General features: G+C 39.7%; 89 protein-coding genes and 1 tRNA gene. 29 read left to right on the top strand and 61 right to left on the bottom strand.

What is annotated here, in order from left to right; translation table 11 throughout:
- Window positions 1–10 precede the first annotated feature (10 nt).
- The 4 genes from QQK02_RS10925 to QQK02_RS10940 all read right to left on the bottom strand — a co-directional run bounded on the left by QQK02_RS10925 (window position 11) and on the right by QQK02_RS10940 (window position 2,932).
- Window positions 11–760, bottom strand: a complete 750-nt coding sequence (locus tag QQK02_RS10925) for an SDR family oxidoreductase (protein WP_284208059.1) — start codon at window positions 758–760, stop codon at window positions 11–13.
- A gap of 36 nt (window positions 761–796) precedes the next feature.
- Window positions 797–1,312 (bottom strand): hypothetical protein, encoded by a 516-nt coding sequence (locus tag QQK02_RS10930; RefSeq protein ID WP_284208060.1) that lies wholly within the window; start codon window positions 1,310–1,312, stop codon window positions 797–799.
- On the bottom strand, window positions 1,305–1,640 hold the full coding sequence (locus QQK02_RS10935; protein WP_284208061.1) for a PadR family transcriptional regulator: 336 nt from the start codon (window positions 1,638–1,640) through the stop codon (window positions 1,305–1,307). The genes QQK02_RS10930 and QQK02_RS10935 overlap by 8 nt, the downstream gene beginning before the upstream one ends.
- Before the next feature lie 62 nt (window positions 1,641–1,702).
- Entirely contained in the window at window positions 1,703–2,932 is a 1,230-nt protein-coding gene (locus QQK02_RS10940) for an NADH:flavin oxidoreductase/NADH oxidase family protein (protein WP_284208062.1), read from the bottom strand.
- A 66-nt stretch (window positions 2,933–2,998) separates the two neighbouring features.
- Between QQK02_RS10940 and QQK02_RS10945 the strand changes: the two genes are divergently transcribed.
- Window positions 2,999–3,403, top strand: a complete 405-nt coding sequence (locus QQK02_RS10945) for a MerR family transcriptional regulator (protein ID WP_284208063.1) — start codon at window positions 2,999–3,001, stop codon at window positions 3,401–3,403.
- Here the strand turns inward: QQK02_RS10945 and QQK02_RS10950 are convergent.
- From QQK02_RS10950 to QQK02_RS10960, 3 genes are read right to left on the bottom strand one after another with little or no spacing between them, the layout of a single operon-like run.
- Window positions 3,393–4,082, bottom strand: a complete 690-nt coding sequence (locus tag QQK02_RS10950; RefSeq protein ID WP_284208064.1) for a potassium channel family protein — start codon at window positions 4,080–4,082, stop codon at window positions 3,393–3,395. The genes QQK02_RS10945 and QQK02_RS10950 overlap by 11 nt on opposite strands.
- A 39-nt stretch (window positions 4,083–4,121) precedes the next feature.
- Window positions 4,122–5,120 carry a 2-dehydropantoate 2-reductase gene (locus QQK02_RS10955; protein ID WP_284208065.1) on the bottom strand — a complete coding sequence of 333 codons (999 nt, stop codon included), beginning with the start codon at window positions 5,118–5,120 and terminating at the stop codon, window positions 4,122–4,124.
- A gap of 8 nt (window positions 5,121–5,128) precedes the next feature.
- Entirely contained in the window at window positions 5,129–5,689 is a 561-nt protein-coding gene (locus QQK02_RS10960; RefSeq protein WP_284208066.1) for a GNAT family N-acetyltransferase, read from the bottom strand.
- Between the two features lie 270 nt (window positions 5,690–5,959).
- On the opposite strand from QQK02_RS10960, the gene QQK02_RS10965 reads away from it, so the two are divergent.
- Together QQK02_RS10965 and QQK02_RS10970 are read left to right on the top strand one after the other, a co-directional pair.
- Window positions 5,960–9,028, top strand: a complete 3,069-nt coding sequence (locus tag QQK02_RS10965) for an immune inhibitor A domain-containing protein (protein ID WP_284208067.1) — start codon at window positions 5,960–5,962, stop codon at window positions 9,026–9,028.
- A 245-nt stretch (window positions 9,029–9,273) separates the two neighbouring features.
- A complete protein-coding gene (locus QQK02_RS10970) occupies window positions 9,274–9,537 on the top strand; it encodes a CBU_0592 family membrane protein (RefSeq protein ID WP_284208068.1) in 264 nt (87 codons plus the stop codon).
- On the opposite strand, the gene QQK02_RS10975 is transcribed toward QQK02_RS10970, so the two are convergent.
- Window positions 9,534–10,430, bottom strand: a complete 897-nt coding sequence (locus tag QQK02_RS10975) for a LysR family transcriptional regulator (RefSeq protein WP_284208069.1) — start codon at window positions 10,428–10,430, stop codon at window positions 9,534–9,536. The two genes, QQK02_RS10970 and QQK02_RS10975, sit on opposite strands and share 4 nt — an antisense overlap.
- 121 nt (window positions 10,431–10,551) lie before the next feature.
- Between QQK02_RS10975 and QQK02_RS10980 the strand changes: the two genes are divergently transcribed.
- The 3 genes from QQK02_RS10980 to QQK02_RS10990 all read left to right on the top strand — a co-directional run bounded on the left by QQK02_RS10980 (window position 10,552) and on the right by QQK02_RS10990 (window position 13,839).
- Window positions 10,552–11,526 (top strand): aldo/keto reductase, encoded by a 975-nt coding sequence (locus QQK02_RS10980; protein WP_284208070.1) that lies wholly within the window; start codon window positions 10,552–10,554, stop codon window positions 11,524–11,526.
- Window positions 11,527–12,138: 612 nt separating this feature from the next.
- Complete coding sequence (locus QQK02_RS10985; RefSeq protein ID WP_284208071.1) at window positions 12,139–12,882, top strand: MBL fold metallo-hydrolase; 744 nt, start codon at window positions 12,139–12,141, stop codon at window positions 12,880–12,882.
- A 96-nt stretch (window positions 12,883–12,978) separates the two neighbouring features.
- Entirely contained in the window at window positions 12,979–13,839 is an 861-nt protein-coding gene (locus tag QQK02_RS10990; protein ID WP_284208072.1) for a formylglycine-generating enzyme family protein, read from the top strand.
- A 36-nt stretch (window positions 13,840–13,875) separates the two neighbouring features.
- Here the strand turns inward: QQK02_RS10990 and QQK02_RS10995 are convergent, their stop codons facing one another.
- The 7 genes from QQK02_RS10995 to QQK02_RS11025 all read right to left on the bottom strand — a co-directional run bounded on the left by QQK02_RS10995 (window position 13,876) and on the right by QQK02_RS11025 (window position 21,680).
- Window positions 13,876–15,003, bottom strand: coding sequence for a porin (locus QQK02_RS10995; RefSeq protein WP_284208073.1), 1,128 nt, complete (start codon window positions 15,001–15,003; stop codon window positions 13,876–13,878).
- 141 nt (window positions 15,004–15,144) lie between these two features.
- Window positions 15,145–16,083 (bottom strand): DUF808 domain-containing protein, encoded by a 939-nt coding sequence (locus QQK02_RS11000; protein ID WP_284208074.1) that lies wholly within the window; start codon window positions 16,081–16,083, stop codon window positions 15,145–15,147.
- 127 nt (window positions 16,084–16,210) lie between these two features.
- Window positions 16,211–17,161 (bottom strand): response regulator, encoded by a 951-nt coding sequence (locus tag QQK02_RS11005; protein ID WP_284208075.1) that lies wholly within the window; start codon window positions 17,159–17,161, stop codon window positions 16,211–16,213.
- Window positions 17,162–17,286: 125 nt separating this feature from the next.
- Window positions 17,287–18,621 (bottom strand): DUF3943 domain-containing protein, encoded by a 1,335-nt coding sequence (locus QQK02_RS11010; RefSeq protein WP_284208076.1) that lies wholly within the window; start codon window positions 18,619–18,621, stop codon window positions 17,287–17,289.
- Window positions 18,622–18,717: 96 nt separating this feature from the next.
- Complete coding sequence (locus QQK02_RS11015; RefSeq protein WP_284208077.1) at window positions 18,718–20,289, bottom strand: tetratricopeptide repeat protein; 1,572 nt, start codon at window positions 20,287–20,289, stop codon at window positions 18,718–18,720.
- 111 nt (window positions 20,290–20,400) lie between these two features.
- Entirely contained in the window at window positions 20,401–21,372 is a 972-nt protein-coding gene (locus tag QQK02_RS11020; protein ID WP_284208078.1) for an endonuclease/exonuclease/phosphatase family protein, read from the bottom strand.
- Window positions 21,318–21,680: a DUF5329 domain-containing protein gene (locus QQK02_RS11025; RefSeq protein ID WP_284208079.1), complete on the bottom strand. Its 363-nt coding sequence runs from the start codon at window positions 21,678–21,680 to the stop codon at window positions 21,318–21,320. Before QQK02_RS11025 ends, QQK02_RS11020 begins: the two co-directional genes overlap by 55 nt.
- A 289-nt stretch (window positions 21,681–21,969) precedes the next feature.
- On the opposite strand from QQK02_RS11025, the gene QQK02_RS11030 reads away from it, so the two are divergent.
- Entirely contained in the window at window positions 21,970–22,407 is a 438-nt protein-coding gene (locus QQK02_RS11030) for a universal stress protein (RefSeq protein WP_284208080.1), read from the top strand.
- Between the two features lie 442 nt (window positions 22,408–22,849).
- Here the strand turns inward: QQK02_RS11030 and QQK02_RS11035 are convergent, their stop codons facing one another.
- The 4 genes from QQK02_RS11035 to QQK02_RS11050 form a co-directional block, all read right to left on the bottom strand.
- Window positions 22,850–23,098, bottom strand: a complete 249-nt coding sequence (locus QQK02_RS11035) for a chalcone isomerase family protein (protein ID WP_284208081.1) — start codon at window positions 23,096–23,098, stop codon at window positions 22,850–22,852.
- Window positions 23,091–23,630 carry a dihydrofolate reductase family protein gene (locus tag QQK02_RS11040; RefSeq protein ID WP_284208082.1) on the bottom strand — a complete coding sequence of 180 codons (540 nt, stop codon included), beginning with the start codon at window positions 23,628–23,630 and terminating at the stop codon, window positions 23,091–23,093. Before QQK02_RS11040 ends, QQK02_RS11035 begins: the two co-directional genes overlap by 8 nt.
- A gap of 311 nt (window positions 23,631–23,941) precedes the next feature.
- A complete protein-coding gene (locus tag QQK02_RS11045) occupies window positions 23,942–24,397 on the bottom strand; it encodes an LPP20 family lipoprotein (RefSeq protein WP_284208083.1) in 456 nt (151 codons plus the stop codon).
- Between the two features lie 3 nt (window positions 24,398–24,400).
- Complete coding sequence (locus QQK02_RS11050; RefSeq protein WP_284208084.1) at window positions 24,401–25,045, bottom strand: FlgO family outer membrane protein; 645 nt, start codon at window positions 25,043–25,045, stop codon at window positions 24,401–24,403.
- A 171-nt stretch (window positions 25,046–25,216) separates the two neighbouring features.
- Between QQK02_RS11050 and QQK02_RS11055 the strand changes: the two genes are divergently transcribed.
- From QQK02_RS11055 to QQK02_RS11065, 3 genes are all read left to right on the top strand, one after another.
- The gene (locus tag QQK02_RS11055) at window positions 25,217–26,395 is read left to right on the top strand and encodes a flagellar assembly protein T N-terminal domain-containing protein (RefSeq protein WP_284208085.1); all 1,179 of its coding nucleotides are present in this window, start codon (window positions 25,217–25,219) and stop codon (window positions 26,393–26,395) included.
- Window positions 26,396–26,436: 41 nt separating this feature from the next.
- Window positions 26,437–26,513, top strand: a tRNA-Arg gene (locus QQK02_RS11060).
- Between the two features lie 133 nt (window positions 26,514–26,646).
- The gene (locus tag QQK02_RS11065) at window positions 26,647–26,919 is read left to right on the top strand and encodes a YgjV family protein (RefSeq protein ID WP_284208086.1); all 273 of its coding nucleotides are present in this window, start codon (window positions 26,647–26,649) and stop codon (window positions 26,917–26,919) included.
- A 335-nt stretch (window positions 26,920–27,254) separates the two neighbouring features.
- Here QQK02_RS11065 and QQK02_RS11070 read toward each other — a convergent pair whose 3' ends face one another.
- Window positions 27,255–28,178, bottom strand: coding sequence for a 2-hydroxyacid dehydrogenase (locus tag QQK02_RS11070; protein ID WP_284208087.1), 924 nt, complete (start codon window positions 28,176–28,178; stop codon window positions 27,255–27,257).
- Between the two features lie 226 nt (window positions 28,179–28,404).
- Between QQK02_RS11070 and tkt the strand changes: the two genes are divergently transcribed.
- The 6 genes from tkt to QQK02_RS11100 all read left to right on the top strand — a co-directional run bounded on the left by tkt (window position 28,405) and on the right by QQK02_RS11100 (window position 35,870).
- Window positions 28,405–30,387, top strand: a complete 1,983-nt coding sequence (tkt, locus tag QQK02_RS11075; protein WP_284208088.1) for a transketolase — start codon at window positions 28,405–28,407, stop codon at window positions 30,385–30,387.
- Between the two features lie 67 nt (window positions 30,388–30,454).
- A complete protein-coding gene (gene epd / locus QQK02_RS11080) occupies window positions 30,455–31,465 on the top strand; it encodes an erythrose-4-phosphate dehydrogenase (protein WP_284208090.1) in 1,011 nt (336 codons plus the stop codon).
- A 38-nt stretch (window positions 31,466–31,503) separates the two neighbouring features.
- Window positions 31,504–32,685: a phosphoglycerate kinase gene (locus tag QQK02_RS11085; protein WP_284208091.1), complete on the top strand. Its 1,182-nt coding sequence runs from the start codon at window positions 31,504–31,506 to the stop codon at window positions 32,683–32,685.
- Window positions 32,686–32,965: 280 nt separating this feature from the next.
- A complete protein-coding gene (gene fba, locus QQK02_RS11090; protein ID WP_284208092.1) occupies window positions 32,966–34,030 on the top strand; it encodes a class II fructose-bisphosphate aldolase in 1,065 nt (354 codons plus the stop codon).
- Between the two features lie 243 nt (window positions 34,031–34,273).
- The gene (locus QQK02_RS11095; RefSeq protein ID WP_284208093.1) at window positions 34,274–35,104 is read left to right on the top strand and encodes a mechanosensitive ion channel family protein; all 831 of its coding nucleotides are present in this window, start codon (window positions 34,274–34,276) and stop codon (window positions 35,102–35,104) included.
- A complete protein-coding gene (locus QQK02_RS11100) occupies window positions 35,094–35,870 on the top strand; it encodes a DUF481 domain-containing protein (protein ID WP_284208094.1) in 777 nt (258 codons plus the stop codon). Before QQK02_RS11095 ends, QQK02_RS11100 begins: the two co-directional genes overlap by 11 nt.
- Window positions 35,871–35,930: 60 nt before the next feature.
- Here QQK02_RS11100 and QQK02_RS11105 read toward each other — a convergent pair whose 3' ends face one another.
- Together QQK02_RS11105 and QQK02_RS11110 are read right to left on the bottom strand one after the other, a co-directional pair.
- Window positions 35,931–36,350, bottom strand: coding sequence for a hypothetical protein (locus QQK02_RS11105; RefSeq protein WP_284208095.1), 420 nt, complete (start codon window positions 36,348–36,350; stop codon window positions 35,931–35,933).
- 165 nt (window positions 36,351–36,515) lie between these two features.
- A complete protein-coding gene (locus QQK02_RS11110) occupies window positions 36,516–38,108 on the bottom strand; it encodes an isocitrate lyase (protein WP_284208096.1) in 1,593 nt (530 codons plus the stop codon).
- Window positions 38,109–38,418: 310 nt separating this feature from the next.
- On the opposite strand from QQK02_RS11110, the gene QQK02_RS11115 reads away from it, so the two are divergent.
- The 5 genes from QQK02_RS11115 (at window position 38,419) to QQK02_RS11135 (ending at window position 43,556) form a co-directional block, all read left to right on the top strand.
- Entirely contained in the window at window positions 38,419–39,357 is a 939-nt protein-coding gene (locus QQK02_RS11115; RefSeq protein ID WP_284208097.1) for a LysR family transcriptional regulator, read from the top strand.
- The gene (locus tag QQK02_RS11120) at window positions 39,344–39,721 is read left to right on the top strand and encodes a CidA/LrgA family protein (RefSeq protein WP_284208098.1); all 378 of its coding nucleotides are present in this window, start codon (window positions 39,344–39,346) and stop codon (window positions 39,719–39,721) included. Before QQK02_RS11115 ends, QQK02_RS11120 begins: the two co-directional genes overlap by 14 nt.
- A gap of 4 nt (window positions 39,722–39,725) precedes the next feature.
- Window positions 39,726–40,418 (top strand): LrgB family protein, encoded by a 693-nt coding sequence (locus QQK02_RS11125; RefSeq protein ID WP_284208099.1) that lies wholly within the window; start codon window positions 39,726–39,728, stop codon window positions 40,416–40,418.
- Between the two features lie 380 nt (window positions 40,419–40,798).
- Entirely contained in the window at window positions 40,799–42,961 is a 2,163-nt protein-coding gene (locus QQK02_RS11130; protein WP_284208100.1) for a malate synthase G, read from the top strand.
- A gap of 193 nt (window positions 42,962–43,154) precedes the next feature.
- On the top strand, window positions 43,155–43,556 hold the full coding sequence (locus tag QQK02_RS11135; protein ID WP_284208101.1) for a hypothetical protein: 402 nt from the start codon (window positions 43,155–43,157) through the stop codon (window positions 43,554–43,556).
- A gap of 234 nt (window positions 43,557–43,790) precedes the next feature.
- On the opposite strand, the gene QQK02_RS11140 is transcribed toward QQK02_RS11135, so the two are convergent.
- The 4 genes from QQK02_RS11140 to QQK02_RS11155 all read right to left on the bottom strand — a co-directional run bounded on the left by QQK02_RS11140 (window position 43,791) and on the right by QQK02_RS11155 (window position 46,843).
- Window positions 43,791–44,696, bottom strand: coding sequence for a hypothetical protein (locus QQK02_RS11140; protein WP_284208102.1), 906 nt, complete (start codon window positions 44,694–44,696; stop codon window positions 43,791–43,793).
- Between the two features lie 13 nt (window positions 44,697–44,709).
- Window positions 44,710–45,330: a hypothetical protein gene (locus QQK02_RS11145; protein ID WP_284208103.1), complete on the bottom strand. Its 621-nt coding sequence runs from the start codon at window positions 45,328–45,330 to the stop codon at window positions 44,710–44,712.
- On the bottom strand, window positions 45,320–45,871 hold the full coding sequence (locus QQK02_RS11150) for an RNA polymerase sigma factor (protein WP_284208104.1): 552 nt from the start codon (window positions 45,869–45,871) through the stop codon (window positions 45,320–45,322). The genes QQK02_RS11145 and QQK02_RS11150 overlap by 11 nt, the downstream gene beginning before the upstream one ends.
- A gap of 72 nt (window positions 45,872–45,943) precedes the next feature.
- On the bottom strand, window positions 45,944–46,843 hold the full coding sequence (locus tag QQK02_RS11155; RefSeq protein WP_284208105.1) for a hydrogen peroxide-inducible genes activator: 900 nt from the start codon (window positions 46,841–46,843) through the stop codon (window positions 45,944–45,946).
- Window positions 46,844–47,027: 184 nt separating this feature from the next.
- On the opposite strand from QQK02_RS11155, the gene QQK02_RS11160 reads away from it, so the two are divergent.
- Complete coding sequence (locus QQK02_RS11160; RefSeq protein ID WP_284208106.1) at window positions 47,028–47,309, top strand: peptidylprolyl isomerase; 282 nt, start codon at window positions 47,028–47,030, stop codon at window positions 47,307–47,309.
- Between the two features lie 64 nt (window positions 47,310–47,373).
- Here the strand turns inward: QQK02_RS11160 and QQK02_RS11165 are convergent, their stop codons facing one another.
- The 7 genes from QQK02_RS11165 to QQK02_RS11195 form a co-directional block, all read right to left on the bottom strand.
- Entirely contained in the window at window positions 47,374–48,639 is a 1,266-nt protein-coding gene (locus QQK02_RS11165) for an inorganic phosphate transporter (protein WP_284208107.1), read from the bottom strand.
- Between the two features lie 8 nt (window positions 48,640–48,647).
- Complete coding sequence (locus tag QQK02_RS11170; RefSeq protein ID WP_284208108.1) at window positions 48,648–49,328, bottom strand: TIGR00153 family protein; 681 nt, start codon at window positions 49,326–49,328, stop codon at window positions 48,648–48,650.
- Window positions 49,329–49,540: 212 nt separating this feature from the next.
- A complete protein-coding gene (gene phoU, locus QQK02_RS11175) occupies window positions 49,541–50,233 on the bottom strand; it encodes a phosphate signaling complex protein PhoU (protein WP_284208109.1) in 693 nt (230 codons plus the stop codon).
- Between the two features lie 23 nt (window positions 50,234–50,256).
- A complete protein-coding gene (pstB, locus tag QQK02_RS11180; protein ID WP_284208110.1) occupies window positions 50,257–51,081 on the bottom strand; it encodes a phosphate ABC transporter ATP-binding protein PstB in 825 nt (274 codons plus the stop codon).
- Between the two features lie 54 nt (window positions 51,082–51,135).
- Window positions 51,136–52,776: a phosphate ABC transporter permease PstA gene (gene pstA, locus QQK02_RS11185; protein ID WP_284208154.1), complete on the bottom strand. Its 1,641-nt coding sequence runs from the start codon at window positions 52,774–52,776 to the stop codon at window positions 51,136–51,138.
- A 24-nt stretch (window positions 52,777–52,800) separates the two neighbouring features.
- Window positions 52,801–55,029, bottom strand: coding sequence for an ABC transporter permease subunit (locus QQK02_RS11190; protein WP_284208111.1), 2,229 nt, complete (start codon window positions 55,027–55,029; stop codon window positions 52,801–52,803).
- 233 nt (window positions 55,030–55,262) lie between these two features.
- Window positions 55,263–56,204, bottom strand: a complete 942-nt coding sequence (locus tag QQK02_RS11195) for a hypothetical protein (RefSeq protein WP_284208112.1) — start codon at window positions 56,202–56,204, stop codon at window positions 55,263–55,265.
- A 156-nt stretch (window positions 56,205–56,360) separates the two neighbouring features.
- Here QQK02_RS11195 and yegS point away from each other — a divergent pair, with 156 nt between their 5' ends.
- Window positions 56,361–57,266: a lipid kinase YegS gene (gene yegS / locus QQK02_RS11200; RefSeq protein ID WP_284208114.1), complete on the top strand. Its 906-nt coding sequence runs from the start codon at window positions 56,361–56,363 to the stop codon at window positions 57,264–57,266.
- Between the two features lie 8 nt (window positions 57,267–57,274).
- Here yegS and QQK02_RS11205 read toward each other — a convergent pair whose 3' ends face one another.
- Window positions 57,275–57,853 (bottom strand): DUF6436 domain-containing protein, encoded by a 579-nt coding sequence (locus QQK02_RS11205; RefSeq protein ID WP_284208116.1) that lies wholly within the window; start codon window positions 57,851–57,853, stop codon window positions 57,275–57,277.
- Window positions 57,819–59,285: a methyl-accepting chemotaxis protein gene (locus tag QQK02_RS11210; RefSeq protein WP_284208117.1), complete on the bottom strand. Its 1,467-nt coding sequence runs from the start codon at window positions 59,283–59,285 to the stop codon at window positions 57,819–57,821. Before QQK02_RS11210 ends, QQK02_RS11205 begins: the two co-directional genes overlap by 35 nt.
- A gap of 218 nt (window positions 59,286–59,503) precedes the next feature.
- On the opposite strand from QQK02_RS11210, the gene ahpC reads away from it, so the two are divergent.
- Together ahpC and ahpF are read left to right on the top strand one after the other, a co-directional pair.
- On the top strand, window positions 59,504–60,073 hold the full coding sequence (gene ahpC / locus QQK02_RS11215) for an alkyl hydroperoxide reductase subunit C (RefSeq protein WP_284208118.1): 570 nt from the start codon (window positions 59,504–59,506) through the stop codon (window positions 60,071–60,073).
- 181 nt (window positions 60,074–60,254) lie between these two features.
- On the top strand, window positions 60,255–61,817 hold the full coding sequence (gene ahpF / locus QQK02_RS11220) for an alkyl hydroperoxide reductase subunit F (protein ID WP_284208119.1): 1,563 nt from the start codon (window positions 60,255–60,257) through the stop codon (window positions 61,815–61,817).
- Between the two features lie 15 nt (window positions 61,818–61,832).
- Here the strand turns inward: ahpF and QQK02_RS11225 are convergent, their stop codons facing one another.
- The 7 genes from QQK02_RS11225 to QQK02_RS11255 form a co-directional block, all read right to left on the bottom strand.
- Window positions 61,833–64,007, bottom strand: coding sequence for a transglutaminase family protein (locus QQK02_RS11225; RefSeq protein WP_284208120.1), 2,175 nt, complete (start codon window positions 64,005–64,007; stop codon window positions 61,833–61,835).
- Window positions 63,961–64,917 carry a DUF58 domain-containing protein gene (locus QQK02_RS11230; RefSeq protein ID WP_284208121.1) on the bottom strand — a complete coding sequence of 319 codons (957 nt, stop codon included), beginning with the start codon at window positions 64,915–64,917 and terminating at the stop codon, window positions 63,961–63,963. Before QQK02_RS11230 ends, QQK02_RS11225 begins: the two co-directional genes overlap by 47 nt.
- 2 nt (window positions 64,918–64,919) lie before the next feature.
- Window positions 64,920–65,834: an AAA family ATPase gene (locus QQK02_RS11235; RefSeq protein ID WP_284208122.1), complete on the bottom strand. Its 915-nt coding sequence runs from the start codon at window positions 65,832–65,834 to the stop codon at window positions 64,920–64,922.
- A 132-nt stretch (window positions 65,835–65,966) separates the two neighbouring features.
- Window positions 65,967–66,782, bottom strand: coding sequence for a MipA/OmpV family protein (locus QQK02_RS11240; protein ID WP_284208123.1), 816 nt, complete (start codon window positions 66,780–66,782; stop codon window positions 65,967–65,969).
- A 96-nt stretch (window positions 66,783–66,878) separates the two neighbouring features.
- Window positions 66,879–67,034 (bottom strand): hypothetical protein, encoded by a 156-nt coding sequence (locus tag QQK02_RS11245; RefSeq protein WP_284208124.1) that lies wholly within the window; start codon window positions 67,032–67,034, stop codon window positions 66,879–66,881.
- 209 nt (window positions 67,035–67,243) lie between these two features.
- The gene (locus QQK02_RS11250; protein WP_284208125.1) at window positions 67,244–68,017 is read right to left on the bottom strand and encodes a DUF2145 domain-containing protein; all 774 of its coding nucleotides are present in this window, start codon (window positions 68,015–68,017) and stop codon (window positions 67,244–67,246) included.
- A 40-nt stretch (window positions 68,018–68,057) separates the two neighbouring features.
- Window positions 68,058–68,420 (bottom strand): hypothetical protein, encoded by a 363-nt coding sequence (locus QQK02_RS11255; protein WP_284208126.1) that lies wholly within the window; start codon window positions 68,418–68,420, stop codon window positions 68,058–68,060.
- 122 nt (window positions 68,421–68,542) lie between these two features.
- Here QQK02_RS11255 and QQK02_RS11260 point away from each other — a divergent pair, with 122 nt between their 5' ends.
- Both QQK02_RS11260 and yiaA read left to right on the top strand, forming a co-directional pair.
- Window positions 68,543–69,280 (top strand): helix-turn-helix domain-containing protein, encoded by a 738-nt coding sequence (locus QQK02_RS11260; RefSeq protein ID WP_284208127.1) that lies wholly within the window; start codon window positions 68,543–68,545, stop codon window positions 69,278–69,280.
- Window positions 69,281–69,441: 161 nt separating this feature from the next.
- Window positions 69,442–69,831: an inner membrane protein YiaA gene (gene yiaA, locus QQK02_RS11265; RefSeq protein WP_284208128.1), complete on the top strand. Its 390-nt coding sequence runs from the start codon at window positions 69,442–69,444 to the stop codon at window positions 69,829–69,831.
- Window positions 69,832–69,967: 136 nt separating this feature from the next.
- Here the strand turns inward: yiaA and fdx are convergent, their stop codons facing one another.
- From fdx to trmJ, 9 genes are all read right to left on the bottom strand, one after another.
- Window positions 69,968–70,306, bottom strand: coding sequence for an ISC system 2Fe-2S type ferredoxin (gene fdx / locus QQK02_RS11270; RefSeq protein ID WP_284208129.1), 339 nt, complete (start codon window positions 70,304–70,306; stop codon window positions 69,968–69,970).
- Window positions 70,307–70,309: 3 nt separating this feature from the next.
- A complete protein-coding gene (gene hscA / locus QQK02_RS11275; RefSeq protein ID WP_284208130.1) occupies window positions 70,310–72,184 on the bottom strand; it encodes a Fe-S protein assembly chaperone HscA in 1,875 nt (624 codons plus the stop codon).
- Window positions 72,185–72,213: 29 nt separating this feature from the next.
- Window positions 72,214–72,741, bottom strand: a complete 528-nt coding sequence (gene hscB, locus QQK02_RS11280) for a co-chaperone HscB (protein WP_284208131.1) — start codon at window positions 72,739–72,741, stop codon at window positions 72,214–72,216.
- Window positions 72,742–72,767: 26 nt separating this feature from the next.
- Window positions 72,768–73,091: an iron-sulfur cluster assembly protein IscA gene (iscA, locus tag QQK02_RS11285; RefSeq protein WP_284208132.1), complete on the bottom strand. Its 324-nt coding sequence runs from the start codon at window positions 73,089–73,091 to the stop codon at window positions 72,768–72,770.
- Between the two features lie 6 nt (window positions 73,092–73,097).
- Window positions 73,098–73,490 (bottom strand): Fe-S cluster assembly scaffold IscU, encoded by a 393-nt coding sequence (iscU, locus tag QQK02_RS11290; RefSeq protein WP_284208133.1) that lies wholly within the window; start codon window positions 73,488–73,490, stop codon window positions 73,098–73,100.
- Window positions 73,491–73,518: 28 nt separating this feature from the next.
- Window positions 73,519–74,733, bottom strand: a complete 1,215-nt coding sequence (locus QQK02_RS11295) for an IscS subfamily cysteine desulfurase (RefSeq protein WP_284208134.1) — start codon at window positions 74,731–74,733, stop codon at window positions 73,519–73,521.
- Between the two features lie 40 nt (window positions 74,734–74,773).
- Window positions 74,774–75,277 carry a Fe-S cluster assembly transcriptional regulator IscR gene (gene iscR, locus QQK02_RS11300; RefSeq protein ID WP_284208135.1) on the bottom strand — a complete coding sequence of 168 codons (504 nt, stop codon included), beginning with the start codon at window positions 75,275–75,277 and terminating at the stop codon, window positions 74,774–74,776.
- Window positions 75,278–75,437: 160 nt separating this feature from the next.
- Entirely contained in the window at window positions 75,438–76,244 is an 807-nt protein-coding gene (cysE, locus tag QQK02_RS11305) for a serine O-acetyltransferase (protein ID WP_284208136.1), read from the bottom strand.
- Between the two features lie 17 nt (window positions 76,245–76,261).
- Window positions 76,262–77,008 carry a tRNA (cytosine(32)/uridine(32)-2'-O)-methyltransferase TrmJ gene (gene trmJ, locus QQK02_RS11310; RefSeq protein WP_284208137.1) on the bottom strand — a complete coding sequence of 249 codons (747 nt, stop codon included), beginning with the start codon at window positions 77,006–77,008 and terminating at the stop codon, window positions 76,262–76,264.
- Between the two features lie 560 nt (window positions 77,009–77,568).
- On the opposite strand from trmJ, the gene suhB reads away from it, so the two are divergent.
- Window positions 77,569–78,372, top strand: coding sequence for an inositol-1-monophosphatase (suhB, locus tag QQK02_RS11315; RefSeq protein ID WP_284208139.1), 804 nt, complete (start codon window positions 77,569–77,571; stop codon window positions 78,370–78,372).
- A 90-nt stretch (window positions 78,373–78,462) separates the two neighbouring features.
- On the opposite strand, the gene QQK02_RS11320 is transcribed toward suhB, so the two are convergent.
- Both QQK02_RS11320 and QQK02_RS11325 read right to left on the bottom strand, forming a co-directional pair.
- Window positions 78,463–79,785, bottom strand: coding sequence for a M24 family metallopeptidase (locus QQK02_RS11320; protein WP_284208140.1), 1,323 nt, complete (start codon window positions 79,783–79,785; stop codon window positions 78,463–78,465).
- Between the two features lie 25 nt (window positions 79,786–79,810).
- Window positions 79,811–81,202: a M28 family metallopeptidase gene (locus tag QQK02_RS11325; protein ID WP_284208141.1), complete on the bottom strand. Its 1,392-nt coding sequence runs from the start codon at window positions 81,200–81,202 to the stop codon at window positions 79,811–79,813.
- A 199-nt stretch (window positions 81,203–81,401) separates the two neighbouring features.
- Here QQK02_RS11325 and cobA point away from each other — a divergent pair, with 199 nt between their 5' ends.
- Window positions 81,402–82,205: a uroporphyrinogen-III C-methyltransferase gene (gene cobA / locus QQK02_RS11330; RefSeq protein ID WP_284208142.1), complete on the top strand. Its 804-nt coding sequence runs from the start codon at window positions 81,402–81,404 to the stop codon at window positions 82,203–82,205.
- Between the two features lie 359 nt (window positions 82,206–82,564).
- On the opposite strand, the gene QQK02_RS11335 is transcribed toward cobA, so the two are convergent.
- From QQK02_RS11335 to QQK02_RS11370, 8 genes are all read right to left on the bottom strand, one after another.
- Window positions 82,565–83,992, bottom strand: a complete 1,428-nt coding sequence (locus QQK02_RS11335) for a DEAD/DEAH box helicase (protein ID WP_284208143.1) — start codon at window positions 83,990–83,992, stop codon at window positions 82,565–82,567.
- 112 nt (window positions 83,993–84,104) lie between these two features.
- Window positions 84,105–84,503, bottom strand: a complete 399-nt coding sequence (locus QQK02_RS11340) for a hypothetical protein (protein ID WP_284208145.1) — start codon at window positions 84,501–84,503, stop codon at window positions 84,105–84,107.
- Between the two features lie 371 nt (window positions 84,504–84,874).
- The gene (locus tag QQK02_RS11345) at window positions 84,875–86,185 is read right to left on the bottom strand and encodes a tetratricopeptide repeat protein (RefSeq protein WP_284208146.1); all 1,311 of its coding nucleotides are present in this window, start codon (window positions 86,183–86,185) and stop codon (window positions 84,875–84,877) included.
- 21 nt (window positions 86,186–86,206) lie between these two features.
- Window positions 86,207–86,869, bottom strand: coding sequence for an energy transducer TonB (locus QQK02_RS11350; RefSeq protein ID WP_284208147.1), 663 nt, complete (start codon window positions 86,867–86,869; stop codon window positions 86,207–86,209).
- A gap of 2 nt (window positions 86,870–86,871) precedes the next feature.
- Window positions 86,872–87,285: an ExbD/TolR family protein gene (locus tag QQK02_RS11355; RefSeq protein ID WP_193021787.1), complete on the bottom strand. Its 414-nt coding sequence runs from the start codon at window positions 87,283–87,285 to the stop codon at window positions 86,872–86,874.
- Window positions 87,286–87,319: 34 nt separating this feature from the next.
- A complete protein-coding gene (locus QQK02_RS11360; protein WP_284208149.1) occupies window positions 87,320–87,847 on the bottom strand; it encodes a MotA/TolQ/ExbB proton channel family protein in 528 nt (175 codons plus the stop codon).
- Window positions 87,848–87,850: 3 nt separating this feature from the next.
- Complete coding sequence (locus QQK02_RS11365; RefSeq protein WP_284208151.1) at window positions 87,851–89,218, bottom strand: MotA/TolQ/ExbB proton channel family protein; 1,368 nt, start codon at window positions 89,216–89,218, stop codon at window positions 87,851–87,853.
- A gap of 9 nt (window positions 89,219–89,227) precedes the next feature.
- Window positions 89,228–89,998, bottom strand: coding sequence for a DUF3450 domain-containing protein (locus QQK02_RS11370; protein WP_284208152.1), 771 nt, complete (start codon window positions 89,996–89,998; stop codon window positions 89,228–89,230).
- Window positions 89,999–90,438 lie beyond the last annotated feature (440 nt).

Below are 90,438 nucleotides of genomic sequence, written 5' to 3' on the forward strand. Positions count from 1 at the left end.
ATTAAAAATGTTAACTCATTTTTCTTATCCAGCTATCAGGCGCTATTCGCAATACTCGATGCAAAATAGCCCATGGATAACTAGGTACAAAAGCATTGGCCTTTTCTTTTTCTATTGCGCCAAGTATTGCACGACATCCTGTTTCGGTATCTACCATAAATGGCACTTTTTCTACTTTTTCATTGATTTCACTCTTAATAAAACCTGGATGTATGCAACTCACCTTAATCGGCGTGTTCATCACGTCTATTCGAATCCCCTCTGTTAACGTGCTAAGGCCTGATTTTGTGGCCGCATAAACGGTCAATGCACGTCTGAAACCTCGAACAGCGCTAATTGACGATATCGTCACTAAATGCCCGGCATTTTGTTCTCTGAAAATCTCCATTGCCGCTTCACATTGTGCAATCGCAGCAATAAAATTTGTTTGTGCCGTTTGTAAGTTTGCTTGGAAGTAACCGGTGCCAATAGATGCCCCCTTCCCCATACCTGCATTAACAATAATGCGATCAAGCTGACCAAAGTCATGCTGCGCTTTTTTAAACACAGTAAATACATCTTCGTGTTGGTTAACGTCCAAGCTATATATTTCAACCTGAATATTAGGGTTTATCGCCAGCAGTGATGCTTTAAGTGTTTCTAGACGCTCAATACGTCGAGCACACAGAGCCAAATTTCGGCCCTGTTTTGCATATAACGTCGCCATCGTGTAACCGAGCCCAGAGCTCGCACCTGTAATTAATATATTTTTTCTAACCATCAATTATTCTTCTTCTTTTGGGTTTTAATTTAAATATTACGTTTTTTGAAAACCTAGCACTTTTCTAAAATACTGACATTCCGCCTTCGCGACTTTTTTCATGTCACCAAACAAATAGGTTGAAGCAAACCACAGTGCCACTAACAACATGGTAATCGACTGACTATTATCATGCCCTTTGACAAGTAAAGCGGTACCAATCATGGCACTTGCCCAAATAATCGCATTGCCAATCAACATTTTAGATAAGCCCTTTTGCTGTTTTTCTTCTTGCTTCAATAATAGCTCGTCAAAACTTGCATCTTCTTGTTGTTGACATAACTTAAACAGTTTTTGTTTATTCTTGATAAATTCTTGCTTAAGTTGTTGTTGGTCACCAAGTAACGCTGTTGCAATAAAAAAAGCTTCTTCTTGGCTTTTACCCAATGCAATTTGTGCTTCTATTTCACTAAATAGGTGGTCTTTTAATTCATCAATATTTTGCTCATCAATCGCTCTTGCATTCTTTAGTGTATTAAACCATTGATTTACTTGCTCGTTAAGATCAAACATTATTTTCTCCTACTAAGTTTTGCAACATGTCATTTAATTTCCGCCAATTATTGGTCAGTGAAATTAGTGATTCTTGCCCTATCGACGTAATTTGATAGTACTTGCGTTTACGGCCTGTTTCAGACTGTCCCCAGTAAGATGTAATGAGTTCTTTTTTCTCAAGGCGATGCATTATTGGGTACAACATACCATCAGCCCACTGCATTTCCCCATCAGACAACCCTTTAACCTGCGCAATAATGTCATATCCATAACTATCGGCGTTATTTAAAATAGCTAAAATTAAAGGGGTTGCTGAAGCTGCCACCATATCTTTGGGTAAATCCATATTACAAACCATACCTAGAACATCTAGGTATAAAGATACATAGCGATTCTAGGTATGTCAACTTACCGCTTAACGGATCTCAAATATCGCTTGGTTAATCTTGCTGCGCGCAGTTGATCTCTCACTAGTGTTACCGTGCTACATTGGCTATTTTGAACTCGCTTCCCTTGACCCAAACGAATTAATTGTCGCCTTACAATTGCCATGGTAGCTAAGGCCTTTAGTGTTTTATCTTTAAAGCTCGGCTGTAAAATCGTCGCTTGATGAGATGGGTTTTGTTGCCACGTATTGACTAGATTTGGCTCAAAAGCTAAAGCGGACGCAATGCCAACTAATTCAACTTTTGTATCAAGGACTTGTTTTACGGTTGAGAGTTGTGTAACGCCACCGGTTGTCATAATAGGCAACTGTGTATCTTTAGCGATTTGTTCTGCAAAGCTTAAAAAATATGCCTCTCTTGCTAACGTTCTCCCGTCTTTTGTTACGCCTTGCATAGCAGCAGCTTCATAGCTTCCGCCTGAGAGCTCAACGAAGTCGATCCCGACATCTGATAACATTTCGACAACTTGCTTGGCGTCGTCAACATCGAAACCACCGCGCTGGAAATCTGCCGAATTGAGCTTCACAGAGAGTGAAAATGAAGGGCTAACAGCAGACTTAATTCCCTCGGCGACCTGAAGTAAAAGTTTAGCGCGGTTTTCTAGGTTTCCACCCCAACTATCTTCACGTTGGTTGACTAAAGGTGAAAGGAATTGCGAGATAAGGTAGCCATGTGCAGCATGAATTTGTACCCCATTAAAGCCTGCTTGTTCTGCTAGCAAAGCGGTTTTTACAAACCTAGCAATGACATCTTCAATCTCTTCTTCAGTCATCGCTTTAGGTACGCCAAAAAGAGAAGAATGCTTGCCTAGATTTAACGGTATCGCTGAAGGTGAGAGCACTTTGCCGCGCATTTTTTTATAGACCTGTCTGCCAGGATGATTTATCTGCATAATAATTTTGGCATCATTTTTTTGGCCCGCCTGCGCTTGACGAGCAAAGGCAAGTACGTTCGCTTCATCTTCAAGAGCCAGCCCACCAGGGCCCGTCATAGCCAGTTTATCTACCATAACGTTGCCAGTAATAATCAAGCCAACGCCACCTTGTGCCCACTGATGATATAATCGTTCAATGCATCTATCTGGTTGTTGCTTTTCATTACCAAGACTTTCTTCCATTGCGGCTTTTACTAATCGGTTTTTCAGCTTGAGACCGCTAGCTAAGGTAATCTCATCAAATGCTTTTTCTGTCATTTTTCACTTCTCAATCTAGTAGAATAACGCTAGCATAACCTTAAAGTTAACTTTAAGGTCAAGACTATGAGGATTGGTCAATTAGCAAAACAATCGGGCTTTAGCCAATCAAGTATTCGTTTTTATGAGCAAAAAGGCTTAATTGCGCCTGTTGAACGCACACATGCAGGTTATAGATTATACGGTGAACAGGCACTAAATCGATTAACCCAAATAAAGCTTTGTAAACAATTAGGCTTTAGTTTAGATGACATAACGCAACTCATCGGCGAGCAAGAAGCGTTAGATCATAAAGCTATCTTGCACACATTAGCTCTGCGAAAAAGAGAAGTCGAAACACTGATAGGCGAGCTTCAAATCAATCACAAAAATATCTCAATATTAGAGAAGCGATTAAACCAATTATGGCAGCAAGGTGAGTGCATGGGCGCTGAAGAGCTTGCTCAACTCGTTAACTCGACTACTTTTTAATCTCAACTTTTGTTCGCCATTGAGTTGCCGCTGAGCTCACCAAGCTTGCTACCAGGATCGCTAAATAAAACTGACCAATAATGGCTTCGAAATACGCTAAGAACTTGGTAATTGGCTGAATTGGCGTAATGTCACCAAATCCTACAGTCGATAATATGACAAATGAAAAGTAGATATAGTCGGGCAAGATTAAATACCACTGCTGGGTTTCCGTTGTATTGCTAAAAGCTGGCCCTATTGTCATCTGACAAAGGGTATAGATAATAGCGAAGGTTAATCCAACAAGGTAATACAAACAGATAGAACCAAGTATTTTGTTAAGATCGACAGGGCCCGAGAAAATAACTTGTACAGCGACATTGTAAATCATGTAACTAAAGAAAATGGCGAGCATTATCAGCTGGATGATATCAAAGTTGTAAATATTCACTTGATAGCCAATCATGATAAAAATACAAATAGCGACAGGTAAAAATACCGCAGGTTTTCTAAAGTTTAATTTCTCTTTTACGCCAAGCACTGACACTAATAACACCAAAGAGATACTTGATAACATCAATCGCTGACTCGACGCATCAAAAAACTGATGTGACAACGCAACGCCAAATAGCAAAATCGTCAACGAAAACGTTAAATAAAAGAAGTTATCTCTGTGTGTAATCGCATGAAGCTTTGCCATATCAACCTATCTAAAAATTTGTTACTGAAACCAGTGTATCTAATTATTAAAATTAACCAAGTCAAAATCAACGACTTCACCCTGTTCAAGTTGCTTGATCATTTGCACAATGGCGCTATTAATCGGTGTTTTAATACCGTAATTTTTTGCAAGCTTGACTACCGCGCCGTTAAGGTAGTCGACTTCAGTTGCTTTTCCATCGTGAATATCCTGCCACATTGACGAGCGAGCTTTTGGATCGATTGTTAGCATTTGCTTTGCGATACGCGTAAAAAGCCAGTTTGGCAACGTTAAGAGCTTTGGGATCCAATGGGGCTTAACTTGGGTAAATTGCGTTAACGCAATTTGCTCATGCTTCACAACCGCGAGCCATTCCTTCATTGCCCCAGCGAGCACTTTACGATATTTAATGTGTTCTAGTTCTTCTTTTAATGGAAGATTAGCAATTGCGTTAAGTGCATTATTTAGATTTAACAGTAGCTTGGAATAAATGACACAACGAATGTCCTCAACACATTCAAAAAATTCATGCTGTTGATTAAGGGCTTTTTGCAAGATATCGCTATGTCGAAACGATTGGCAGACGATACCACCTTCCGTTCCTTGATGATAAACACAATTGTCCATTGCAAGCACGTTGAAACTTGTCACGCCTTGATATAGCTTTCTTGCAGGCATAGATGATCTGATATCATCAAAACTACCAATGCCATTTTGCATAAAGACAATATCAGTGTGCTCATCAGATATGTTAAGCAGATCTTGAGCAATACCATTAACTTGCTGGCATTTAAGCATGACAAACACAACATCGAAGATGGCTTCAGCTGCTTTAAGCTCCTCAACGGCTACAACCAACTTATTTGGCATGACACGAAACCGACTGCCCAAATAATCTGAAAGGCCTATTCCATTATTCGCTTCAATGGCTTTTTTGACTTTTTCACGACAGATAAGTGTGACATTAATGCCAGCATTGCTGAGCCTACCACCGAGGTAACACCCTGTTGCACCAGCACCGAAAATAGCAACTCGCATACTTATGATTACCCCACTACTAAGCCAAAAACACGCTCGTCATGCCAAACACCATTGAGCGTTGAGTACTTTTTAAGTATGCCCTCTTGTTCTAGCCCGAGCTTTTCCATGGTCTTCTTTGATGCAATATTGTCTGCGACGCAATAGCCAACAATTTTTACAGGATTGATAATTGCTTTAAGCGCGTCAATAAATGCGGTAAGCGCTTCGGTCATATAACCCTGTTGATGAAAGTCTTTTGCTAAACGAAAACCAATTTCGATTCTCTTAAAATCAACAGACTCATAACGGCAAAATACTTCACCGATATAACGATTGGTTGCTGACTCTTCAATTGCAAATGTTAGCCATGTGCCTTCTTCGCCCTGCCACTTGGCAATCGATGACGATACGAGTGCCATCGCATCATCTTTGCTTGGCACGTCTTTAATATATTTTAATAACTCAGCATCTTGCTCATGCCTTAAGCAATCGTCTCTGTGTCGCTCTTTAAGCTTTTCAATATGAAGTCTAGATGTATTGATATCGAGTTGATTTAGTGCTGTTACGATAGATGATGAAACTTGCATACTACTTCCTTATTGTTTTTATTTTTCTCACCATACCTTGCAGTATCATGAATTACTAGTAAGCCGGTTGGCTCACATGTGATAAATTTCAATCGTTTAAAATGCGAACAACAATTCAAACAAAATAAACATTAACAAAAAGTTAACATTTAGCTTTTTTTTCATAGAAACTGCCGTTATTATGCTTGTTCAAAGCATGATGTTTAGCATTTTATTGCTATGCTTAGATCATAAAATAAATGATATGGAAGTCATCGGAGAGAAGTTAAAATGTTTAGAGGAAAGTTAACCAGCCTTGCCTTAGCAAGCGTTATTATGTCCAGTCCAGCTTGGTCTGGTGGACACCACTCATCACCAGCAGATCCTGCGTTAATTAATGAAGCGCGCATTATCTATTGGTTAGAAAAGCGCGGTGAACTATCGCCACTTGCTGATGAAACAACTAAAAAAGCGGCATTAAAACGCTACTTGTCAGGTAAAAATTTCGAAATTCCAAAGTTATCAGGCGAGTTTGGCGCTAAAGTGATGGACGCTGAACACGGTACAAGACTCGCACTTGCAGGTGACGAACTTTCACCTAAGTTTCAAAAACAGCGTTTATTTAGCCAGCAAAAATCTGCAAGTAGTGTCGTTACGAATACGGTAAAAGTATTAGCAATCATGGTTGATTTCCCTGACTTGCCGTACAACGAAAATCGTTTATCAGCAAGTGATACAGACATGTATTATGACGATTACTCACAAGATCACTACACTGATTTACTCTTTTCGACAACTGGCTATGCGGGCCCAAGTGGTCAAACAATTGAGTCGGCTTACCAGTTTTATCAAGAAGAGTCTGGTGAGACATTAAACTTTACCGGTAATACCGTTGGTTGGATTAGAGCCGATAACGATGCGGCAGACTACGGTGCAAATGATGATACCGGTGATGATCTTGACGTTCCAGCGCTAGTATTAGAAGCCGTCACTAAAGCAGTTGCCGAGCAGCAAATTGATTTATCTGAATACGACCAAACAGATTATTTTGATATTGACGGTGATGGCAACATTAATGAGCCAGATGGCATTATCGATCACGTGATGTTATTTCACTCGAGTGTTGGTGAAGAAGCAGGTGGCGGTGTACTAGGTGACGATGCTATTTGGTCTCATCGCTTCTTCGTGTTTGATGAAAATAATCAACCCGTTGACGTACCAGGTTCAGACATTCGTTTGTTTGGCTATACAATTAACCCAATTGATGCAGCGACCGGTGTCGTTGTTCATGAATTTGGTCATGACTTAGGTGTACCTGATGAGTACGATACTGCCAATGGCCAGTATGGTTCGCCAGTTGGCAATTGGTCCGTTATGGCATCAGGGAGCTGGGTTGGTAACCCTGCAGGTACTTCTCCAGTATCGTTTAGTCCATTTGCCCGTGACTACTTTCAAACACGTTACGGCGGAAACTGGATCAACCAAGAAGTTGTTGAGTTCGAAGATATCACGACGCATGCAGCAACGATAGCTTCAGCAACAACTCATGATAGCAGTGTTAACCAAATTAAAGTGATGTTGCCAGAGCAACAAGTGAGCATAGGCGCACCTTATTCAGGTTCATACCAATTCTGGTCAGGTAATGGCGATGAAAAAACGAACACTTTAAGTTTTGATGTTACCTTGCCAGCAGATGCTGCAGTATTAAGCATGAAAGCGCGCTGGAATATCGAAGTTGATTATGACTATTTACAAGTAAAAGTTGATGACGTAGCAATTGTAGGTAATCACACGAAAGTAACGAATGAATTTCACCCTAGCATTTCTAACTTCATAACCGGCGACTCAGTCGACATTAGTGGTAGTGAAGGCGATTTAGGCTGGGTTGATTTAACCTTTGACTTAGCAGATTTTGCCGGCCAAACCGTTACCATTTCATTTTTATACAAAACTGACCAATTCGAAGGTGGTTACGGTTTTATGGCGGATGATTTGTCAATTGACGCTGGTGATACAAATGTTTCTTCATTAGGCGCAGAAACTGATACAGGTTACACGCTAGATGGTTTCAATCGCATTACTGACTCTATTGACGGTGCAGCTCATCATTATTACGTTCAGTTAAGAGACTATAGCGATACAGATAGTGAATTAGGTTCTCGCGATTACCACCCTGGTGTTTTACTTTGGTACAACGATACAGGTACAGCAAATAACCAAGTAAACAATCACCCTGGTCAAGTCATGGTCGGTGTTGTCGATGCGGATCAACGTCCAATTAAATCAACAAGTGGTCGACTATATGGCACATCAACGCAAATTTCAGATGCAGCCTTCAGAACCACACCACATGACGCTACATCTTTCGATACCGAAACAAGTACCTTTAGCCTATTCGATGATAGCTTGGATTACTCATTCCCAGCTCAACCTGAATCTGGTATTAACCTACCGTTTGTCGGCATGACAATGTCTGTTGACAGTATGAACGCTGACTTTAGTACGGCAGATTTAACCTTTAATAATGGCGGCATGAAACGTGTTATAGCAGATCGTCAAGGTTTGACCGTAGACATGAGTTTAGATGCGACAGATGTTAGTGATGAAAGTAGCATTGCATGGCAATTAGGTGATGGTACGGCTCTTACCGGCCGTTCGATTAGTCATACTTATGCAAGTGCTGGCAATTATGATGTTGAAGTAAGCTATACAGCAGCATCTGGTACTCAAATGGCGAGTAAATCAGTTACTGTCGGCGATGCTATAACAGGTGAAATTGTTGCCAATAGAACTGGCTTAAGCATTACCGTGGATGCTGATGTGACTGGTGGTGTTGGCGATTTAACTTACCGTTGGGATTTTGGTGACGGTGAAGACATTGTTGCAGGCCAGTCGGCTTCACACGAGTATGAGTCAGAAAATAACTACGACGTTACGTTGACGGTAACAGATGAAATCAATCAGCAATTGGTAGCAACATTAAATGTTGACATTGTTGATGAGTTAGCACTTTCTATTAGTCGCACATTCTCTGGGCTAACGGTTAACTTTGTATCGACGGTTTCAGGTGGTAGTGCCGATTACACCTACGCATGGGACTTTGGTGATGGCAACACGTCAGACATTGCTAGCCCAAATCATACTTATGCCTCAGGTGGCACGTATACGGCTAATCTAACGGTAACAGATGGCAACGGTACAGAAGCACAAGAGTCAATTACTGTCACGGTCACTGCGCCGACGGCACCAACGACTCCAACAACACCAACAACGCCGACCTCGTCAAGTTCAGGTGGTGGTACGATGGCTTGGTTGTTAATTATCATGGCGGCAGGTTTACGCAGAAAATTTATCAAGTAAACGGTTTTTAGCGTAGTACATAAAAAAGCCAACATAATGTTGGCTTTTTTTATTAACAACGCGGTATTTAACTATTTACATTTAGTTGCGCCTGATTATAATACACTTCGCTCAAATGTTGGCACTAATCAATAACGACAGTCTTAAACATTTAGCAACGACAAGCTGTTTCACGGACAAGAGAAGATCCTTCCCACGGATAGGGCCAGCAATTTGGATCACACTTCTTAGCTTGGAGTATTCCCATGGACTTATTGTTCGACATCATAGGTATGTCTGGCACTTTTTTAGTCGTCGGTTGTTTTTTCTTATTACAGTTAAAGAAAATTACACCAACCAGTTTAACTTACAATTTAATGAACCTTATTGGCGCGATCTTGCTGTTAATTAGTCTTTGCTACAGTTTTAACTTAGCAAGCTTTGTCATAGAGTTATTTTGGATCGCGGCTTCAATTATTGGTTTGGTTAACTACTGGCGTAGCCAAAAGTCAGACGAAATCGCTTCTTAATTTTTTTCAGACAGCTCAATATTTTTTAATTCATTGAATACATATTCGATGAAGGTTTTTATTTTTTTTGATTGAAAAATCACTTGTGGGTAAACCATGAATATGGCTCGCTCTTGCAAGCTTTGATGTTGCAATACAGGTAGCAACTCTCCCAGTGCTACCTCTTTTTTTACAAAGTACTCAGGTACTTTGATAATACCCTCTCCTGCCAAGGCTAACTGCTTTAGCAAACCGTTGTCATTAATTTGCATCCAACCGCAAATATCCATACTTCCGTCTTTAAATTCCCACTGTTGCTGATCTTGCCCGGCAAGGCATTGATGCGCTTTTAAGTCGGTCACTTGCAATGGTTGCCCATAATTATCGATATACTTTCGCGAAGCATAACAAGATGTTTTATAGGGTAATAACGCTTTAGCGATCATATTTTCAGGTGGCGTTCGCGTTGCTCTAAAAGCTAGATCAAAGTCACTTTGGTTTAAATCATGAGAGGTATAACTACAATCAATAGAAAAACTAACGTCAGGGTATTGTGCCTTAAATGCTTGGCAAATTTTTAGCAAGTAACATTCGGTAAATAAACGTGGTGCTGTGAACTTAATTGTTCCTGCAACTTCATCATGACCTGAAAGCACAGAGCGCTCAATATTAAGCAGCGATGCATGAATGTTATGTGTTCCTTTGGCTATTTCCTTGCCTTGCTCTGTCAATTTAACGCTTCGAGTTGAGCGCACGAGCAACGGTGTATTCATGTCTAACTCTAGCTGTCTTATTTGTGCAGACAAATGACTTTTGGAAATGCCTAATCTAATCGCTGCCTGAGTAAAACTTAATTGTTTTGCTACTTCATGAAATAACATTAAGCGTTCTAGTTTTTTGTGATTATGGCTCATGCTCCCTCCTAACAAAGCCATTGTACTATATAGTGAACAATAAGTTCGTTTTTTAGATATACCATCTAATTGACGATTAAACGATAATAACGTCAGATTTTTTTCAGATGAGTATTTAACCGTGACTGATCAACTACCTCTTCAACACCACCAGCCAAAAGCAAGCCGAATTGTCTATGGCGCAATGGGCTTAGGCGGGGGTTGGAATAACAACCCAGTTAGCCAAAATGACATTCAACAAGCTAACGATGTCATTGATACGTGCTTAGCTCAAGGGATAAACACCTTTGACCATGCCGACATTTATACACTTGGAAAAGCAGAGCAAGCTTTTGGCGAAGTCATAAAACAACGTCCTGATCTTAAAGACCAGCTAATTATTCAATCTAAATGTGGTATTCGATTTGAAGACGAACATGGCCCGAAACGCTATGACTTTTCAAAGCAATGGATAGCACAGAGTGTTGAGAATATTTTAACGCGTCTTAATATTGAACAACTTGATATTTTACTTTTACACCGTCCAGATCCGCTGGCCGATATGGATGAAATCGCAGAAGTGATATCACAATTAAAACATCAAGGTAAAATTAAACACCTTGGTGTTTCAAATATGAATCATGCGCAAATTAACTTATTACAACAGGCAACCGGCCAACAAGTTATCTGCAATCAACTCGAACTGAGTCTGCAGCACCACGCTTGGTTAGAAGAAACCGTTACTAGCGGTTGTTCTGGTCAAGTACCAGTAAATTTTGCTTCAAATACCATAGAATATTGTCGACTCAACAATATTCAAATTCAATCTTGGGGTAGCTTGGCACAAGGCTTGTTTTCAGGCCGTGACATCCAAAATCAGCCAGCTAATATTCACGCCACAGCTGAGCTTGTATCTGCGCTTGCAGCCGAATATCAAGTAGCAAAGGAAGCGATTGTCTTAGCTTGGTTAATGAAGCACCCAGCTAACATTCAGACGGTTATTGGTACCACGAATAGTGAGCGAATCATCGCTTGTGCACAAGCCAACTCAATTTCACTGTCTAGAGAGCACTGGTATGCACTGTATGTGAGTGCTCGTGGTCATGAACTACCTTAGGAGCTGACGATGAATCCATTAATTGACAATTTGTCTGATCAATATCAGCTTAAAGATAACGTCGTTATTGTTACCGGCGAAGTTAAAGGCTAAGGAAAGCCAATTACCCGCTTTGTTACTCGAACAAGGGATGAAAGTTGCGATTTGTTCGCGTTCAGGCGACACCATAAATGATACTGTCGCTGAGTAAGGGCGCAATTTTGATGTCTAACGCTTGACTGCCACACATGATTGAAAACAAAGAAGGTTACGTGCTAAACATTGCCTGATAATCAGCAATTAACGGAATGCTAATGCAGGCGTTTACTATGCGTCAAAGTTAGCCCTGGTCGTTTTAGGTAAAGCACGGCAAGAAGAAGTACGAGAATTTGGTATTCATGTGCATTCTTAAACCCTGCGCTGATTCAACCTCAAAAAACATTAGCCGAGGCTGTTGTTCAATCACGTATTGAAAATGAAGATATCGGCCGTATGGTCGTGTATCTGCTCAGTCAACCTCGCCGATTAAAAATTGATAGTGTCGGTCTTTGGGTCTTTTAACCGCTAAATCACTAGATTTTTTTATATAGACACCTGTAAGATAGAGTTTTATTCGCTCAGGTGTCTTTTTCTATGCAGCTACATCAGTTTGATGGTTATATTCAGCAAATTTACCTCGTTGAGCACAATCAAAAACTCATGTTACTTGATGGCTGTTGTCGTGCTGATGTAAAACCCGTGTTGTCTTACATCACCCAAACCTTAAAATTACCAGTGCAAAACTTAGAAAAAGTTGTTGTTACCCACATGCACCCCGATCATGCTGGTGGCGCAGACAAACTAAGAAAAATTACAGGCTGTAAGCTTATTGGTGCTAACGTCGAGGGACATTGGTATCAAGGAATAGACGGTTATTTTATGCACTTAACCGATATGGCCTTAGCTCGATGGGTTGGCAAGCGAATTGGTAAAGGAAAACGTAAAATACGTTACGCCCGTAAGTTAAGCTTTGATATTTTACTTAACGATCAAGATGCAATACCGGGTTTCGAAGAATGGCGCGTTCTATTTACCCAAGGTCACACTGATCGCGACTTGTCGGTTTATCATCAAGAAAGTAAACAAGTTTATATTGCTGATTTACTGGTCAGCGTAAAAGGACAATTTATTCCACCTTTTCCAGTATTCTATCCAAACAGATACAAACGCTCTATTGCAAAACTTGAGGCGCTTGATGTCGAACATGTTTTATTTGCTCATGGCGGTAAGCAGCAAAAGTCAGCCCTAGACTTCCCACTGATTAATCAATTGGCCCCTAAAGAGCCGCAAACACACTGGCGCTCTGTAAAGAAAAAGCTTTTTAAGTCATTAAGTTAAATACCCGCTAGTAACAACTGCCATATACTTTATTGATTGTTTAATAAACTATACTTTGCTACAAATAAAGAAGTTTATAACGACTATAAGAACCCTATGAAATACTCACTAGTAAAAATGTCTGCTGTTGCACTCACAACATCAACATTGATTGCTTGCGGCTCTACTTCCCCCACTAATGAAGAAAGCCAAATGCTAGAGCAAACAAAACAACACCAAGCCAATGCGCCTAAATACAGCACTGCGCCATTACCTGAACAATTCAATGTTGAACTAAAAGACAGCATGGTTAAGGTACAAGGTGGTAACTTTCTTATGGGTTCAGATCATCCTGGCGCAAGAGATAGAGAAAAGCCCGTCCATGAAGTGAGTTTAGATAGCTTTTACATGAGTAAGTATGAAGTTACTCAAGACTTGTTTGTTGAAGTAATGGGTTGGAACCCAAGTTATTTTCAATGTGACAAGTGCCCATTAAACAACCTGAGCTTTAAACAAGTCGATATCTTCCTTGCTAAACTTAATGCTCGAACAGGAAAAAACTATCGCTTACCAACAGAAGCTGAATGGGAATATGCTGCACGTGGCGGTCAACAATCTAAAGGGTACCTGTATAGCGGCTCAGACAATATTGACGATGTTGCATGGTACGCAGGCAATGCTAAAAGAAAAGCCCAAGAAGTTGGTTTAAAAAAACCTAATGAACTTGGTCTATATGATATGACAGGTAATATGTGGGAATTTGTTGCGGATGACTTTGACGAAAAGTCTTATGCCCATCACGATAAGAAAAACCCAAAAGTTGTTATCAATATTCCAAATGCGAAAATTAAGATGAAGGTAACGCGCGGCTCTGGTTATGAATTTGATGCTGATGAGTCAATGGTCTTTATCAGAGATATGGCTAGCGATAATGTAAGAATGCCTGATTTAGGTCTTCGTCTAGCCCATAGTAAATAAAACGACGGGCTATCGCTTAAATCTTGATAGCCTTTGTTACCAATACATACGAAATGCAGTTGTTACCCCCCAACCATTAAATTCACCACCGTCATCGGCACTATCTGCCATATCAGCATATTGCAGACCCAGTTGAAGCTTTAATTTATGGCTATTGAAGTACCAGTTGACGCCGCCATACAATTCTCGATATTTATCACCACGACCTGATTCAATTTGACTGTTATTTCGTCCAAGGCGAACGCCATTTTCATCTTGACTGCGGATATAGGTATATCTAAGTACCCACTGCAACTTATCTGACTGACGATAAAACGGCATAATTTCATAGCCCCACAAATCACTTTGACCAGAAGCACCATCACCGTATGCAATATCGCTCCAAAGCCCCCATTGACCTCGATGTATTTTCGAAGAAAAGCTACTCACTTGTGAGAAGTCTTCAGTATTGGCCTCTGGTTGTGAATCATTTATCACGGTATCTAACGTAAATATTGCGTTGTCCCAGTATTCATTGGCACCAAACGATCGCCCTAATGAATACAAACCAAAAAAGCTAGGTTGCTCCAGAGAAACGCCCTCTGATTCATCACTAGAATAGAAGCCAGCAAAATAATACCAATTATTATCTAAGGTATTTTCGATACTAACACCGGTGAAATATTCATTCACGAACCATAGGTTTCTCGTTAAATTACTGCGTTCGGTGGTGAGTAATCTTTTACTCGATGTTTTTCCGCCAAGCATGAATGGTACTTTTTGTTTCAGGACTTTAACCTTTGCACCAGAATCTAAGTACCAACTAAAGTTGGCATTTGTGATACGTTTAAAACTATCGTCAAAACTATTATTTAAATCTAAATCGACACCGAGAGACATCGTGATTTCTTTATATTGACCGGCCATACCTAGCCTGGCCCTACGCCAATAAATATCAGACATTTGACCTGCTTGGTTACTGTCTAACCAAAAAGAGTCAACTTGCAAACGCCCTGTCGCTTTTAAATAATCACCTTGATCATTTTCATACAATGTCATCATATCCCAAAACGAATCAGTCTCACTCGCTTCAGAGGCATGAACCGGCATGAAACAAGAACTAGTGATTATCGAGGTAATGAACGCCGAATTAGTAACAATATTTTGAAGAAGAAAATTAGTCATATTGGCTCATTGAACACATTGTCGGCAAAGAGTGAAAAATGAAAAATGAAAACAGTTAATAAAAGGTATCAAGTTTTTATCAGGATGATTGCTACATTTTGTAATAAGCGTTACGCAATTAGAATCGCCAAGGCAAAAGCGTTACTTTGCTTTTAGTTTTTGGATGATTTCAATCACAAAATAGATAATTGCCCCAACAATAAACCCTAAAGTCATATTAATTAATACAGTAGAAAGCTGACTTAGAAAGTGGCCAATAGTTGGCAGCGTTTCTATCGTATCACTTGATAATTCAACCAAGTGATGAAGCGCGGGAATACCATGAGTAAAAATTCCACCGCCAACTAACAGCATAGCAATCGTGCCGACAACCGTTAAGGTTTTCATTAATTTTGGGGCGAACGCCAACATACCTTTTCCGATGAGATTGAGCAACGTACTTTTACTACCGTGCTCACTTTTTTCAACTAGGTGTAAACCCGCATCATCAATTTTAACAATACCAGCCACTAGCCCGTAAACACCAAACGTAATTAACAATGCAATGGTTGAAACTACAAGTGTTTGCATCTGTATGGTTTGTGTTTGAACAGTGCCTAACGCAATGACGACAATTTCAGCCGACAATATAAAATCCGTCCGTATAGCACCTTTAATTTTTTGCTGTTCAAAAGCAACGAGATCAACCTCTTCAGTCTTCACTGCGTCAACTAAAGCTTGGTGGTCATCACTATCTTTTTTATCTGGAGATATCCAATGTGCTATCTTTTCGACACCTTCATAACACAAAAAACAACCACCAAGAATCAGTAACGGTGTTATCAACCATGGGATAAAGGCGCTAATGAGTAACGCCGCAGGAACCAATATAAATTTATTTTTAAAGCTACCCTTTGCAACAGCCCACACCACTGGCAGCTCTCGATCAGCTTTTACTCCACTGACCTGTTGTGCATTCACCGCTAAATCATCACCTAAGACGCCTGCTGTTTTTTTAGCCGCTACTTTAGACATTACAGCAACATCGTCAAGTAACGCTGCAATATCATCGATTAATGCTAATAAACTTGTACCAGCCATGAGCACTCCAAATAAAAAAAGAATCTTGTTAGATTAGCCTCTTGTCACTAGTAAACACAAGTTTTGGCAGAGGCTAAAACCCAAAAAAGCCGATGATAAACATCGGCTTAGTTACATATTTGGTCGATTAAGCTATTTTTAAATAATCCTTAATGATTTCTGCACCGCTATCGGCTTGAATAGGCTTAAAGATAAAACCTGAAACACCGTGCTCTTCACATTCAGAAACGAGTTTTTGATCGGTAACAGATGACAACATCACCACAGGAATATCACTGCCCATCGCTCTAATCATTCTCAATGCTTCGTTACCGTTAACATCGTTCATTACAACATCCATAAACATAAAGTCGGGGTTTTGCGATTTAACTAATTCTACAGCGCTATCGCCATCATCAGCTTCGATTACGTTATCGTAACCTAACTGGTTTAAGTAGCGTTTCATTGCTTTACGAATCATTAAACTGTCGTCAACAAGTAATATTTTTGAGCTTACCGGCAGCTCTGTTGAATGCGGATTAGCAATGCCTGTTACATTCTCTGTCGGCTTTTTGTCACTAATTTCTTGGTAAGAAACATTACGAATTAATAAGTTAAAGTAGTATCGACCAACACCTTCAACCATAATTGGCACCGTGATAACTTCTTTAACGCCCTCTAAATAGGTTTCCATATCATTCACATCGTGAACAAAATATGGGCTTGAGAAGTCATAGTCTAAATTGTAACGTCCATGCAGCTCAGTAGAACGACCAACAATCGTATTGCCCCACTCTGCTAACGCATGACTAAGCTCTTCATTAATTTCTTCATAATCGTAGTTTTCATCGAACATTTTTTGACAAACAGAATTGCCGATTGCAATGGCTGTTTCTGGATAATGATGCATCATAATGACACCATCAAGCCCACCAGTAATATCAGAACAAACAGCATATCCTTTAAAACGAAAGTCATCGACACTGTCAACAAATGCTTCGCCGGCGTCGCCAGTAAGTTCAGTCATCGAATTGAGGCTAGCAATAGACTCTTTAATAAACGGGTACAAGATTACTTTATAGATGGTTTCTACAGACATGAGCTTTCCTTATTATTATTAGAATCACTTTTATCCAAATAACCTACTAGAGCGCTAACAATTTTGCAACATAATGCAAGATAAATAGCAGGGAAACCCTATTTTCTAAGGTAATTAGCGTTAGTTTAGAACCATTCTCCCCGGTTGAAGCGATAGATTAGGTTTAAACCAAAAACATCATCTAATGTGTCGTAGCGAGTGCTCACCAATCTCTTTGGTTCAGCTTCTACACTCAAATTATTATTTAATTTATAATACAAACCGCCCCCGAAACTGGTAACAAATGTTTTTCTGTCTCGGTCTTGATCTTTCATCTCTTCACCAAAACCTAACGTAACAAACGGTCTAATATCACTTTCTGTATTGAAATAACGCTGACCACTAACACTGTAATGTTCATAAGTAAACTCCTCGCCTGTCAACTGACTGTCAGCATGACCACGAGAATAATTAAGACGTGCAGAGTATTTTTTGCTGAAATATAAACCCAGAGATGTATTTAATAACGGGGCATTTTCTAGCTGCCAGCTATCATCTAAATTTGTATGGCCTAAACCAAGACCAATGCCAACAATACTCGTATCAATAGGATCTGAGGTCACCTTGGTATATTGATAACTTTTGTATTGACCATTATTAATGCCACCATCCCCTAACAAAAACTCCATATTATATCTGACAAGTGTTTCAGATTGACCGTCAACACCAATTGGTACTTCATTAACAGAGAGATAACCGGTACCGGCACGAATAACTTGTCTATCAAACAAATTATTAATACCCCGACCTAAGCTATCAACAGGGTCTAAGAAAAACAATGCTGTAGAGCCTAACCACTCTTGGCCCCATACCTTGCCACCCGTTGCTCGAAGCTCTTGCTCTGTTTGAAAGGCCCACTCGCCCCACACCCAACCCAAAACAGGCGTTACGACTAAGTCTTGAATTGAAGGGCGTTCAGCGAAAGCCTCTACCCCGTATTCCCAATAAAACGTAGACATCATAGCGGCGTAGACAAAAGAGTCCCATTGACGATAGCCTGACTTACGGGCTACTTGGTAATAAACACCACCAAAATATGGGTGCCCAAGCAAATTTATCCAGGCTACATCGCGATCCCAAACCGGTGGATTTGTGACATTATCTCCCCATTTTTTTAGTGCATTACCATCTTTTTCCCAATTTGAGATATCTTCAGGCATCAGTGCAATAACACCGATAACACCAAGACCATAGCCAAAAATTGACTTTGTTTGCGACCACAATCGCTCTTTATCTTCGCCATGTTTTGCATCAAATAATGAAACATCGTAGGGGTCATCAAGGAGGTATTGCTGAGGATTTTTCTGTTCCCAAATAGTATTAGTGACCCGTTCCACACTCTGTTCGTCATTCGCCATTGCGTTAAAGGAAAGGGATATTGCTATACAGATAGCTGAGAATGGTTTTATTAGATTTGGCATGTAAAATCCCGATACGCTTCTTTATGGAGTACTTATACCTTTACCATAGAAGAATTGTCGATTAATTCAACACTTAAAATAATGATATTTCTGATTTTAATCTAATTTGTTGCGCAGCCTTTGAACGTTTTCTTGGATATCAGCTAAAGCTGATTTAGTCTCATTATCAATTTCAGGTTTTGTCATCACCTTATTAAGTTGGTAATCAATATCATCAATCGGTGACTTCAGCTGACTCGAAAGCTGTTGAGAGTTTGCCTTTTCAGCTTTAATCGTTTCTGATAGCTCTTTACTCAACTCTTCAACTTTTGCTGAACGCTGTTTTAATTGCTGAGTGAGAATCTGCTTTGCTCGCCTTTCGGCATTACGACTAAACATAAAAAATGAAATAAAACCAAAAAGAATGATGCCGATAGTTAAAAACAACCAATACTGAAATTGTTGTTTAGACTTTGCCTCTTCAAGCGCCTGAGTCTGTTTAAGTTGTTCAACTTCGAGCGCTAACTCTGTAGATTGGTAACGCGCTAATTTTTCATTAAGTGAAGCATTTGATAAGCCATGTTGTTTAGAAATAGCCTTTCCTTGATACGCCCGTGCTTTTTCAAGATCACCTGTATTAGCATATATCATGGCGTATAACCAATAGATGTTAACCATCAAAGTATCATCTTTAGCTTGCTCAGCAATTTGATTAGCTTCTTCTAACTGTTCAATGGCCGGCGTAATTTGAACAGATGAAAAATTTGATTTGGCTAGCGTATATAGTGCGCCAGATAAGGCTTGTTTATGCCCAGCAGCGCGAGCCGCATTTGCAGCGCGTTGAGAATTATGCTTAGCTTGATTAATGTCACCGAGCTCATAGAAAACTTCAGACAGGTTATGGAGTGATGCAGCTAACTTATATTGATTTCCTGCTCCTTGATAGTATTCGACTGCTTGTATGCCATACTCTTTAGCCTCTTCAAACTGTTTTGCGTATTTCAGGGCAACACTATATTCACCATACGTTTCCATCAAGCTACTTGTTGGCGTATTAACTTTATACCAAGCAATAACGCCTTCATAGGCAGAAATGGCTTCATCATATTGCCTTAATGCAATGTATAAAACACCCAAATTTCGCTGGATATCCACTTGATCTTGTTCACTACCATAACGTTGGTATAAATGTTGCGCCTCTTTATATGAAATCAATGCGTCATCATATTCAGCAAGTCTTATTTGAACCAACCCGATGTTATTCAATAAATTAGCTTCTTGAATATGATCATTGATCATACGGTAATACACGAGCGTTGCTCGATAACCGTCTATCGACTGCTCATAATCTCCGAGGTAGTAATGAGTAACAGCTTCAAGTTTATTAGCTATCGCTAGTTGGCTATCTAAGTTATGAAATTCAGCAAAGTTCATCGCTTGTTGAGCAACATCTCTAGCTCTTTTAATCTGCCCACCTTCAATCAAATAATAAACCTGCGCAATATCGACCTTAGACTTACTTAAACTATCATCTAACGATTCACGTAAACCAGAAAAAGCTTGTATCGCTTGTTCACGATTTTCGATATTTTTAATGTCATTCAACTGGCTTTCAAGAGCGCTGTTAGCCGCTGTTGAAGAGAATGAGAGAGTTAAACAAATGATTAATATTGATAAAAAACGATGCACTTTATAATTCTTATTATTTGATTTTTAAAAGCTAGAAGGATCTACAAGACTGTCAAAATAGCATTTTATCGCGTTTTTTGATAGCAATTACGACAACTAGAAAAACACATTTTATTTAATAGCAGTAGGGATAAGGATTTGTGCAGATATTGCTTGATGATCTGATAAAACTTCAGCTGATACACGATAGCTTATGAACGACAATTCAGGGGAAACGAATATCCAATCAAATCGATTGTCACCATAAGTTGCTAGGCTTAGTGATTCTTTAAAATAAGTCTTTAGTTGGCCGCCTTTTATTATTTGACCAATAATTTTGTCACCTCCTCGCCATACAGAATTAAAATCCCCCATGACAATATTCACATTTTGTCGTTTCTCTACTACGGCCATGAGTTGGTCAATCTGGTCCTGACGTTTGCTTTGCCGTGAGAAATCTAAATGAACCGAATACAGATCTACTAAAGGACAATCTCCTTTATTACCTTTAGTGCCACACGGTAGCTTGATTGAAGATAAAACAAAGCCTTTACTCAATGTTGGCGGGGTTGGCTTAAAGCGATAGCTTAGCGCTTCTTCAATAGGATATTTGGATAGAATCGCTGTACCATATTGACCAAAAAACTGCTCGACATGGTTTCCTCTAACAAAATAATCATAACCTGCGTTTTCGGCTAAAAACGCGACATGGTCAAAATCGCCACTCCACCATGAAATACCGTCGGCTTCTTGCAAAGCAACAACATCAGGATTTTGCTCTTTTAAAAAGTCAGCAATACTATAGAGGTTACTTTTGATCCGTTTTTTAGACAAAAACATCTGGTTAAAGCTATTGCCTCGGCCATGCGCCATATTCAAAGAGACTACGTGAAGCCTGTTGGTTTGATTTGAACGAGATGATGGTTGAGCCGAAGACGTTTTGTCTGAATGAACGGTTAGCACTTCTTCTCGTTCAAAAATGGACGCTTGACTATAAACACAAAAGCTAAAACCTAAAACGAGAGCAATTAGCTTCCCTGCAGTTCTCATTACTTCTGATTCGCTTGTTGCTGGCGGTAACTCGCTAACTTTTCGTTCATCCATGGAGAAACCTCAATGAGTTTGCCTGGTTCACACTCTAAATAATAAGCCTTACCTGTCCACGAGCTTTTACTAGCAAGCCTATCAATAAAGTGCTCGGCACTATCTGCATATTTTTTTCCACGTCGCAGTTTTAATCGTAAATGATCTGCTGCACGCTCAGCTGAATGATTGTCACCGTTTCGATGAAAACTACATCCACTTTGTTCAACCGAAGTAATCAAAAACTCAATCTCTTGATCTACCACAGTTGTATCTGCCGATAAGGCCATAAAACTAAATAAACTTAATACGAGCAACAACTGTTTCATACAAAATTCCACCACGCCGACTGCTTACTAACTATAAAATGATTTTAAAAAACTTTCTTATCATTTGCCCATCTAGTGACATTAAACCTCAAACTTCAAACAATTGTTTTACAAGTATGTAACCAAGTATGTGAGCCAACCAATTGTCAATGTTCAACGCTCGTGCAAGTGCTCAAAGCTAACTAATTAACATATTTAGCAAAAATAAGCCCAGTTATTGATCTACTTCATGATTCTACCTTGATGAACATAAGCACTATTGTTAGTGTTGAATAAGGAGGACACAACAATGAAAAAACCTTTATATATAGTTGGTGTTGACGGTAGTGAATGGAGCGAACGTGCAGTCATGCGTGCAGTCAACTTAGCAAAGCAAACTTCAGCACAGGTAGAAATCGTTTCAGTAATTGAGTTTGGCAAAATTCAACCTATCCTAATGGAAGGCAATGAGCCTTACATTGTAGACAAAGGCAATGAGCAAGATGAAACCTTTAAAAAGATTGTTGAGCCATTGCTTAATAAGCACGCAGATTGTGGCGTTGAACTAACCTACCAAATGCTATGGGGTGATCCTGTAGATGTGTTGCATGAATGTGCAAAGGCTGAACACGCAAACATGTTATTTATGGGGCGTCGTGGTCGCTCTAGATTTGTTGATCTATTACTTGGTAGCGTGGCAAATAAAATCGCCCATAAAGCAGGTATTCCTGTCGTCCTCGTGCCTTAAAAAAGCATTTCGTTAAAGGGTGCGACATTTTGTCGCACTTTTTGTTTCTATCGTTGAAAACCTCAATATTTCCTTCAGAATTCGCCACACCAATACGAAATAAAAACAACAAGTTTAGGATTATTTACAGATTTGGGTGTTTGTAGCCAAAAGGTGATCGCATTAAAAACCACCTCAGCAAGAATAATCAGGAAAATCGTAAACCAGGGCAATTGATAATCTAAAACAAGGTTTACAAAAAGCACTAGCGCAGACTGCACCACAATTGAAGCGGCGCGTAACAATAAAATATAATCTGTCGTGTTCTTAGCAGATACAGAAAGGGCATAACTTGTTATCAATTATGTTTTTTCTAAACTTTACCATAGCAAGGTACACGCTAATAGCTTAACTAATTAATCTAAATCAATGAATTAAGCTCTTTGTTTAGAAATTTACTGTCCTAGCATCGCCTTGTTTCGTCAAGCGTAATGACTTTATCTGCTATGGTTTCTGGTGTTTTTAAATACAATGAACCAACGTACAAATCCATAAAAAACTTACTACGAACACCCGCACCATTTAGCGTTAATAGTGTTTGCGTCACATGTTTTGTTTCGGGCACTTCTATTCCAGTTATTTGTTTGCTGAATGCTTGATTAGACAATACAAGCAAGCAGATAAATAAACAGTGGCCTACAAAGTTAATCACGTTTTTTTCTCCGGTATCTGTTTTGAACAAGGGCGTTGAGATAAACAGTTGAGTCTACTAAAGTAAAACGTTGAAATTGTAATAGTGAACCAAATAAACGAGCCCCATCACCTAACAAGGTTGGTATCGTTGTGATGACCATTTCGTCAATCAACTCAGCTTGCAAAAACTGCTGAATAACTTGGCCACCATCAATATAAAGGTTTTTAAATCCCTGCTTGTGCAGCATATTGACGATATGTTTTATATCACCACTGACAATAAACACGTTATCTTGAAGTGATTCAGGCACACTACTCATACTATTGGAAAGTACAAAGACAGGTTTACTATATGGCCAGTCGCCACCAAAGCTTAAAACAACATCTAGTGTATTCTTCCCCATAACAAGTGCATCAATCGACGCCATATGCTTGGCAAAGCCCATATCCTCTTGTTCTGGGTTTTCAAACTCGTCTAACCAATCAATACCACCGTGCTTATCAGCGATATAACCGTCTAAACTCGTGGCAATATATACAATATTTTTCATCTGTTAGCCTCTTATAAAAGAGAATTTAGATAATAGTAGAAAATTGACCTGCAACCCATAATGAAATGTCAAAAACTATAAAAAAATGAAATAAATACTAGGGTCTGTTGATCTTTCAGTTTGTAACTCTGTTGCCTTGAAAAAGATGAGATTCGCGGTGCTTAACGTAATGTTTGGTTGTTCCAAATACACTTTAAGCAACAAAGAATATCGCTTCTTCAAGTCAACCCACAGGGCTTTGGCTGAAATGAAAGATCAAGAGCCCCTAATGAAGTGATTGAGGGCCAGCTTAATTAGCTGGCTCACTTAATTTACCAAGAATAGGTGATGTCTTTAACTTTCTTTTCAACATGCATAGCCTCATACGCATGATAAACATCTTCAAAATCAAGCGCTAGCTCTGTTGTATAGGTATCGCCAACGGGGTAGCTTTTCACCACTTTTGCGCCACGAATGACACCTTGTACTTTAGCCGTTAATACTTGGTCTGATACCAATAAATCAGCCATCGTTGAGCGTCCAGTAATTTGTTGACCATAGACTTGCTCTGCCAATTCAGCATAGGCCGCAATTTTAGACGCATTAATCGCCATTAACATACGCTGGGTTTCATTTTCAGACTTTTGCAAACTAATTGGCGCATAACCTATAGCGGTTAACACCGGAAATTTCTCGGGCTTTACTCGCTCATATTGAACATGCTTATCAAAACTTGAACAAGCCGAAAGAATCGCAAAGCAGAAAATAGCTAATAAAAAATGTTTCATCGATTATTCCTCTTTTAAGCTTTTCTTTTCTTGTGGTTGCTGACTTTCTCTAACAAGTTTGCCATTAATTAACTTAACGTTTTGTTGTTTAGATATTTGCTCACCAACAACCCAATCAGGAATGTAAGCCTGCGATGTAGCGACAACAATATGAGATTTCATACCAATAATTCTCGCATTTACCATCACGCCACCGTCTTGTTTGGCCATGGTACCGGTAACAATGTAGTCAATAATTTGGCGAGACGGCAATTGTTGCCAGTCTCTGCTTTGTACAAAGTCACCGGTTTTCGTTACGCGGATATTTCCCGTCGTTTTGAAATCTACCACTTTTAAACCGTGATGCTGCAATTCATATATTAAACTTTCAGATAGTTGGTTGCCCAACCAATGGGTAGATTCTAAATCATCTAGATTGACAAATGACGCTACTGCTAAAGGCGTTGACGGTGATACATAATCGCTTGATTTAACAAGATTATCAGCCATAACTTTGACAACATCATTGATCGCATGAACCGGCATATTCGCAGCGGTAATTTGCTGATGGTTACTGTCATCTGTTTGGTAATAGTCTTGATTTTCTTGCTCTGAAGATGAACACGCCATCAATAAACATGGTAGTGTAATTGCGAGCCAAGGCTTCATAATTAATCCCCTATGGGCTGATTTTATCTTTTCTATAAAGGTATCTAAGCACAATTTACGCCAAGATTGATATGAGTAACAAGCCACTTAAAAACTCACAGCCCTTTCGGCATAATAAATGCATTGGCTTAACTAGCTAGAATTAACGACAAAAGCCTGACAGATAACTTTATGCAAAAACTTTTACGCCATATCGTAACGACAATTATCACGTCAATCACAATACTAATGCCTGCCCACGCTCAATGGTATCAAGCATCTGGTAGTTCATTTATTGACAGCAGTGGTAAGAATATTGCCAAAACACGTGCGACAGAAAACGCGTTGAAAAAAGCGTTACTTGTGGCCGGTGCTTCTGTGTCGAGTGTTCAGCAAGTTGTTAATGGCTTAATGACTAAAGATGAGCTCAGCGTGCGTGCTAGCGGCATTGTTAACGGGTTTGAAATAGTCGAAGAGCAGCATCAAGATAACGTCGTTACCGTAACGATAAGAGCTGATATTTTCCCACAAGAGAAAAAATGCTTTGCCGCTGATTATCAAAAGCGCCTATTGGTAACAAAAACCCATATTAAGCATCGTGAACAAGCCAATATCGGTGGTATCTACTCGCTTGATAAACAGATTGCTCATCAATTGAATGCACAACTACAAAGCAATACCCGTTATATGCAAACCCAATTGGCACTTAGCAATACAACAGAATTCGCCCGTTACATTGACAGTTTTGAACAAAACAAATTAAAAGATTTGACCAGGGGCATTGCAAATATGACGCAAAGTCAATTTGTCCTTTACACAGAAATAACCGACTTATCGTTTGATCAAGACGCGACGAATTCTTGGAAATTTTGGCAAGAAAAAATCTTGCCACGCAACTTTGGCTTAACAATACATTTATTTGATGGTAATACAGGTGAGTCGTTTTTGAGCGAACAATATCATGCCTCATCGCCATGGACATATAAATACCGTGAGCAAGTAGATGTGGCGAGTAATCACTTTCAAACTAGCCCATATGGTTTAGCAATTAATCGATTACTAGAACAAGCAGTGATGGATTTAGACGAGTCATTAATGTGCCAGCCATCACAGGCTAAAATCATTCACGCCGGTGAAACGGAACTTTTACTCAATATCGGTAAGAAGCATGGCGTAAAACAAGGTGATGAGTTTTCTCTTTTACACCAAGAAAATTTTATCGCAAACAATGGTCAACAGTACTCTGGCTTCAATGTTAGCGCCTATAAGGTAAAAGTCACAAAAGTTACGCAAGATACTGCGACAGTGACGACACTAGATGGTGAGATACTTGGCAATATACAACACAATGATTTAGCAGTAAGATATTAATAATGCTAGCCTTTAACTATTGGGCTAGCTTTTCAAACAAAGTCCCTGTAGCTCAGCTGGATAGAGCATTCGCCTCCTAAGCGAAGGGTCGGACGTTCGAATCGTCTCAGGGACGCCACCTTTTTTACCTCCCCCAAATAAACATTAGAAAAACTAATCCGACAATACTAATTTATTTCAATTGTATGCGCTTCAATTGCATTTATAATGCGCGCTCTTTTTTTAAACAATTTTAGGAGTAATACCCACTAATGAACGAAATGTTCTTCGACATCATCAGCTGGCTTGGCTTGGCTTTATGTATCGGTGCTTTTTTTATTAAAGATATCATTAAACTGCGTCTGGTAACGTTTATCGGTTGTATGTGTTTGGGTATCTATTACACGCATATTGATGTTGTTCAGGGTATGATTTCTAATGTAATTATTTTAGGCATCAACGGTGCTTATCTATTTAAATTTAAATTTGCCAAGTTATTTAAACGAAACAAAACAAATTTTGAAGACGACCTAGAATATAGCTAATCGATCTTCAGGCATAAAAAAACCCGCTAACTGCGGGTTTTTTACGTTTAAATCCTTTGCTAGGCAGATTAATTACTCTGCTCTACAACAATGTCCTTATCTCCATCTGTGGCGCTATTACTGAAAAAAGCTGATACGGCTAAAACAGCTACAGCTAGCATCACGGTGGTCAATTTCAATCCCCTAGGAGATGACCTATTCATATTTTGCCTTCGGAGTGTACTCGTTATTATTATTACCGACTCTCAATAATCGAGACTACGTGATTAACGAATTAATTTCAATAACTTAATACGTTTTAACAGTTATTTTAAGACGTTTCACCGCATATACAGTTAATAACCTCGTACTTTATCGACAAGATTCGTAATTTCTTCACTTTTTGTCATCGCTAAATAGTTTAATACTACCTGTTCAATGATTTGTTTTTGATCAGTAATCGCTGCAATGTGAGGCGTAATATCAATATTCTCTATCTGCCAAAAGCGATGAGACTTAGGCAAAGGTTCTTGCTGAAAAACATCTAAGGTTGCTCCGGCTATGTCATATTCTCGACAAGCTGTGGCTAGCGCATTCTCATCAACAGTATTTCCTCTGCCGACATTAATTAACCAACTCTCTTTTCTACATGCAGCTAAAAATGGCTGGTTAATTAAATGTCTTGTTTCAGGTGTATCGGGTAGCAAGTTAATGACATAGTCAGCATTGCCAAGTTGCTCAAATAGCGCTTCTTTGCCAAAGTAGCACGGATAAGCTTTATCGAGTTTTTCTGAACGACTCCAACCGGTGACAGCTAATCCATTTTCAATGAGTTTATTTGCGACAACGTCACCTATTTTGCCAACACCTAACACTAACACATGATTACCTTGCAGGCGTCGCTGAAATTTCCAATTTTCATCTAGCTGCTGACGAGCAAAAACACCCAGTCGACATTTCCTCATTAAAATCACAGCTAAAACATATTCTGCCATTTGGGCTGCAAGTGATTGATCAACAATCCGAGAAAGTAAGATGTGGCTAGGAATTTCATTATCATAAGTAAAATGGTCTACGCCAGCACCTAGAGATTGCGCCACTTTAAGATTCGGTAGCTGTTGCCATATATCTCGAGGGTGCTTCCACATAACGGCAAAAGTAACTTTTTCTGGACATTGAATATTAGGCCAGAGCTCAATTTCTTCATTTGGCAGTCGTTCTTGTAAGAGCTTTTGTAATTTTTCAGCATTACGATCAGTAATGACAAGTGCAATCGACATAGCGTTTAAAACCTAATACTTTTTCTTAAAATGTTAATAAAGTCAGTAGTATCACAAACTTTTATTTTTTATAAAATTTTTTATCAAACGAACCCATCTATCAAAAACTCGCTATACATCTAAAAACATACAAGAAATAAGATAATATTATTTGCAGTCAGTTCGCTGGTGAGCGAGAATACGCCAACTTTCCTTCACAACAAAATTACTGAGTTCAGGAGCAATTATGCCTTCTCGTCAACAATTGGCCAATGCTATTCGTGCGTTAAGTATGGATGCCGTTCAAAAAGCAAAATCAGGACACCCTGGTGCACCTATGGGTATGGCAGATATTGCCGAAGTTTTATGGCGTGATCACCTAAAACACAACCCAACTGATCCTAACTGGGCTGACCGTGACCGATTTATTCTGTCTAACGGCCATGGCTCAATGTTGATTTATTCGCTTCTGCATTTGTCTGGTTATGATTTACCAATGTCAGAAATTGAAAACTTCCGTCAATTGCATTCAAAAACACCAGGTCACCCTGAGTACGGTTATACGCCAGGTGTTGAAACAACTACTGGCCCGTTAGGCGCAGGTATCTCAAATGCCGTAGGTATGGCAATTGCGGAAAAAACATTAGCTGCTCAATTTAACCGTGACGGCCATAACATTGTTGACCATTTCACTTACTGTTTCTTAGGTGACGGTTGTTTAATGGAAGGTATCTCTCATGAAGCATGTTCATTAGCAGGTACATTAGGTTTAGGTAAATTAGTCGCTTTTTGGGATGACAACGGTATTTCTATCGATGGTCATGTTGAAGGTTGGTTTACCGATGACACACCAGCACGTTTTGAAGCCTATGGCTGGCATGTGATTAGTGGCGTAGACGGTCATAATCCTGAAGCGATTAATGCAGCGATTGAAGAAGCTAAATCAGTCACAGACAAGCCAACAATGATTTGTTGTAAAACCATTATTGGTTTTGGTTCACCGAACAAATCAGGTACCCATGATTGTCATGGCGCACCATTAGGTGATGATGAGATTGCAGCAGCACGAGAATTCTTAAACTGGCCACATGCACCATTTGTCATCCCTGAAGATATTGCAGCTGACTGGAGCCAACAAGATAAAGGTCAATCAAGCCAATCTGCTTGGAATGACAAATTTGCAGCCTATAAAGTAGCTCACCCTGAACTCGCTGGCGAATATGAACGCCGTGTCATTAATGGTGATTTACCAAGCGAATTTGAAGCAAAAGCTAACGCGTACATTCAAGAAACACAAGCTAAAGCTGAAAACATTGCTTCGCGTAAGGCGTCACAAAATACAATTGAAGCTTTTGGTCAAATGTTACCTGAATTATTAGGTGGTAGCGCTGACTTAGCAGGCTCTAACTTAACCTTATGGTCCGGTTCAAAAGGTATTGAAACAGATCCTGCTGGTAACTACATCTTCTATGGTGTGCGTGAATTTGGTATGAGCGGTATCATGAATGGTATTTCTTTACATGGTGGTTTTATTAACTACGGTGCAACGTTCATGATGTTCATGGAATACGCGAGAAACGCGGTACGTATGTCGGCATTAATGGGTATTCAAAACATTTTCGTTTACACCCATGATTCAATTGGACAAGGTGAAGATGGCCCAACCCATCAACCTATTGAGCAATTAACCAACTTACGTACAACACCAAACATGGTGACATGGCGCCCTGCCGATGGTACTGAATCTGCTGTTGCATGGAAAAACGCTGTTGAGCGCCAAAATGCGCCAACATCACTTATTTTCTCTCGCCAAGGCTTACCTGCGTTAGCGCGCACAGATGCTCAAGTAACTGACATTGCTAAAGGTGGCTATATCTTAAAAGATAGCGTAGGTGCACCTGAGGTTATTTTAATTGCGACAGGTTCTGAAGTGTCATTAGCATTAAAAGCGGCAGAGCAACTTGGTGATAAAGTACGTGTGGTTTCAATGCCATCAACAAATATCTTTGATGCTCAAGATGCTGATTATAAAGAGTCAGTATTGCCTTCAAGCGTGACAAAACGTGTTGCGATTGAAGCTGCTCACACAGATTTTTGGTACAAGTATGTCGGCTTTGCAGGCAAAGTAGTTGGCATGACGACCTTTGGTGAATCTGCACCAGGTGGCGCATTAATGGACCACTTTGGCTTTACTGTAGAAAACGTTGTTAATACAGCAAATAGCTTATAAATAACCGTTATTGTTACCCTAAAAGCGCCGAACAAATAGTTCGGCGTTTATTTCATGTAAGAGAGTTATGTCGGTAAATATAGCCATAAATGGGTTAGGTAGAATTGGGCGTAGCGTGCTACGAGCAATCTTTGAAACCAACCGCCAACATCAAATCAATATCGTTGCCATCAATGAACTGGCTGACATAGAAGGTATTGCACATCTATTAAAGTACGACAGTACCCATGGCCGCTTCCCTTTTGAAGTGAGACACAATCAACGCCAGTTGTTTATCAATGATCATGAAATCAATATTAGTCACCACAAAAGCTTAAACGCGCTTGAATGGGCTGAGCACAATGTTGATATCGTACTAGAATGTTCAGGCGTATATAACACCCGAGAAGATGGTGAAGGCCACCTAAAACAAGGTGCCAAAAAAGTACTGTTTTCACAACCTGTGGCTAAAGACATAGATAACACCGTCATTTATGGCATTAATCAAGATAGCTTATTGCCTGAACATACCCTTGTTTCAAATGGCTCCTGCACAACCAATTGTATTGTGCCGGTGATCAAAGCAATTGATGATGCTTTTGGTGTTGAAAGTGGCACGATTACAACGATTCATTCGTCAATGCATGATCAACAAGTCATTGACGCCTACCATAGCGATTTACGCAGAACTCGAGCAGCGAGCCAATCCATTATTCCTGTTGATACCAAACTTGCATTAGGTATTGAGCGAATTTTACCTAAGTTTGCTGGCCGATTTGAAGCCATTGCTGTGCGTGTTCCTACCATTAATGTAACAGCGATGGATTTGAGCGTTACGGTAAATACCGATGTTGCTATAGAAGATATTAATCAAGCAATCGTTAAAGCAACAGGCAATGGTCTTTCAGGTATTTTGGGATACACAGAAGAGCCTTTAGTTTCTATCGACTTTAATCATGACCCTCATTCCTGTATTGTCGATGGCAATCAAACACGTGTTAGTCACAAGCGTTTAGTTAAAATGCTAGTGTGGTGTGACAACGAATGGGGCTTTGCCAATAGAATGTTAGATACAGCTTTAGCCATGGCTAAAGTATAAATTTTTATTATTACACTTTTGTTCAAACGGAGTTAATCATGTCAGTAATCAAAATGAGTGATTTAGCACTTGCCAATCAACGCGTTTTAATCCGTGAAGATTTAAATGTGCCAGTAAAAGGCGGTAAAATCACTTCAGATGCTCGCTTAAAAGCAGCATTACCTACCCTTAAATTAGCCTTAGAATCTGGTGCAAAAGTGATGGTAATGTCACATTTAGGTCGCCCTACTGAGGGTGAATTTAATGCTGAGTTTTCTTTACAACCAGTTGTTGACTACCTTGCCGCAGCACTTAACTACCCTGTTCGTCTAGTCACTGAATACCTTGACGGTGTTGAGGTTGGCGCTGGTGAATTAGTTGTTTTTGAAAACATTCGCTTTAACGTAGGTGAAAAGAAAAACGATGAAGGTTTAGCTAAGCAGTTAGCGAGCTTATGTGACGTATTTGTTATGGATGCCTTTGGCACCGCACATAGAGCACAGGCAAGTACACACGGCGTTGCTAAATTTGCACCAACAGCTTGCGCAGGTCCATTACTTGCAGCTGAATTAGACGCTTTAGGTAAAGCATTAGATAACCCTGCTCGCCCTCTCGTAGCGATTGTAGGTGGTTCAAAAGTATCAACAAAGCTTACCGTACTTGATTCTTTGGCTGGCATCGTAGATCAATTAGTTGTTGGTGGTGGTATTGCTAATACCTTTATTGCCGCTCAAGGCCATGGCGTAGGTAAATCGCTTTACGAACAAGATTTAGTTGCAGAAGCTCAACGCTTAACGAAACAAGCACAAAACAACGGCGGTGATATCCCTGTTCCAACAGATGTTGTTGTTGGCACAGAGTTTTCAGAATCAGCGGTTGCAACATTAAAAAATGTTGCTGACGTAAGTGACGAAGACATGATTTTTGACATTGGTCCAGACTCTGCAAAAGCACTTGCTAGCATATTAGAAAATGCCGGCACTATTGTTTGGAATGGCCCTGTTGGCGTATTCGAATTTGATCAGTTTGGTAAAGGTACAGAAGCGATTGCTCAAGCGATTGCGAATTCAAAAGCATTTTCTATCGCAGGTGGCGGTGATACATTAGCAGCTGTTGATAAATACAACATTGCAGATAAAGTATCTTATATCTCCACTGGCGGTGGTGCCTTCCTAGAGTTTTTAGAAGGTAAAAAGCTACCAGCTGTAGCTATACTTGAAGAAAGAGCCAAACAAGTATAAAAATAAAGTAAGCCGTTTTATACGGTGTAAACTTTTATCATAAAAAGCGCTAATTGAATGATTTCATCATTTTTATTAGCGTTTTTTCGTTATATACCGAACAAGATTTTACATCTAATAAAACTTCCGTCTTTTATCCTAAATTACCTTTATTTAGTTGGTCACTCTGTTACAATTCGCGCCGAAAAATGAAAACTTTCAAAGGCAATTACATTTAATTACACGTTGCTTAATTATCAACGCTAATTCACCACTAAAAGTGTACGAGTAGGAGTTTAAAATGGCTTTAGTTTCAATGCGTCAGATGCTAGATCACGCAGCTGAAAACGGATACGGCATTCCAGCATTTAACGTAAACAACTTAGAGCAAGTTCGTGCGATCATGATCGCCGCTGACAAAACCAACAGCCCAGTAATATTGCAAGGCTCGGCGGGTGCAAGAAAATACGCAGGCGCGCCTTTTCTGCGTCACCTTATTTTAGCAGCAATTGAAGAATTCCCCCACATTCCAGTTGTTATGCACCAAGATCACGGTACATCGCCAAGTGTGTGTCAACGCTCTATTCAATTAGGCTTTTCATCGGTGATGATGGACGGCTCTTTAATGGATGATGGCAAGACTCCATCAAGCTACGAGTACAATGTTGATGTAACACGCAGAACAGTTGAAATGGCTCACGCTTGTGGTGTTTCAGTTGAAGGCGAATTAGGCTGTTTAGGCTCACTCGAAACAGGTGAAGCAGGAGAAGAAGACGGCATTGGCGCTGCGGGTAAGTTAACCTTAGATCAAATGTTAACCGATCCAGAAGAAGCCGCTGACTTTGTTCAAAAAACTCAAGTTGACGCATTAGCTATTGCTTGTGGTACTTCACATGGCGCATATAAGTTCACTCGTCCACCAACAGGTGACATTTTAGCAATTGACCGTATTAAAGCGATTCATGCACGTATTCCTAATACACACCTAGTGATGCACGGTTCTTCTTCGGTTCCGCAAGATTGGTTAGCTGTTATCAATGAATACGGTGGCAACATCCCTGAAACCTACGGTGTACCAGTTGAGCAAATTCAAGAAGGTATTAAGAATGGTGTTCGTAAGGTAAATATTGATACAGACTTACGTTTAGCATCTACTGGTGCTACACGTCGATTCCTAGCGCATAACCCTAGCGAATTCGACCCGCGTAAATTTTTAGCAGAAACGACCAAAGCGATGACGGATATTTGTGTTGACCGTTATGAAGCGTTTGGCGCTGCTGGCAATGCGAGCAAAATCAAACCTATTTCTTTAGATAATATGTTTACCCGCTATGAAAGTGGTGAGCTAAACGCATTAATCAAATAACATTTTATCAGCGGGCACCGCTCGATAGAAAACGGGTTAATTATTTGTTAACATGTGGCAAGATTAAAAAAAGAGGCTGAAGCCTCTTTTTTTATATATAAATTTTGTTAAAAATGTTAACAGCTTATAACCATTAGCAGTTAAAGGTATAGCCTTAATAATAAATATATATATAATAGCCCTAGCGCACGTTGTAAGCGCAATGGAATTACAAAACTCTAAAATAAAAACCGGAGAGTGCACATGGATACAGTAGTAAATTGGTTATCTGAAAACCAAGACTTATTAATTAATTTTGGCATCAAACTAGCGGTTGCCATTATTATCGTTTTTGTTGGTAAACTTCTGTCTCGCTTAGTTAGTCGCGGTGTTGCAAAAGTATTAAGCCACAAACAAGTTGATAAAACGGTTATATCTTTTGTTGAAAGCTTAGTTTACGGCTTAGCCTTCACATTAACGCTGATCGTTGCCATTTCCCACTTAGGCTTCAACACCTCATCACTAGTCGCAATTGTAGGTGCTGCTGGTTTAGCGATTGGTTTAGCGCTACAAGGTTCACTTTCTAACTTTGCTTCAGGTGTACTACTTATTTCTTTCCGCCCATTTAAAGCTGGCGATTTCGTTGAAGTAAGTGGCGTTGCGGGTATCGTTGAAGAAGTATTAATCTTCTCAACTAAGCTACGCACAGGCGATAACAAGACAGTAATTATTCCTAATGGTGCAATTACTGGCGGCACGATTACAAACTATTCAGCTAAGCCGACACGTCGTATAGACCTTGTTATCGGTGTAAGTTATGACGCTAACTTAGCACAAACTCGCCAAATTCTTGCTGACGTTGTAAGCAAAGACGAACGCGTGTTAAAAGATCAGGACGTAACAATAGGTGTCAGCGAACTAGCAGATAGTTCAGTTAATATCGTGGTTCGTCCTTGGGTTAAATCTGGCGATTACTGGCCAGTATATTTTGATTTACTAGAAAACATAAAAGTTGCACTTGATGAAGCTGGAATTGAAATTCCATACCCTCATCTATCTGTGCAGGTGAATAACGAGAGTAGCAATGAAAACTAAGATAAATGCTTTGGCACTAGCACTAGTGCCATTTTTCGCACTAGCCCAGGATGGCCCTGAAAAGAAAGAACCTGAATTAACAACAGCTATGGAACTTGGCTTTCTGTTAAAAACAGGTAATACCAACAGCGCAGATATCAAAGCAGGTGTTCAACTTCGCTATGATCAAGCCTTATGGCGTAACTCTTTGGCGATAAACCTGCTTGCTAAAAAAGCAGAAGTCGAAGATGAAAATGGTGAAGATAGCTGGGTAACTTCAGACCAAACATGGGATGTTGCTGCAAAGACTAACTACACAATTAACGAAGCGCACTCTAACTATGTGTACGGTAGTGCAGACTACAAGCAAGATAGATTTAGTGGTTTTGAAAACCAATCTTCTGTCTCTGCTGGTTGGGGTCGTCGTTGGTATAGTGATGAAGTTTCAAGCTTTGATGCCGATATCGGTCCGGGTTTCAAACGCGATGTTCTCATGGCAACGAGTACGATGCCAGAAGAAACTAAAGATGCATTCATTGTGCAGGCGTCAGGCTTGTACTTGCATAAAATCAACGAGCATGTTGAATTTAGACAATACTTAGCTGCCAAATATGCAACTAAGAGTGGTGAAAACAGTGTTTACCGTAGTGAAACATCTGTAACAACGAAGCTTATAGAAACATTACAATTAAAGTTTTCTTTAAATATCGATCATAACTCTGTCGTTGAAACGGGTACGAAGAAAACAGACACTGAAACTGCTGTAACAATTGTTTATAGCTTTTAGCTAAACCTTTATCTAGCGCACTGTTTGATGAAAAAGCGATGGAGAAACTCATCGCTTTTTTTAATTACCTGATGACTCAAAAAATGTCACTTTGTAGCCCTGCTCCGTTAACCAATTCGCAGCCTGTTCCTTATCGTCAAATACAGCACGTTTAAATTGCCCTAACTCTTCAACGACCATTTTACTAATGACCTGCTCTTTAATTGCTGAATGGCTATATACTTGCGCAGCTCTTCTTAAACCGTTATCAACACACCAATCTACCAGTGATTGAACAATATCGAAAACATCAGCGCTACACAGCTCCCAACGGTCAAAGCATACATAATGCCCCCAAGTATCAGTGTATTCACTAGCAAGCGCTTTAAGCTCCTTAGCGTAGTTTATTGCTGCTTCCTTATTCCATGTGCCTGAAAGTTCAGCATAAATCACCTTATTGTGGCGCCATATTTTATAGCCACCATGTTGATCAAACTTCATATCAACGCCATGTAAAACGTCTAAGCCATGATCAAAATCTAGCGTTGAATAGTCTAGAATGCAATGTAAACACAACACAATAGAATCGGCTTCAATGATATAAGTATAAAAAAACGGCTAGAGTTACCTCTAGCCGTTTATTAATGAACTGGTTATTTTATAAAATTAAAACTGGTTCATCGTATTGTCTTCACCAGCCGCTTTAAGCGCCGCTTCACCAGCAAAGTATTCTTTATGGTCATCACCCATGTCTGAGCCTGCCATATTTTGATGTTTAACACACGCAATGCCTTGGCGAATTTCTTTACGTTGTACACCTTTAACATAACCTAGCATACCTTGGTCACCAAAGTACTCTTTAGCTAAGTTATCCGTTGATAAAGCAGCCGTATGATAAGTTGGTAAAGTAATTAAGTGATGGAAGATACCTGCTTCACGCGCAGCATCGGCTTGGAACGTACGAATACGGTTATCCGCTTCAACACTTAACTCTGATTCATCATATTCTGCGCTCATTAAGTTGTTACGATCGTAAGCTGATAAATCTTTACCTTCCTCAGTCCATGCATCAAATACTTGCTGACGGAAGTTCAACGTCCAGTTGAATGACGGAGAGTTATTGTAAACAAGCTTCGCGTTAGGAATAACTTTACGAATCTCATTAACCATACCACCAATTTGTCCGATATGAGGCTTTTCAGTTTCAATCCAAAGTAAGTCAGCACCGTTTTGTAATGACGTAATGCTATCAAGTACACAACGTGCTTCACCTGTACCTTGCTTAAACTGGAACAAGTTGCTTGGTAAACGTTTAGGTCGTAGTAACTTACCATCGCGGTTAAGGACAACATCGCCATTGCTTAAATCAGCAGGTGCAACTTCTTCACAATCTAGGAAGCTATTGTATTGGTCACCTAAATCACCTGGTTCTTTCGTTACAGCAATTTGTTTTGTTAAACCAGCACCTAAAGAGTCAGTACGAGCAACAATCACACCGTCATCAACGCCAAGCTCTAAGAATGCATAACGAACAGCACGAATTTTAGCTAAGAAGTCTTCATGAGGAACAGTAACCTTACCGTCTTGGTGACCACATTGCTTTTCATCTGATACTTGGTTTTCTAATTGGATACAACAAGCACCGGCTTCAATCATTTTCTTAGCAAGTAAGTAAGTTGCTTCTGCGTTACCAAAACCTGCATCGATATCAGCAATAATTGGTACAACATGTGTTACATGGTTATCAATTTTATTCTGTACTGAAGTAGCTGTAGCCTCATCGCCAGCTTTACGCGCTGCATCAATCTCACGATAGTAACCACCTAGTTCACGCGCATCGGCTTGACGTAAGAACGTATAAAGTTCTTCAATTAAACTAGCGACTGATGTTTTTTCGTGCATTGATTGGTCAGGTAACGGACCAAACTCTGAGCGCAATGCTGCTACCATCCAACCTGATAGGTAAAGGTAACGGCGATCAGTATTTTCAAAATGCTTCTTAATTGAAATCATTTTTTGTTGACCGATAAAGCCATGCCAACAACCTAACGATTGCGTGTACTTGCTAGGATCAGCATCGTAGTTGTCCATGTCTTGACGCATGATTTTTGCTGTATACTTAGCAATATCTAATCCCGTTTTAAAGCGGTTTTGAAGGCGCATGCGAGCAACAGATTCTGCAGAGATAGCATTCCAGCCTTCATTTTGAGTAGCAATTAATGATGCTGCATTATCAATTTCGTTTGTATAGGTCGACATAGCGTTTCCTTAAGTTTTCTAAAGTATTAATAAAAGTTTTCACTGGGAACGACATAAATACTAATACCCAAAACACTAATAACTGAAATATATTACAGCGATTACCACCATTCACAAAACTTATAATAGAGTTTTAACTCTATTACCTTTGAAAATTTAAACGCACAAAAACAACAAGTTAAAATAGATAAAAGCAAATTAAAACTAAAGTATTAGTTCTAATTTGATAAAAAGGTTTGTATAAAAAGGATGATTAGCACTATAGTGAGTATGAAGATGACTTATAAATTATTAGAAAAACATTTTTATTATGAATATATCTAAAATTGATTTAAACCTACTTATTTACCTAGACGTTTTATTGCGAGAGAAAAACGTTACCAAGGCTGCTAGCCAGTTAAATATTACACAACCGGCAATGAGTAATGGTTTAAAGCGCCTACGCAATTTGTTTAACGACCCTATTTTAGTGCGAACGTCTGACGGCATGGTCCCGACTGAGCGCGCCAGAGCGCTAGCACCAGCCATTCGTAAAATATTATTGGAACTAGAAGAAGCATTACAAGGCGAAGAAGAATTCAACGAGCAACACTCTCAACGTGTCTTTCGCATCATGGCAAGTGATTATGCAGCTTCAACATTGCTGCCTGCTTTATTAAAAAAGATCAACAAAAAAGCGCCGAATATCACGATCGATATTATGACGCCTAGTGATGTGACATTCCACGATGTTGAAGCGGGTAAAATAGATATGGCAATAAACCGCTTTGATGAATTGCCGCAATCTTTTCACCAAAAAACCATTTGGCGAGACACCTTCTCGTGTTTGCTCAGTGCGGATAATCCCGTAGTTTCTAAGTTCAATCTAAATACCTACCTATCAGCTAAGCATGTTTGGGTATCAAAGACTGGTTTTGGTGTCGGTGTTGGTATGGACCCAAAAGATGTGCAAAAACTGGGTTGGGTAGATGAGGCATTGGCTAGGTTGGGTAAAAAGCGTGACATTAAGGTATTCACACGTAATTACCATGTTGCCATGCAACTTGCGTATGAAGATGAGCTCGTTGCCACACTGCCGACAAAAGCAGCCATGCTACATAAAGATGATGCAAACTTTACCGTATTAAAGCCACCATTTGAAATCCCTGATATTGAGTTAAAAATGATCTGGAGTCCTTTGTTACACCATGATGCTAGCCATATTTGGTTCAGGCACCTGGTAATGGAAGCGGCGAATGAACAAAGCTAGCTTTTTAAACCATGCTTATAGTGCGCTCGTGATAACCGCGAGCTTAGCACTAGGCTATGGAATAAATGCTGTCTTCGACTTTTTACCTGCCGCACTTTACGGCATGTTATTACTTACCTTTGGCTTGCAAGCAGAGCTTGTTAATCCCCATAAATTACAAGCAAGTGTTGATTGGATCATTAAGCACATGGGCGTGTGTTTTGTGCCTGCCGGTGTTGGTATTATGGAACACGAAGCTTTAATCGCTGAGTTTGGCCTTGTACTTACCTTACTCGTTATTCTATCCACAATGACGTTATTACTGGTAATAGGGTTGCTTTATCAAAGGCAATTAAATAAACAAAAAGCACTCGTTGATAGGTAAAAACATGCTTGCCCACCCTATCGATTTTATTTTCTATATTTTACTTACAATCGTTACTTATCACCTGTTTGTTGTTATGCAAAACAAGCTTAAACTCATTTGGCTAAACCCGATGATGATGAGCCTACTTGTGCTCATACCTATACTTTCGTTAAACGACATTAGCTATCAACGTTACTACCAAGATACTCAAATTTTCACTCAACTACTTGAACCCGCTATCGTGGCGCTTGGCTTTGTGCTCTACCAACAACTCCATACCATCAAAGGTCACTTGAAAGGTATTTTTATTATTCTTTCGAGCGGTATTAGCCTAATCATGCTGATTAATATGATGATGACGATTTGGTTGCTTGAACGCTATGACATTGCGGTGTCTGTGTCTTTAAAATCAGTAACGACACCAATAGGGCTAGCATTAACAGAGCAACTCGGCGGTATTGCGGCCATCACCGCTGTATCTATTATTATCGCCGGCATTGTAGGTGCCATTTGGGGATTACCACTTTTAAAACGCTTTGGTATTAACGATCCGCAAGCCCAAGGCTTAGCAATTGGTTGCGCTAGTCACGCGCTAGGCACCGCAACGGTAAGTAAATTAAGCTACGAACACGGCGCATATAGTTCACTCGCGTTAGTAGTTTCAGCCGTAATTACAGCATTAATTAGCCCGCTTATTATTCCCTTCTTTAGCTAGTCATAAAATAAGTCTATAGCTATACAAGGGCTCTACTACCACTATAAATACTAATGATATGCTTGATATCACGATAGATATTGCCGACATCAGAAAAAACAACTATAACCAAAACAAAACAAAAACCAAAACAATATTCACTAAATCAATACCAACTATCATTTAGAGCAATAACTTTAAATAATGAGCACCTACCACATTCAAAAAATATAACTTTAACGTTTTAAATCAATAACTAACAAACAAACAAAAATTCACTCATTGAAGGTTGTTGGTGTTTTTGTACTGATTCTTGCGCTAGACCTACTTGCGTCGTTGCTAGATTCCTCTTACATTCACTACATATTTGTATGTAAAAGTAAAAACTTTCAGAGGTAGTTATGTCTTCTCGTATTTCTATTGCCAACTTATCGATTGATGAACAATTACATGAGTTCATTAACAACACTGTACTACCTGGCCTGCCCGTATCAGCCGAACAGTTCTGGCAAGGTTTTTCTGAAATAAACACGCAGTTCTCTCGTGAAAACCGTGAATTATTAGCAAAACGTGAATCACTGCAAAGCCAAATAGATAACTGGCATTTAGAAAACCCCACCTTTGACTTAGCAAGCTATAAGCAGTTTTTACAAGGCATTGGTTACTTGACTGCACCGGTAGACGACTTTCAAATATCAACAAGCAATGTTGACAAAGAAATTGCACAATTGGCTGGACCACAGTTGGTGGTGCCCATCATGAATGCGCGTTTTGCGTTGAACGCGGTAAATGCACGTTGGGGTAGTTTATACGACGCACTTTATGGCAGTAATATTATAGATGAAGACAATGGCGCGGAAAAAGTTGGTGGCTATAACCCGGTACGTGGCCAAAAAGTTATCGCTTATGCTAAGCAGTGGTTGAATGAATCCTTACCACTCGTTAATGCTAATCATGAAACAGTGCAACAATATAGCATTGAAAATAGCCAACTTGTATTAACACTCGTGAATGGCGAGCAAACCTTGTTAGATGACCAAACTCAGTGGCTTGGTTACACTGGCGACAAAGCAGCGCCTTCCTCATTAATTTTCCAACATAACGGTTTACATATCGAGCTTTGCTTTGATGCAACTTCTCCAATAGGGAAGTCTGATAGCGCTCATATGAGTGATATTACCCTTGAGTCAGCATTAACAACCATTATGGATTGTGAAGACTCTGTTGCTGCCGTTGATGCTGAAGATAAAGTTATTGCCTATAAAAACTGGTTAGGTTTAATGCAAGCTAACCTTACCGAGACTATAGAAAAAAGTGGATCTACATTCACACGCTCAATGAATACCGACAAAACCTTCACGACACCTTCTGATCAAACGGCAACATTAAAGGGCAGAAGCTTGATGTTCGTTCGAAATGTTGGTCACTTGATGACGAATCCAGCTATTGTTGACGATAGCGGTAATGAAGTATTTGAAGGTATTATGGATGCGATGATCACCTCATTAATCGCTATGCATGATTTACAAGGACCAGCGCAAGGTGGAAACTCAACGGAAGGTTCTATTTATATTGTAAAACCTAAAATGCATGGTCCAGACGAAGTTAACTTTGCTAATCGGTTGTTTAACGCCGTTGAAAACGTACTCGGGTTACCTCGTAATACCATTAAAATGGGTATTATGGATGAAGAGCGCAGAACCAGTGTTAACTTGAAACAATGTATCTACCAAGCCCGCGAGCGTGTGGTTTTTATCAATACAGGTTTTTTAGACAGAACGGGTGATGAGATCCATACATCGATGTTAGCAGGCCCGATGACACGTAAGAACGATATAAAGCTTACTAAGTGGATCAGTGCATACGAGCAAAACAACGTTGATATTGGGCTATCGTGCGGCTTTAGCCAACGGGCCCAAATTGGTAAAGGAATGTGGCCGGTTCCTGATGATATGGCTACCATGATGGATGTAAAAATAGGCCATCCAAAATCAGGTGCAAACACGGCTTGGGTGCCATCGCCAACGGCAGCAACATTACATGCATTGCACTATCATCAGGTAAATGTCGTTAAACAGCAGCAATTACTCTCTACGCGCACACCTATTAACCCTGACGACATGCTAAATATTCCGCTTGCTGATGATACGAGCTGGACGATACAAGAAATAGAAAGCGAACTAGATAATAATGCTCAAGGTATTTTAGGTTATGTTGTTCGCTGGATAGACCAAGGTGTAGGCTGCTCTAAAGTCCCCGATATCAATAACGTAGGGCTAATGGAAGATAGAGCTACATTGCGCATTTCTAGTCAACATATTGCTAATTGGCTAGCGCATAACATTTGTAGTAAAGAGCAGGTTCAAGCAAGCCTAGAAAAAATGGCAAAAGTTGTAGATGAGCAAAATCTACATGACCCTCACTACCAGCCTATGGCAATTAACGTCGAAAGCAGTATTGCTTTTTTAGCCGCCAGCGCTCTAATATTTGAAGGAAAAAGTCAACCTAGTGGTTACACTGAGCCTTTACTTCATCAATTTAGACAACAAAAAAAGGCAATATAAGCCACAGCTAGTAAATTAGGGAGGTTAACCTCCCTTTTATTTGCCATTAATCTTAAAATGTCGGCACTTTATCCCAATTTGGTGGTTGATGACTTAAAAGCTCCCTATAGTTATGACGTAACTAGCTTAACATTTTTGTAACAAATAACTTGTACAGTGTTTAAACTATGCAGATTCTGCCTTGGAGCAAACTATGAGTACCGTTAACAAATTTTTTCCTGCAGTGATCGTTTTTTCTTTATCTTGCCTTGCAAGCTTTTCTGTGAGTACTGCGGCTCAAGAAATTAAAAATACAATACCTTCTGCGATGGCAAACAACCAGCCAGTTAAACATGTATATCCTTCTCTAGCAGGCAAAGTATCGTTACAAGTAGAGGCATATAAGAACGTTAATGTGTCTTATTCACCGGTTATTACAAGCTCAAACCAAGAGTACATACCTACCAAGTCGCTTGTTAAAAACAAAGGTAGCAAAATATTTACGTTTTTCACCCGCTTTAATGACAACCTCCATTTATTGTTTTCGTGGTTCAAAAGTGACAATAAACCTGTCGCAAAAGAAAGCGTAAAATTACCAACGAAAACCTGTAACTAACCTGAATTAAACGGATACATTTACACGACATTTATTAACGTTTTTGCCTTGATAAAACAGCTACTATAATCGCTTTAGCTTCGGCAAAATCTGTTGAACAACACCTACCCTCACCTGTTTGTTGGTATAGCTATATCCGGGATTGCCACATGGTTTCTATTATCAAATGAATCAATAACAACAAGTCGCTAACTGCTTTGCTAGGCAGCTAGCGAATTACAAGTAAACTAATCGTTAAAAACTATAGTGCGTTGCTTTTGAAAGTAATTGTTTGGCGTCTATATTGTCAATAACACATTGTAAAACGTCTGATTTATTAAAAATAATAACTTTATCTAGTGTACGCCTATTGACCGTTTCACCGCCTCGCTTAATGACCAGGCTCACTTTTTCAGTCTTAGGTAATGCCTTTAGGCTATTACCATATGAGCATAACGAGTCACTAAACTGCGCATGTAACTGCTTGTTATATTCAACACGCTGCGCTTGCTGTTTTGCTTTTTTTTCTTTTAACGCCTTATCTTGCTTTCTATTCTTCTCAGTAAGCACTTTCTTTTGCTCTATTAAAGATTGTTTTTCTTTTTCAAGCGCTTTGATTTCTATTTTGATCTCTTTGGCTGCTTCTTTGTCTGATACAACACGTTTTTCTTGATACTTTTTATCTCTCAACTCTCGCTCTATATCTCGTAACTCGTAAGTTACGTCGCGTTGTTCATCTCTAAGTTCTCTGGCAAGCTCCCTTGCATGCTCCATGGCCTCCATCGCACTTTCATATTGATGAGTTTGCGCTTCCATCGTACGGATGACAATTTCATCGACATCAACGTCACCAATAATTTCCTGTTCAATCACAGGTGCAAACGGCGCAGGAGGAGCAGTAATAAAGGTGAAATTATCACCAGACCAATGGGTAAAGTGGCCACCTGAACTTACTGTAAAAACAACCCCCTGCCCTGCAAGGTATAAACTATCGACGTCTGAAACACGAAATTTACCGTTATTTTCTATTTCATTAAGCGATGTTTTAAATATGTTATTCATAATATTTAATTGCTTGTGCATGGCATCCATATCAACGCCAGCATGACTCACATTAGTTATAAGAAGCGTAGCTAATACACTAAAATATTTTTTCATCATCGTCTCCCATACGCTATAAACGTGTGTTGATTAAACTTGCTTTTTGAAACTTCACCGCTTGTTCAAGCTGTTGAAGTTGAATATTTTGTCGACTTTGTTGCTCAGCGAGTTGATCATTAAAATGTAAAAACACATCGCTAATATCTTGTTGTCGTTCTGTTCTCGCACTATCAAGTAAATAGGTAGCGAGTTTTAAATTGCTTTGGTTTTGCTGCTCTTGCATCTGCATCACAAACTGTGCAAGTTTCAACTCATTGTCGGATTGATACTGCTTTAACCGCTCTTCAACAATGGCTTCGACTGCCACCGGCGATATCGCCTTATTGTTGTCACCAAGCGCTATCGTGATTCCTTGTTCTGAGCTTTGAATATTCACATTCAATACGACCATGCATATCGCAACAATCGAGAAACTCATTGATAACCAAGGTAAAAAGCTAAACTCTCGGGTGGCGTTACTTTTTGCTTGCCCTAATACTTTCCCTTTGTCCCAATGAGGCACTTCCAATGTGTTCATCTCGCTTCTCATGCCATCTAATTGCTCTGCAGTTTGTTGGCGTGCTTGGCTATAGTCATCACTATCATGACGACATTCCAATAGCGGGTTATTAACCTCATGATCACTATGTTTCATAATCCACCTCGAGTGTTAATTTCAGCTTATCTAGCGCGCTATAAACTCTAGACTTCACTGTGTTAGTTGAGATCCCTAACTGTGACGCAATCTCATCAAACGTAAATTGTTGAAAAAACTTCATCTCGACAACAAGCTTTTGGTTGACGGGAAGTTGCTGCATCGCTACGAATAGCCGCTGAGATTTGAAATCATCGAAAAGTGCCTCTACGTGACAATCGTCCACTGCTCGGTTATCTAACGCTGGGCTTTCATCTAACGACAACGTTGGTTTTTTCCGACGGTAATATTCAATACACCGGTAATGTGCAATTTTAAACAGCCAGCCCTTAAATGGGCTTTCGCCTCGAAAGCTTGCCAAATTTCGATAAACAGCAATAAAAATATCCTGCATCAAATCAAGCGCGTCATCTTGATGGCTAACCATACGCAAGGCGTAGTGATATATCGGCTTTTCATACCTTTTCACTAACGTATTCCATGCCCGTGACTTGCCCTTTAGCGCATGTTTTATAAGTGTGTTATCACTTCGCTCAAACACTTAAGTTCCTATTTTTATTTTCTTTAATATACAAGTGGCTTACTCGTAGCAAAAAGTTTGAAAATATTTTAATTATTTTTCAGATAAACAATCGGAGACGACTTGTCCCAGCTTTAAAAAGGTAGATTGACGCAAAGAAGTATCACGCCAAAGCATACCAATTTCGCGATACATATCATCTGGTAAGCGTTTAATCGACAAGCCCTGTCTAATGCCAATGCCTTGATCAACCGCCATTTTAGGAAGAAACGTAAAACCATGATGAAAGGCTGTCATCTCAACAAGAGTAGCCAAGCTTGACGATGAGAATTTGTGGATACGACTTTGATCACCTAATTGACAAGCTGACAAAGCATGCTCAGTTAAGCAGTGCTCTTTACTCAAAAGAAAAACGCTAGCTTCAGGCACTTGCTGGTAGTCTTGCGTCTTTAGGAACTGTTCTACTAGCGCATCATCGCCAGCAATATAAAAAGGGTCTTTGCCTAACACTTTTGTTCTGAAGTTATGGCCATCGATCGGTAACGCAAGTAAAGCAATATCAATACTGCCGTCTGCGAGCTTAAGCAATAGGTTTTCAGTCGTATCCTCGATAAAAAACAATTCGAGATCAGGTAATTCGTCCTGACATGACAAACTGAAATCACTTAAGAGATATGGCGCGATGGTGGGAATACAGCCGATAGACACAGTGCCACAACCGACTTGCCCTTGATATTGGGCAAACTGTTTCAACTCTTTAGCTTGTACAATGAGTTGCTGCGCTTTACTCACAACTTCTTCACCTGTCACGGTAAAGCTAAAGGTTTTATGGTCACGTTCTAGTAATTGGCAGTTAAGTTGCTCTTCGAGTTTTAAAATCGCGCTACTTAGCGTTGATTGACTAATAAAGCAGGCTTTAGCTGCTCGATGAAAATGCTGATGCTGATGCAAGGCAACGAGGTAAGATAAGTGCTTAAGGCTTGGCAATTCCATAATCTATAAAACCTATCAAAATTGATGAATTAATCAATTATAGATTAAAGCTTTATATAACAACAAATTATAAATCTATCAATTTAATACATAGTTAAAAATAATCCAAAAAGTTGTTGATAATTGGTTGACCAATTAAGTATATTGGGAACGCGTTGTACCAATAAGTCGTAAGGTAAATAGAATGGTAAGAGCATCAGCAAGACATATCTTAGTTGATTCAGAAGCACAAAGTATCGAATTAAAAGCAAACATCGAGAATGGTGAAGACTTCGCAGAAGTTGCAAAAAAGCATTCTCAGTGTCCATCTAAAATGCAAGGCGGAGCTTTAGGGTCGTTTGGCAAAGGTCAGATGGTAAAAGAGTTTGAAGACGTCGTTTTTAGTAGTCCATTAAACCAAGTTCAAGGACCTGTAAAAACGCAATTCGGTTATCACTTAATTGAAGTTACGGCTCGTAGCGAGTAAATCCAGTGAAATTTTGATAAAAAAAAGCCAATCTTACGATTGGCTTTTTTATTTCTGCTAATGCTTAGCTAAAGTAACTAGTCAGCATCCAGAAGAAGATAATCGACATACCAGCACCCGCTGGTAAGGTAATAACCCAAGATATTACGATATTTCGCACGACACCTAGGTTAATCGCAGCAATACCGCGTGCCATACCTACACCTAACACTGCACCTACAAGCGTTTGAGTAGTAGATATAGGTAAACCAGTACCAGAGGCAATAACTACAGTACATGCAGCAGCTAATTCAGCAGCAAAACCACGGCTAGGCGTTAGGTGAGTAATACCTTTACCTATAGTTGCCATTACACGATGACCAAATAGCGCAAGACCGGCAACAATACCTAAACCGCCAAGTGGTAATATCCACCAAGCTAATGCTGTTTTCTTAGCAATTTCACCATTGTTAGACACGATACCTTCAACGGCAGCCAATGGACCAATCGCATTAGCGACGTCATTTGAGCCATGTGCAAACGCCATACAACAAGCTGTTACAACCATTAAGATAGCAAACACTTTCTCTACGTTCGCATAGTGGTGCTTCTTCTCAGCTGACTCATCAAACTTGATACGAGCAATAAACACTTTACCGATTAACGCAACAACTAATGCAACGATAACTGCCCACATATAACCTTCAGCCGTACCTAGCTCTAAACCAACGTGCTTAAGACCTTTTTTAATCGTCACTAATGATAAGACAAAACCCGCCATAAACATGTAAACAGGTACATAACGTCGTGCTTGTTTATATGGGTTTTCAGTGTCAAAAATTAACTTTTGCGCACTATTAAAAATAATGAAGGCAATAATACCTGAAATAAGAGGCGTAACTACCCAGCTACCTACAATACCACCAACTTTTGCCCATTCAACCGTATCTGTGCTTACACCAATTGCCGCGAAGCCAATTATTGCACCAACAATTGAGTGTGTTGTAGATACAGGCCAGCCTAGTGCTGAAGCAATTAATAACCACGTTGCAGCAGCAAACAATGCTGAAATCATACCAAAGACTAATAACTCTGGTGTATTGGCAAAGTAGCTTGCATCAATGATCCCTTTACGAATCGTTGAAGTAACCTCACCACCAGCAAGGTATGCACCTGCAAATTCAAAAATCATAGCAATAATAATTGCTTGCTTAATCGTTAAAGCTTTCGAGCCAACTGACGTACCCATAGCATTAGCTACGTCATTAGCACCAATACCCCATGCCATGAAAAATCCGACAAGAGCAGCAAGGATGACTAACGTGTCACCGTAATTTGAGATAATTTCCATTGTTAAACCTATTTTCTAGCTAACATGATTTCAAGGCGAGCACCTACACGCTCAGCTAAATCGGCAAGATCACCAACCCACTCGATGATTTGATATAAAAAAATCACATCAACTGGGTTTAATTCTGTCTCAAGTGCTAATAAATCAGCACGTAATTCAATTTGCATGGAATCAGTATCATCTTCGATCACATCTAATTGATTAATCATTTTTTCAACGATCTCAACTTCACGACCTTTGAAACCAGTTTCTAACAAATCATCTAATTCATTAATTGCATCAGCAGCTTTTTCTGTTGCATCTAAACAACGGCCTAAATAGGCATTGAACTTAACTTTCAATGTTGCTGGTACTTCTAATTCTCGACCAATAACACGACCAGCAATGTCTTTTGCGCGGTTCGCAATTTTGTCTTGTTGTGTTAATAGTTCTAATAAATCAGCGCGATCAACCGGCATAAACAAACCACCAGGCAAATCTAAGCGAATTTGACGTTTAATTGCATCCGCTTCTTTTTCAAGTTTTGAAATTTCAGCACGTTCTTTTTCAGCCAAATCCCAATTTTGTTCTTCAACAGCTGCAAAAAAAGGCACTAATCGACGACCACATTTAGTCGCAACACGAATGTGCTTTTCTAACGGTTTAATTGGTGATTTTGCAAAAACACCAAGAATTGAATTTCCAGACATACAGTTTCCTATAGACAAATGTCTTAGTTTTTCTTCGGCGCGGATATTACCTGATATTGTGCATGTTGCAAGCATAAAACACATAAAATCGCGCCATGTAAAACCCTAATGTTCGTTTATTAACCAATAAATAAAACACCATAAGGTAAAAAATGCAATGCATAATTAACCTTATGGTGTTTAAAAAACTTTAACAGTGCTAAAAAATAAACTTACATGTCATCAGGAGAGGTATGGCGAACAACCTTACCTTTGACAAAGTATATAATATATTCACAGACGTTTTGACAACGATCGCCAATACGCTCAATCGCACGTGCCGACCAAATAACTGACATTACCGATGGAATAGAACGTGGATCTTCCATCATGTAAGTCATTAACTGGCGCATTAATGCATCGTAATTACGATCAATATTTTTATCTGCTTTATGAAGCTCGATAGCAGCATCTACGTCCATACGAGTGAAAGCATCAAGGGTTTGTTGAAGTAATTGTAATACTGCACGCCCCAGATTATCTAAATTCATTAGCAAGTCTTGCTGCTTTGAATCAAAACTTTCTAAAGCTACCTGTGCGATTTTTTCAGCTTCGTCACCAATGCGCTCTAAGTCAGCAATGGTTTTGATAACAGCCATAATTAAACGTAAATCACCTGCAGCAGGCTGACGCTTCGCAATTATGCGTGTACATTCGTCGTCAATGCTTACTTCTAGGTTATTTATTTTGTAATCACTTGCTAATACTTTTTGCGCAAGCTCTTTATCATTTTCATACACAGCTTTTAGTGAGTCACTTAGTTGTTTTTCAACTAAACCGCCCATGTGCATCACATGATTAATAACGTTTTCTAAATCTTCATTAAATTGGCCCGAAATATGTCGACCAATATTTAAATTATCCATAGGTACCATTTCCTTTCCCCCTATTAACCGTAACGACCAGTAATGTAGTCTTCGGTTTTCTTTTTAGACGGCGTCGTAAACAACGTATTTGTGTCGCTGTACTCAATTAAATCGCCCATGTACATAAACGCTGTTTGATCTGATACACGCGCCGCCTGTTGCATGTTGTGCGTGACAATCACTACGGTAAACTGTTTCTTTAAATCGTTAATCAATTCTTCAATGGTTAACGTTGAAATTGGATCAAGTGCTGACGTTGGCTCATCAAGAAGTAAGACTTCTGGTTGAATCGCAATTGCACGAGCGATAACAAGACGTTGTTGCTGACCACCTGATAAACCAAGTGCACTATCGTGCAAACGATCTTTTACTTCGTTCCACAATGCAGCACTACGTAAAGAGCGCTCACAAGCTTCATCAAGCACACGACGATTGTTTTCACCCATAATACGTAGGCCATACACTACATTTTCATAAATGGTCTTAGGAAACGGATTAGGGCGTTGGAACACCATACCAACTTTACGACGTAACATTGCAACATCAACATGTTTATTATAGATGTTTTCGCCGTGTAAGTTGATTTCACCATCAATACGACAGATATCAACAAGATCATTCATGCGGTTAATACAACGTAAAAGCGTTGATTTACCACAACCACTTGGGCCGATAAACGCGGTTACTTGCCCTTTAGGAATGGCCATAGAAATATTTTGTAAGGCTTGTTTCTCACCGTAGTAAAGATTCAAGTTCTTAATGTCTAAGGCCTTTTGTTCGTCCGATAAATTATTAAGGTCTAATTTATCTTGCTCATTTGAAATCAAATCTGGATTTACTGAAATCATAATAACTCTTTCTTTTTGCTAATTCGCAATTTTAAACTTGATACCACTAGCGCCTTAGTGCTCTAGTGCTCGGTATTTTTCTCTTAAACGGTTACGAATCGAAACCGCTGTCATATTCAATGAAACAATAATCGTTACTAGTAATAGTGCTGTTGCATATACTAATGGACGTGCTGCTTCTACGTTCGGGCTTTGGAAACCAACATCATAAATGTGGAAACCTAAATGCATGAACTTTCTATCTAAGTGCAAGAATGGGAAGTTGCCATCTAACGGTAATGTTGGCGCCATTTTCACAACACCTACTAACATTAGTGGTGCTACTTCACCCGCTGCACGAGCTATCGCTAAAATAATACCTGTCATAATTGCAGGGCTAGCGATAGGAATAATGATTCGCCATAAGGTTTCAGCTTTAGTAGCACCTAACGCTAATGAGCCGTGACGCATCGACGCTGGAATACGTGCTAAACCTTCTTCTGTTGAAACAATAACAACAGGTAACGTTAGAATCGCTAAGGTAAGTGCTGACCATAATACACCTGGCGTACCAAACGTTGGGCTTGGTAATGTTTCTGGGTAGAACAATTGGTCGAGACTACCACCTACCATATAAACGAAGAAACCTAAGCCGAATACACCGTATACGATTGATGGTACACCCGCTAAGTTAATCACAGCGATGCGAATAAACTTGGTTAACGCGTTCTTGCCTGCATATTCATGTAGGTAAATAGCGGCAACTACACCCAATGGCGCTACGATTACCGTCATTAACAATACCATTAGCACGGTACCGAAAATTGCTGGAAAGACACCACCTTCAGTGTTTGCTTCGCGAGGATCGTCGAATAAGAAACCTAATAAGTGCTTAAAGAACGTACCAATTTTATCGATAAAGCTTAACTTATTGCTATACGTTACGTTTAGAATGGTTTCAAAGTTTATTTCAACTTTCTCTCCACCCATCGCACGCAACACTAACTTGTCTCGTGCAACCTTATCGCGCAATGCCATTAGGTTCTTTTCAAGCTCAGCATATTCAGCATTTAACGCTAACGTTTGACTTGCGATATCCTGTTCAACGTCAGCAGTATAAGTACCATCTAATTGATGTTTACGTATTTTGAGACGTAAGCGCTCTAATTGATAGTTAATCGCACCAATATCAACCTTTTGTAATTCGCGAATCTCTTCTTGAAAATCATTTACACGGGTTAATAGTGTGTCTAGTTGCTCAAGTGAAACAACTTTACCATCTAAAACAACTTCTTCAATGTAACCATAAAAGTTACCATTAGAGCGTCGTTCAATAACAACTAACTCTTCAGGCTGTGAATGTTTTACAACCTGTGGTACCAACAACCAGCGAAAGTCTAAGCTTACTAATTCACGGTTACCCGTTTTAACCAATAAGCGCTCAATGGTTTCTTGACCTGGTTTTAGATCAAGTTTTACCTTGTTTAATTGCTTAACAGGGATACGCTCACGGTCATACACTTCACCGATAACCGTAGACGCTTTGCCAAACTCATCAACTAATTCAAACTGGTGAATTTCCGAAGGCCAAAAGTATGATAAACCGCGAGACGCAATTAACCATAAGAGACCTAGTACTGAGATTAAACTCAGAGTAACACCAGCTGCAGACATCCAAACCCATGGAGAGCCTGATTTAAACCAATTATTCATGATAATAAAAATTCCTTACCAACGGCCCTATAACGAGCTGTATTTTTCTCTGAGGCGTTGACGAACAAACTCAGCAACTGTGTTAAAGATAAAGGTAAATATAAATAGTACGAATGCCGCTAAAAATAGAATTCGATAGTGAGAACTACCCACTTCCGATTCTGGCATCTCTACTGCAATGTTTGCAGATAACGTACGCATACCCTGGAAAATACTCCAATCAACAACCGGCGTATTACCCGTTGCCATTAATACGATCATCGTTTCACCCACTGCGCGGCCTAAGCCCATCATGACCGCAGAAAAAATACCTGGGCTTGCAGTTAATAGGACAACTTTAACAAGCGTTTGCCATTGCGTTGCGCCAAGTGCTAGTGAACCACTCGTTAAGTGCTTAGGTACTGAGAAAATCGCATCTTCAGCCATAGAGAAAATAGTAGGAATAACAGCAAAGCCCATAGCAATGCCGACAACTAGCGCATTACGTTGGTCAAAGTCGATACCTAAATCATTTGTAATGTATTGACGCATATCGCCGCCAAAATAAAACTCTTCAACTAAAGGTGATAAACCAAATGCTGCAAGTGCCGCTAGAATGATAATTGGCAACAACATGATAGGCGCCCAAGCTTCTGGTAAACGACCTTTCCACTTACGCGGTAGACGGTACCATGCATAGGCAGCAAAGAATGTACTCAGCGGTAGGAACAGCAGTAATAACGCGACCGCTGGTAAATAGTCTTCAATGATTGGTGCTAACCATAAGCCCGCCAAGAAGCCTAAAATTACTGTTGGTAAAGCTTCCATTAACTCGATAGTCGGTTTGACTTTTTTACGCAATACTGGAGGCATGAAATAAGCAGTATAGATAGCTGCTGCTAATGCAACAGGAACAGCAAACAACATGGCATAAAGCGCCGCCTTCATCGTACCAAATGAAATAGGTACTAATGAAAATTTAGCTTCAAAATCGTCAGAACCTGACGTTGATTGCCAAATGTAATCTGGCTCAGGGTAACCTTCGTACCAAACTTCCTGCCACAATGCAGACCAAGTAACTTCTGGATGTTCGTTCGATACAGAAAATAATTTCGCTTGACCTTCACTCACCATCATAATGCCATCAGCACGTGGAGCGATTGCAAAAACAGATGGCATATTATCAATCAATTGACCACGCCATAAGTCAGCTGCTGACGTTGTATAAAACACGCCCATCTCACCTTTTGGTGTAAACGTGTAGAAACTCTTACGGAACTGTTCAGTATGAATTTTACTTACCGGTTCTTGGTCACTTACCTTGAAGCGTCGAATTTCTTGAAAAGCACGCCCGTTCTCGCCAGCCACTTCAAACCACTGACTTACAACACCATGGCTAGAACCAAATAAAATTGAGCTACCGCCAGATAATAGCGCAACAGAGGTTAGCTCTGCTTCATTTGAAAATGGCGTAAATTGTGCTTTTTGTGGCACTGAATATTCATCATCTAATTCATAGATAGTAATATCATTGCCACTGCGAACAACGGCCATACCTAAATCAGGCGTAATTGCTACATCGTCAACCTGTGTTAGCTGAGCGTCAATTGTTTGATATACCGCTTCATATTCCCAGTCGTAACTGAAATCATCTTCAGCAACTAATGTGGTTTTAATTAAGCGACCATCTTCAGTAAAGCCTACGAATAATGCTCGTTCATCATCCATTGCAAACGCTAATTTTGTTAATGCTTGTTCTTCCTCATCAACAATGATTGCCTCCTCACCTAATGGATAGTCAACACGTGGTGCGATATCACGACCTTCAGGTAAGTACTTAGCAGTAAATTTAGCAGTAACTACTTTTACTTGGTTTTGTGAGTCAACAACGACAACCTGATGATTATTTCCATGAGCTACCAATGAAATAGCTGCGTCGTCTTGGATAACACGTTGATTATCAATCAAGCTACCCTGTTCACGAAAAGCACTTGTGGATAGCTGATAGAAATTGACCTGTCCTTGCTCAGTAATTTCGTAAGCTACTTCCTTCAACTCATCAAGACCAGTAACAACTGCTGGCGATTGATTAGATAAAGTTACAGAAGATACAGACTCAATGTGAGCTGATTCAAAAACCGGCTTTATCACATAGAGAAGGTACATAAATATTAAAATGAGAGTGAACAATACACTTACACCACCTAACGTGATGAGGTACTGCGCTAACTTATTTTTCAACTGACGGAAGTCTGTTGATTTCGACAATGTCGCCACTTAAACAACCTATAATCTGGGGCTAATTTAACTTGGGGCGAAGTATAAGACAGAAATGTGACAGTTTTGTGACAGACTGAAACAATTCGAAAACAACTTCAAGAACAACCAAATAAACAAACCATTAAATATCAGAAAGTTACGTCAAAACCTGACTATTTAGTTAATTATCACAATCCATATATTGTTAGTAATCACCTGATATTGTTGCCTTTTTATTAACGAGATATTATTTAAGACTCTGGGCGATATAACAGTGAAAAGCGAATAAATGGTGCGCCATCGATATCATTATCCATTGATAAGCTGCTTTCACTAAAAGATACTGCACCGAAACCACTATGACCAATCATAAATTCACCCCAAAAGCTATTGTGTAGCCGATGTTCATAAGCCAAGCCTAAATTTACTTGACCGAAATCAACATCAACCGCTTGTGACGAGAAGTTATTTTCATCAGGTAGTTGCCACTCAGCGCCATTAACAAAGCCACCTAATTTAATGACATTGTTTTGAGTAGGTGCATAAGCGATAGCAGGCCAAGGCATAACGCCGCCAATACTCCACTCTTTGTTAATAAACCAATCAAAGCCAATATATGGCAGAACTATTCGTTCATCTATTGTGTTGTACGTAATTGCCCCCCAGTAACTATGAAAGCGTGCAGAGTGACGATAACGACCTACAGCTCCCATAATACTCTCACTTGGCTGATTAAAATCGTGATCTCCTCTCATGCCTCGATAACCATAATAAAAAGCACCTACTTGCCAATCAATATTCGGTTGAGCGACAACCGCAGCTAATAATCCTACTGTATCAATTCGATAACTATCGTATGCGGTTTTTACGTGATTAGACTCTAGCGTTTCTCCAATAATGATCATGTACTTTTTATCAACATAAACAGGCAAGCCAAAACCTTGAGCAAAGTTTTTATAGTTGAACTGGCAATTGATGTCATCTACACAATGATTTTCCAAAGTAATGTCATCTTGGTCGGTATATTGAAGATAGCCAATGGGGATAAAAGGAATATTGGAAATATTTCGGTCAAAGATAAAGTCACTTTGCATGATTTTACTAATCAACAAATCACCGACTGCAAAACTCTTTGCACAGAAAACAGCACTACTTAGCACCACCAGCGCAGACCACGTCCTTATTATACTCATCGTTAGTTTTATTCGCCTATTGAAAAAGAAGGTAACGGATAATAACAATTCATCACAATTGTTTCGTAACAATTATAGGTAAACCGTTATAAATTCGTTAATAATCTTAGTACAAAAAACATCCACTAACAGCAACAATATATTATTGGAGTTAATGTGAGTAAAATTAGAATTGTCCTCAACGGAAAAAAAGCCATTATTGATGAGGTTAGAGAAGCTATATTTACCTCAAGAGCCTATGGCGAGGTAGAGGTTAGAGTGACCTTTGAAGGTGGTGATGCTGCTCGGTTTGTGGACGAAGCCATTGCAGATGGATGCACTCGTATTGTTGCTGCTGGTGGTGACGGTACAGTCAACGAACTGACCAACGCATTGATGAAAAGCAAAGCAACTACGAAGCCTGAATTAGCCATTATGCCATTAGGCACAGCAAATGACTTTGCAACGGCCTGCCAAATTCCTAGCGACCTCCTTAAAGCACTAAAACTTGCAATTATTGGTAGAAGCTTCCCCGTTGATAGCGTTCAAGCCGGCGATGACTATTTTATTAATGTGGCCAGTTGTGGTTTTGGTGCCCAAGTCACAACAAATACACCTGTTGCCTTAAAAAACTTCATTGGTGGTGGTGCCTATACCATTTCAGGACTTGTTCAAGCCCTCAAGTTTGAGCCTTATGAAGGGACTTTTAACATTTCAGGGCAGGAAGCCAACCGCAGTATTATTGTGGCAGCTGTATGCAACGGTAAACAAGCGGGAGGCGGACAAGAACTTGCGCCATTTGCGTATATCGACGACGGTTTGATGGATATTGTTTCTTTTAGCCAGTTTGCCAGAGACGATTTACAACAGGTAATTGCCGAATTACGCGACCCGACTATAAAGGGCAAGTTTATTGAACGCGTGCAGGCAGAATCTGCCAGTTGGCAATCTCCTGCTGCGATCCCAATCAATTTAGATGGTGAGCCAATTCGTACCAATAATATTGATTTTAAAGTTCACGCTAAATCGATTAATTTGGTACTGCCAGATGATTGTCCTTTATTGCTCAAGAACAAGCATTAAATAAAGGATTACGTAGATAACGGTTGCTTACGCTGACAGTAACAACCTTGCGCCTGATGATTAATTAATTGGGCATTAAAACCTTGCTGATAATTTTTCATCACTAAGCCGATCGTATTGGTAGATTGATTACAAAAAGCGCCCTGCGCGTAAGGTCCAAAGTACATAAGTTCATTCTCCTCACCTAATACCAGTGTTGCAGGTGTTGAGGTAATGAAGTCAGGTGCGTTGTCTAAAGATAAATTAATCGTCACAACGTCATATAAATCAGACTCGGCTTGCTTATTTAGGCTTTTAACATGCTTTTCGCTATAAGTGTTGCAACGGCACTCATTGTCTACAAAGTGGTAAATAACCCCTTTAGATTGAGCATTCTTTGTACCTAAACTAGCTATCGCCATCGAAGAAATATCTTGGGCAGACAAACTGAGTAAAACACGTTCAGGATCAAAAACAACAAGGCGCTGAGCCGTAAAGTAGTAGCCAGCGTAGCCAACACCAGCTAACCAAAGCACAACAATAGCCAAGTGCATGACACCTGGCTTTGTTGAGCTACTTGAAGCTTTCCACTGTTTTAACCAATGCATGAGTTGAAGTCTCTACGTGTTGTGTACTTTCAGACATACATGCTACTTTTTCTAAATCATTGTGCATGGTTTTTCGTAAATTCTCGCTACTTTGAGCAATACCTTGTGTCGTTGTTGCTTGTTGCTCTACAGCTGTTGCTACACTGGTTGCCACAGTATTAGACATAGCGACAAGCTCTGATGCTTGCTCAATTTTCACATTCGCTTCTCGTGTTGCATCATTAATTTTATCGACAGAATTCATACAGTTTTCCATCGATTTTGTAGAGCCGCTTGAATAGGTTACAAGCAGCTGTAAGGTATCATTAATTTTATCAGTGCTTTCTTTCGTTCTATTGGCTAATGTTCTTACTTCATCGGCAACAACGGCGAAACCTCTACCTTGTTCACCAGCGCGTGCCGCTTCGATTGCTGCGTTCAATGCCAGCAGGTTGGTTTGATCAGCAATACTGGAAATTTCAGATAACACGTTAGTAATACTGTCGACAGAGTTAGCTAGCTCTGCAATTTCATCACTCGTTGATTGTAATGCCTGAATAAGTTGGTTATTCATTTCCACCATCGAGCTCATGTTATTCGCACTGTCTTGAGTATGTTGGTTGGCATCTGCCATTTGTGAGCTCAAATTAACAGTATCTTCAGCAATTGACGCAACAGTTACTGCCATTTGCTCGGCTGACGAAGCTATCGCGTGAATTTCATCTTCTTTAATTTGTGCGGAAACTTCGATTTCGTCTTTACTACTTACCAGCTGTTCCGTGCTTTCTTTTAACTGAATCGATTGTTCTTTTACGTCACTCACCACGTTATCAATTAATGCTAAGAATCGATTAAAGCCAGCTAAAATTTCACTGTCTTGTTGTTCAACCCTCAATTTAAGATCAATGGCATCTGGGTTTTGATTGAGCTTCTCGGTTACATCACTGAGCTCTTGCCCGACCAATCCTTCCTCGTAAATAGTTTTTGCAATAAAACCACAGATAACGGCTTCAACAATTGCATATACCGCATGAACAATTACAGTGCCAAATGTTAAGTTATGTATTTCAAAGACATAAACACCGTAACCGTTTGATTGCATAAAATAGAAACTAAGGTGATGAACTGCGATTAAACCAATCGCCGACACGAAAACGCGCCAATCTCGATACATGGTTAATAGTGCTAAGCCAATAAATAGCTCAAAATGCACTTCGATTAAGCCGTTCATTTGATGAATATGCAAACAGGCAAACACAATAATAGCTAAAGCAACTACATGCCTTGTTAATGCTTCATCAGGCATTTTCATTGTGAAATATATACCGATTGCCAGTGTTGGCAAACCAACAACAAACGCTTCTATATATGTACCATGCACCATGGCCATAGCAATTGTTTCTATAAACAAAGCGACTAGCAAATACAAAAATAGCTTATTGGTTTTATTCATTATTCTTACCACCTCTTATTATTGCTAATTTAAGCGTAGCTCATAATTTAAGTTTCTCGCCATATTCATCAGAATAATGCCACCATGACAAACCATCAATCTAAAAAAGCTATCACGACAATCTAAACAATCAATTTTAACAATTACAAAAAATTCTCTACTATTAATCCCGTAAACACAAACACAGTTTTTAAAACAAAAATTTTCGGAGATTTAGAATGACTACTTCATTAATCAACACAACTATTCAACCATTTACAGCAACAGCTTTTCACAACGGTGAATTTGTCGATGTTTCAGAGCAAGACGTACTAGGTAAATGGGCAGTTATTATGTTTTACCCTGCTGACTTCACCTTTGTATGTCCAACGGAATTAGAAGATATGGCAGATCACTATGCACAACTACAAGAGATGGGCGTTGAAGTTTACTCAGTATCAACTGACACTCACTTTACTCACAAAGCTTGGCACGATACGTCTGACACAATTGGTAAAATTAACTTCCCAATGATTGGTGATCCAACAGGCCGTATTTCTCGCAACTTCGGCGTAATGATTGAAGAAGACGGTTTAGCACTTCGTGGTACGTTTGTCATTAACCCAGAAGGTCAAATCAAAGTAAGCGAAGTACACGATTTAGGTATCGGCCGTAGCGCAAGCGAACTAGTACGTAAAGTACAAGCAGCACAATACGTTGCCGCTCACGACGGTGAAGTATGTCCAGCTAAATGGACGCCAGGTGAAGAAACATTAGCACCTTCTTTAGATTTAGTAGGCAAAATCTAAACCTGAGTTATCTCGTTTCTACCAACTATATAGAGAGTTTCAGATTCAGTGCATCGTTAACAACTCTTCTATATAGCTTGGTTTCCTGGCTTGGTGTGCCTTTCATACTTCCACCAAGCCTTTTTTCTCAAACTGATCAAATGTTAATGTCTCATTAAAGATGAGGCGTGAGGAACTTATTATGTTAAATTCTCAAATTATCGAACAATTAAAAACTTACCTAAAAAACTTAACTAATCAAGTCACCTTAACCGTCTCGATTGACGACAGTGACAAATCTAAAGAGTTAGACCAATTAGCATCGACCATTGCATCATTGTCACCGCTGATTACATTAAATTATGAGCAAGGCACTCGCTCGCCTTCATTAACCATAAGTGGTGTGTCTGGTGCTAAAATGTGCTTTGCTGGTATTCCACTTGGCCACGAATTTACCTCGTTAGTATTAGCACTATTACATTCAGGTGGTCACCCAATTAAATTAGAGCAAGACGTTATTGAACAAGTAAAACAGCTTGACGGTCACTTTGCCTTTGAAACCTATGTGTCATTGAGCTGTCAGAACTGTCCTGACGTTGTTCAGGCATTAAATATGCTCGCTGCATTAAACCCAAATATTGTTCACACCATGATTGACGGTGCACTATTTGAAAAAGAAGTAAATGATAGAAGCATCATGGCCGTACCAAGCGTTTACCTAAACGGTGAACTCTTTTCTCAAGGCCGCATTAGCTTGCCTGATGTTTTGAAAAAAATTGACAGTGGCACTGAAGAAAAACGTGCTCAGCAAATGAATCAAAAAGACCCGTTTGATGTACTTGTTGTAGGTGGTGGCCCAGCTGGTGCTTCAGCAGCGATTTACGCGGCTCGTAAAGGCATCAAAACAGGCTTAGTTGCTGATCGATTTGGCGGTCAAGTCATGGATACTATCGGTATCGAAAACTTTATTTCGGTTAAGAAAACAGAAGGACCTAAACTGGTAGCGAGTCTTGAAGAGCATGTTAAAGATTATGATGTAGATATCATGACAGGCAACTTAGCCGTAAACGTTGAGCAAAACGATTACTTTAACCTAACGTTAGACAACGGCGCTACATTGCAAAGCAAAAGCTTGATATTAGCTACAGGCGCTCGCTGGAGACAAATGAATGTGCCTGGCGAACAAGAATATCGTGGTAAAGGCGTTGCGTACTGCCCACACTGTGATGGCCCGCTATTCAAAGGGAAGTCTGTAGCTGTTATCGGTGGTGGTAACTCAGGTATTGAAGCGGCAATTGATTTAGCAGGTTTTGTTAACCATGTCACCGTACTGGAGTTTGATAACAAACTTCGCGCCGACCAAGTACTGCAAGACAAAGCGGCAAGCATGGGCAATATCACGATCATCAAAAGTGCAATGACGACACAAGTACTTGGTGACGGTAATAAAGTAACAGGTTTACGTTATACCGATAGAACCACAGAACAAAGTCACGACATTGAATTGGCAGGTATTTTTGTTCAAATCGGCTTGGTTCCAAATAGCGAATGGTTAAGAGATTACATTGAACTTACACCACGCGGTGAAATTATCACAGATAAACAAGGCAATACTTCAGTACCTGGTATTTTCGCTGCAGGCGATGTAACAGACTCACCTTATAAGCAAATAATTATTGCGATGGGTGACGGTGCTAACGCCAGCCTTGGTGCATTTGATTACTTAATTAGACAAGTACCAAACGTTGAAGAGAAAGTTGCGTAAGCTTACTGCAATCAATTAATACCTAACTCCCTTTAATAGCTCAGCAATTTGCTTAACATTGGCCAATAGCTGAGCTTTTTTTTCATTGGATTGAGTTAGCGTTAGTGGCTGATATTGCAGCGCTTCATAAGTCGTATAAAACTGCTCAAGCTGCTCCTCTAACGGTGAAAAGTGCAGAGATAACAACACACAATATCGACGCACAGTCATACTCGGGCTATCAAGTTCACCTTGCAATGATGTTGGTAGCGCTTCTTTCTTAATTAATTGCTGCAATCGACGATAGTATTTCTCTTGAACAGATACTGTTTTCTTCTCTTGATTTAACGTAATAATAAGATAAAACACCGCGAAAATTATCGCTAAGGTTAACGCTACAGCGAGTGCTACTTTCCAGTATTGTTGTTCACCAAAAAGCTGTTGTAACAATTTAGATTGTTTTTTACTTGAAAAGCCAACAATGTATTTAGTCCATTGATAGTCAATGAGTTCAAAAGCGGCTTGTATTCTCAATAGCGTCACCGGATCTAACCAACGAGCGTTAGCGAGAAAACCCGGATTTAGTAAAGACTGCTCTTGCGCTAAGGCGGCATCTATACCTTGTTCAACACGCTCAGGACTAACCGCAGCAGTCGGATCAACGCGAGTCCAGCCTTTTTCTGGTAACCAAACTTCAGCCCATGCATGTGCATCTTTCTGATATATCGAATAAAAGTTACCTTGCTCATGATAATCACCACCTAAATACCCGGTAACTAAACGCGCTGGAATACCTGCCGCTCTCATTAAAAAAGTGAAACTGCTGGCGTAATGCACACAAAAGCCTTCCTGCGTATCAAAGAAAAATTGATCAAGCCTATCTCCAGTTAACAACGACGGACTTAACGTGTAGTAAAACGAGTCTTGCCTTATTTTTGAGAGAACTTCATCAATAATCAGCGCTTGGCTATTTGGGCGATTTTGATACTTTTCAACCAAATTTTTCGCTAGCACTCTCAATCTTGGGTTACTTTCTTCAGGCAAAGATAAATTCACCGTATTTGATAACGAAGAAAGTTCAGGAGACATTGTTAGCTTTGGGTAACTTGAGACTTCATAAGCAAATTTTTGGCTAATTGGCCTAGGGGCAATTAATGTGTTGTCTGCTAGCCTTTGTATTGCTGTACTTTGCGGGCGAGCGACATCTAATGCGAACAAAAACTGCTGATAATTGGGTTGGACAAAAACTTGATAATTTATTGCATTACCAGTGAATAAAGGTTGTGGCTCTTGTGATTCGATATACTCGAGATAATGTTGCTTTGTCCGAAATATGGCACGTAAACGCGGGCTATGTTCAGCACTTTGCCATGTACTACCATCAAAGTGCTCCATAACCAATGCACGCCAATAAAGTGGCTGATGAGAGCTTCTTGGTGAAGCAAACTCCACTTGAAAGGCGAGTTCATTTGACTGTACTAACTGACTAATATCACCAACATTAACACTGTCCGACAACCCAGTTTTAGCCATTTTAGCTTGCGGAATAGCGGCAAAAGGTTGTAACCGAGGAAAAATAAAAAAGAGAAAAATCGCTAAAGGAATAGATACAGTAAGCAACTTAGTCAGTAAACCGATATACGGTTTAACCCCTGTGAATGACGGCCAACGTTGTTGATTACCAACTGATGTAGTTTGTCTTTGATAATTCAAAAGAGGTAATAAACTGATGATCAACAACACCATAAAGAGTAGAAAGAACCACAAACTCTGGTGAAAAATCATTGCCGTTGCTAGCACCATCAAACTAAGTAAATTAAACACGTAGAAATCGCGTTGATGGTTTTGCTCAAATAATTTCATTACATGGCTAAACACCAACAAATTAACCATAGTTAACATCAAGCCAAGCTGTTTACTGAGGATGATTAGCAACAATGCGCCGACAACGGTAAACACATTAACAAGACGTCGACTTTTTAATATTGGATAACGAAAACCTTGCATAAAAATGATCAACAACAAACTATTTAGCACTAAAAATGCGACAGATAATTGTGGAGCTAGCATTAAAAAGTTAACCAACACTGCTACCCACATAAAGACGCTCGTGCGAGAAGACAATGGTGTTGTTGCTTGCTTCTTTTTGAACAAGGCCATAATGTCACATGCTCGCAAGTGCTTGTAAGCACTTAATTTGATGCTTTTCACCACTGCTTGGTTCTATTTCCAAATGGGGTAATTTAAGCCCAAAAGATTGCTGAAGCTGACTGTACTCTATAACTAATGCGCAAAGCTGACTAAGTTTCGCCTCAAGATCATGGGCTGACATTTGCTGAAAATCGAGCCAAACATCACCAGTGACAGCTGATGCATGCCCTTTACTCAGCCATTGTTGAGACTTAGCTAACTGCTTCCACGCAACCAATGATAAAGACTGACCAACTTGGTAATTTTCCAATTGGTAGAAGTCCCCCATTTGGTTAGCTGTGTTAACTTGCCCTTGTTCAACCAGCTCTTGTTGGTACTGGCGTTGTTGCCACAACATGGGTAATTTAGGCTCGGGATAAACCATGTGTTCACAACCTAAATCTAGCCGCGTCCACGTGTTGAATAACCCTAGTGGAAAAGTCGAACGAATCCGAAGCCTAGATAATTGGTGAACACCACGACGAGTATTCAAAATCGGCACCTGAATTTTCACATTATTTTCGTTTAAATTTTCACTCGTTAGCATAAACGAATGTTGTATGGCCGGTTCAACATGAAACTGAATATACTGGCGTGCGTTTTGCCCTGATAATTCAATCACTAAATAACTGACTTGCTTGGCAAAACCCGTAGGCGCTTTAATAAGCTTAATACTCATACCATTTAGGTTTTGAAAGCTAAATAACATCGTTGTTACAAACAGGCTTGCGAGTAAAAAACTAAACATCAAAATAATGTTATTCTGGTAATTCGTGCCAAGTAAAAAAATCACTAGCACCATGGTTAAATAAGCAAAACCGAAACCACTTGGAAAGATAAATACATTGTTACTTGATAGCTGATGATGCGCATTTGGCGGAATACGATGTTTCAACCAATTCAACATGCGTTTATTGATGTAGGCTTTCATGGCTAAGACGCTACAACGGCAACCTGTTCAATAACTTGTTGAGCAAGGCTTTGTTGACCAGAAACTTGTTGACCGATTCGGTGCTCAGTGACAGAAATAAATATCGCTTGCACATCATCAGGAATAACATGCTCTCGCCCCTCAATAAACGCCCATGCCTTTGCGCTATTTACTAGCGACTTGCTTGCTCTTGGCGATAACGCTTGGCCAGTAAAACCTTCTTCACGGGTAAACTGACAAAGTCTAATAACATAATCAATAATAGCGTCGCTACAATGCACTGCTTGTACTGCCGCCATCATTTTCTCAAGCTGAGCATTGTCTACCATCGCGCTAAGCGGCGGTTGTTCAAAGCGAGAAGTACTGTTTTGCAATAACACTTTTTCAGCGTCAGCATCAGGAAAACCTATTGCTATTTTCATCATAAATCGATCGAGCTGAGACTCAGGCAAAGGATAAGTACCAGCATGAAATACTGGGTTTTGTGTCGCGATAACAAAAAACGGTTCTGGCAGTTGATGACTATGGCCATCAATACTCACCTGATGTTCTTCCATCGCTTCTAATAGCGCACTTTGTGCTTTAGGACTTGCTCTGTTTATTTCATCAGCAAGTAGTAACTGACTAAATATAGGCCCCTTGTGCAAAGAAAACTGCTGTGTTTTGGGATCGAATATCGATAGTCCAACAATATCGGCTGGCAAAAGATCACTGGTAAATTGAATGCGCTGATAACTCATACCTAACGATTGCGCTAGACCGTGTGCTAAGGTTGTTTTGCCCATTCCAGGTAAATCTTCAATCAGTAAATGCCCTTTAGCTAATAAACAAGTAAGTGCAAGTTTTACTTGATGCTCTTTGCCTAAAATCAACTGATTAACGTGAGAGAGTATTTGGCTTGCTAACTGTCTAGGCATATTTATCATCATAATAAGAAGGTATATAGCTCCCATGTTGCTACAAACAGCATTACAAACTCAAGCACTAGATAGTATTTATCGACAATTAGGCCGAGCGCACGGCTAGGCAAGCTAACAGTAGAAAGTTACTTAAAAGAACGCCGAATAAAGTAGGCGTAAATTAAAATTTGTATCTTGATCAACTAAAGGACTATCGGTAATGCTATCGTCATACCACGTATAATCTAAAGCAAGCATGGTAAAACCATCAAATAAAATGGGGGTAGAAACCGAAAAACCGACAGAGTAATTCACCGCGCTGCTACCTTGGTACGCTGCTCTGTTGTCAGTGACCTCATGCGAACGCACACCATAATAGTAGTCAACGTGCTTCTCGTCTACGTAACTTACCTGAGCATTAGGCTCAAAAAACACGGGACCATAGCGCATCACTTTTCCTACTTTTGCCGAAATTTCATGCCCTTTAGATTTAGCAAATATATCGAACATTGCGCTAATGTCAGTTTTCCAATTATTGCGTTCGTAGCCAATACCGAAACCAGCATCCATAGAGAAATCACGCTCGTCCATACCGATAAAAATATCACTATCTCCGTCATCAAAACCTTGGAAACGCGGAGCTAACTTCAGCATAAAGTCAACGTCATTTGCAGAGTATGCATCGTAACTAGCAAATGGCCCTAAAACTTCAAAGTTATCGCCTCGATAACCTAAAATAGGCAAAGGAATAACGCGTCGATCGTAACCTTCATAAATTTCACCACTTAGACCTAAGCCAAAACCGTAAAGAAAACCTTTTGGCTCTAACCTTGCGCGATTATCGCCACGCTCATCAATTGGCTTTTCTTGTTCCGCGTTATCTTCCATGTTTCCTGCATGTGCAGTAAAGGATACGGCAGATAAGGTAAGTGCTGATAATGAAAATAAGGTATTGAATATGCGCATGAAAAGTCCTAAAAGTGATAAGTAATTTCCTTTACGTCATATTGCCTTAACTGGTTCACTTTAACTATTTAATTTTTATAATTATTTGAGACTGTTTTAAGAAGCAAAGATATACTCTGTAGGTAAATATCTTGTCGACGTTAAGGAACGAGATTCAACCCGATTTCTACCATCGTCTTTAGCTTGATAAAGTGCGTTAACACAACGGCCGAATACGTGCTCTTTTGTTTCATTTTCCTGCCACTGAGCCACACCGAAAGAACAAATAATTGAAATATTTTCTTCAAAGGCAAAGCTCTCAATAATTTCTCGAAGTAACTCCGCATTTTGACAAGCCCTTTAGAGATGCACTTACTACACTTAACTATGGCTGATTAAGTCAAATGATTCAAAATAGATGCTAAAAAAGTAAAGCAATGTATTACATTGCTTTACTCGTTGCTTTTTGCCGAATCTGTTATTTAAGACTTAAAAATATACTTTGTTGAAGATAAATCATATTTTTCTAAATAATTTGCAATAGAGCCAAACGAAGTTGTAACAACCTTACCTTGATGATCTTTAAGACTAACACTGTCAGAAAAAAGGCTACCCATTGATAATTTAAAGCGACTAACATGCACGGGTTGCGCTTCAAAGTATGCTTGTGTATTTGCTTTTAACTGACGTATATCAGTCGTTTGATAAATCGCTGCATTAATAATATCTAAGGTATGCTCGGTACAGTTTTGATATTTAGCATTATATGGGTTTGCAACTAATGAATAATTAGCATTGTGCAATGTTTTGTTTTTACCGTTAGCAATAACGTCAATGATCTTATCTTGAAGCTCAGGGGTTGGAATAATAATACCCGCTTTCAATTCATGTACTCCCCAAAAAAAGTCGACGGGGTAATCAGTCACAAGAGAGCTTACACTGCTGTCTTTAGCCTGCTGATAAAGGTTATGTATTGCATAACCTTTTGCCTTATCACCATTAGCTAACGTAATTTCAGAATATATTGCGATAGCTGTATGAGTAAATTCAATACCTTTGGGCAGTTTAGCTTGAGGCTGACCAACGCGTGCAATAATAAACGCCCTAGCACCGTTTTTTGCTGCGTATTTCTCAACACGCTTTGCAAAGTCAGCCACTACTTCTGGACTAAACTTGGTTTCAGTTGCTTGATTACTGCCAGCGATAGCAAACGTTGACATTAAACATAATATCGCCATTACGAATAATTTTTTCATCTTATAACTCCTTTTACCTTGTGAAAGTAATGCTGTAAATTTATTGGTCTTTTTCCATAGCTTGTGCAGGAGAGCGATCTACGGTAATTGTAATTTCAGTAACTTCTAATTCAACGACCTTTTTATCCTTGTTCTGGCTTGGGCTATGCGATGCAACTTTTGACATATCTTTTCCCATATCGATACTTGCTTCGCCAACACTTACAGCAACACTGCCTGCAACAAGCAATGGAACCGCAACCACACCACTAGCTACTTGAACACTGCCCGCTGCGCCGTGCGCTACAGCCAATGCAGAATGCTTACTTGCCTTGCTTACATGTTCAGAGGACGGCTCTGCAAAGCTCGAAAAAGAAGCTAATAACACACTAATACAGCTAACATAGGTAATCGTTTTCATCATATTTCCTTAACAGTTGAGTTACTAATCAAAGTAGATAGATGTATTCAATGTGTAAACTAAAGTGTTTGATGTATTAACAGAAAGAACTTAAAGTATTAAAAAATGATACCAATAAGCATTATATGAGCCAGATTAAGCAAACGACGAATACATTGAAGCAATTGTTGAAGCAGCACAAAGTCACTTATCGAATGATTGCTGGAAAACTCGAGATGAGTGAAGCAAATATAAAACGAGTATTTGCCACCAATAGTTTTTCACTAGAGCGTTTAGAGCAAATTTGTCAGATAATAAACCTTACATTATCAGATCTGTTTTCATTATCTGAAAAACAACAACAACAATTAACGGAATTAACGCTTGAACAAGAACAGGAACTGATAGAAAACCCCAAGTTATTGCTAATCGCAGTATGCGTAAGAGACTATTGGGCGTTTGAAGAAATCATTGAACACTACGACATTGATTTACATGAATGTATTCAACTAATGGCAAAGCTCGATAAAATAAAATTAATTCAACTTTTACCTAACAACAATTACAAATTACTCATAGCACAAGATTTCAGGTGGATTAAAAATGGCCCTCTTGAACGCTTTATGGAGAAAGAAGTATTAAACCGTTTTATGGCAAGTAGTTTTGATTCTGATGATTGTTTTAGGTTTTATTTACGTGGCAGATATTCAAAAACGTCTATCGGTATTATTCAACGTAAACTTAATCAAATAACAAAAGAAGCTGCTGAACTAAACATTGAAGATAGCAGTTTGCCACTTGAGCAACGTATTCATATGGGCATGCTATTCGCTATGCGACCATGGGAGCCTTCGCTATTTGAGCAGTTTAGAAGAACGAAGTAATACTCGTACGACTCAATCCAAAAACAAAGAAAAGCATATAATTAATATACTTTTAGTTTAAAAAGTTACGCCTTTTAATAACGTGGTTTACATATAACATCCTTAATTTAATACTGGCTCTCGAAAGAACAGAGATTTCAATTAAGCATATTTAAGGAAAAATGATGAACAATAAACCAACGAAAGCATTCACGTTAACTTGTATTGCCATGTTAATCGCAGGAACGACAGCATTTGTCATAGGCTTGAGTAATGCCACCATGGAATTAAATGAAAAAGGTTACTATTTTGCCATTTTAATTTTTGGTTTATTTTCCTTTGTATCATTGCAAAAAAATGTCAGGGATAAATTAGAAGGCCTAAAGATATCAAAAGCCTACAGTATTATGTGCTGGGTATCTTCAGGGACAGCAATCGCTTTGCTAGCAATCGGATTAATAAATGCAGAATTACTGTTAAGCGAAAAAGGTTTCTACGCGATGGCATATTTGCTAAGTGGCTTTGCAGCAATTACCGTACAGAAAAATGTAAGGGATAGCCAAAGCGCCTAGACAATAAAAGAACTCATTAGTATTGCTAAGCTCAGTGTTAATAGTAAGCACTGAGCTTTTTACGTTAATCGACTAACAAAAAAGGGTAATAACACAGTTGTTATTACCCTTTAAACACTCAGAAACCTTAAAAAAACTAATGGTTTTCAGAGACCATGTTTACAGTATATTTTGGAATTTCTACGACCAAATCTTCGTCTTCAATAATTGCTTGGCAACCTAAACGTGATTCTGGCTCTAAGCCCCATGCTTTGTCTAACATGTCATCTTCTAACTCGTCACTTTCTTCGATAGAATCAAAACCTTCACGGACAATCATATGGCAAGTTGTACACGCACACACTTTTTCACAGGCATGTTCAACATGAATGTCATTCTTAAGTGCAACATCTAATAGGCTTTCACCTTTTTCGGCTTGAACTACTGCACCTTCTGGGCAAAGGTCTTCATTTGGTAAAAATATAATTTGTGGCATAGTTTAAATCTCGTCGACTGAATGGCCTGATAAAGCCGTTTTTATTGATGAGTCCATACGGCGCTCAGCAAATGCTGCCGTTTGTTGGTTAACGTGTTCAATTGCAGCTTCAATAGCATCAGTATCACCATTTTGGCTAGTTTCAGCTAATTGACTAATTGCGTGTTTAATAGTGCTTAGCTCTTGCTCAGAAAGTAAATGAGCGTCTACAGCTAATGCTGACTCTAACGCTTCAATAACGCGTGCTGCTTCAACTTGTTGCTCTTTAAGCATACGTGCTTCAATATCAGCTTTAGCATTAGACATTGAGTCTTTTAGCATCTGCGCGATTTGAGTTTCTTCTAAACCAAATGATGGTTTAACAACGATAGATGATTCAACACCCGTTGATTTTTCCATAGCGCTCACTTCAAGTAAACCATCGGCATCAACCTTAAAGGTTACGCGAATATGGGCTGCGCCAGCGGCCATTGGTGGAATATCTCGTAATTCAAATCGTGCTAATGATCGACAATCATCAACTAATTCTCGCTCACCTTGTAATACGTGAACAGCCATTGCTGTTTGACCATCTTTAAAAGTGGTAAATTCTTGTGCTTTAGCAACTGGGATGGTGGTATTACGTTCAATCACTTTTTCTACCAAACCGCCCATCGTTTCAAGGCCCAACGACAATGGAATGACATCAAGCAATAACATGTCTGAATCTGGCTTGTTGCCAACTAACACATCAGCTTGAATTGCCGCGCCAATTGCGACAACTTTGTCTGGATCTATCGAAGTCAGTGGCGTTTTATTAAAATACTTTTCTACTTCTGCGCGCACCATAGGTACACGTGTAGAGCCACCAACCATCACCACTTCTTCTACCATGTCGGTTGATAAACCTGCATCTTTCAATGCTCGTCGACATGCTCTAAGGGTTTTCGTCACTAACGATGAAATTAATGTTTCAAAGGTTGATTTTGAGACTTCACCTTGCCAGGTTTTATTGTCATCAAGAGATAGCTCAACAGTTGCAACGTCGCTTAACGTTAGGGCTTCTTTTAATTCTCTTGAACGCACAGCTAACTGGCGTTCTATTTGTGGCGACAATGGTCGAGTCAAACCAGCTTGCTCAATTAAGTGCTCAGCAAGTGCAACATCAAAATCGTCACCACCTAATGCCGAATCACCGCCCGTCGCAAGTACTTCAAAAACACCTTTATTAAGACGTAGTATTGAAATATCAAACGTACCACCACCTAAATCATAAACAGCAATAACGCCGTCAGTATGACCTTCATGCGCAGTATCTAAACCATAAGCTACAGCTGCTGCAGTAGGCTCATTTAACAAACGTAAAACATTTAAGCCAGCAAGTTTTGCCGCATCTTTTGTGCTTTGTCGTTGTGCATCATCAAAATATGCTGGTACCGTAATCACGACACCTTCTAGCTCGCCACCTAACGATTTTTCTGCGCGCGCGGCTAAGTTTTTTAAGATTTCACTAGAGACTTGCACCGGATCAACTTCACCTGCACGCGTAAGTAGCGTTGGGTGATTTTCTTGACCTGCAAAATGATAAGGTAATGAAGGGTATTTCGCTTGGATATCGCTTAAGCTGCGGCCTATTAATCGTTTAGCCGATACAATGGTATTTTGAGGATCTGACACACTCACTTGATGAGCTTCGTCACCGACTAGAGTACCGCTCTCTTGATAACTTACTATTGACGGAACAATATCATTACCCTGCTCGTCAGAAAGTGTTTTTGGTAGTCCACTTTGCACACTAGCTACTAAAGAGTTAGTTGTGCCTAAATCAATACCGGCCGCTAAACGGTGCTCATGAGGAACGGTACTTTGACCTGGTTCAGCAATTTGTAATAAGGCCATAATGGGGCTCTTTAACTAGATTGAAAAATTTACAGTTCAAATAACTGATCTTCAATGCGATCAAGTTCAATCTGTAGTTTTTGATAAAATTTTAACTTACGTAAGTGCTCAGATGCTGCCATATTTGCGTCATCATTTTGCTGCGCTAATTGTACTTGTAACTCACTAAAAAGCGATTGATATTCGCTATCTAGCTCTTGGCTAGCGGCAAATAAAGCATCATCAGGATTAGCGGCGTGTTTAACATCATCGAGTAATTCACGCAATTCCATTTGACGCATCAAGAACATCGTATCTTTAACAGTGCTTTGTTCATCTGGCATATCAACACCACGCAACTCAAGCATATATTGAGCACGCTTTAGCGGTGTTTTTAAGGTTTGATAGGCGTCATTGATCATGGAAGATTTTTGCACCGCTAACAATTGCTCTTGACTAGAAGCATGAGCAAATCTATCTGGGTGCATAGATTTTTGTAGGCGTTGAAAAACATCAGAAAGCTGTTTTTCATCAACGTTAAAGTTTGGCTCTAAACCAAACAATTCATAATAATTCAAGCTAACTCCGCGATTCAAATAGCTGATTATACGTTGAAGCTTTCACCGCAACCACACTCGCCTTTTGCGTTTGGATTGGTGAATTTAAAACCTTCGTTTAAACCTTCTTTAACAAAGTCTAATTCAGTACCTGAAAGGTAAACTAAACTTTTCGCATCAATAATAATATTAACGCCGTCAATGGTGAAAAGTTCGTCATCTTCATTTAGGTCATCAACAAACTCAAGCACGTAGGCTAGGCCTGAACAGCCAGTTGTTTTTATACCTAAACGCAAACCAAGGCCCTTGCCTCGGTTTGTCATAAATGTTTGAACCCGCTCTGCTGCTGCGGGTGTCATGGTTACTGCCATCTTAGCTTAACCTTTTTGTGTATCTTGTTTAGCTTGGTAATCTTCAATCGCTGCTTTAATTGCATCTTCAGCAAGAATTGAACAGTGAATTTTCACTGGTGGTAAAGCTAATTCTTCAGAAATGTCAGTATTCTTAATTTCTGCCGCTTCTTCAATCGACTTACCTTTAACCCACTCAGTAACAAGTGAGCTAGAGGCGATCGCACTACCACAACCATAGGTTTTAAATTTTGCGTCTTCAATAATACCTTCGTCGGTAATTTTTAATTGAAGCTTCATCACATCACCACATGCAGGAGCACCAACCATACCTGTTGCTACTTGTGGATCGTTTTTATCCATAGAACCAACGTTACGTGGGTTCTCATAATGATCTATTACTTTTTCGCTATACGCCATAATATTCTCCTCGAAGCACAGCCTTTGGCTAGTGCGCTACCCACTCTACAGACTCTAAATCAACACCATCTTGGAACATTTCCCAAAGTGGTGACATTTCACGTAAATGACCAATAGAGCGTTGAATTAAGTCGATTGCATAATCAATTTCTTCTTCTGTCGTGAATCGACCGAAACTAAAACGAATTGAACTGTGTGCCAATTCATCATTTAAACCTAGTGCACGCAATACGTATGACGGTTCTAAACTCGCTGATGTACAAGCTGAACCTGAAGATACCGCTAAATCTTTAAGCGCCATAATCAATGATTCACCTTCAACAAAGTTAAAGCTAACATTTAAGTTACCTGCATAACGTTGATTAAAGTCACCGTTAACAAAAACTTGGTCCATGTCTTTAATGCCATTCCATAAACGATCACGCATTGCTGTGACATGTTCTATATCTTGCGCCATTTCTTCTTTAGCAATACGACAAGCTTCACCAAAACCAACAATTTGATGTGTAGCTAATGTACCACTGCGCATGCCGCGTTCATGTCCGCCACCATGCATTTGAGATTCTAAACGAATACGCGGTTTACGACGCACGTATAAAGCACCAATACCTTTAGGGCCATACATTTTATGTGCAGACATAGACAGCAAATCTACTTTAGTCGCCTGAACATCAACAGGGATTTTACCGACTGATTGCGCTGCATCAACATGGAAGACAATTTTTCGGCTACGACATAATTCGCCGATAGCATCGATGTCTTGAATAACACCAATTTCGTTATTTAGATGCATAATAGACACAACAACTGTATCTTCACGCATTGCTGCTTCGAGCTCAGCTAAATCAATTAAACCATTTGGCTTAGGATCTAGGTAGGTCACTTCAAAACCTTGACGTTCTAATTCACGACAAGTATCTAAAACCGCTTTGTGTTCGGTTTTTGACGTAATAATATGCTTACCTTTCTTACTGTAGAAGTTTGCCGCACCTTTAATCGCTAAGTTGTCTGATTCAGTAGCACCAGATGTAATAACGATTTCACGCGGGTCAGCGTTGATTAAATCGGCGATTTGATTACGCGCAACATCAACAGCTTCTTCAGCTTGCCAACCAAACTTATGAGAACGAGAAGCCGGGTTACCATAGAACCCATCGGTGGTCATGTACTGCATCATTTTTTCAGCAACGCGTTTATCAACAGGCGTGGTTGCTGAATAATCAAGATAAATAGGAAGCTTCATTGACTAACTTTCTCCAAACTAACGTTCACGTTGGTAACGATTACCAATTGTGAATAATATTTTTTGTTTCAATAACAGTTTTGTGCGCAGTATCGGCTGCTTGGCCGTATTGCTCATCTTGTCGTTTTGAAACCGTTTTAACATCTCTTTGTTCTACGAGCTCTGACAAAGAAATGCCTTGTAAAAATTCTTCGATGCGATTACTTAAATCTGACCATAGGGTATGTGTTAAACACTGATTGCCACCTTGGCAATTGCCTTGTCCTAGGCATTTGGTTGCGTCAACACTTTCATCGACTGCACTAATCACATCGGCTACAGCTATTTGTGCCGAGCATTTACCCAACTTATAGCCACCACCAGGTCCTCTGACGCTGTTTACCAGTCCATGTTTTCTCAAGCGAGAAAACAACTGCTCTAAATAGGATAATGAAATACCTTGACGTTCAGAAATATCCGCCAAAGGTACAGGTCCAGATGATGCGTGAATCGCTACATCTAGCATTGCTGTAACGGCGTAACGCCCTTTAGAAGTCAGTTTCATAATGTGCCTTAAATAATTTGCCGCGCAATTATATATATCCTAGTAAATTAGTCAAACAAATACCTGAGTAAATTACTCAGGTATTTTAAGTGTCATTTCAGGAAAGGTCAATACCTGAGTAATTTAATCAAGTATTATTTTTTGATATAACCTAGTTGAACTAGATTTGAGGATCAAACTCGTCAACAATTTTACGACGACGCTCTGCTGCTTTTTGTTCATCTTCAACAAATTCACCGACTCGCAATTCAGGTAATGCTTCAGAGCATACGTCACCACCTAAACGATTAATTTCTTCGCATAGTGATGACACTTTACCATCCATTAGGTGCATATGATCAAGCATTCGACCAATGGCTTTAGCAACAGGATCAGGGTTTTCCGCCGATACGGCGTAAGCATCGAAACCAAATTTCTCAGCTGCTTGTTCACGTTGCTTTGTTTGCTGATCTTTATGTGGGTTTACAATTTTTCCAGGTATACCAACCGCCGTCATGTTAGCTGGTACATCCTTAACAACAACAGAATTAGATCCCACTTTACCGCCTTCACCAATAGTAATAGGACCTAAAACTTGCGCACCAGCGCCAATAACAACATTATTGCATAACGTTGGGTGGCGTTTACCTGCTTTCCAACTTGTACCACCTAACGTAACACCTTGGTATAACGTGACATCATCACCAATTTCAGCGGTGCCACCGATAACCACTCCCATACCATGGTCAATAAAAAAGCGACGGCCGATGGTAGCACCAGGATGAATCTCAACGCCAGTTAGCCAACGAGCAACGGTAGAAAACGTGCGGGCTAACCACTTAAGATTATACTTCCATAGTTTATGACTTAGTCGATGACACCAAACAGCGTGAAGACCCGGATAGTTGGTTAATACCTCAAATACGGTTCTAGCAGCGGGATCTCTATCAAAGACACTATTAATATCTTCTTTGATACGACTAAACATAATTTTTCCTTATTAATTTACGATTCGTTTTTCTTTGCAGCTTTTTCAACAGACGCTAAGATGCCACGCATCATCTTTACTTCTTTAACATCTGGACGTGCTCTATTTAAAAAGCGACGAAGCTTAGTCATCACTAAACCAGGATGACTTGGCACAATAAAGCCTGTTGCTTTTAATGCCTTTTCAAAATGTTCAAACATGCGCTCGGTTTCGTCAACCACAGGATATTCGACATCGTCTTTTTCAACGTATTTAGCATTTTCTTTAGCCAAGAACGCCATGCGCACTTCATAACTTAATGTTTGTACTGCCATCGCCAAATTCAATGAGCTATATTCAGGATTAGCTGGAATTTGGACGTGGAAATGACAAAGTTGTAATTCATCATTTGTTAGACCAGAACTTTCACGGCCAAAAACGAGTGCTACCGGATACTCAGGCGCTTCTTCAATCATCTTTTCACCACAACTACGTGGCTCAAGCATGGGCCATGGCAATGTTCGAGAGCGTGCGCTCGTACCTACCACGAGGCCACAATCTTTTACTGCTTCTTCTAACGTATCAACTACCGTTAAATCGGCTAGTACGTCAGTAGCGCCTGCAGCTAAGGCTTGTGCCTGGCCATTTGGCATTTCAATAGGATCAACTAATACTAAGTTTTTTAATCCCATGGTTTTCATCGCGCGGGCCGCTGAACCGATATTTCGACAATCCGAGGTATTAACTAAAACGATACGCACTGAATCTAATAATGAATTTGACATTTATAACTATCTAGATGGCTAAAATTGCAGTATACCAAACCCATTAGGTTTTTACACCGCTCAGAGCTATGTCACAGGAGTAGTAACAACATAAATTTCTTTAACATAGTTACTCTACGTTAATTAAATTTAGGGCAGTTAATGTTTCTGTGATGAGCTCCCAAGGGCGAGTTTCAAGGACTTTTATACTGCGTTATAGCTATTGACAAGGGACAACCATTCTCTACAAGTTCCGCCTTGCCTAAAAGCCTTTAAATTCTCGCTGAGTACGAAAAAACTTATTGGGTTTGGTATCTTTTAACACAGAACATTACCGCTGTTGTGAAAAAAAAGCACCCGATTTACATCGTTTTCGCTATGGTCTTTCATTCTGAATTAGTTGATTTACTTATAAGAATCTGTCAAATAAATGAATTTAATACCCTTTGATTACAATTTCGTTGTCGCTTAGCGCTAAACTTTTTGCTACAATGCGCGCCGCTTACGTCACTGCTGATTGCATTTGAGCGTAATTGCGTTGTTCTTTTACATGCTGTTTTACAAATTTATAGGTGATTATTATGCATCCGATGCTAAATATTGCTGTACGTGCTGCGCGCGCTGCGGGAAATGTGATTGTTCGTGCTTTCGAACAACAAGATAAAATTGAAGTAACATCGAAAGGGTTAAATGACTTTGTTACTAATGTTGATAAAGCCGCTGAAGAAGCAATTATTGAAATTATCTCAAAAGCCTACCCAAAACACTCTATTGTGAGTGAAGAATGTGGTGTTATTGATGGCGAAGATAAAGACTTTCAATGGGTTATCGATCCATTAGATGGCACAACTAACTTTGTAAAAGGCATTCCTCACTTTGCAGTGTCAATTGCATTAAAAGTAAAAGGCAAAATAGACCAAGCCGTAGTGTTTGATCCGATTCGTGGTGAGCTATTTACAGCTAGCCGTGGTAAAGGTGCTCAGCTAAATGGTTTCCGTATCCGCGTTAAAAACTCAAAAGAGTTAACTGGTGCTATCGTAGCAACAGGCTTCCCATTCAAGCAAAAATTCCATTTAGATAACTATATGGAAATGTTCAAAACAATATTTGTCAAAAGTGCAGACATGCGCCGCGCTGGCAGTGCAGCTTTAGATTTAGCTTATGTTGCTGCAGGTCGAGTTGACGGTTATTTTGAATTTGGTTTAAAACCTTGGGATACCGCAGCAGGTGAACTACTTGTTGTTGAGGCTGGTGGTTTAGTTACTGACGTTAATGGTGGTTTGAATCACTCGCAATCAGGTAACATTGTGGCTGCAAGTCCTAAAGTGTTAAAAGAAATGGTTGCTGATATTCGTCCTCACCTTACCGATGCGATGAAAAAGTAAAACCTCTTAATTTAAAAAAAAGGGTCAGCGTAATATTTACGCTGACCCTTTTTTATTGCCGATTATTTTAAAACTCATCGTTAATGAAGGTTACTTAACTAAAAGCAACTCTGTTTGGCGGCCATCAAAATAACGAATACCACGTTCATCAAAATAGGCATCTTCTTCTAACATTATGCGAATTTCTTTCTGCCAAGCGTTTATATAAATCGCGTTATTTAATTCAATAGAATACGCGGTGTTGTAATGAAGCGGATGATCACCGGTACCTCGCACTCCTTGTTGCTGATCCCACATACCTAACGTTGTGCCTGCACCATGGCCATGATAGCCCAAAGGATGTGAATAAATCGTTGGCTTTAACCCTTTAGCTTTGGCTTTTTCTAGAGACGATTTAAGTACTGCATTACCTGTTCGCCCTTTAGTAAACTCATTAGTAAAAATATCTTGCAGTAAATTGCCTTTTTGCAGAGCATTGGTTAAATAATTAGGTGCTTGCGTTTCACCCTTTTGTAAAACATAGGCATGCTGCTGAGTATCAGTATTGAGTCTTAAATAGGTTAAGCCAAAATCAACATGCAGTAAGTCGCCTTGCTGGATAATTTGATCGCCATAACCATTGGTAAAACTATCTTCATGATCAAACTTCACATTATCGCTGCGTTGAATGGCAACTGATGGGTGAAACCAAGTTTGTAAATTTATCGCTAAAACTTTCTCTCTAAACCACCATTGCATATCTTCAGTCGTCGTTTTGCCTATCTCAATAACATCACTAGAGAAACCCTCAGCAATTATTCGATGTGCTTGAGCAACAAGATTTTCCATAATATCTAATTCAGGCGCTATTCTTGTTTCAAGCCATGCTATGGCAAGTGGCTCTGCACTAACTAAACGATGATGGTATTTTTGCGGCAAAGCATCGATTAGTTCGCGTTTATCTGTGATCACTAAACCATCTGCGTGCCCCCAAAATTCTGATTCATTAAGCGCTATATTCTTCGGCTGATATTGATTGATGATATCTACAAGCGCTTGCCACTGATCAGGCTGTTTGGCTTTATCCCATGCCCTTTCAAAACTGTTCCCTACTTTGTATGGTGCAATAGCCAGTGCCTTGACACCTTCATTTGGCGTATTCACAAATGCTAAAATGGTTCTACGACGAGCAGAGTGCCATGTCGCCGGTAACAGTGTTTTAATAATTGGGTCTTCATTATATTCGCGAGAAATAATGAGCCACATATCAACACCATGTTTATCCATTAACTTGGGTAATAACTGCTTAATTCGCTGCTCAGTAATGTTATCTATAACTGCTGCGCGTTCCCGCAAAGGTAAAGGTTGCCACTGAGCAAGCGATTCAACACTATATATAGCTAAAATAAACGTGATTGCGATTCGATAGAACATTCTGCCTCCTTGTCTGTACTAATGATTAATAGCCGCCAAATGAACCAGCCGGCCCAGGAAATACAACTGGTGATTCGAAGCCATCTTTCGACACACTACTAACCCCAAAAAAGTAATTATCAATGACAATATTCTCTAACGTGAAGCTATCGACATTGCCAACATATTGGCTTTTTGTCCACGTAGGTTCAGTTGTTAAACGCCAATGGATGCGATAACCAGCAAGGTTTTTAGCTTGCTCGCCCGCTAATTTTTGCCAGCTCAATGTTGTTGATGGTTGTACCGCGCCTTTAATCGTCACATTCGCAGGTGGTGCCGGCGCCCAAGCTATAGAAGCAAGGCTCACAGCATTTAATGAAGTGAGCTTTGCATTAAAGGCAAAATCGACACCTGATAAGACATCACCATATTCGTGTCCGTTTTCAGTTCTAATATCTTGATGCTGTCTATCATAATGTTCATTGGTTTCCATGATGCGCACTGCTGGAAAGCCGACTTCATTAAAAGGACGGTGATGACCACCTCGACCAAATCTATCTAAACGATATACCATCATGGTGTCTAAATTAGGGATATATTTATCGGCGACTACATCAATATAGCGGGCTAGATTTCGAGACGGTGAATCAACTTCACCACCTGTGAAGCGTCTTAATCTAGCCTCCTTAGCGGTTTCAACATAACGGACACCTTCGGAAAAAACACGAGCAGTTGTGTTGTTGATCACGCCATTAATCCCTGCAATGTTTCCTATCATATCGTTATTAATAACACCTTCTACTCGCCAGTTTTCTGCTAGTGCAATTTCAGCCATGATTTTACCACCAAATAACCCTTGCTCTTCACCAGCAAGCGCAGCGTAAACAACAGTGCCATCGAATTTGTACTGTGATAATACCCGTGCAGCTTCTATAACACCTGCTAATCCCGATGCATTATCGTTTGCACCTGGTGATAAAGAGGTAAAATCTAGTGGATCACTCACCCGTGAATCAATGTCGCCAGACATCACAATATAACGATTTGGATCAACACTACCGCGCTGAATAGCAACGACATTAACGACTTCCGTTGGTTCAGGAATACGCTTTTCGCCTGAAAAGGTTTTGCGTTGATAAACAACTTCTAAACAACCACCGCATTGCGCAGAAATTTTATCAAATTCACTTTTTATCCAGCGGCGTGAAGCACCGATACCCTGTGTATCAGATTCCGTTTCAGATAATGTATGGCGTGTGCCAAAACTCACCAATTTAGTGACATCGCTTTTCAAACGTTCACTACTAACGGCGCGTTGAATGTCTCTTAAAACAGCTTGTTCGGAAGGAGGAACAACAAGAGCAGAGGCTGAAAAAGAAGATAAAAATGTTGCTGTTAACAAGGCGTAGCTAACAGAAAATACTGGTTTTGCTGACATGTAGGTTCTCTTCGTTATATTTATTTTTCCGCTAAGAGAGTAGCAAGTCGATGAAAAACCTGCCATAGCTTGTGTGTGAACTCATTGTAAAACTTTCAACAACTATTTCATTTAAGAATAAGTAGTGCAAAAGAAATACTTTATGGTTATATTAAGTTTTATTAGAATGAAAACTCTACTATGTTAACTCGAGGTTCTTATGTCACCAATGCCACTTCCTGATGCTCCACACAAGCAAGCTTTTGTTGCTGGTGAAGTTGCCCTCGTTGGTGCAGGCCCTGGCGATGTAGACCTTTTAACCTTGCAAGCCTTTCGTTTTATTTCACAGGCAGAAGTTGCCATCTATGATCGCTTAGTCAGCGATGAAATCATGGCACTAGTGCCTAATGATGCTGAACGCGTTTATGTTGGTAAAAAGCAATCGGAACATCGTGTTCCACAGCAAGGTATCAATCAATTGCTGGTTGACTATGCAAAACAAAATAAACGTGTCGTTCGATTAAAAGGTGGTGACCCTTTTGTTTTTGGTCGAGGCGGTGAAGAAGCACAGTTTTGTTTAGCAAACCAAGTAGCTTGTCATATTGTGCCAGGCATGACAGCTGCATCAGCCTGCTCAAGTTATGTCGGTATTCCGTTGACCCATCGAAAAGTTGCCCGATCATGTACATTTATTACCGGTCATGTCCAAGAAAATGGCGAGCTAGATCTTCCATGGCAAACACTTAACGATAAACAACAAACGGTTGTTTTTTATATGGGTGTAAAAAGTTTACCGATCATCATTGAGCAATTACACAAAGCAGGTCGCGATTTATCAACGCCAGCGGCGCTTATTAGAAAAGGAACACAACCTGATCAGCAGGTGTTCAAAGGGAGATTAGACAATTTGGTTGAGCTGGTTGAAAAGCACCAAGTAAAACCACCAACCTTGATTATGATCGGTGACGTAGTTAATACCTTCGATAGTAATCACTTAAACGGCTTAGGCTATTTAACACCGTAGCAGCGCTTCATATAATTGGCCTAAATCGATAAATCACAGCAGAAATTAGCGCCAGACCAACTCAAACACTACCAAGACCTGGTTTAGCACTGAGTTTATAAGAGCTTGCCCTCTCATTTCCTTTCAACGCCATGCTTTACAAACTAACGTGACCTTCCACAAGGTTCTGCTACTCGGTTCTAGGAGAGCTGATATCTGCCAACTTACTCCTCTTTTAATACAACGTTAAGAGGGCGGAAGTTTACAGAAATTGACCGACTAATTTTTGTGCAAGTTCACAAAAAGGTGAATTCACTTAAATTGGCATGCCAAGTTCATTTTAAAGTAGAACTCAGCGCGCTGACATTAGCAAAGTAAGGTTAATTACTCGTATTACTCTTCGGCTTGTTGCTTGAAGAGTGGCGAGATTTATTAGGCGAGTGACGACCTTTAGCCGGCTGTTTGCTATCCGACGTAGTATGACGTTTATTACGGTTGCTTTGATTAGGTTTCTTTGGCCCTTTGCCTGCATGGCTTTTATCATGATTAGAAGAGCGACTTGGCTTATCGCCTTGCTTACCCGAACGTTGTTCAACAACTTTCTTTTTTGGTTTCTTTGGCTTTTTCTTTTTATAAGGTCTTATCGCACGCGACTCAGGTAAAGGGTTATGAGGCGTAAAACCAGCAATATCACGACGTTCAATATGTTGTTGAATCACATATTCAATATCTTGTAATTGATCAATTTCATCAGCACTAACCAATGAGATAGCCTGCCCATCAACACCTGCTCTTCCCGTTCGTCCAATACGGTGAACATAATCTTCTTGAACATTAGGCAAATCAAAATTAACAACGATTGGTAATTGGCTGATATCAATACCACGAGACGCAATATCGGTTGCTACTAACACTTTAATCGTTTTGTCTTTGAAGGACTGTAATGCTCTGTTTCGCGCGCCCTGACTTTTATTGCCATGAATAGCAAGCGCTTCAATGTCTTGACTATCTAAAAATTTAACCAGTTTATTGGCGCCGTGTTTGGTGCGACTGAACACCAATACCTGATCCAAATTCTCTTCTTTAATTAAGTGAGCAAGTAGCTGAGGCTTTCGCTTTTTATCAGCAGGCACTAACCAATGGGTAATCGTATCTGCCGTGGTGTTTTCTGGTGTTACTGATATTTCAGAAGGTTGAACCACGATCCCTTTCGCAAGCTCTCGAATCTCAGGAGAAAAAGTTGCCGAGAACAGTAGGTTTTGGCGCTTTTTCGGAAGCAGTCTTATTATTTTTTCAATATCACGAATAAAACCCATATCTAACATACGGTCAGCTTCATCTAACACGAGTGTCGATAGCTGAGAGAATTTAATCGCATTTTGAGAATACAGATCTAACAAACGACCCGGCGTTGCAACCAAAATATCAATGCCATTTCTCAATCGCATCATTTGAGGGTTAATTTTCACCCCGCCGTACACTACCGTGCTTGTTACTTTTAAGTGTTTAGCATACGTTTCAATATTATCGCTAATTTGTGCAGCCAGTTCTCGCGTTGGCGTAAGAATCAGTACCTTTGTATGATTATGGCTAACTTTTATTTTTTCTTTATTATCATGCAGTTGCTGTAGTATTGGTAAAACAAAACCCGCTGTTTTACCTGTACCGGTTTGCGCAGCAGCCATCACATCTTTTCCCTCAAGGATCTTAGGAATAGCTTGTGCTTGAATAGGCGATGGTTCGGTATAGCCTTTTTCCTCTAATGCAGAAAGAATTTGAGGGGCTAACCCTAATGAAGAAAATGTCATAAATGCCTCTAAAGCGCAAAGATAGCTGCCCTTACATAATTAATCATATAAGAAACAGTAAAAAGGGCGTGAAGAATACGCGAAGCAGCCAAGTTGTGCAACTACCAACACGTTACTCTAAGTGGCTATTGAGCCAGTTTTTAGCTTCTTTGATATCTTCAAATGTCGCGTTTTTTAAGCCAGCCTTGTCATAAACGCGTTTCATTTGTTTTGCTGTTGTGCTCGCGTAATCGCTATGGGTAAGGTTCACGGCAATAGCCTTAGCAGTGCCCTTAGCTACATGTACTTCGTGGTAAGCAAGGCCATCAGGCAAGGCTAACGTATTACCACGCATAATAAGCAATATGGCAAAATTTCGGTAATCAACATTCTCCGTTACATACTGAATGAGATCTGCATGCATTTCTTTGAAAAATTCGAGATTAAATGGCCCATTAGAATCTATGATAACGATATTATCATCTGTAGCGTAATGGCATAGGCCGTGGGCGGGAAAGAAACTAGTCAACATCTGTACTCATAGATATTAATATAGTGTTAATTATAGAGCAATAATCACTAGGGGCTGATGATCTTTCATTTTAGCCTCTGCTTTAGGCTAAGTTTGAAGATAACCAAGCGAAAAGAGAGTAATGTAGTTGTTCTACCCTAACGATTTTCAACGATGTTAGGTTTAAAATTAGCCAAAGCCCTTTGGGTTGACATGAAAAAGCGATACTCTTTGTTGGTTAAAGTGTATTTGGAACAACCAAACATTACTTTAAGCGCCGCGAATCTCATCTTTTGCAAGGCAACAGAGTTACAAACTGAAAGATCAACAGACTCTAATAAAAAAGGGCTGATAATCAACCCTTGAATTCATCAATATTAAAGACAGGCTACCTAATCATTGAGCATCGCAAGTTTTTCTTGGTAACTTTGTTCTTTAGCGACATATCTAGACCATTGCTGAGCCATTTTTTTCGTGCTTTTAATGTCTTTAGCTAATTCAAATGCCGATAACGATTGTTCAAACTGCATTAGGTTAAAATGTGCCATACCTAATACGAGTAACATATTACCGTCATTATCAAGCTTACCACGACTAATCGCTTTATCAGCATGCTCTATCGCTAATTGCCATTTTTCTGTATTCAAATAGGTTTGTGCTAATTGCGCATCAAACTTACCGTGTTCAGCTATTTCAGCAGCTTTTTGCAACACAGGGATCGCTTTTTGTTCTTCACGTGCTTGAATATAAGCTTGTGAAATCAATTGGTAATGCTTTTCTTGCGGTACAACTTTACCTTGAGCAATTGCATCATCAAGCACTTTAGCTGCTTTGAAAGGCAATTGCTGATATAAGTAAAGTTGAGCCAACATCATAATATCACCAGGTTTAGTGATGTAGCCTGCTTGCCATGCCGTTTCCATTGCACCAAGTTGCTTTTTCTCTTGGCCAATTTCACCGTACATACCAGCAAGTTGAATCCAGTATTGTGGCTTTTCGTATAGCTTAACCAGCTTCTCTAAAACTTTAGTCACATTTTCTGGCTGCTTAAGTTCATAAAAAGCGGCGCGCTGAAGTATTAACCAGTGCTCTTTAGGCACTTCATTTTTGCCTTCAGTCATCGTAACAGCCGTATTAATATGCTTAATGCTGTCATCAAATTGCTTATTTTGATAATACACTTGGGCAAACAAAATGTGCTGACTGGCTTGCAACGGCTTGTTATTAACGTCTTGCCATTGCTTTAGAAATTCTAATGATTGAGCGAAATCTTGTTTTTGCATCGCAAGTTGCGCCAATGAATACAAGGTAGCAACGCGCAAGGTTTCAGGAATCGCTTCTTGTGCAACAACATTTTCAAAGCTACGAATAGCGTTTGGAATATCTTCTTGTCCGTAATACATGAAGCCATAAAAATTCCACAACATGGCTTTTTCATAACTATTCAAACTATCAATTTTACGTTTTACCGCTTCAAGCACTTCTAAACCTGCAGCTTTGTCACCGCCATCTGCTAGCTTTTGAGCACGAGCAAGTTGCGTATAAACACGATCACGCATTGCAGGCACTTTCGTTGTTTCTTGCTTAGATGCAGCATAGGCAACTGAACCTAACTGTTTATCAAACACAGTAAAATCAGACAAAACTGGCAGTGAAAAAAGAACACTTGCGCAAAGGCTTTTTATCATGAATTTATTCATCATATTCTCCTAAAGAAACCACGCCTAACCGTCGATCTCAAACGTTATTTTGTTTTGTACGCCAGAAACTTCCATTGGCTCACCGTCTACTACGCGTGGACGATATTTAAACTTAAGGGCTGCATCTATCGCAGCGCGGTCAAAAATACTCTCTGGCTTAGCTTCAACCACTACAGGATCTTTAACAGAACCATTTTTAGTTACTGTAAAAGATAAAATCACATAACCTTCAATACCACGAGATTGTGCTCGACGAGGGTATATAGGTGCGACCTTAAATAAAGGTAAATACTCACCGTCAGAGCTCGCTAAACTTAATCCACCAGATAACCCACTACCCGTTTGCACATCAGCAGTGAAACTTGTGCTGATCGCGTTAGCATTTGGGTTAGCTTTTGCCATTTGCATAGGCTCAACTTGAGGCGGTGGCGTTTGTGGCTTAGGCGGTTTTTGAGGCTTACGCTCTTTTTTCTGAGGGGTCTCTTCTTGTTTTAGGCGAATAAAATCAAGTACGTTACCTTTAGGAGGATCCGTTAATACGTCGTTACCACCTTTTATAAGTACCTGCATCCCCCACAATAAGAAGAAAGTAACGCTGACCGCTAAACCAATCGCTAAGGCATAACGCGCACTTGCATGTGTAAACAAGTTTGCTTTAGGTTGCGTAACTTCTACAGCTGTTGTCATGGTTATGCCTCATCTGCCGCGATTGACACGTCATAAACGCCAGCAGCACGTGCTGAATCCATCACTTTCACTAATACGTCTGTCGTTGCTTTTTTATCCGCTTGAATAACAACCGTACCTTGTGGGTTTTCAGCTTTTAAACGTTCTATATTAGCTTGAACCGTACGAACATCTACACGACGTTTGTTGATCCAAATTTCACCTTTATCACTGATCGCCACTAAGATATTAGCGCGTTCTTTTTTAACGGCCGTTGCCGCTTCAGGACGGTTAACATCGATACCAGCTTCTTTTACAAATGACGCTGTAACGATAAAGAAAATAAGTAAGATGAAAACAACATCCAACATAGGTGTCATGTTGATTTCTTCTGCTTCTTCCGCTTCGTGAATAACTTTTGCTAATTGTGAGCGCATACTATTGCCCTTTTCTCTTTTGTAGATGCAACAACTAGTGTTGCATCAATAATTTATCTTCTAATAATTCCGTTTGACGCTTAGCGTAACGTTGGAAATACGTCACCATAAATACGCCTGATAAACTGCCGACCATGCCAGCCATTGTTGGAATTGTTGCTCTTGAAACACCCGACGCCATTGAGCGCGCATTGCCACTACCTGAAATCGCCATTACATCAAAGACTTCAATCATGCCAGTTACCGTGCCTAATAGGCCAAGCAATGGACATAACACAACCAACGATTGAATCAGAGTAATGTTTTGGTTTAGTGCAATCGAAACCTTTGATACCGTGGCTGCTCGAATTTGCTCGGCATTCCATGAGCTTCGTTCATCACGTGCAAACCACATATCTACTGTTTGCTTTTTAATTGATTTATAACCGATAAGTACGAAGACCAAGCGTTCAAAAATCAATAACCACATTAAAGCGATAACTGCAGCTATGACGGTCAACACCTGACCGCCAGTATCTAGGAACTCACGGATGCTATTCATCATGTCGATGAATACAATCATGATTTATGCTCCCTTCTCGCTACGATTAGCAATAATGCCAGCACTTTGCTGTTGTAAAATATTGATAATGCCTTTACTACGTGTATTTAGTAGCGTTGAGATAAACACCATAGGTATTGCCACAACAAGACCAAGAACCGTTGTTACTAGGGCTTGAGAAATACCGCCAGCCATTAGTTTAGGGTCACCTGTACCGAACAAGGTAATTGCCTGGAAGGTATTGATCATACCGGTTACCGTACCTAATAAACCAATAAGTGGCGCAACAACAGAGATGATTTTGATGATAGTCAAACGTGATTGCAATTTCGGTACTTCACGTAGAATTGACTCAGAAAGTTTTAATTCTAACGTTTCAGTATCGGCATTCGGGTATTGCTCTTTAACCATCAATACACGCCCTAACGGGTTGTCATCAGAAGCAGCAGGTGCTTTCAATTGACGATTAACTTTTGCACCAATTAAGAAAAGTGAAATAAAGCGTTCAATCGCAATAAGTAAACCCACTAAACCAATCGCTAAAATCACATAACCTACTGGACCACCTTGATCAACACGCTCACGATCACTAGGTGCTTGAATTAACAAACTTAAAATTGAACCACCGGTTGGATCTAAAGCAAACGCTACTTGACCATTTGAGGCATCAGACAACGTAGAAGCCGTATCTAAATAACGGTTAACCGGTTGACGCATTAATTCAGCAACTGAATCTGTTTCATTGATGTATTCTAAATATTTGCCATTGGCTACTAGGTTAAAGCTACCAACGCGCTTAACTGCCGTTGTAGTTTTTGTACCATCAGCTAAAACAATTTCACGATCGAAAGTTGCGATTTTGCCACTTTGTGTCATTTCACGTTGAAGTTCGAACCATAAACGTTCAATTTCTTCAATCGATGCTAATTTCGACGTAGAGCCCATTGATTGAGCAAACTCATCTAAGAACACATCACGACCTGAAATTTGTGATGAAATCACTGAATTTTGGAACTTACTCTTGGTATCGCCAGCCACTTGCTGAAGCACACCAAATAATTCTTTTAGTTCACCTAAACGTTTATTTAATGCATCAGTTTGGTTAGCAAGTGCTAACTCATTATCTTGGAATTGATTTTCAAGTTGGGCACTTAATTGAATTTGACCATCACGCTCGCCAATAGCTTGCTTTAACATAGCGTCTTGCTCAGATTTACGTGCTGTAAACTGTGCTTCACGAGCTTTGTTTTCTTCTGTTTGAGCAATTTGACCTTGAGCTAATTGATTTAACAATTCATCTAGGTTTTTAGCATCATTCGCCTGAGCCAATAAACTAAATGCGGCAGCCGCAACACTGGCTAATAAGGTTTTGGTATTAATTGAGAATTTCATGTGATGTCCTTACTCGCTAACGTTAAGTGGAACGACGACTAAATCAGGTGCAAGTTGTTTTCTTGCAATACGTAATGCTTTATTTATGTCACTGCGGTAACTAGCAGGAAGATCATCCCAAGCTTTTGTTTCTTGATTCCATAAACCTAGCTTTGAACCATCACGTGTTTGATATAAAAAGCTAATACGACCTATGCGAAGAAATTCAACATTTTGCTCTTGACCATCAACGTCTAAAAGACCGCTGTAGGCTTCAATTGTGCGACCGTAATCTACTTCTATTTGGTAAGCTTCTAATACACGACGAAACTTTTCTGAAACGGCAATATCAGCGCGTTCCATCATTGAATTTAAGCTTTCGATGCGTTTTTCACGCTCTTCTGGTAAGAAAGGTACATCAAGAGAAACGAAGGCTTCTAACGTTGAAATCATACGCGCCATCAAAGGAGAAATTTGACGCTCGATAATGCTGACCTGCTCCATTGAAGTAGCGATGTCATTTAATTCAGTTAATTGATTATCAATTTGCTTTTGCATTTGACCGTTGTAGACATTAAGACCATCAATTTCTTTATTAACGGTTTTAAACTGCTGCAATTTGGTTTGTATCTGATCGCTAATTTTGTCAATTTTCTTTTGTGACATATCAGCAGATTGGTTGATTTTTTGACCCGCTTTTACAACGTCTTGGACATCAGTCGACTGAGCAACTGCATTAAGCGAAAGACTACAACTTGCACCCATTAATGCTGTTGCAAAGGCTAGCTTAGACAATTTCATATTAAACCCTAGATTGATTTTTTTGCTAATAAAGAACCAAAAACGTGACAATTTGTTATGTTTTTAGCACTTTTGTTATGGGGCAAAATTCTAAAGGTGAAATGTGACAATAAAGTTTCAGCTATATTGCAACTTTATTAAATGACAAAGATATGACCATTTTTTGACAAAAATTAAGGATTTATGACATGACATAAAATGAGAACAGGGATTGCGGCCTTCGCCACAATGACGAAGCTCTGCGAATACGCGACAATGACTATGTATATGTTCCACACTGACTAGCTAGCCAAGCCAAAAGAACCATCATGCGTCATACCGACGAAGGTCGGTATCTCATTCACGAGTATTAAGATTGCGGCCTGCGCCACAATGACTATGTAAATACGCCACAATGACGATAGTACTGCGCAACCATTATGTGTCATACCGACGAAGGT

It is taken from the genome of Thalassotalea eurytherma (genome assembly GCF_030161415.1).
GTDB lineage: Bacteria > Pseudomonadota > Gammaproteobacteria > Enterobacterales > Alteromonadaceae > Thalassotalea_G > Thalassotalea_G eurytherma.

What these genes read in the sequence shown, in the direction of transcription:
- QQK02_RS10925 (WP_284208059.1), bottom strand. Translation starts at nt 760, where the DNA reads ATGGTTAGAAAAAATATATTAATTACAGGTGCGAGCTCTGGGCTCGGT.
- QQK02_RS10930 (WP_284208060.1), bottom strand. Translation starts at nt 1,312, where the DNA reads ATGTTTGATCTTAACGAGCAAGTAAATCAATGGTTTAATACACTAAAG.
- QQK02_RS10935 (WP_284208061.1), bottom strand. Translation starts at nt 1,640, where the DNA reads ATGGATTTACCCAAAGATATGGTGGCAGCTTCAGCAACCCCTTTAATT.
- QQK02_RS10940 (WP_284208062.1), bottom strand. Translation starts at nt 2,932, where the DNA reads ATGACAGAAAAAGCATTTGATGAGATTACCTTAGCTAGCGGTCTCAAG.
- QQK02_RS10945 (WP_284208063.1), top strand. Translation starts at nt 2,999, where the DNA reads ATGAGGATTGGTCAATTAGCAAAACAATCGGGCTTTAGCCAATCAAGT.
- QQK02_RS10950 (WP_284208064.1), bottom strand. Translation starts at nt 4,082, where the DNA reads ATGGCAAAGCTTCATGCGATTACACACAGAGATAACTTCTTTTATTTA.
- QQK02_RS10955 (WP_284208065.1), bottom strand. Translation starts at nt 5,120, where the DNA reads ATGCGAGTTGCTATTTTCGGTGCTGGTGCAACAGGGTGTTACCTCGGT.
- QQK02_RS10960 (WP_284208066.1), bottom strand. Translation starts at nt 5,689, where the DNA reads ATGCAAGTTTCATCATCTATCGTAACAGCACTAAATCAACTCGATATC.
- QQK02_RS10965 (WP_284208067.1), top strand. Translation starts at nt 5,960, where the DNA reads ATGTTTAGAGGAAAGTTAACCAGCCTTGCCTTAGCAAGCGTTATTATG.
- QQK02_RS10970 (WP_284208068.1), top strand. Translation starts at nt 9,274, where the DNA reads ATGGACTTATTGTTCGACATCATAGGTATGTCTGGCACTTTTTTAGTC.
- QQK02_RS10975 (WP_284208069.1), bottom strand. Translation starts at nt 10,430, where the DNA reads ATGAGCCATAATCACAAAAAACTAGAACGCTTAATGTTATTTCATGAA.
- QQK02_RS10985 (WP_284208071.1), top strand. Translation starts at nt 12,139, where the DNA reads ATGCAGCTACATCAGTTTGATGGTTATATTCAGCAAATTTACCTCGTT.
- QQK02_RS10990 (WP_284208072.1), top strand. Translation starts at nt 12,979, where the DNA reads ATGAAATACTCACTAGTAAAAATGTCTGCTGTTGCACTCACAACATCA.
- QQK02_RS10995 (WP_284208073.1), bottom strand. Translation starts at nt 15,003, where the DNA reads ATGACTAATTTTCTTCTTCAAAATATTGTTACTAATTCGGCGTTCATT.
- QQK02_RS11000 (WP_284208074.1), bottom strand. Translation starts at nt 16,083, where the DNA reads ATGGCTGGTACAAGTTTATTAGCATTAATCGATGATATTGCAGCGTTA.
- QQK02_RS11005 (WP_284208075.1), bottom strand. Translation starts at nt 17,161, where the DNA reads ATGTCTGTAGAAACCATCTATAAAGTAATCTTGTACCCGTTTATTAAA.
- QQK02_RS11010 (WP_284208076.1), bottom strand. Translation starts at nt 18,621, where the DNA reads ATGCCAAATCTAATAAAACCATTCTCAGCTATCTGTATAGCAATATCC.
- QQK02_RS11020 (WP_284208078.1), bottom strand. Translation starts at nt 21,372, where the DNA reads ATGGATGAACGAAAAGTTAGCGAGTTACCGCCAGCAACAAGCGAATCA.
- QQK02_RS11025 (WP_284208079.1), bottom strand. Translation starts at nt 21,680, where the DNA reads ATGAAACAGTTGTTGCTCGTATTAAGTTTATTTAGTTTTATGGCCTTA.
- QQK02_RS11030 (WP_284208080.1), top strand. Translation starts at nt 21,970, where the DNA reads ATGAAAAAACCTTTATATATAGTTGGTGTTGACGGTAGTGAATGGAGC.
- QQK02_RS11040 (WP_284208082.1), bottom strand. Translation starts at nt 23,630, where the DNA reads ATGAAAAATATTGTATATATTGCCACGAGTTTAGACGGTTATATCGCT.
- QQK02_RS11045 (WP_284208083.1), bottom strand. Translation starts at nt 24,397, where the DNA reads ATGAAACATTTTTTATTAGCTATTTTCTGCTTTGCGATTCTTTCGGCT.
- QQK02_RS11050 (WP_284208084.1), bottom strand. Translation starts at nt 25,045, where the DNA reads ATGAAGCCTTGGCTCGCAATTACACTACCATGTTTATTGATGGCGTGT.
- QQK02_RS11055 (WP_284208085.1), top strand. Translation starts at nt 25,217, where the DNA reads ATGCAAAAACTTTTACGCCATATCGTAACGACAATTATCACGTCAATC.
- QQK02_RS11065 (WP_284208086.1), top strand. Translation starts at nt 26,647, where the DNA reads ATGAACGAAATGTTCTTCGACATCATCAGCTGGCTTGGCTTGGCTTTA.
- QQK02_RS11070 (WP_284208087.1), bottom strand. Translation starts at nt 28,178, where the DNA reads ATGTCGATTGCACTTGTCATTACTGATCGTAATGCTGAAAAATTACAA.
- tkt (WP_284208088.1), top strand. Translation starts at nt 28,405, where the DNA reads ATGCCTTCTCGTCAACAATTGGCCAATGCTATTCGTGCGTTAAGTATG.
- epd (WP_284208090.1), top strand. Translation starts at nt 30,455, where the DNA reads ATGTCGGTAAATATAGCCATAAATGGGTTAGGTAGAATTGGGCGTAGC.
- QQK02_RS11085 (WP_284208091.1), top strand. Translation starts at nt 31,504, where the DNA reads ATGTCAGTAATCAAAATGAGTGATTTAGCACTTGCCAATCAACGCGTT.
- fba (WP_284208092.1), top strand. Translation starts at nt 32,966, where the DNA reads ATGGCTTTAGTTTCAATGCGTCAGATGCTAGATCACGCAGCTGAAAAC.
- QQK02_RS11095 (WP_284208093.1), top strand. Translation starts at nt 34,274, where the DNA reads ATGGATACAGTAGTAAATTGGTTATCTGAAAACCAAGACTTATTAATT.
- QQK02_RS11100 (WP_284208094.1), top strand. Translation starts at nt 35,094, where the DNA reads ATGAAAACTAAGATAAATGCTTTGGCACTAGCACTAGTGCCATTTTTC.
- QQK02_RS11105 (WP_284208095.1), bottom strand. Translation starts at nt 36,350, where the DNA reads ATGAAGTTTGATCAACATGGTGGCTATAAAATATGGCGCCACAATAAG.
- QQK02_RS11110 (WP_284208096.1), bottom strand. Translation starts at nt 38,108, where the DNA reads ATGTCGACCTATACAAACGAAATTGATAATGCAGCATCATTAATTGCT.
- QQK02_RS11115 (WP_284208097.1), top strand. Translation starts at nt 38,419, where the DNA reads ATGAATATATCTAAAATTGATTTAAACCTACTTATTTACCTAGACGTT.
- QQK02_RS11120 (WP_284208098.1), top strand. Translation starts at nt 39,344, where the DNA reads ATGAACAAAGCTAGCTTTTTAAACCATGCTTATAGTGCGCTCGTGATA.
- QQK02_RS11125 (WP_284208099.1), top strand. Translation starts at nt 39,726, where the DNA reads ATGCTTGCCCACCCTATCGATTTTATTTTCTATATTTTACTTACAATC.
- QQK02_RS11130 (WP_284208100.1), top strand. Translation starts at nt 40,799, where the DNA reads ATGTCTTCTCGTATTTCTATTGCCAACTTATCGATTGATGAACAATTA.
- QQK02_RS11135 (WP_284208101.1), top strand. Translation starts at nt 43,155, where the DNA reads ATGAGTACCGTTAACAAATTTTTTCCTGCAGTGATCGTTTTTTCTTTA.
- QQK02_RS11140 (WP_284208102.1), bottom strand. Translation starts at nt 44,696, where the DNA reads ATGATGAAAAAATATTTTAGTGTATTAGCTACGCTTCTTATAACTAAT.
- QQK02_RS11145 (WP_284208103.1), bottom strand. Translation starts at nt 45,330, where the DNA reads ATGAAACATAGTGATCATGAGGTTAATAACCCGCTATTGGAATGTCGT.
- QQK02_RS11155 (WP_284208105.1), bottom strand. Translation starts at nt 46,843, where the DNA reads ATGGAATTGCCAAGCCTTAAGCACTTATCTTACCTCGTTGCCTTGCAT.
- QQK02_RS11160 (WP_284208106.1), top strand. Translation starts at nt 47,028, where the DNA reads ATGGTAAGAGCATCAGCAAGACATATCTTAGTTGATTCAGAAGCACAA.
- QQK02_RS11165 (WP_284208107.1), bottom strand. Translation starts at nt 48,639, where the DNA reads ATGGAAATTATCTCAAATTACGGTGACACGTTAGTCATCCTTGCTGCT.
- QQK02_RS11170 (WP_284208108.1), bottom strand. Translation starts at nt 49,328, where the DNA reads ATGTCTGGAAATTCAATTCTTGGTGTTTTTGCAAAATCACCAATTAAA.
- phoU (WP_284208109.1), bottom strand. Translation starts at nt 50,233, where the DNA reads ATGGATAATTTAAATATTGGTCGACATATTTCGGGCCAATTTAATGAA.
- pstB (WP_284208110.1), bottom strand. Translation starts at nt 51,081, where the DNA reads ATGATTTCAGTAAATCCAGATTTGATTTCAAATGAGCAAGATAAATTA.
- QQK02_RS11195 (WP_284208112.1), bottom strand. Translation starts at nt 56,204, where the DNA reads ATGAGTATAATAAGGACGTGGTCTGCGCTGGTGGTGCTAAGTAGTGCT.
- QQK02_RS11205 (WP_284208116.1), bottom strand. Translation starts at nt 57,853, where the DNA reads ATGCATTGGTTAAAACAGTGGAAAGCTTCAAGTAGCTCAACAAAGCCA.
- QQK02_RS11210 (WP_284208117.1), bottom strand. Translation starts at nt 59,285, where the DNA reads ATGAATAAAACCAATAAGCTATTTTTGTATTTGCTAGTCGCTTTGTTT.
- ahpC (WP_284208118.1), top strand. Translation starts at nt 59,504, where the DNA reads ATGACTACTTCATTAATCAACACAACTATTCAACCATTTACAGCAACA.
- ahpF (WP_284208119.1), top strand. Translation starts at nt 60,255, where the DNA reads ATGTTAAATTCTCAAATTATCGAACAATTAAAAACTTACCTAAAAAAC.
- QQK02_RS11230 (WP_284208121.1), bottom strand. Translation starts at nt 64,917, where the DNA reads ATGAAAGCCTACATCAATAAACGCATGTTGAATTGGTTGAAACATCGT.
- QQK02_RS11235 (WP_284208122.1), bottom strand. Translation starts at nt 65,834, where the DNA reads ATGCCTAGACAGTTAGCAAGCCAAATACTCTCTCACGTTAATCAGTTG.
- QQK02_RS11240 (WP_284208123.1), bottom strand. Translation starts at nt 66,782, where the DNA reads ATGCGCATATTCAATACCTTATTTTCATTATCAGCACTTACCTTATCT.
- QQK02_RS11250 (WP_284208125.1), bottom strand. Translation starts at nt 68,017, where the DNA reads ATGAAAAAATTATTCGTAATGGCGATATTATGTTTAATGTCAACGTTT.
- QQK02_RS11255 (WP_284208126.1), bottom strand. Translation starts at nt 68,420, where the DNA reads ATGATGAAAACGATTACCTATGTTAGCTGTATTAGTGTGTTATTAGCT.
- QQK02_RS11260 (WP_284208127.1), top strand. Translation starts at nt 68,543, where the DNA reads ATGAGCCAGATTAAGCAAACGACGAATACATTGAAGCAATTGTTGAAG.
- yiaA (WP_284208128.1), top strand. Translation starts at nt 69,442, where the DNA reads ATGATGAACAATAAACCAACGAAAGCATTCACGTTAACTTGTATTGCC.
- fdx (WP_284208129.1), bottom strand. Translation starts at nt 70,306, where the DNA reads ATGCCACAAATTATATTTTTACCAAATGAAGACCTTTGCCCAGAAGGT.
- hscA (WP_284208130.1), bottom strand. Translation starts at nt 72,184, where the DNA reads ATGGCCTTATTACAAATTGCTGAACCAGGTCAAAGTACCGTTCCTCAT.
- iscA (WP_284208132.1), bottom strand. Translation starts at nt 73,091, where the DNA reads ATGGCAGTAACCATGACACCCGCAGCAGCAGAGCGGGTTCAAACATTT.
- iscU (WP_284208133.1), bottom strand. Translation starts at nt 73,490, where the DNA reads ATGGCGTATAGCGAAAAAGTAATAGATCATTATGAGAACCCACGTAAC.
- QQK02_RS11295 (WP_284208134.1), bottom strand. Translation starts at nt 74,733, where the DNA reads ATGAAGCTTCCTATTTATCTTGATTATTCAGCAACCACGCCTGTTGAT.
- iscR (WP_284208135.1), bottom strand. Translation starts at nt 75,277, where the DNA reads ATGAAACTGACTTCTAAAGGGCGTTACGCCGTTACAGCAATGCTAGAT.
- cysE (WP_284208136.1), bottom strand. Translation starts at nt 76,244, where the DNA reads ATGTTTAGTCGTATCAAAGAAGATATTAATAGTGTCTTTGATAGAGAT.
- trmJ (WP_284208137.1), bottom strand. Translation starts at nt 77,008, where the DNA reads ATGTCAAATTCATTATTAGATTCAGTGCGTATCGTTTTAGTTAATACC.
- suhB (WP_284208139.1), top strand. Translation starts at nt 77,569, where the DNA reads ATGCATCCGATGCTAAATATTGCTGTACGTGCTGCGCGCGCTGCGGGA.
- QQK02_RS11320 (WP_284208140.1), bottom strand. Translation starts at nt 79,785, where the DNA reads ATGTTCTATCGAATCGCAATCACGTTTATTTTAGCTATATATAGTGTT.
- QQK02_RS11325 (WP_284208141.1), bottom strand. Translation starts at nt 81,202, where the DNA reads ATGTCAGCAAAACCAGTATTTTCTGTTAGCTACGCCTTGTTAACAGCA.
- cobA (WP_284208142.1), top strand. Translation starts at nt 81,402, where the DNA reads ATGTCACCAATGCCACTTCCTGATGCTCCACACAAGCAAGCTTTTGTT.
- QQK02_RS11335 (WP_284208143.1), bottom strand. Translation starts at nt 83,992, where the DNA reads ATGACATTTTCTTCATTAGGGTTAGCCCCTCAAATTCTTTCTGCATTA.
- QQK02_RS11340 (WP_284208145.1), bottom strand. Translation starts at nt 84,503, where the DNA reads ATGTTGACTAGTTTCTTTCCCGCCCACGGCCTATGCCATTACGCTACA.
- QQK02_RS11345 (WP_284208146.1), bottom strand. Translation starts at nt 86,185, where the DNA reads ATGATGAATAAATTCATGATAAAAAGCCTTTGCGCAAGTGTTCTTTTT.
- QQK02_RS11350 (WP_284208147.1), bottom strand. Translation starts at nt 86,869, where the DNA reads ATGACAACAGCTGTAGAAGTTACGCAACCTAAAGCAAACTTGTTTACA.
- QQK02_RS11355 (WP_193021787.1), bottom strand. Translation starts at nt 87,285, where the DNA reads ATGCGCTCACAATTAGCAAAAGTTATTCACGAAGCGGAAGAAGCAGAA.
- QQK02_RS11360 (WP_284208149.1), bottom strand. Translation starts at nt 87,847, where the DNA reads ATGATTGTATTCATCGACATGATGAATAGCATCCGTGAGTTCCTAGAT.
- QQK02_RS11365 (WP_284208151.1), bottom strand. Translation starts at nt 89,218, where the DNA reads ATGAAATTCTCAATTAATACCAAAACCTTATTAGCCAGTGTTGCGGCT.
- QQK02_RS11370 (WP_284208152.1), bottom strand. Translation starts at nt 89,998, where the DNA reads ATGAAATTGTCTAAGCTAGCCTTTGCAACAGCATTAATGGGTGCAAGT.